Genomic DNA, 113,164 nt, shown 5'->3' with positions numbered 1-113,164 from the left:
ACTTGATGTCCTCGCTGTCCGCCGCCACAGCGCGACGTACTGCTCGCGAACACGCTTGATCTGGTCGTCGACATTCCGCATTTGATCGCGCTAGCTTCATCCTTCTACACGCTCCACACTGGTGTCGGAGGTCGCGCTGGACTGATTCGGGTTGGATTTCGCGCGACTTCGGCCGGCGACAGTCCCGTGAAACACCGAATTCGTGCACTGCGCTGACGCGTCGTATGCATCACCTACTTCCGTGACGCCAGCGGACGTCAGCGGTCTGGGCCACGCACCCAAGTGAGTTACCGACGACCTCTCAGAGGCGCGGCTGCGGCATGGTTTCACAGATCCGAAGCTAGGACGTGAAGTCGGGAAAACCACAATAAGATTTACCAGCAACTTTTGACAATGTATTGTCAAATTAGCGAATGTGTTCCACTACGCAAGCAACGAAGATCGCAATGAAAAAAGAACGACAAATCGTCAATCGATTGACGAGTGAATCGCATGGCGGTGAACCAATCCTCGCCGAAGTCAAGGGCTATGGTGAGGGCGAAAAGGCGAAACCACAGGACCCTCGCCGAGGAGTGAAGCGCGTGCGCAAAGACCTGTTACTTGTTTACTGCCATCGGGCCGCCAATCGTGCTGCGTCTTGCGACTACATCATCGGCTCCCATGCGCCGCTCGTGATGCGCACTCCCGGCTTTGAAGACGTATTTGAGCGTTACACGATGAACGCCGCGGTGGATGTGCGCGAAGGCGAATCGTCAGCCCTACTTTACGGTGCGGCACCGGACCTATTGATGGTGGTCGAGCATGTCTTCGACCAAGTCAAGCTCGCTGCCGCTGTCGAGAGTCCCGAGTACCTGGCGAAGGTGCGTCCCGATGAGGAGTACATCGGACGTGTTCTGCTTCAGCACTTGCCCGCGGCGTACGACGCGGTCGAGCAAGTCATCTTCGCCGCCGCCGCGGAGCCGGGCTCGCTGCGAGTGTTCGACTTCTTGCGGCGGCGAAGCGATCTCACGGAAGCTGCTTTCGAAGCCGCGTTAGCCGACGAGGCGGATCGGCTCGCCGCGGACCGCGACTACCGATCGGTCGTACTGAAGCGCGTTCACAACCGCATCGGCGACGTGTCATCGCTCTTCGCGCCGACGGCTCGTGATGTGGACGCCATTGTCGAGACATGGGTTACGGGCTTTGACGCGCTGGCTGCATTGCAATCGCGGCTGAGGCAGAGCGCCTATTCCTTCGTCGATTCTGGCGCCAGTTTTTCCGTGCTTGCGCGCGAGACCAAGATCATCGTCTAGCGCGCTCCACTCATTCTTTCTCAACTTTGGAGATGACCATGTCAGTGCAGTTCAAGGAAATGGACAAAACGGTGATGCTGCGTGAACAGCTGTTTTCCAACGCCGACGGTTCTGTGGTGTTGATCAACGTGTTCAGTGTCGACCCCGGTGAAGTCGATGCGCTGTTGGAGGCTTGGACGGACGATGCCAATTTCTTCCGTTCCTATCCCGGCTTGATGTCCACACAGTTGCACCGCGGTATCGCCGGCAGCTGCACCTTCTTGAACTATGCCGTATGGGAGAGCCTCGAGGCGTTCCGTGAAGCGTTCACGAATCCGGTGTTCCAAGAAAAGCTGGCGAAATACCCCAGCAGCTCGACCGCGTCTCCGCACCTGTTCCAGAAGCTGGCCGTGAAGGGTCTTTGCACCTCCTGAACGGAGGTTTTCGCACGGCCCACCTGGAGGGCTGGGAATCACATATGAAGCAGACGAAATGCTAAAGGCCTTTTACTTTCTCTGGCGACGATCGTCGATGTCTCGCCAGCAGTTCGTGGAGTACTACGAGAACTTCCACTGCGCGCTGATCGACAGCCACATTCCGCCGCAGATGGATTTCAGGCGCCACTTTCCGATCTGGCAAGGTCGTGAGGGCGAGCTACAGGAACGAGGGCCAGCGGGTCCGTTCGATGCGATGACGGCGATCACGTACTTTGATCGCGATTCGTTCGCTCGTGCACAGCACGTGTACCACTCGGCGCCGTTCAACGCGATCGTGACAGAGGATGAGACGCAGTTCCTCCAACGTGAGTACATCCGACTGGTCGTCGTCGACGAGCGAACCGGACACGACGGAACCTGGCGTGCCGCACCGCATGGCGGGGGTGCCAAGGTATTGCGTTTCGTGTGGCGTCCGGCCGGAATGACGGCGGTCGAGTTCCGGCAAAGCGACTCGCGGGACGTCAGCACGATCCGTCAGAGGTTGAAGGGTTGCCTGGAGTTACGGCGCAACTTCCTCCTAGCTGACGATGCGATCGGCTACTGCACTCCTGCGCTGACTGAGGCCAGCCGTGAAAGTCATGTCGATCGATGCGATCTGATCGAGGAATTCTGGTTCGCGAAGGTCGAAGACGCCGCAGCGGCGTTGCAGGCGTTCGACAGCGGGGGTGCCGACGATGTGTTTCCACCGTCCGGCTCGACCGTACTTGCCGTGGAATGCGAACAGTACGTTTCTTCGCCGCGGACCGAAGCCTCCCCGGCGTGAAAAGGCGCCTTCCGCGGCGATCGCAGGCAGCAAGATTGGCACCAGAAATCCCAAGACCAATTGTTCGAAGGAGACATGATGAAGAGAGATTCGATAGAGGCGCGTCGGAACCGTTCTCCGCCCCATTGATCTGCTGCAGTTCGAGCAGACCAATTCGAGCTGCGCCTTGCATCCGACTTGCGACGGATCCTCATTCGAGGCATGCGATGTAACCGCCGACCGACGGGGCAAGGTAAGGCCGCTCTGAAAAGGATGCTCTGGAGCGCGCAACGCGCATCACCAGTGTGTTGATTGCTGCCGAAAATTTACCCAGCCGGGGGGGCGGACGTGCAAGCCGAGCGAGCCACGGATGAGGGGGATCCAGCCATTCGAGGACTATGCGCGTTCGCGTGCGCGCGCCGTCGCTTGGCCCGAGTTCTCCGGCACGTGGTTGCTGCGCGAAATCCACCAGCTGGGCTAGCCGTCGGCGCTAACCTTGGTTGGTTGGCAGGTTGACCGTGCTCCGCGGCCGCTAGGATGCAAGCGCCGACGCGCGCTGGAGTGGTTTGGATTGGATTGGATTGGATTGGATTGGAGGGTGTAGTCTCTAGTCTGCCGTGATGTTGTTGGCTTTCACCACCGCGCCCCACATCTTGTACTGAGCTCGGGTCATCTCAGCGAGTTGTCCCGGAGAACCGCCGCCTGGTTCGTCGCCGCGATCAGCAATGCTCTTGACGACGGTTGGGTCCCTAAGGGCCGCATTCATTGCGCTGCTGGCCTTCTTCACGACATCCGGGCTCAGGCCAGGTGGCCCATAAAGGCCGATGAAGGAGATGATGGTGAAGTCCTTGACGCCGCTTTCTGTGGCCGTGGGTACGTTCGGTAGCATCGGGGACCGCTTTTCACCCGTGACCAGCAGTGGGCGCAACTGACCCGACTTGACAAATGGGGCGACGACGGAGGTCGCATCGAACATGGCGTCAAGACGGCCAGCCATCAGGTCGACCATGGCGGGGCTGCTGCCCTTGTAGGGCACATGGTTCATCGCCGGGCTGCCCAAGCGTTCGCGCAGCAACTCCATCGTGACATGTATCAGCGAGCCCGGCCCACCGGTGCCGTAGTCAATGCCTTTGCCCGCTTTGGCCCTGGCTTGCACTTCCTCTGCGAACTGCGCATAGGTCTTGATGGGGGAGGTGGCGGGCACCACGAGCACCAACGGTGACTGCAGCATGACGCCGATGGGCGTCATCTTCTGCGGATCGACGATGCCCAGCTTGGTGTAGACATGCGGCATGATCGTCATCGAACCGTTGCCAACCAGCAGCTTGTGGCCGTCCGGTGGCGCTTTCATCAGTTCGACCGAGGCGATATTGCCGTTGACACCGGCCTTGTTGTCGATGACCACAGGCTGGCCAAGCGCGCCTTGCATGCCGTTCGTCAGTATGCGTCCGGCAAAATCGGTTTGCCCGCCGGGTGGGTAGCCGACAAGCAAAGTAACCGATTTGGTTGGCCAAGTCGCTTGCGCATTTGCTACGGACCCCACAAGTGAGCTCAGGCCAAGGGCTGCAGTGCCCAAGAAAAGGGTCAAGCGGCGTGCCGTGGGATTCGCGGGATGGGTTGTTCGCATCATCAAGTCTTTCGATTGGCTCCATGTGGAAAACTGCCCTTTGGACCGCGAGCCAACGATCCTCAGGCTCACTTCTCATTACTTTCAGCGCCCCGTGGATGACGGCCGTGTACGGAATTCACCCGGCGTCATGCCCTTGATTCGCCGGAAGTGCCGGTTGAAGTTTGAGATGTTGTTGAAGCCCACCTCGTAGCAGATGCTGCTCACCTGCTGGCGTGTCGACACCAGCAAGCGGCAGGCCGTCGAAACCCGCAAGCCGATCACGAAGTCGGTGAAGGTCTGGCCGGTGGCGCGACGGAAGCTGCGCGAGAAGGCGTGCTCGCGCATCCCGACGATCGCGCTGAGTTCGGCAAGCGAGAGCTCCTGCTCGTAGTTGTCGCGGATGTGGTCGAGCGCCTTGTGAATGAGCAGCGCTCGCCTCCCTTCATCGTCCTGTCCATCGGTAGGGACGGCGCCGGCGAGCAGACGATAGTTGGTCCATTGCGCAAGCTCGCTTAGCAGCGCGGTGAATTCGGAGAACTGCGCGAGACCGTGCAGCGTTTCGATACGGTGCAGTCGTGCGAGCGTGCCCGTGCCCAGCCCGACGAACTGTACGCCCACGCGCGCGCGGGTCAGCAGTGGCCCCACATCGCCGAGTTCTGGAAAGAGCAGCATGCCGCGGCGCAGCGGCTCGTCGCTGAAGCGCAGCACTCTGCCGCTCGAGTGGCTGCCGGCCGGTGCTCGGTGCTCGAACGCAAGGCTGCGTGGCAGTCGTGGGCCGAGCAGCACGACGGTCCCGGGCGCGAAGTTGTGGGTTTCCTCATTTGGGCCGCTGCTGATGCGCAGGCGCGCAGGCATGGCGCCGATCAGATGCAGTTCGTGTTCGAGCAAGGAACGTTGATCGTGCCGGCGATCCGAGAGCGTGTCGGCCGCCTCGCAGTGAACCGTGGCGCAGGTCTCTAGCGTTTCGAGGCTAGGCGATGCGAAAGACTCGGGTGGTGCGGCTTTCGCACGCGGGCGGAAGGTGGAGGCCAGCGGCATCATGTTCAGCAAAATCAGATATCCAAGGGCGGCGACAGATTCAACGGCGTCAGCCTTGGCGAGCCGGGGGCGACATGACCGTCTGCTGCTGGAACGCGGCGAGTAGTCGATACTCTTCGCCGAGCTTGCGTGGCAGCGAGAGGTACACCGGCAGCAGTTGCCGGTAGAGCGCAGCATTCTTGGCATTGGGCGTGTGTCGGTGTGTGGCGCCGACCATGCCCGCGACCACGTCGAGCGAATCGACATGGCCTAACGCATAGAGCCCGAGCACGGCGGCGCCGAGGCAGGAGCTCTCGAAGCTCTCGGGCACCACCACCTCACGATCGAACACATCGGCCATCATCTGGCGCCACATGCCCGAGCGCGCGAAGCCACCGGTGGCTTTGATGTACGCGCTGCGGCCCGCGATCGACTCTACCGCCGGCAGGATGCTGTAGAGGTTGAAGATGACCCCTTCGAGCACCGCGCGGATCATGTGCTCCTTGCGGTGGTGGATGCCCAGCCCGAAAAAGGATCCACGCAAATCGGCGTTCCAGTAGGGCGCGCGTTCGCCGGTGAGGAATGGGTGAAACACCAGCCCTTCGGAGCCCGCCGAGACGCGTTCGGCGATGCGCGTGAGAACCTCGTAGGTGTCGATGCCCAGTCGCTTGGCGGTCTCGGCCTCGGCCGAGGCGAACTCGTCGCGCACCCAGCGCAGGATGATGCCGCCGTTGTTCACCGGCCCGCCCACCACCCAGCGCCGATCGGCGAGCGCGTAGCAGAAGGTGCGACCCTCAGGGTCTGTCATCGGGTGATCGACCACGGTGCGCATCGCGCCGCTGGTGCCGATCGTCACGGCTACCTCGCCGGGTGCCACCGCGTTCACTCCAAGGTTAGAGAGAACGCCGTCGTTGGCGCCGATGACGAAGGGGGTGTCGCGAGCCAGACCCAACTGCGCCGCGATGTCGACCGTAAGGCCCTCGATGTGCCAGGTGGTCGGCACTGGGCGCGAGAGCTGATCGGCACGCACGCCGGCGAGTGCGAGCGCGCCTTCGTCCCAGTCGAGTCGCTCGATGCTGAAGAGGCCCGTGGCCGACGCGATCGAATGGTCGACTTGCCACTGGCCGAAGAGGCGGAAGAAAACGTATTCCTTGATGCCGACGAAACGCTCGGCGCGCGCGAAGAGTTCGGCGCGCTCGTGTCGCAGCCACACCAGCTTGGCCAGCGGCGACATTGGATGGATCGGTGTCCCGGTGCGGCGGTAGATCACATCGCCGTCCCATTCGTCGCGGATGCGCTCAGCCCAGACCGAAGCGCGGTGGTCGGCCCAGGTGATGCTGTGCGTGAGCGGCTTGCCCGCGGCGTCGACCAGAATCAGGCTGTGCATTGCCGCGCTGAACGACACGGCGAGCACGTCGGCAGGACTCGCCTTGCTTTCCTTCACGCAGCCGGCAATGGTGGTGAGCACCGCTTGGAAGATCAGTTCTGGATCCTGCTCGGCGGCGCCGGCTTCGGGCTGCAGCAGGGGGTACTCAACCGTGTCGTGCGCTAGCACGCGCCCGGCCGGTGTGAAGGCCACCGCCTTGGTGCTGGTGGTTCCGATATCAACGCCGACAACGATGCGACTCATGGCGTGTGTCTCCGTGCTTAGACGATCACGCTCAGCAGCATGATGAACACGATGGCCACAACCGATATCAGCGTTTCCATCACTGTCCAAGTTTTGAAGGTCTCGGCGACCGTCATGTTGAAGTATTGCTTTACTAGCCAGAAGCCCGCATCGTTGACGTGGGAGAGGATCAGCGAGCCCGCGCCGGTGGCCAGCACCAGCAGTTCGCGGTTCACACCCGGCACCATGGTCGCGAGCGGCGCGACGATGCCCGCGCCGGTGATGGTGGCGACGGTGGCCGAGCCGGTGGCGATGCGGATCAGCCCCGCCACCAGCCATGCGAGCAGGATCGGCGAGACCTGCGCGTGCAGCGCCATCTGCCCGATCGCGTTGCCCACGCCGCTGGCCACCAGCATCTGCTTGAAGCCGCCGCCCGCGCCGATGATCAGCACGATGGCCGCGGTGGGCGCAAGGCTGTCGTCGACGAACTTCATGATCTGCTTCGAGGTGAAGCCGCGCGCGGTGCCAAAGGTGTAGAGCGACAGCAGCAGCGCCGCCAGCAGCGCGGTGATCGGGTGGCCGATGAAGTCCAGCCACTGGCGCACGATGTTCTTCTCGTCCAGCGCCACGTCGGCGAAGGTCTTCAGCAGCATCAGCCCCACCGGCAGCAGCACGGTGATGAGCGTGATGCCGAAGCCGGGCAGTTCGCGCGCCTCGGGCTCGTGCGCCAGCTGCTCCATCAGCTCGGGCGAGGCTTCGCCCGGCACGTACTTCGAGATGAACTTGCCGAAAATCGGGCCCGCGATCATCGCGGTGGGCAGGCCGACGATCAGGCCGTAGAAGATGGTCTTGCCGATGTCGGCGTTGAAGACGCCGATGGCCAGCAGCGGCCCCGGATGCGGCGGCACTAGGCCGTGCACCACCGACAGGCCCGCCAGCAGCGGGATGCCGATGCGGATGAGCGACACGCCGGTGCGCCGCGCCACGATGAACACCAGCGGGATCAGCAGCACGAAGCCGATCTCGAAGAACAGCGGGATGCCGACCAGGAAGGCCGCGAACATCATCGCCCAGTGCACGCGCTCGCGGCCGAAGGCGTCGATCAGCGTGCGCGCGATGCGGTCGGCGCCGCCGGACTCCGCCATCATCTTGCCCAGCATGGTGCCCAGGCCGAGCACGATGCCCACGAAGCCCAGCACGCCGCCGAAGCCGTCCTGGAAGGACTTCATCACCTTGTCCACCGGCATGCCGGAGGTCAGGCCCAGGAAGCCCGCGGCCAACGTCAGCGCGATGAAGGGGTGCACGCGCCAGCGCGTGATCAGAAGGATCAGCCCGAGGATCGCCACCAGGGCGTCGACGAGCAGGAAGATCTCTTGGCTCATTCCGAACATGGGTTGTCTCCTGAATCCAGGCGCTGCGACGGCGGCTGGCGATGAATGGGATAGCGCTATCCCGTGCAATTTAAAAAAACCAGCTCTTTGGCGCGCTCGGGTTTTTCCCCGGATCGGCAAGGGCTGGACAGCGCTATCCTAAAACGATGAAATCCAATCCGAACTTGGTACTAACCCTTGGACGTTGACCATGGCTGATACTTCCGAGCGCCCACGCTCCCGTTCTTCCAACCACGTGACGCTTGACGACGTGGCCCGCGTCTCAGGCGTGAGCCCGATCACGGTGTCGCGCGCGCTGCGCGGCGCGCGCAATGTGTCGCCCGACCTGCAGGCCCGCGTGCAGACTGCGGTCGACCAACTCGGCTACGTGCCCAACGTGGCGGCACGCGCGCTGGCTTCGGCGCGCAGCTCGCACGTGGCGGTGCTGATCCCGTCGTTGACCAACCAGCTGTTCGTGGAATTGCTCGAGGCGGTGCAGGACGCGCTGGCACCGCACGGTTTCCAGTCGCTCATTGGCGTGACCCACTACGACCCCGCGCAGGAAGAGGCGCTGCTGCGCAGCTACCTTTCGCAACGGCCGGCCGGTGTGCTGCTCACCGGCTTCGACCGCAGCGCCGCGGCCTTGCAGATGCTCGAACGCAGCGATGCGCCCTGCGTGTACCTGATGGAAACCTCGAACGCGCCCGGCATCCACAGCGTGGGGTTCTCGCAGCAGGACGCGGGCCGCGCGATCGTGCAGCACCTGCTGCAGCGCGGTCGCCGGACCATCGCCTATGCCGCCGGCCAGCTCGATCCGCGTGTGATGCTTCGGCTGGAGGGCTATCGCGAGGCGCTCCGCGCGGCCGGCTGCCACGATCCGGCGCTCGAACTGCTTGTGCCGGGGCCGACCTCGATCGCGCTGGGCGGACGGCAATTCGAGGAATTACTCGCGCGCCACCCTAACGTGGACGCTATCTTCTATTGCAACGATGACCTTGCCCAAGGCGGGCTGCTCGCTGCTCTGCGTACTGGCGTGCCCGTGCCGCAGCGCGTGGCGATCGCCGGGTTCAACGACCTCGGTGGTAGTGATCAGATGCTGCCGCCACTGACCACTGTGCATACTCCGCGCCGGGAGATCGGCGAGCGCGCGGCCGCTATGTTGCTGTCGCTGATGCGTGCGGAAGCCGTGACTGAGCGGACGGTCGATCTGGGCTTTGAGTTGATGGTGCGGCAGAGCAGTTGAGGCGGAAGCGGGCGCTATCGGCATTCGCTGCATAGCTGCCGCTCGTGGGTGAGTTTTGGATTGCGTGCCGCGTTGTGCGCTGGTCATCGCTCCATAGCTCTCCTGGAATGCGGTGATGGCGCGCCAACGCGCGTGCAGCGCACTTTGTGCGCCAGTGGCCATCGCCGGCGGCCTGTTCGATGATCTGCTCAAAGGTCTGGACACGCCTGCCATGGATGCCGTGATCGGCGTTCTGGATGCGCGGGCGCACCAGCCGCAACTGGCGCACCACGTGCTCTTTGACGACCGGGTGTTGATTTCCATGGAATCCTGACCCGGTGGGGGTGCGTCGATAGCCATAGCGCGGATACTGAGCCGAGAGTTCCTTCATCGCCGCAAGCACCGGCGCATCCTTGGTGGGCAAGCGCAGCTCGTAGCTGGGCGTGGCGCGTGACATGCCGATGAGCCCGCAGGCGCGGCGCAGACTCAAGCCACGTGCGCGCACGAAGGCCAGTTGCTCGCGCCGAGCCAACGGGCTCACCATTTTTTTGCGTTGATCTCCTTGAGGATCTCGAGGTCCAGATCTCGCTCGGCAAGGAGCTTCTTCAGCCGGCTGTTCTCAAGCTCCAGGGCCTTCAGACGCTTGACGTCGGCCGCCTCCATCTGGCCGAAGTGTTTGCGCCAGGCATAGATGATGGCGTCGCTGACCTTGTGCTTCTTGGCAGCCTCGGCCACCGTCGTACGATCTGCTTCACGCAGGATCGTGACCATTTGCTCTTCTGAAAATCGACTCTTCTTCATGGGCTCCTCTTCGGGCGGGAGCCATCTTCCTAGAAATCAATGTCTCGGAGAAACCGGGCAGGTCAGGGCCATCTCGCGGACACCATTGCTCACGAGATACCAGCGCACAACTCGGCTGAAAGATAGAGTTAAAGCCACCAAATTCCTCCTCAATCCACCATTAGTTTCCTCATTGCTGGCCGTACTGCTCCCTGAGCGGGCCGCGCGAATCAACAACAAGCCCGAAGCGGCCTGAGGAGAAGAACATGAGTGCCTGGCGCTGGGGAGTGCGCGCGTTGGGAGTGAGAGATCGTCTTGAGGCGAGCCCGCGTCAGCGCACTGCGGGGGCGAACCTGCGCGAATGGCGAGCCGGAGCTGGAAGGGTTCCTGGGGCGCAGGGGCTGTGTCATCTCCGCCGCATCGCAGAGGCGTGTCAACCATCCTTCTCGCATGTCTCTTCAGCGCATCTGAAGGCACTTGCGCGAAGCGCTGGATGGAGTGAAGCGTCAATTCGGGCGTCGGCTGCTCGCAACGCACGGGTCCTCATGTCAATTGTTCTCAAATTAAATATGAGATCAAAAAAACCTCTCCCCCCTCTTGATCAGCGTTTTTCTTCTTCTAGCCTGCAGTGCAGCGATTTCAGGAGAGCCTTTGTATGTGGGTGCGCCTCTATCAAATAAAAAATAATAGACGGGGAGCAAGGCCTTGGACTCCAGGAGAATTTGGTAATGGGGCCTATATCTTTGACCTTCTGGGAGAGGATTAAAAAAATCATCTCCAATGATGACTACATCATGAATTTTGCTCTTTTAGCAGAACTTCTTGAGCTTCAGTTTGAAGAGCCAGTTAATGCAGTTTCCCCAGAAAAACCAGAATACCGGTCGCGAAGAGATGCAGCAGAAAAGACACTGCGAATAAAAACCATGGGATACGGAATCGTACAAAACGCGGAAAACCCCAAAGCGCGAGACGTGGCTCTGGCAATCGATCTAGATCTTAATCAAATCTGCATAACAGCGACAGAGGTGGAGCGAGTTTTTGGGAAGGGGCGAATTCCAATAACACCCCATGAGATGGGAGTCGCAAAAACTAACGACAGCCCAATAGAAACCAATTACAGCGCAGCCTATCCTCAAGAAGCATGAAGGCGGGAATTCCTCCATTGGTCTTTTCTTACGCTTACAGTGGATGCGTCAAAAGTATCAGCATGCATAAAATGCTGCCAAGCCAGTTGCGCCTTTCTCTGAGTAACAAATAACATTCTCAATAAAAGCAAAATGCCAGCCCTCACCATCTCGCTCGCAGATCACAATCGATCCTCAAATTGAGGCTTATGAGCTATTTTTCAAAACTTCTTGCGCAAATCATTCTATCGGCAATTGGCATTGCGACCGCAGTCGCTAAGCCAATTTATCCAGAGGCCGTCAATCTCCTTCCATTGGAAGGGGGTGCTCAAGGCCAAGATTCACTTCGACAAACACTAATAACGGGCCCTGTTTCAAATAAATTTTGGTTGAATATTAGAGCCATCATTTCCAGTGAAGACAATTTAATGAAATTTGGGGAGGTTGTAAAAATATTAAACCTGAAAATCAAAGATCCTGTCGACACTGTTTCTGTTGACTCTCCGGTTGGCGCTTATCGTGCCGATGCAGAAGATCCCACATTTCGCGCAAAAACGGTCAGCTATGCCATCTTTCGTCATTCACACAGCAACACGGGCAGAGACGTGGTTTTACAAGTCGAACTCAATCTCGACGAAATTTGCGTAACCGCTGGCGAAGTCGAACGAATTTACGGCAAAGGAGACATCGCCATAACTCCGCATGACTTCTTAGCGGCCAAGGCGAACAATTCAGAAATCGAAACTCGCTACAGCCTGGGTTATCCAAAATTGCCTCCAAACGAATGGCCTGGCTCTCTTGTTTTTTCATTTACTCCAAGCGGATGCGTGGAGCGGATTCAAATACGAAAATCAATTTCAAATTGAAATTGAGGATTAACAAGAAAAGACATGACAAACAATGCCCCCATTCTTGCGACAAACCCCAAGCTAGCCAGTTTAATGACAGCGCTTGGAGGACCCAATTCGCCTGTATCTCTAGATCTTTTGAAAATAATCAACGCGTCTCCGCTATTTGTTCAGCAATTGAATGAATACTTGAGTGGTGCGGCAATTGTCGTGAAAGATGTCATACCATCAGATGCAGATCTTCAAGGGCAAACCAATGGCGCGACAGATCCGTGAGCGTCCAGTCATCCCATCTTGACCGGCCCCACGCGGGTCACTTGGACTGCAACTGCGCTCCGACGTAGGCAACGCACTCCACGAGGTTGAGAGCGGCCAGCAGCAAGAACTTCTCGGCATCAGTTCGCACGCGCAGCAGGTCATGCTCGCCGAGGTAGCCGTACACGAACGCCAGCAGGTAGCGCTCGGGGTGGTCGACGCAGAACTTCGTGATCATCTGCGCGACGAGGTCTGGCGGCACTCCCTCGGTGAACTGCATCGTCGCCGTCAGCCGCTGCAAGCAGGTTTCCTGGACGTCTTCAGAGATCGTCGGCACGGCGTGCCCGCAGTGCTTCATGGCCTGGAAGGCAACCAGCAGAACGTGGATCGGCACCTCAAGCTGCAGCATGTCGACCCCGTAGCGAGGCAACACGAGAATGGAGGCCAGCAGGTTCGGCTGCTGGACGTAGATTTCGTCAGCCAGCTCAACCTTTTGTTGCGCGCTCATGCGGTCGACGTCGATGTTCGCCCGGACCATCACGGCCTGCGTGAGCAAGGTCATGGTCGCGCGTCGGACGCTGGCTGCCATCGGTGCGGCAGCAAGTCCTCGATCTGGCTGGCGCGCTGCGTCGGCAGGCGCTGCAACACGTCGCGCAGGTAGGCCCAGGGGTCATGGCCGTTCAGGCGCGCCGACTGCACCAGGCTCATCACGATGGCGGCGCGTTGGCCAGCGAGTTCACTGCCCACGAACATCCATGCCTTGCGGCCCATCGCCCACGGCTTGATTTGGCGCTCGAGGTGGTTGTTGTCGATGGCGACCGCGCCGTCGTCCAAGTGACGCGTCAGCGCGGCCCAGTGCCCCAGCGTGTAGTCGATGGCCTTGGCCGTCGGGCCGCCGTCGGCCACCAGCCGGCGCTCCAGTTGTAGCCAGTGCTTGAGCTCTTCCCACAGCGGCCTGGCGAGCTGCTGGCGTTGCGCCCGGCGCTCGTCATCGCTGAGCTCTTTGAGCTGTGCCTCGACCCCGTAGATGCGCGCGAAGCGACGCACCGCCTCCAGGCCCACCACGCTGGTGCCGTCGTGCGTCAACTCTTCGAAGTTGCGGCGCGCGTGCGCGGCGCAGGCTGCGCCCAGGCGGTCCGGATACAGCCGGGGATCGACCACGGTCTCGTAGGCGCCGTAGCGGTCGGTCAGCAACGTGCCCGACCATCGTCTGCCGTGTCTCCCTCGGCCTCCCAGGAATGCCAGCGGGTACTGCGCCCCGCGTCCCGGGCAGAACTCGTAGATCACACCAGGCACCTTGTCGTGCCAGCTTCTGGCGTAGGCCCAGACGTAGGCTCGGCGCGTCTTGCCCGCGCCGGGGTCCAGCAGGGCCACTGGGGTCTCGTCGGCGTGCAGCACCGCGCAGCTGAGGATGAAGCGCCTGTGCGCCTCGTGCAGCGGCTCCAGCGCTGCACCTGCCTGGCCGGTGATGGACGCCAGCGTCGAGCGCGGTGTGTGCACGCCGCTGCGGGCGTTGATGGTCGCTTGCCGGTAGTACGGCATGTGGTCCACGAAGCGGCTGATCAGCGTGTGCGCAACGAAGCCGCTGGCAGCGATACCGCCCTCGATGACTTCTGCCACGCTGGGCGCCTGGCGCAGCACCTGGCAGCAGCGGCAGGCCCACTTGCCATAGATGTGGCGGTGCACGAAGAACTCGGCCGGCACGATGTCCAGGCGCTCGCTGACCTCCTGGCCGATGCGCGTCATCGGGCGCCCGCAGCCGGGCTCCAGGCAGTCGGTGCGCTCGGGCTCGTGGTGGTGTTCGACACGGCGCAAGTGATCGGGAAACGGGTTGCGGCGCGGCCGGCGCGGGGGCGCCTTGGTCGTTGTGTCCGAGGCAGCCGCGCCGGCTGCGGCCGCGGCGGCTTCACGCCGAAGCCGCTCGAGCTGCTCGCGCAGGCCCGCCTCGTCCTCGGCCAGCGTCTCCTCGAACAGGCGGCGCTGCTCGGCATTCATGGCCTCGGACTTGGCGCCAAACTTCCAGCGCTTGAGCCTGGCCAGCTCGAAGGTGATCTTCTCGATCTTGGCCTCGCGCAGTGCGATCTCGCGGTCCTTGCGCTGCAGCAGCGCGTCGCGCTCGGCGAGCGCCTGGTCGCGTTGCGCAAGGACACGGCCATGCTCGGCCAGCTGCTGCTCCTGGTCTTGCAGCCGCTGGAGCAACTGACCAACCAGCGCAGCTGTCTCAGCGGACAGTCCCGAAGGATTCGCTGCAGGAAGATCACGCGCACCAAGCATGCGTTGAATGATGCCAGTGCACGGCAACGCCAACCTCGGCACATCCACTGTCAACGCATGGGCAGATGGCGTGGGCGCCGGCTCCTCAGGCTCGCGTGATGACGCTCAGCTCGGGAAGGCGCTGCCAGGGCAGGCCCAGGACCAAGGCGTCGAACTGCGCAGGTGTGAGCGACAGCAAGGGCGGCGTGTGGGTCGTGCCCGGCCAGACGAAGCGCCCCGCGTTGAGCCGGCGCGCCGCGCACCACACGCCGAAGCCGTCGTGCACCAGCAGCTTGACACGCGTGCCGCGGGCGTTCGCGAACAGGTAGCCATGGTGCGCCTGCGCTGCGCCGAAGACTTGCACAACGCGCGCCAACAGGCGCTCGGCGCCGGCGCGCATGTCGATAGGGTCTGCGGCCAGCCACATCGCGTCGATGCGGATCATCGAAGCAGCTCGCGCATCCAGGCCGCGCACTCGCTGGCGGCGCTCGCCGGCCAGGTCACGGTGACCACTATCGGCCCACGTCGCAGCTCGATGCGAACGTCCGGGACATGAGCCGGCCGCACTGGTGGCGGCAAGCTGACCGGGACGAACACTGTCTTGGCTTCTTGCGCCTTCGGGGTCTCAGCGGTGGTCGCGCTGACGACGGTGGTTGCCGAGTTCATCTCTGCGTCGCGAACCCATCGGCGCAGCAGATTCGCGTTGACGCCATGGGCCATTGCCACAGCCGCCATCGACATGCCCGGCTGCATGCAGCTGGCCACAGCGTTCGCCTTGAATTCGTCGCTGTGAATGCGACGTCGCCGACGTGTGCCGGCTTGTTGATCAGGGATAGTGCTCACGTGTCCACCAAGAGAGTTGTTGATGGGGACTAGGCTCCTATGCTCCGAGCAGGCTTTCAAGATGGTCGGACTGGACGCTCACCAGGCTCCGGCAAAGTCGTGACTGGGGGCTCTTCCAGTCTCAGGTAGCTCTGCGCGTACGCAGCAAGCGAGGCTGCTGCGGAAAGGATCAGGACGAGCGCGGCGCGGCGGTGGTTCATGACGATTGGCAAGAAGTGACGCTGGCGACCTGTCGCCCGTAGAGTTCGAGCGACGCCATTTCCAACGGCTCAAAAGTGTCTAGGGAAGCCGGGGCGATTCAATGGCGCCCAACGTGCGATCCGCGGAGCAATGCACCGTTGCCGTTGCGCGTTTGCATGGCGAAAGCCAGTTCCGGCGGGCCGCACGGGAGTTCGCGCGCCGCCACGCCAGCTTTAGCTCCGAGGATGCGCTATACCAATTGCAGGAAGTCCTGGCCGCCAAGGTCCGTCCGGCGAATCCATAGAGGACGAGTTTCCACAAAACACCTTGTCCTCATCCCTTGTGTGTGACCAAAGTCACACAAACGCCCAGAGTAAGTACCAAGGAACAGATTACCTCTTCAGTTCAGGTATCCGTCAGGTTGGTCAGAGGGTAATTAAAGGTAAGTTCTAATGCAAATGTTAGAACTATTTAATTAAAGGGGGATTCCCGGGTGCATCTGCAATTCCGTCGAATGCGCCAGCCAGATGCGGGCGATAGAGAAGCGAGCCGATCGCTTTCATGCCATTCAGGCTCCTTAAAAAATCTTTCTAGCCTCGCGGCATGCGTTTCCCCTCAACCAGCAGCCAATTGTTGAGCGACGTAGAGGGGGCTGAATGTGTACACCATGAATTCATCGATTCAAAAACTGAAATTCCTCGCAACCTTGCTTGCGCTTTCCGGTTTTTTAGCATCGCCTTTGCAGGCACAGACAGCCAAACAGCCCGTGGCCTTGCGCCTGGATGCTCCCGTCACGCCAGAAAACTCAGTTCCAGTCAAGTTTGCTGAGGGCGTCGTTCTCAGGGTACCCAGATTTTTGATGGAAAGATGGCCGCGGCCTAAATCACCGACCGACGTCATTGAAGCCAAGATGCTGTCATTTCCGATCTGGTATCCGGACATGACGCTGGCATCGTGCTTTGGAACGCAATGCGGCCCTAGATTGCCGACAGATCTCAATGATCCTAATTATGAGAGCGACAAGCGATTCAAGATCATGATTTTTCCGATGCAATATTCATCGGATGAAAGAGAGCATCGAGATTCGAGGCCATCGGATATTTTGGAAAACAAGAAAAATGGTGGCGATGACCCTACCGCTACGCCTTCGGGCTTCAAAAACCTAAATCAGCTTGATTATAGGGCTGCGAATCTAAAACGCCACCCGGATTGGAAAAACTACAAACCGGCCGTGCCAAGTGAAGGTGGTTTGTATGTAAATTCCACAGAAAAAGAAGGCGATTTCTTGATGAGTTGTGACTCCCATACCTGCGACGCGGACACCTATGACAAGACACACCACTTCCAGATGCGCCTACTTCTCTTGAGAACAACGCCAGGGGTTATTTCGCAAACCAATAATTTCGTACACGCACTCAATCAAATGATCCGCCAGTGGCGCGATCAGTGAATATTATTTAATTCATTATTTGTGAGGGCGCGATATGGCAAGCGAAAATTTGAATGACTCTTTGCAACTGAAATTGACAGGCGACCAATATGATCATCTCGTCGAGCTGCTAAAAGAAAAAAATCTTTGGGATGAAATTAAAGGCCAAGTTATCGATACATTGGATCAGTCGACCCCGCCAGTTGGAGAATTCAAGGAAATTTATGATTACATTTCCTCGGTTATAGAGGGTTCCTCCTCGGTCAATCGGGATACCAAGTTCTGGTTCAGTGCAGCTGGCTTCATTAATGGCAACATTCGCAGCGTTGCTTCAGTCAACTATATCCGTGACTCCACGCAATACGGATTGGAATTCCGAGGCAAACTCGCAGGCTATACGCAAGCGCAGATCGACGCGGGAATTCAGCAAACGTCCAATTACATCGGGCAAAACGTCATCAGTCAGATTCTCAAAGACCATGGGATCCCAGTCTTTCCGAAAATGCTGTCGTTCGACATCGGCGCTGCGATCCTGACGCCCATGCCAGACCCCAATTTCGGCCAAGATGCCGGCGGCTGGGGTGGCACCTTCTATTTCTGGAACGAGCAACTCAACTACGGCAATTCGTTGAACCGGCCGCGGGTCGACGTGGGCGATGCGGTGGTGAATGGACTGGCATCCGAAGATATCCCCGTCGTCAACGGCGTGCAGATGCCCGCCCAGCTGCCGTCGCTGCAGGAATTCATGTACGCCAATACGCAGGCGGCCTCCGACGCGGCGATTACGAACTTGAAGAATGCGGTTACTGGTGCTCAAGTGCTTGTGCCCGGCTACTCCTTGTTCGATTATCTTTTCAATTCCGGTTCCGCATTTGAGACGGGTATGAAGGCGGCCAAGGACACTTGGCAAGCAATTTCGGCCGGGTACAACGCGGAGACCCCCAAGGCGGTCAAGAATGCGTTGATGCTCAACACGGCCTTGGAAGTGGCAGGCAGATTGCTGACCGGCCATCTCCAAACCGGTCCACAAGCTAGCGCGGGCAGTTCATCATCGGATGCTACAAGCACCCTGTCCGGAGATCTGTTGAAAGTGGCCTACGCCAATGGCGATGAGATCGACGAAACCCTGGCGATGGATGGCGGCACTCCGAGTGAACATTGGGCCGATGCCAACGGTGCCAGTGGCGATATCTCCGTAGCGTTCGACGCAAATGGAGCCGCAACGGAATCGGACACCTGGGAGAACCGCTTTGGCATCGGCAGCACGGGAACGGACACCTACAACTCGGACGGCTCCAGCACCGGCACGATCAACTATGCGGGTGGTGGGTATGCCACTTACATGGAGGATTCCCAAGGCAATGTCACCACCGACTACTACACCAGCAGCGGCAATCTGTACGCTGCCGGTTGGGTCCACGCTGACGGCTCCTCGGGGACCGAAACGATTTTTTCTAACGGCCAAACCGATACGCCTCACGGCAGTGGCAGCAATTTCAGCGTGCCGCAGTCGGACTACATCACACTGATCAATCCGGATGGAAGTTACTGGACTCGCTCCAACGACGTTCAAGATACTCTGCATACCACCGTCGTGGATGCTCAGGGAGTGGCTTCCGCTCAAACGGATACGACTGGCGACGGCGTTGATTACGACCGAGCTTCTAATACGTCGTCCGTCGTCACCTTGAACGGCGGGAGCATCACGAACTTTCGCGATGGGCAAGGCCATCTCACCCACGACAGCTGGACCGCGACCGATGGCACGAGCGGCACCGACACCTATTACGCCTCGGGTGCGATATCGGGCAAGACGACCCATACGGACGGCAGCAGCGATACCTATGCGCTTTATCAGACCCCCGGGGGCGCCGCCTCGACATTCAATGCGTCTTCCCTGGTCAATATTTCGGTGTTAGGTGAGCTCGATCTGACACGCGACCACTTCAATGCCGACGGCACACTGGCCAGCGACACCTGGACCTCGAGCGACGGCGCATCGGGGCAGGACAGTTTCGACACCGATGGCTCGGGAACTGGCTCCGTGACACACGCCGATGGCAGCGCCAGCACGGTTACGTTGGACGCCAGCGGAGGCATCACGATCGACAACCGCAGCGGCGACGGCAGTCTGACAAGTCAGGACTGGTGGCAGGCCGATGGCACACGAGGCATCAAGACCTACAACGCCGATGGCGTGCTGAGCACGAGCTACGATTATCAGCTCAACGGCAAGGTGCTCGTAACCCAATGGGCAGCCGACGGCACGGCTGAGGAGCAACAGACGGAGTTTGCGGGTTCGCTGTTCAGCCTCGACGGATCGGGCTTCGGCAAGATCGTCAACTCCGACGGCAGCTATAGCGTCAACTACAACGATGCCAACGGCGATGCGCTGATCTTCAAGTACGGCACGGCGGGGCAACTGCAGGGCACGGATCATGTGAGCGCGAGCCGAGAGACTACGAGCGAATTCAACGGCACCTTCGCCGATGGGTCGGCATGGAGCAGTCCGTACAACCCGATGACGCCTGTCGTCACTCAAGCCGACGGCACCCAGTACACCTACTACACCGATACCAACGGACGCGTGACAGGTGACGACTGGGTCAAGCTTGACGGTTCGCAAGGCTCGGACACTTTCTACGCGGATGGCTCCAGCCGCAGCGAGACTTTCAATGTCGATGGCACCAGCATCACGATCGCGGACGACGGAAAAGAGAACATTACCAACGTCTTCTTCGGTGCAGATGGCGCTGAAACCGGCGATGCTTGGCAGGAGGCCAACGGCTCGCACGGCAGCGACACTTACGGTGCCGATGGCTCTTCATCAGGGAGCACTTACAACGTGGACGGCAGCGCCATCGCCTACACAGATGATGGGCAAGGCAATGATGAGCAGACCACCTATGCCACGAGCGGTGTCATCACGGCTGACCTTCGCGACTATGCGGACGGCTCACGGGTCTACACCGCTGTCAACACTGACGGCAGTGGCACCCGCACTTACGACGCCGAGGGCGACGGGCAAGAAATCGTGGCAGTGGAGTTATTCAACACAGCAGGCCTCACCACCCTCACGACCACCACCACCACCTTTGACGATGGCAGCTCGCAGGTGGTGTCGGATGACGGCAAGGGCAACATAGAGCGGCGCGCATTCGATCCCACCGGCTCCTTGCTCAGTGATACTTGGACGCACCCGGACGGCAGCCGCGGAGTCGCAAACTTCGGCACGGGCGGCACAAGCGCCAGCACCAGCGTTGCGGCCGATGGCCACGTCACGACCGTGGTGACCCAAAGCGGCGCTCAGGCCAGCATCACGAGTGTCTATGACGCCAGCGGGACGCTGATCAGCGAGACCTGGACGCATGCCGACGACACACACGGCAGCACCACGTACAGCGACACGGGCAAGAGTACGACAACCTACCAGGCTGACGGCACTCACATGGTCGAAGACCTCGTCTACGGGGCGACATACACAAACTCCTATTACTCAGCTGCGGACATATTGACGAGCAAAGAGTCTTGGCCTGCGCAAGGCGATGCCATCACGCGAACGACCTACAACACCGATGGCAGTTACTCGGTGGCGGTGGGGTTCAGCGATGACGCCGCCCACCCGGATGTCACCACCTCGGACTACAGCGCCAGCGGCACTCTGCTGCGCACAACCCTTGCACATCCCGATGGAAGCAGTGAGGGGGCAAGCTACAACGGCGACGGAAGCTATTCGTCGTTCACCCGGAACGCGCAGGGCGACGTCAGCCAAACCACCTATTCGGCGGCGGGCATACGCACCAGCGGCAGCACCCAGAACGCTGGCGGTCTGGCGTCATCTCAAACCACCATCGACAGTGCTGGAAATGCAACAACAGTTCACTTTGATGGTGCCGGCCATGCGCTGTGGCAATCGTGGCTCAACGCCGATGGTTCCAGCGGCCGCAGCAACCTCGGGACCTCGGCCAATACGGCCTATGACGACTTCCTCAAGAGCGGGCAATACAGCGTTGCCAATGCAGCCCCGCTGAATCAGCAAGCGGGCCACAGCGTGAAGGGGGACATGTACAACCCCTATGGGTCTACCGTGACGTCCACCCAGTTGAACTTCGAGGTCCTGGACGCTGCAGGCAATCCCGTATTGATGATGACTGGCAACCGCTCGCCTGATACGGATGAAGGCTCCGTACAGAATTTCGATGCGGTCAGCGCATTTCTGGCGGGAGGAACTGTGGCCGATTTTGGCGCGGGGCTCTCTCGGGCGTCGTTGTCCAGCGGCGGTAAGGTCCTGCTCGATGCGGATGGAACACTGCACTACGTGCAAACAGCGCAAGAAGGTGGCCAGGGCGCACTCGACGACTCCGTCGAAAACTTCCAGCCTGTCCTTGGCGTCACGCGCGATGCGGCCAACCAAGCATTCGAGGCCATCGTCGCGAACCAGACGGTCACACCGAGGCCGTCTTCCCCTCCGGTCTATGCAGCATCCACGGCGGACAGCAGTCCGATCGTCTCCATCAAATACCTGTCCCCCGATGAAGCGGCCGCACTGGGAAGCCAACAAGTCCCCGCAGGTTCCAGCGTTCAGATTCGAGCGGCTTCTGTTCCTGCGGGACAGCCGCTGCCCGCTTACCTCGTAGGGCACGCGGTACTCGACGCCTCGTCACAGACCTACGAATACTTCGAGGTGATTACCACCGTGACCGCGCTCTCGGCTGTCCAGCCAGTCCCCGAGTCCAGCGAGGTCTACACCACGGGGACGATCGACGAATCCTTCCAGACAGCGGATGGCGTACAGACAGAGCACTACCAATACACGCTCGGTTCGTACGGTGACAATCAGTCGCCCTATCTCGTGAGCGAATCCTTTGTCGGCAACGATGGCAGCACCGCCTCGTTCGATGTACAGGGCGATGGAGAAGATACGGACAATCTGCGAGCGCATTTCGCAGATGGAACGGATGCGTACACCGGGCATGTCGATGGGCAGACCCTGCAAAACCAGGCCGATGGCGCGAGCGCGTGGATTGGCGACATGCGGCAGGCAATCACTGATGCGACGGGCATGGTGCAGTTGGGCCAGACCAACGGCGCAACCATCGACGAAAATCTCCCGGGCATCGAGATCGGGACTACGGGCGTCAATAACAGCTATGGATCACCCCGCTCCGTGGTCGTCAACGTGGATACGGTCGATCGCCACATGGCTCTCTCGTTCGACGCGAACGGCCAACTCACCAGCGACAAATGGTCTGACAAGGACGGCACCATCGGCAAGATCACTTACGCGAGCGATGGATCGAGCCAGGGAATCATCGAGTACGCCGACGGCAACTACTCTCAGACCTCCAACGACGCGCAGAACAACTACCGAGTCAAGAACTACGAAGTCGACGGCACTCTCACAAGCGAAGCCTGGGGCACGATGGGTGGGAGTTCGGGCACCGACTTCTACGATGCTCAGGGTGCCAGTCACGGTGAAGTCGACAATGTGGACGGCAGCTACAGCCGTTATGTGGACGATGGCTTGGGCAACACCACAACGCAGACATATTCAGCAACCGATGTCCTGCTGAGTGACTCGTGGGTCCACGCCGACGGCACACATGGCGGTACCGTCTATGCCACCGCGACACCGGGCAGCGCGACCACCCATGACAGCGACGGCAGCTATCGCATTGCGACCATCGATGCAGACGGCGGCGTCACGGTCAAGAGTTACTCCAGCACGGGCGCTCTCACTCATGAAAAATGGTTCGCCGCCGATGGGACGCATGGCGACAACAGCTACGCGTCGGACGGCAGTGGCACGGGCGTGACCTACGGTGTCGACAGCAGCCTGGGACGAAGCACCTACTATGCCGATGGCTCGTCCAACACGACCACGGTCCAAGCAGACCAGAGCTACACCTTCAACACCACTGAAACCAACGGCGATACCAATACGCAGAGCTACAGCGCCTATGGTCAACTGACGGCATCGCACTGGACGAAGATCGACGGCAGCCATGGTGACGATTCATTCGACTCGGACGGCACAGTCATCAGTAGCACGAGTTATGCGGCCGACGGCAGTCATACCAGTACTGCAACGGATTCTGACGGCAAGACCACCACGCTGGTCTACTCCTCCTCAGATGTCTTGACAGGCCGCAGCTGGACTTCCTCCGATGGCAGCCGAGGCACGGAAACGTTCAATGCGGATGGGTCATCCAGCGATACGTGGGCCGACGCGAACGGCTCGTCCGGAACCGATCAGTACGACGTCAACGGATCGCTGATCAGTGACACATGGCGCAGCCCCGATGGCACCTACGGGGCCGACACCAGCGCACTGGATGGGTCATCGACCTCCACGATATTCAATACCGATGGATCGATCCTCACGACGGCATACAGTGCTGACGGCAGCTATGCCATCACAACGACAGATCCCGTCGGCAACGTCAAGGCGGAGGAATTTTCAGCGGCGGGGATCCTCGTGGATGACAGCTGGACCCACACCGACGGCAGCCATGGAAGCGATACATTCAACGCCGATGGAACGCCGGCAAGTCAGACTGTCTATCTTGGAAGCGATGCGGCCTCGATCGACTGGGGTGATTGGAACGGTGTCGTGACTGCGACTGATGGCCTCGGAGTTGTCGATACGATCCGCCTGGGAAATGGAGACAACCAGATCACCCTGGGACAGGGCAACGATGTGGTGACTGTAGGCAGCGGGCAAAACACACTGGTGCTGGGCGACGGAAACAATTCCGTGACGATGGGCGCGGGCCACAATCAACTGATGCTGGGGAACGGCTCGAACGCAATTCAGTTGGACGGTGGCAGCGACACCCTCGCGCTTGCCAGCGGGCAGTACCACATCTCGGGCACGGTCGGCCAGCTGGACATCGAACTTCTGGCGGGAGTCCATGACAAGCTGTGGTTCCAGGAACAAGGCAACAATCTTGAGATCAGCGTGCTCGGCAGTAGCGAGTCCATCACCATAGACAACTGGAGCGCAGGCAATCAGCTATCCAGTTTGAAAGCAAGCGATGGACTGACCATCAGCGCCGGCGATATCTCAAGTCTGGTGCAAGCCATGGCGTCGTTCGCTCCACCGGCGGCGGGCCAGCTTGTCTACACAGCACAGGAGCAGCAGGCACTGGCACCGACACTTGCTGCGAGTTGGCACTGAGCGCTAAGCCCGGCACATCGGGGCCTGCGTGATTTGCCTGACATGACTACGGCCCCCGCCTGCTTCGGCATCCGAGGCATCCTTTTCATTGCAAGACAAGAGCATCCGAGCACCTGCAACGGATGATGATTTCAGGGATGGCATGGACACGGGACTCCTCTCGCTCGTGATGATGGCGAGCTACCATGGCGTGGCCGTGGACGAAGCTCAACTTCGGCACGAATTCGGCCACGAGCCGTTCACCTCACAAACCATTGTTCTGGCCGCCAAGAAATTGGGCTTGGCGGCGAAGCTGGTCCGCCAACCGGCTGATCGACTGAATCGTGCACCGCTGCCCGCAGTCGCTCTGGACCGCGAAGGTCGATTCCTGATCGTCGGCAAATACGATGCGGGGACTCCATCGGTTGGGCAAACGCCCAGTGCCGCCGTGCGCATACTGATTCAGCGCGCGGGCGAGGCACCGCAAGTGCTGGCTCTCGACACCTTTCTTGCCCAGTGGTCGGGCGAGTTGATCTTCTTCACATCGAAGGCCACCTACGCCGGCGACATCGCCAAATTCGATTTCAGCTGGTTCATTCCGGCTGTCATCAAGTACCGCAGGCTCCTGGGCGAGGTCGTGCTGATCTCGTTGGTGCTGCAACTCATCGGCCTGGCCACGCCGATGTTCTTCCAGGTCGTCATGGACAAGGTGCTGGTCAACCACGCCATGAAGACCCTCAATGTCATCGCCATAGGCTTGCTGTGCGCGACCCTCTTCGAAGCCTTGCTCACCGGCATCCGCACCTACGTCTTCGCGCACACCAGCAGCAAGATCGACGTGGAGCTCGGCGCTCGGCTGTTCCGGCACCTGCTGTCCCTGCCCATCGGGTACTTCCAGGCCAGGCGTGTGGGCGACTCGGTCGCGCGCATTCGCGAGCTGGAGAACATCCGCTCCTTCCTGACGGGTAACGCGATCACGCTGGTCATGGACCTGCTCTTCTCGTTCGTCTTCCTTGCCGTGATGCTCTGGTACAGCGTCTGGCTCACACTGGTCGTGCTGGCATCCATTCCCCTGTACGCCATCCTCTCGGCCGTCTTCACGCCCATCCTGCGGGCGCGCCTCAACGAGAAGTTCAACCGCAGCGCCGAGAACCAGTCCTTCCTTGTCGAAACCATCAGCGGCATCGACACCGTCAAGGCCATGGCCGTCGAGCCGCGCTGGACCCAGAAGTGGGACAAGCAGCTCGCCTCCTACGTTTCGGCCGGCCTTTCCGCCACCAACGTGGCCATGGTCGCCGGCGGCGGCGTCACGCTCGTGAGCAAACTGGTCACCGCCGCCATCATGTGGATTGGCGCCACGCTGGTGGTGGACAACAAGATGACCGTGGGCCAGTTGGTCGCCTTCAACATGCTGGCGGGCCAGGTGGCCTCGCCGATCATCCGGCTCGCCCAGCTCTGGAACGATTTCCAGCAGGTGGGCATCTCGATGCAGCGCCTGGGCGACATCCTCAATGCGCGCACCGAAGTGGTTGGTCAGAAGACTCGCATCCCGAGAATCTCCGGCGAAGTTGAATTCGACCAGGTGTCCTTTCGCTACCGCCCCGACGCGCCCGATGTATTGCGCGCGGTGAATCTCAAGGTGCAGCCCGGCGAGGTGATCGGCATCGTCGGCCGCTCGGGTTCTGGCAAGAGCACGCTGACCAAGCTGGTACAGCGCCTCTATGTCCCCGATCGAGGCCGGGTGCTGGTCGACGGACAGGATCTCGCGCTGATCGACACCGCCTCGCTGCGGCAGCAGATCGGCGTGGTGCTGCAGGAGAACATGCTGTTCAACCGGAGCATCCGCGACAACATTGCGCTGTCGAATCCAGCTTTACCCATCGAGGCCATCATGGCAGCCGCCAGGCTCGCTGGTGCCCACGAGTTCATCAGCGAGCTGCCCGAAGGCTACGACACGATGGTGGGCGAGCATGGCACGGGCCTGTCCGGCGGGCAGCGCCAACGGGTCGCCATCGCACGCGCGTTGATCTCCAATCCGCGCGTCCTGATCTTCGACGAGGCGACCAGCGCGCTGGACTACGAGTCCGAGAAGATCATCCAGGACAACATGCGCCTGATCTGCAAGGGACGTACCGTGCTGATCATCGCCCACCGGCTCTCGGCGGTGCGCGAGGCGAACCGGATCATCGTGATGGAACGCGGGCAGATCGCCGAGCAAGGCTCGCATGCCGAGTTGCTGGGCATTGGTGATGGTATCTACCGTCACCTCTACAACCTGCAGTCGGGCAACGTCGAGGCCGCCTTCAATGAGCGTGCATTGATGACGTCGCTGGCAGCAGTGCAACAGGCGGGGGCGGCAGCCAAATGAGCCTCCGACAACGAGTGCAGGCCTACGGTGGCCTGCTGGCCCACTATCGCGCCGTGTTCGCCACCCATTGGGCCCGTCGCCATGACCACGGCCTGGGGATGTTCAACGAGGACGAGGCGGCATTCCTGCCGGCGGCACTGTCTCTGCAGGAGCGCCCCGTCTCGTCCACCGCGCGCTGGACGGCACGGGTGTTGATGGCCATGGTTGTCGCGGTGCTCGCATGGTCGATCCTGGGAAAGATCGACATCGTCGTGAACGCAACAGGCAAGGTGATTCCCAGCGGGCGCACCAAGAGCATCGCCTCGGTCGATGTCGCGAGCGTGCATGCACTGCACGTGGTCGAAGGCCAGTTCGTCAAGACGGGCGAGCCACTGCTGGAACTGGATACCAGCGCATCCGATGCGGAGCGCGACAAGGCGTCGGGTGATGCCGTGGTGGCGGCCTTGCAAGCCGCGCGGTCCAGGGCCTTGATCAAGGGCGTCGACACGCTGAGTGTGCCGCGGCTGCCAGTCCTCGACGGCGTACCGCCGGACCAATGGCATGCCGAGCAGAGCCATCTCGAAGGGCAGTACAAGGACTTCCGCAGCAAGCTGGATCGCATCGACGGCGACATTCACCGATTCGGGGAAGCGTTGACGCTGGCCACCCAGCAGGCGCGGGACTACAAGGAGCTGTCGCAGAGCCACGACGTCTCCATGCACGCCTATCTCGACAAAGAGCGTGCGCGCGTCGAGTTGCAGGGGCAGCTCTCGGATGCCCGCAATCAGCGCGCGGCCCTGATCGCCCTGACCAGGAAAGATGCTCTTGACGCGTTAACCGAAGGTGGTCGCGTAGAGAACGGTGCGCGACAGGATGCCACTCGTGCCGATTCGCACAGTCGCTTGCTCAAGCTCACCGCGCCGGTCGACGGGACCGTGCAGCAACTCACCGTTCACACGGTCGGCGGCGTCGTGCCTGCGGCGCAGCCGTTGATGCTGATCGTGCCGCAGCAGGATTCGATGGAGGTCGAAGCATTTCTCGAGAACAAGGACATCGGCTTCGTGCACGAAGGCCAGGAGGCGCAAGTCAAGGTCGACGCGTTCGACTACACCAAGTACGGCACCCTCTCGGGAAAGGTGACCCATGTCTCGCACGACGCGATCGAAGACGAGAAGCAGCAGGATGAGAAGAAGAGATTGCTCTACTCGGTCAAGGTGCAGTTGGATGCATCGACGCTGCAGGTGGATGGAAAGGCTGTACCGCTGAGCCCAGGGATGTCAGTGAATGTCGAAGTAAAGACCGGTACGCGCCGAGTCATCGAGTATGTGCTCAGCCCACTGCTGCAGGAGACCCATGAAAGCCTGCGTGAACGCTGAGGCAGGCCCTGACAGCAGCGGCAAGCGACGCAGTCTCCGACGAATTCTCACGGCCTGCGTCGTGGCGATCTGTTCGGGAGGGGCGCTCAACGCCAGCGCGCTCGATGTAGACGGCATCCTGCACTCCGATGTCTTGCGCGACCCCTTGCACGCCGCCCCGCCGGTGCTGCGAAGTGGTGTGACGCTGCCCGGCGACGCCGAGCCGCTCGCCTGTGACGTGTCCCCGGAGATTCCGGCACAGCTGTCCCTCGAGGTGGCGATTGATCTGGCGATGTGCAGCAATCCCCAGGTGCGTGCGGCCTGGGCTGCTATCAAGGTGCAATCGGGGGCCGTTGGCGAAGCGAAGGCCGCCTATCTGCCGACGTTGACGGGCTCGGTCAGCCGATTGAGCGACAAGACCTGGTTCCCGGGCAGCGCAAACGCCGGGACACGCACGACAGGCAATACGGTCTACGCCGCGCTCACATGGCGACTGCTGGATTTTGGGGGACGCGAGGCGAATCTGAGCGCGGCGAAGAGCTTGTTGGACGCAGCGTCGGCCACCCATGACGCGACGCTGCAGAAGACCCTGACGGCCGTGATCCAGGCTTATTTCGAAGTGCAGACTGCGCAGGCTGCATCGGCGGCCAAGCAGGAAGCAGTATCCATAGCCAGCGGCACCTTGCAGACGGCCCGTCGTCGGGAGGCTCGAGGCGCTGGATCGAATGGGGACACCCTGCAGGCCGAGACCACCCTGGCACGCGCGGCCCTCGACATGAGCCGCGCCGAAGGCGACCTGAACAAGGCGAAGGCCGTCATGGTCTATGCAATTGGCGCGCCGCCCGGTACGAAGGTGAGCTTGGTTTCTCTTGGGCCGCCGAAGACTGAGGAGTTGGCGTCGTCTCTCGCGGACTGGCTGGCGCAGGCAGAGCAAAGCCACCCTGCCATCGAGGCGGCGCGAGCCCAGGTTGATGCAGCACGGGCCCGTGCCGATGTCGCTCGCTCAGAAGGGCGGCCATCGCTCGACCTTTCTGCTTCGTCCTACCAGAACGGGCGACCCGGCCAAGGTTTGAGCACGACGCAGACACGGGAGCGTTTGATGGGGGTGACGCTGAACCTGCCGATCTTCGAAGGCTTCGCACGCACCTACAAGATCCGGGGGGCGGATGCGCTGGTTGAGCAGCGTGCCGCCGAACTGCTGGATGTGGAGCATCGCGTGGCCATGGAAGTGGTGCAGGCGTACTCGGATGCTTCGGCTGCGCTCAAGAACCTGGAAGCCTCGGATACCTTGCTGCGGACCGCGCAGTCTTCGCTGGCAAGCTCGCAGCGCAAGTACGAGAAGGGGGCGGCCGATGTGCTGGAGATCCTCAGTACGCAGAAGGCTTTGGCTGAGGCCCAGCAGGAGCGCATTCGTTGCGTTTCGGAATGGCGCTCGGCGAGCCTGCGGGTGATTGCTGCGGCGGGGCAGCTCGGCGTGGCGAAAGTAAGAGACGCGAGCCAGAACTAGACGTCAAAATAACTCGGTAGGCGATCGCCCACCAGTGTCACCTCGAAAGGCTATGCAGCAATACCGCGATGCCGCCGATTCGGCCGAAGCGGACCGTAGCTGGGTATTCCGGAGCATCGTGACCGCCCATTCCGGCCTATCGTGACCGAGCATTCCGCACGAACGTGACCGGTGATTCCGGGCTCAACGTGACCGATTTCTGGCTGGTCCGGAATCACCGGTCACGGCAGCGGAACGCTGGCGTACGTCAGCGTGTTGGTGTTGCGCATTTCATCCACCCCATGCGGGTAGCCTGCCCGGCTTTTGCCGGAGACAGGCTTGCCCGCACCAAGGATCAACATGCGCAAGATCAGAGACGTCCTTCGTCTCAAACTCGAAGCCCGCCTCTCCCATGAACGGATCGCGGCTTCACTCGGCATCTCCAAGGGCGTCGTGGCCAAGTACGTCGGCCTTGCCAGCGTCGCGGGCCTGGACTGGCCCACCATTCAAACGCTCAGCGACACGGCACTGGAGCGTCGTGTCGTGCAAGGCCGGCTGGAGCGTCCCTCGCACTACGTGCTGCCTGACTACGGCCGCGTGCACCAGGAGCTGCGGCGCAAGGGCATGACCCTCATGCTGCTGTGGGAGGAATACGTCGCGGCCCACCCCGGGCAGCCGACCTACCGCTACAGCCAGTTCTGCGAGCGGTATCGGCGCTATGCACTGCGCCTGAAGCGCTCGATGCGCCAGATCCACCGCGCCGGCGAGAAGCTCTTCGTCGACTACGCCGGCCCCACGGTCGAGCTCGTCGACGAGAGCCGCGCACACATCTTCGTGGCCGCGCTCGGCGCCTCCAGCTACACCTTCGCCTGCGCCACGCCGGGCGAGACCATGACCGACTGGCTCCAGGGCTGCGCGCGTGCCCTGAGCTTCATTGGTGGCGTGCCGCAGCTCATCGTGCCGGACAACCCCCGCGCAAGATAGCCGCGACCTCGTGGAGAGCGTGCGCAATCTCCGCCTGCCCATCCTTGAAAACCTTCTTGCTCACACAACGCGCATCAAGGTGGTTCGCTTGGCGCGGGCCCTTTCGGAAGAGCTTGATCTTCCCTGGGCTCCCCTAGGGAAGGTCTTATATGGGCGCCTCCCGGATCGCAAGGACGTTGATGCGTGATGGGGCTGGAGGCTGGGCTGCAGTCTTATATCCGGCCTGTTCTGCAGGCTGGCAAGCCTGCTGGCCCTGATGGCATTCGCTGACGAGACTCCCATCTGAACATCGAGCTCAAGGCTCAACTTCCCTACCGGAGTGCTCCCGTCCCGGTCCGACCTGTCTGGCCCATCACACTGTGGCGTCGCTCGCTCTCCTAAACTGTGTCAGTCAATCGGTTACGCGGCTTGCCATGATGCGGCTCGCCATTCCTGTCCACGAGCGAGTACGGCCCAGATCGTTCGAGCGATCTTGTTGGCCACTGCAGCGACCACAACGCTGTAGGGCCTTCGCTTGAGCAGCGCAGCAAGCCACGGCCATGTGGTTGCTCGATCCGACCGGACGATCGCTCGGGCTCCGTGCATCAACAGAGTTCGCAAGTAGATGTCGCCTCGCTTGCTTATTCCAAGCTGCCGCACATGCCCGCCCGTGCCGGTTTGCCGCGGCACCAGACCGATCCAGGCAGCGAACTCCCGACCATCTTTGAACGCCGTTGGCGAGCCCATGCTGGAGACGACCGCCGTGGCCGTCATGAGCCCGACGCCGGGAATCTCGGCCACTGCCTTGCAGGCACTACTCTGGCGAAGCTGCTGCGCGAGGCGACGCTCGATTGCTCCGATGTCGGCCTGCAGTTGCCCGATGCGCCGCACTTGTTCATGCAGGCTGTCGATCAGTATCGAAGGCAATCGTTGTTGCGCCTGCTCTAACGCTGTCGGCAACTCCTTCATCAACGCCTGATGACCTTCGGGCAACACGATTCCGAACTCATAGAGAAGCCCGCGCAGCTCATTGGTCTGCATGATGCGTATCTTCATCAACTGCGCTCGCACACGGTGCAGCGCCAGAACCACTTGCTGCGCCTCGCTCTTGAGAGCGACGAAGCGAGCGCCAGGCTGGCGAGCGGCCGTCCAGATCGCCTGCGCATCAGCGGCATCGGTCTTGTTCCGTTGCACGAACGGTCGCACCATCTTCGGCGGCAACAGTCGGGCCTCGTGTCCGAGCTTTACCAACTCGCGACCCCATTCGTGCGCGCCGCCACACGCCTCCATTGCAATTAGTGCGGGTTGCCTGGCGGCGAACCACTCGAGCATCTGCGAGCGCTTCAGCTTCAACCGCTCGATGCTGCCGGTGTCGGCATCGACCCAGTGCAGCTGGAACACCTTCTTGGCGATATCGATTGCAATGACGTTAAGCTCCATGATGGATCCTCCGATCAGTGGTTGAACGCAACCTCCACTCTGGCACAACGATGCCGCTGCGGAGGACCCACCTCCTCGCGGCGCTCGCTGGTCAGCCAAAGAGGGAGGCGCCCATGCCATCTGATCAAGAGCACGTTTCTTGCATGAGGGGCTGAACCCTGCAAAGGAGCAAGAGCGATGAGCCAGATCAGTTTTGCGGATGCCGAGCAAGCGGGCAAGAGGAAGAAGACGAGGCGCGAAGTCTTCCTTGGCGAGATGGAACTGGTGGTGCCGTGGAAGGCGCTGCTCAAGGTCATCGAACCCCACTACCCAGTGGCAGGCCGAGGCCGTCGACCCTACCCGTTGCAAGCCATGCTGCGCGTGCACCTGATGCAGAACTGGTTCGCCCTGAGCGACCCGGCGATGGAAGAAGCCTTGTACGAGATCGCCTCGCTGCGCACGTTCGCCGGACTTGGTCTGGAGGCGATCCCCGATGAGACGACCATCCTGAACTTCCGCCACCTGCTGGAAGCCAGCGATCTGGCCGAAGACATCTTCAAGCAGGTCAACGCCCACCTGACCAGGAAGGGGCTGCTGCTGAAGAGAGGTTCCATCGTCGACGCCACGATCATCTCGGCGCCCAGTTCCACCAAGAACGAGAGCGGCGAGCGAGACCCTGAGATGCACCAGACGAAGAAGGGAAACCAATGGCACTTTGGGATGAAGGCGCACATCGGTGTGGATGCGGACTCGGGGCTGGTTCACACGGTGACGACCACTGCGGCCAACGAGGCCGACGTGGAACAGGTGGGCGACCTGCTTCACGGCAAAGAGGACGCGGTATGGGCGGACTCGGGCTACCGGGGAGCGCAGAGCCGTGTGAAGCGGGGTGTGCAATGGCACATCGCGGGCCGACCCAGCGACATGGCGAAGATGCCAGAGGGCCGCGCCAAGGCCAGGGCACGCAAGTTGGAGTATCAGAAGGCGAGCATCCGGGCGAAGGTGGAGCACCCGTTCCGGGTGATCAAGCGGCAGTTCGGGCTCGTGAAGGTGAGGTTCAAGGGACTGGCCAAGAACACGGCGCATGTGATCACGCTGTTTGCGCTGTCGAACCTGTGGATGGCCCGCAGAAAGCTGATTGCGATGATGGAGCAGGTGCGTCCGCAAACAGTCGAGGCTGTGTGAAAACGCATTGAATCCGTGAATACCGTCGCCTAGATTGAGACAACGCCACGAACTGGGTTGCCACATGAAGCGATTCATCGAGCCAGGGGATCGAAGCCAGACCACGCTGCTGCCAGAGTGCCTTGACGACTACATCTCAGAAGAGAACCCCATCCGCGTAGTCGATGTCTTTGTCGATGAACTCAAGCTCTATCAGCTCGGCTTTGAAGGCGCGGAACCTGCGGCCACCGGGCGGCCGTCGTATCACCCCTCAGTGCTGTTGAAGATCTACATCTACGGCTATCTGAACCAAGTGCAATCCAGTCGACGCCTGGAGCGTGAGGCACAGCGCAATGTGGAGTTGATGTGGCTGACCGGGCGCCTGGCCCCTGATTTCAAGACTATCGCGGACTTCCGCAGAGATCATGGTGACGCTATTCGTCTGGTGTGCCGAGAGTTCGTTCTTTTGTGCCGCCGGCTCAAGCTATTTGCCGACGGCGTCATCGCCGTGGACGGAAGCAAGTTCAAGGGCGTCAACAACCGCGACAAGAACTTCAACGAGCACAAGCTCCAGGTGCGGATGCAGCAGCTCGAGCAGAGCATCGGCCGATACCTTGCCGAACTTGATCGAGCTGACCGAGATCCAGCGATGGTTCTCCCCGAGCGTGTTGCGCGCCTCCAGGAAAAGGTAGCCAAGATCAAAGGACAGATGCGTGAAATCTCTGCCATCGAGCGGCAGCTTCAGTCCACGCAAGAGCGACAGATCTCGCTGACCGATCCGGATGCCCGCTCGATGGCGACCACCCGACTTGGCTCAGCAGTCGTAGGCTACAACGTCCAGGCCGCGGTCGATGCAAAACACCACATGATCGTCGCCCATGAGGTGACCAACGCAGTAACCGATCGAGGCCAACTGGCCGCCATCTCCAAGGCGGCTCAAGAGGCCATCGAACACCCCAAACCAATCGTGCTGGCGGATCGAGGCTACTTCGAAGGCTACGGGATTCTGGAGTGCGAACGTGCGGGCATTGCGACACTTGTCCCGAAGCCCTTGACGTCGAACAGCAAGTTCGAGGGCAGATTCGACAAGCGAGACTTCGTCTATGACAAGCGACGGGATGTGTACCGGTGTCCGGCGGGCGAGATCGCAATCTACCGCTTCACCGCCATTGAGGACGGCAAGGCGTTGCGCAAGTACTGGACATCAAACTGTGGCGGCTGTCACTTGAAGCCGCAGTGCACCCCGGCGCCAGCCAGGCGCATCAGTCGATGGGAGTACGAGGAGGTCCTGGAAAAGGTCCAGGCACGTCTAGATGCTGCGCCCGAGGCCTCAAAGTTCAGGCAACGAACGATCGAACACGTGTTCGGCACCCTGAAAGCGTGGATGGGGGCCACGCACTTCCTGACGAAGACCTTGCCGAACGTGAAAACCGAGATGAATCTGCAGGTTCTGGCCTACAACCTCAAGCGAGCAATCAAGATCCTCGGCGCAAGTACCCTGATTGCAGAGATGAAGTCGTAGGAGCCGACTCGCGTCTTGTCGAGACGGCCGAGAATTCCGGTAGGAACTGAGTCCGCCGGTCCAACGGATCTTGCGCGCCCCTTCAATGCAGCTGTTTCCACACAGCCTCAGTCTGAGGGCGCTGGATGAGGGGCAGGTCTTGTCGCTTCGAGGCATCCGGCGATGCGGTTCATCACCATGCACACCATCGGCCCTCAGCGCACGCCAATTTGTGACCTGCTCAGATGGCATGGGCGCCTCCCTCTTTGGCTGACCAGCGAGCGCCGCGAGGAGGTGGGTCCTCCGCAGCGGCATCGTTGTGCCAGAGTGGAGGTTGCGTTCAACCACTGATCGGAGGATCCATCATGGAGCTTAACGTCATTGCAATCGATATCGCCAAGAAGGTGTTCCAGCTGCACTGGGTCGATGCCGACACCGGCAGCATCGAGCGGTTGAAGCTGAAGCGCTCGCAGATGCTCGAGTGGTTCGCCGCCAGGCAACCCGCACTAATTGCAATGGAGGCGTGTGGCGGCGCGCACGAATGGGGTCGCGAGTTGGTAAAGCTCGGACACGAGGCCCGACTGTTGCCGCCGAAGATGGTGCGACCGTTCGTGCAACGGAACAAGACCGATGCCGCTGATGCGCAGGCGATCTGGACGGCCGCTCGCCAGCCTGGCGCTCGCTTCGTCGCTCTCAAGAGCGAGGCGCAGCAAGTGGTTCTGGCGCTGCACCGTGTGCGAGCGCAGTTGATGAAGATACGCATCATGCAGACCAATGAGCTGCGCGGGCTTCTCTATGAGTTCGGAATCGTGTTGCCCGAAGGTCATCAGGCGTTGATGAAGGAGTTGCCGACAGCGTTAGAGCAGGCGCAACAACGATTGCCTTCGATACTGATCGACAGCCTGCATGAACAAGTGCGGCGCATCGGGCAACTGCAGGCCGACATCGGAGCAATCGAGCGTCGCCTCGCGCAGCAGCTTCGCCAGAGTAGTGCCTGCAAGGCAGTGGCCGAGATTCCCGGCGTCGGGCTCATGACGGCCACGGCGGTCGTCTCCAGCATGGGCTCGCCAACGGCGTTCAAAGATGGTCGGGAGTTCGCTGCCTGGATCGGTCTGGTGCCGCGGCAAACCGGCACGGGCGGGCATGTGCGGCAGCTTGGAATAAGCAAGCGAGGCGACATCTACTTGCGAACTCTGTTGATGCACGGAGCCCGAGCGATCGTCCGGTCGGATCGAGCAACCACATGGCCGTGGCTTGCTGCGCTGCTCAAGCGAAGGCCCTACAGCGTTGTGGTCGCTGCAGTGGCCAACAAGATCGCTCGAACGATCTGGGCCGTACTCGCTCGTGGACAGGAATGGCGAGCCGCATCATGGCAAGCCGCGTAACCGATTGACTGACACAGTTTAGGAGAGCGAGCGACGCCACAGTGTGATGGGCCAGACAGGTCGGACCGGGACGGGAGCACTCCGGTAGGGAAGTTGAGCCTTGAGCTCGATGTTCAGATGGGAGTCTCGTCAGCGAATGCCATCAGGGCCAGCAGGCTTGCCAGCCTGCAGAACAGGCCGGATATAAGACTGCAGCCCAGCCTCCAGCCCCATCACGCATCAACGTCCTTGCGATCCGGGAGGCGCCCATATAAGACCTTCCCTAGCGAAAACATACAGTGACATCAGGGGCGGCGCACCACGGTGGGTGGCTGTCTCCAAAGGCGGCGAAAGACTGGATCTCAAAGCATGAAACAGGAATACATTGATACCGTTCGCCTGTTGATCGACATCGCCCCGACGATATTCAGTTCGTCGCGGTTTGCCATGAAAGGCGGCACGACGCTCAACCTGTTTGTACAGGATATGCCCCGCCTGTCGGTCGATATCGATGTGGTCTTTACCGATCACCCTGCCGTGCGAGGACGCCTTGCGTGCCATCGAGGCCGACCTCAAGGAGGCTGCCGCAACGCTTAAGGCAAGAGGCTATGACGTCGTTGTGCCGCGCAAGCCGAGCGGCGAGGATGTGAAGCTCTTCATCCGCAGCGATAACGCTGAGGTCACCGGCCCTCAATCGTTTATGGGATGACGTTCGCTACCAAGCGGCCTACCATGCGCCATCTTCTGGATCACCTGACGGGTGACTCCGCGCAGATGGTTCCGCGTCGCCCAGTGCCTTTCGCCGAGGAGGGTTTCTTTCATGCCAACAGCGCCAAAGCGTGAAGAGATTGACCATCGCACGACCAAGCTCATCGTCGGAGTCGTGGCGCTCAGCCTTGCGGGTCTGACCAGTGCATTCGCAAAAGACGCCATCGACTCAATCAGCGCGTCGTACTACCAGGGCGGATGGTCTCAGGCCGTATTCATCGGCTTTCTGTTCGCCATCGCGGCATTTCTGCTGTCGTACAACGGACTCAGTCTGTCGGAGATGGTGCTCAGCAAGGTGGCGGCGATTGCGGCCTTGGGCGTCGCTCTCTTTCCATGCGAATGCAAGCCACACGCTGCGCTCGTGCCTTATGTGCACGGCTTGTCTGCAGCGGTGATGTTCCTGACCCTCACGTATTTCTGCCATGCGTTCTATCGACGCGCGCGGGCGAAGGGCTACCCGCAGGCCAATGTCCGTGCCGCCATCTATGCCGCGTGTGGCATCACGATTGCACTCTCCATCGCAGTACTTGCTCTGGATCATTTTCTGGCCGGCGCGTTTTCCCGCTCAGTACCGAGACTGGTGTTCTATGGAGAAGCCGTCGGCTTGATCGCATTCGGGATATCTTGGCTGACGGCCAGCCGCACCCTCCCATTGATCACGCGAAGGGACGAGCGCTTCTCTCCGATGAAAGCAGCAAATCCGAGCTAGTCGCCTTTGGCGTTCTATGCCACTCCTGCACGATCACTTGCGAACTCAAGGAGACTTTATGGAAACCATCGTCCTCGAAGCGGTTCAATGGTCTCGGTTGCCCAACATTGAAGAGGCCGATCCCCTGGGTGATGCCGACTACGCGGTGTTGCGCGAGATGGGGGAGGTACTGAAGCGTCATGGCAAGACAGCACGGTTCGGCGTTTGCCTTCTGCATCGACACTTCCACCTTGCCGCAGGCGAGGAGTTGATGGAAGAGACCGATGCCCACGCCCGCATATCGGTTTTGCGCGTGCAGCCCGCGCAACCGGGTCGAGAGGACTCGATCGAGACCATGTGGCGCTTTGGGGATGCGGCTACAGCGATCACCAAATGCGTTGTGCGATGTCTCAAGACGGGAACAAGTCACCCTCGGGGACACATTAGAGAAGGGGCCTGATCTGCCGGACGTCACGGGCCCGAACTGGCCATGCCGAAATGCGGCTGCGGGGCGCGGCCCCGTCTCTCCCGCTCCGAATGGGGGCGCGCGGGTGGCCGCAGGCCTGGGGCGCAAATGGAAAAATTGCCGGGTATCGCCCGGCGGTCTCGCGCAGTAAAGCCCGATCAGGCGACTTTCGGTGCCTTGTCTTCGTGGGTCTGTGCCATGGGCGTGAAGCGCATGGCGCCAACAGTTCCTGCCCCACAGACTGCCTTCGCAAGGCGCTGTGGCCTTGGGCTGCACTGACGAGATGTTTGGGAAGGGACACGATGCCGCAGACCACCTGTCCATACTGCGCAAGATACATCCAGGTCGAGGACGTGAGGACCGACGCCCCCAGCGCGTGCCCGTACTGTCGAAGGGGCCTCAGGCTCTACAAGTGCTTCTCCTGCATGAAGGTCTCGGCTCTGCCGGTGCCTGCGCCAATTCGCAATGCATGCCCACGCTGCAACACGATCGTGCGAAGCAATGCTCCGCTTGTTCTGCCGAGGCGAAAACGCATCGTGATCGAAATCTTCGAGAGCCCTGGCACCGGCAATGTCGTCAATGCAAAGAACATCTGGAATGCACTGCGCCACAGATACACGGTGCATGTCCAGGTCTCCGGAAACCACGACGTTGTGGCAAAGATCTTCAGCGAAGGCTATGTGGCCGCAGAAGTGGGCGGGGACTACGATCTTCTGATCGTCCCTGGCATCGAGATACGGCTTCGCCACTTCAACTCGCAACTGCGCAAGGTGCCTGCGCTGGTCATGAACTTGCCTCCGCCCTTTTGCAAGCATCTCTTCGTCGGCCCGTTTCTTCGCAGGAATCAGGTGGAGACCAGTTTGCTGCTCGACCATGCGCTACCTTTCCAGCCACACACAGAGAACTGGAAACAGATCGAAAAGGCGCAGGACTACAAGGGATTGAAGGCAAGATACTTTCCGACGGTGGACAAGTCCGCCGTCTTCTTTCTTGTCACCTACATAGGACTGGCCCCCAAGAAGACGGATGCCTTCAAGAATTGTGAAGAGTGCATCATCATTCTGAACTTTGGCACCCACGCATTGGAGGTCACGGAAGGCAAGAACGTGGTCAGCCACAAGTGCGACCGATTGCCAATGGTCGAGTTCGAGAAATGCCTGCTTCAATGCACCACGATCTTCCCCATCATCACGGATGGCGGCAACACCGTTGGCACCATTCAGAGCCTGGAACTGCCGTACTACGACGTCTCCATGAAGCGTGTCATGGAGTGCCCAACGGTTGCATTCCTGAATGACGGTTTTCTCTGCAATATGGATTTGTTCAGGAAACTCGGCAGTCGAGAGAAGAACAAGAGCGAGTTCCAGATTGTCGAGCTTCGTACTCAGGCCTACTACGATACAAATAGACCCGTGCGGCAGCTGGGCCGTGGCGCTGCAGTCCTGTTTCTTGTGGGCCAGGCATTCAAGTGATCACGCCGCTGCAGGTGCAGCAAGGCCAACATCGTGCCGCTTCGTGCTCGCTGAGCGACGCCGACAATCTCACAGGCTCGGCCTTGGACGCCCCCCCGTGTACTGCCGCTCTGGCAGCCGGCTGTCTTTCATGTCGTTTCTCCGTACCTTTGAAATTTTCAACTTCTTGCCGGACGTGAAATCGAGACAGGGTCCGCTCTTTGCCAGGTGATCGAGCACATGCACAAGGCGGGCGAACTGCGGATTTGTCATCAGCTTTCGTCGCTGAGCCTCCGTCCACCGACGGCGCCAATGGACAGACGCCAGCTCAATGAAGTCCATGCCCCACCTTTGTTGTCCACGCGCAGCCTGGTGGGCCAGTCGCCGCAGCTTGCGCGTCATCATCGTGGCGATCTCATCGACCAATCCGTCGTTGTCGCCGTCGGGGTCGTCGAGCGACCACAGGGCACCGTGCTTGTACCAACGGCTGAGATTCTCCAGGCACGAGGCAGGTGTGCAGTAAAAGCTGCCTATGCCGATGTAAGGCTCCAGCGTCACCACGCGGTGCGAGAGGCGACCTGGCAGGAACAGGGTCTCGCCGGGACCGACGGTCCACCATCTGGCGCTCTTGAGCGAGCTGAAGGTGTCGAGGTCGAAGTGCGCGCTCTTGTTGATCACGTCGCGCGAGCAGTCCTGCAGGCCGGCCCTTTGCCCCTCGAAGGTCTCCCATGCGAACCACAGCTTCTTGCCGACGAAACAGTGGTTGCTGCCGTCTGGATCGTCCGAATGTGAATCGGTGACGTTTCCGCGCGAACTGATCACCAGCGTCATCATTTCCTGCCTGCGCATGGTTTCGGAACCCAGCGGCAGCAGGTTGAATGCAGACAATCGATCGGTGTCGATCAGACGCTCCAGCCTCGTGCCGCGCACGTGCAGATCGGTGATGCTCACGATGTGACGACTACTCTGCCAGCGACGCAGCAGTTCGGAGATAGCAAGCCGACGCCGTGCGTGACGAGGCCCCACTTGGGCGCTGGCCGATTCGCCTTGCTTGAACGTACCCGCGAACGCACGCAGCAATGCAGTCTGCAAACCGAGCTCGCCCGCGCGTGCGACCGGCACCTCGATGTCGTTCCCCACGAAGGGGTGTCCTTGTGCGATGGCCGCGAACAGATCTTCACGCCTCGCGCTTCTTGCACCGATGCGTTTGCGCGCCAAGGTTCCCAGCACGGTGGCCTTGGCTCGCAATGCGGGGTCGAAGTCCGCGGCCGCAGCAAGTACCTCGATGTCCGGATCTGCCATGCTATTTCTCCTTCGATGCTTCGTCTCGCGTTGCCCAGTTGGAACTACGTACCCGTGCCCTCCGCGAGCAACGTCGCCGCAGCGCGCGACGCTTGCATTTGTGCCTTTGCCTCTTTTTGTTGGACGACTGGATGCCCGCCTCCCGTGCTCCCACATCCATCGATCACCCCGAGCCGCCGACAGGATTCGCCGGCCTTCAGCCTGTCGCTGGAGACGCTGAAGCACCGCGCCGCCCGGCTCATCGAGTCCCGCCGGATCCATCGCCACCCGACGTCGCCCGCCTCGCTCAAGTCCAGTTCTGCTGGACCCAGCTGCGCACCGACGCCCACTCGGGCGAGCTCTCGATGTATTTCTGCGTCGCGCTCACCAGCTCGCCCACGTTCTTGTAGTCGTCCAGGCCGAACGGTTGGGCCAGCGGCACGTTGCCGCGCATGTAGTTATTGCCGAGCAGCTGGCCGGCCTGGGTCGCCGCCAACTCCGCGGTGGCATCCATGGTGAGGTTGAGCAGCGCAGTAGCCGGCACCACGCCGTCGCTGAACGGCCACAGCCAATGCGTGACGCCCCAGTCCAGCGGATTGGAAACGGAACTGGGCGGCACACCCACCGGATTGACGCCGGTGCCCAGCGACAGCATCACGATGTCCGACGGAGCGGTGGCGTAGCCCTGGTAGATCGCTTCCACGATCGCCGTCATCGAGGGGTTGTTGGCGAAGGTGCCGCCGTCGGCGAAGTAGCCGAAGTCCCCCATCTGGTACGGAGGGAAGTACGTTGGCGCGGCCGAGGTGGCCAGCGCGGCGTCCACCATGCTGATGCCGCGATAGGCGTTGCTCTGGCCGTTGGAGATGGTGCACGGCGCCCAGCTGTTCTGGTTCGCATCCCACAGCCGCGCGGAGTTGACAGCCACGAAGCGGCTCGCCGAGGACAGCGCACCGCCGCTGCCCACCAGTTGCTGGGCGACTGATTGCAAGCCGGTGTTGACGTACTGGCACTTGAAGATGCCCGGACCGCTGCCCAGCAGGTCTTCTGTCGACTGCGCCGGTGCCCGGTCCTGCTGCTTGGCTTGCGCGTCCAGCAGCCAGCCGTTGGGCTTGAAGATGGTGGAGCCATCGTTCTGGTAGACGCTGACGATCTTGTCGATGCTCACTTTGTTCACCAGGCCCAGCGAGATCAGGCCACCGGTGGAAGTGCCGGCGAAACCGTTCGCGCCTGCGACGATGCCGAAACTCCTGTCCAGATCCTGGATCAGCATCGCCGTGATGACGCCGCGGATACCGCCGCCGTCGCAGCAGAGAATCTTGAAAGACATGGCTACGCTCCTTGCTTGAGTGGATGGACGGCAAGTGCGCCCCCGTCACCCGCCTGACAGTGAGTTCGGATGTCAACACGTGGGGTGGCAGACCAAAGGCCACGCGCGCAGACGATCGTCTTGCCCATTCACGCCCTGACGGAGACCCGAACGCCTGAGCACTGTGGCGCCTCTTGATGCGCCGGTCCATTTCGTCCCATTACAGACCCGGACCGGTCCCGTCCGCCCGACGCGCCCCGCGCAGCAAAAACAGAGCGGCCCGCCTACTCGCGCAGCGTGAACACCACCGACAGGTAGGAGACCGGCTGGGCCTGAATCGCCTCGATCCCGTGCAGCGCCGTCGCATCGAACAGCAGCGAGTCCCCTGCCCTCACCTCGACCACCTTGGCGCCGTAGCGGTAGCGGACCTCCCCGGAGAGGAAATACAGGAACTTCAGACCCGGATGCTGGAAGGTGACATAGGGATCGGCGCCTGGCAGCAGTGTGACCAGGTAGGGCTCGACGAACAGGTTGCCCGACAGCAGGTGGCCCAGCAACTCGTAGCGGTAGTCCGCCACGGCGCCGATGCGGTCGACAAGAACGCCACGGCCAGCCCGCACATGGCAGAAATCCGTGCGACGCGCCTGGTCGCTGAAGAAGCGCGAGACAGGCACATGCAGGCCCTGCGCGAGGCGCTCCAGGGTCTCCACCGAAGGCGAGACCAGACCGCGCTCGATGCGCGAGAGCATCGATGAAGAAATCCCCGAGACCAAGGCCAACTGACCGGCAGACACCCCTGCCGCCATGCGAAGCGCCCTGACCTGCGCACCGATGCGCGCCGCGGACAGGCTGCGCACGACGGGCGCGGGCTGCCGCGGCCGGACGCGCGTGATCGACGCCGGCAGCTTCGGCGAGTGCCCAGTCGGAAACGGAGACGGAAGCCGGACATTTCGCATGAACACAGCGCCCTCGCAGAAGCAGTAAGTACGTCTGCCGATTGTGACTCAAACACGGCTGACTTAAAAGCAGCTTTCTCGAAGACTTCCCCTGTGACTAGTTCTAGGAATTCTTCGAAGCAACCCGAAGCCTCGGCAAGGGAAGTGCTTGCGTTGAATTTGATCCGCCAGCGCGGATTGAGGGGATGGTCGCAGGAGGCCTTGGCGTTCGAGGCGGGACTGCATCGGACCTTCGTCGCTCACGTTGAACGTCAAGCTCGCAACATTTCACTCGACAATCTTGAGCGTCTCGCATTGGCATTGAAGCTCAGGCCGTATCAGCTTCTCGAAGAATAAATGCCGTCTCTTTTGCGAGGCGATCATCGAAATTCGCTTCATGTGAAGCGCGCACCAAGGCCCACTACGCCCACGGAGAATCTGCAAGCACCGCTCACTCCAGGCACGAACAGGTGAAAAGAGCGCACAAGCGCCCCCTGTGGCCGCACTCGGCCATCGAGACCACGCGGTTCGCTCCCACCACGGTAGCCCCCACAAGTCAAAGACAGCTAAGCAGCGATCGCGGTCTGTCGTGCGTCTGCAATTGACGTCCGCTTCTTGCCAGTGAACTGCCCTTCAACGCGGCTGCTCCGACTACCAGCGGGAAGAAAAGCTAGCCACAAAAGCCGGGGCGATTCAGCTCGCCCTGTGCTGTTAGCCTTACATGGTCGGCAGGGCCCCTGCCACGCCAACTCCGGCCATCGTGCCCAATTTTTGAAGTGAACTCACCATGACTAGCCCGCTGTACAACGCCTCCGTTCCCGTCATGCAGCAGATGCTGCGCGCCCTGTCCGACGTGCTCAAGAAGGCCGAAGACCAGGCGACGCAAAGAAATATCGATCCAAATGCGCTGCTGCAGGCGCGGCTGTTCCCTGACATGTTTCCGCTGGTACGTCAGGTACAGATCGCCGCAGACTTCTCCAAGGGCATTGCCTCCCGCCTGGCTGGTGCCGAGGTGCCGTCCTGGCCCGACACCGAGGTCAGCTTCGCCGACCTGCAAGCGTTGATCGCCAAAGCTTTGGCCCATATCGGCTCCTTCAAGCCTGAGCAATTTGATTCCAGCGAAAGCCGCGAGATCGTATTGCGCCCCGGCACCCCCAAGGAAAAGAAGCTGACCGCAAGCGCATATCTTTTGCACTATGGACTGCCGCAGTTTTTCTTCCACGCGACCACCACCTATGCCATCTTGCGTCACAACGGTATGGAGATCGGCAAGCGCGACTACATGGGTGCCTACTGACCCAAGACAGACAGGCGTTCGGCCACTCTGGCCACTGCCGCTCGAAGTGCAAACGTGCACGGCAACCCCAATGTGTTGACGCGCGACATCGGCACCTCATCACTGGCGCAGGGTTGCGTGGGGCAATTCACCACGGTGCAGGTCGAGCGCTACGATGTCGTGCTGCCACCGATTCGCGCCTTTGAGCCACCAATGACGGTCCTCCGAGGGGCCTTCATCACCCGATGAAGGCGCCTTGAAGGCGCCGCCCTAGAGCCTGGGCCTGCCGGCACTCGAACGCGGTGTTCAACGGCCAGCGTACGGCAGCGACGAGTGATGCACGACGATGCGCAGTTTGCCGGCACCGTCCTTCACGAAAGTCCAGGTCTTGTCGACCGTGGTGACCTTGCCGTCCGGGTCAGTGAACAGCACGTTACCCAGCGTGCTGGCCACGTCGCCGTGGATGAGTACGGCAGTGTTGGCAATCTCGCATTTAGTCCAGCCCTTCAGGGCGAAGCCGGTGTCGTTGGGAAAGGCGGGGTTGCCGCCCACGAAGTACGCCAGCGCGCCGTCGCGAGCGGTGCGGAAGGTCTGCGGCGATGTCGTGAGCGTCGGCTTGAACAGCACTGCGCCCAGTTGGTAGGCGTAAGCGCTGTCGATGACCTTCTCGGCCATGGGGCCCGTGATTGCCACATATCTCGGTGCAGATCGCTTCGCCGAGGTAAAGCCACTTCACTGGGTCGACAGCAAAGATGCGCCTGTTCGCCGTGTCTTCGCCTACGCACAACTCAAAGGCGGAGTTATTGCCCCGCGATGGGGGTATTCGTTCGATTTTGTGCCGCACCTCGTGGCGGGAAAAATGCAGTGGCATCGCACCGAGAAATCGGCAATCTTTGATGCGTTCATCGACGGACAATCCGCAGAACTCAACCTCTCGTACATGTGGGGTGAACAGGGCCTGCTTGAAGGCATGACACCCCGGCTTTCAAACGCCGTGCGACAAGCGCAGGACTTCTGGCAGTTGGGTAGGCAAGCGACTTCGGTATACGACCAGGTTGTCGCGCTGAGTAACCGCCCCGGGGCAGGCATGTACACACAGTTGCCGGTGGCAGCCGCGTTTTGCCATGCACTTTCAGGGCGCGAGGAAGATGCGCGTCGTGCGATGGCAGCTTATGTTGTCGGCTCGCCTAGCGTCCACGTCACCGCTCGGATCTCGATCGCGGGCCGGTGGCGAAGCGGCTGTTCGCCGATGCGGCCGTGGTCGCAATGCAGGCCGACTGGACGAACCCGAATCCCGTGATCGCTAGGCATCTGGCGATGCTTGGGGAAGTACGGTCACTGACGTTCCCCGAGTGGAATTCTGGCGACCTGAAAACCGCGCTCGGTGAGCAATGCGGGCACACCTTTATTTCCGACCATGTGCAGGGCGCCCACAGCGGCAAGAACATGCTTGCCTTCGGAGTGAAGGCGCTCGATGTTCTTGACCATTCCGGCATTTCGGCCGACGGTCATACGTTCGTGCCTGGCATGATCTTCAGGCGTATGAAGGCAGTCGCACCAATCTGCATAGTGCTCCAGTTTGTCCAAGTCGCCACGGGACCACGCGGTCGTTGTGGCAACCACAAGCGTGCGCCATCTATCTGATTCGATCTTGTCCAGCATCTCGTCGATCGTTTCGGACAACGTCTTACTGCTATCACGCCCTCCCGCATTCAGTTGGTCGGCAGCAGTTTCAAGGCCGACTAGCGGCATCTTGTTTTGCCGCGCATAGCCAGCGAGATAGACATCGACGCCGAACTCCGCATACAGGCCGTCGGTTTGCCTCTGCGTCAGACCCAACAGCAGGATCTGGCGGAACAAACTCATCGAATTCGTCTGCGCCTTCACATTCGCGGGAAGGCACGATTTCACCACCAGTCGTGCAATGCGTTCGCGCTGCGCTTTGCTGAATAGGTCCGCGCCAGCGTTGTCGGTTGAGAAGGGGACCAGGGCCTTGCGTAAACTTGGATCGGTTTCGAGGTCGATCTCAAGCGCAATGACATCGCTTTGCTGTAAGGCGGCTCGTACCTTGGGGCCCGGGCGCATCCATTCGGGCTTGGCGATGTGCGCGGTGCCATAGAGCCACGAAGTCCGGCCGTCCCTTTCAATGCGCCAGAGGAAGCCGTGATCCTCGGTCTGCGGCGGAGCCGATGCCCATCCGCCTTTGGGAACCAGAGACGCGGCGGATGGCGGGCAATCGCCCTTCGTCTGGCCATCCTGTTCCTCTTGCTTGCAGCCGCTTACAACGGCAAGCCCCAGGCTGCATGCAAGCATGACCATCCATTGCGGCCAATGGCGCAACAGTCCTGTGCCCACGTTACGAGAGCAAGAATGCCGGCTGCCCAAATGTTTACTCACGGATGGTGCGTCTCCCAACTGAAACCGACGGGCATGCGGCTCGTCTCATCGTGGATCGCTGCGCGTCTGGCGACCTCCTCGACGTGCGCATGATCGATCTGTGGATTGAAGGACGCAATGTTCTCGGACGGCGACCCGGAGAAAAAAGCAATCGTCGTGCATTAGTACACCAATTCGTTCCTGATACCGCCGATGGCGGGCCGCGAAGAGCCTGGTGCTGGTGATGCCGGATAGCCATGGTGACGCCGTGGCCGGCGACTCCAGCCGCGCGCGTTCCTCGATGGACCTCCGGTCCGTAGCCTCGCAAACGCGCAGCAATGACCCCATGCCCTGGCTCCCCTGGTGCCTGTAGCTGCGTGCGTGTGATCAGGCGAGAATTCCACCCGGTCACCTACACGGTGCCCTCGCACGGAGATCATCGTCGACCAAGATCTTCGAAATCCTCAACCAGGAATTCGCGACCGTCTGGGCACGGGGGTTGTTTCCGGGTCGATTCGCTGGCAGCCGCCCAAAGGCACGAACCTGGGCACACGCGTACACGTTGCTACCAGCCTTGGTATGCCTTGACGTTTTCGCGCGTCACGAGCACGGGCGTCAGCAGCACAAGGCTTTCGGCCGGCGCCTTGCCTTTCACCATGGCCAGCCCGAACTCGACGGCACGGCGGCCCATCATGGCCGGCGCCTGCGCGGCTGTTGCCGAGATCAGCGACCGGGCGTCGGCCAGGCGGCGTGCGACCTCCGGCGAGCCGTCGACGGCAGTGATGACCACGTCGTTTCTCCCTGTGGTTCGCGCGGCGACCTCGGCGCCGATGGCGGTCGGGTCGTTGATAGTGAACACGCCGGCCAGGCGGGGGAAGCTGGCGAGCAGCCTCGTCATCTGCTCGAGTCCGCCCTCCTTGCTAGCACCGCCGTCGAGCGCCTCCGACATCAGGCGCAGGGATGGAAAGCCGACAAGTGCCTCGCGGCATCCGCGCACGCGATCGACCACCGCGGAGTTCGGCGGGCCGTGGATGATGGCGATCTCTCCTACGCCCTTGAGTTCTCGCCCGAGATGTTCGCAGGCCATCCTCCCGGCGAGGATGTTGTTCGTCATGATGGTCAGGTCGGCCCCGCGCGCGGCGGCATCGAGTGCGACGACCTTGATGCCGGCCTCGTGGGCCGTGGCGATCTGCACGGCGATCCTGACCGGGTCGATCGGGGTGACGATGATCAGGCTCGCGCGCTGGCGGATCAGCGCATCGAACTGCTCGGCTTGGCGCGTGTGATCGAAGCCGCTCGACACCACGGTGAGCCGGGACGTCCGGGGCGCCCCGGTGCTCATGCCCGATTCCACGGCGCGCGCAATCTGCATGAAGAACGGATTGCGCAGGTCGCTGACGATCAGTCCCACATGCAGTCCCGGTGCGCTCTTTTTTTCATCGGCGCGGACCCCGCCGGCACCGGCGAAAAGAGCGGCGAGAAGCACCCCCGTGAGCAGTTTGCGAATCGTGACCATGCCGTGATGACTCCATTGCCTCGAAGCACGTCAGGCGACGCCGCGCGCGTCGCCCGGACCATGCACATGCAAGCCCGCAGGAGCGTAGCACGCGACCTGCGCGCGCAAGGCGCCTATCGGCGGGCGCCCCAACCCTGGTAGCTCTTGACGTTCTCGCGCGTGATGAGCTTGGGCTCGAGCAGCACGGCAGGGTTGGCAGGCTTCTGTCCGCCAATCAAGCCGGCCCCCACCTCCACGGCCTTCTGCGCCATGGCCCAGGGGTCCTGGCTCGCGGAGGCCTGGACCAGGGTGTCCGACTGGAGCGCCTGCTCGATGTCGGGCGCACCGTCCACCGAGGTGATCACGATGCCCTTGCGGCCCAGTTGCTTGGCCGCCAGGTCGGCGCCGACCGCCTGAGGGTCGTTGATGGCGAAGACGGCATCGACCTTGGGAAAGCGTGTCAGGTGCGCGAGCATGACGTTCAGGCCGCCTTCGCGGGAGGCCTTTCCGTCCTGGTCACTCGAAAGCACCTTGATGTCCTTGGCCTTGCCCAGGACGTTCTTGCAACCCGTGACCCGATCGGTCACCGCGGTGACGGGCGGGCCGTTCTGGATGATCACGTTGCCCTTGCCGCCCAGCGATTTCACGATGTATTCGCATGCGAGCTCGCCAGCGCGCACGTTGTCCGTGCTCACCACCGCATCCGCGCCATCGGCGCCCGCGTCCACGGCGACGACCGCGATGCCGGCTTTCTTCGCGCGCTCGATCGCAGGGGCGATGGCCTTCGGATCGACCGCATTGATGAGGATCAGGTCGACGCCCGCGGACACGAAGTTCTCGATCTGCGAGACCTGCTTGTTCAGGTCGTAGTCGGCGGAGGCCGCGGTGAAGCGGACCTTCGGGTTGATCTGCCGGGCCTTGGCTTCCGCGCCCTTCGAGATCGCGACGAAGAAGGGGTTGCCCAGCGAGCCGAGGGTGATGCCCACGCCGTTGAGCTCCCTGGCGTTGGCCACGCTGCTCAGCATGAAAGCTGCGGCAAACACCGCAGAGATCTTCGAGAGTCGATTCATTTCTTCATGTCTCCTGCCTGGCGTTGAAAGGGCTTCGCGGCGCGGCGCCAGGCCAACCTTGCCGCGCGATGTGCTGGGGCACGGTTGGAATTCAGGTGCGGATGCTGCTCGTCTGGCGGTAGCGGTCCAGCGCGACGGCGCCGATGATGACCATGCCCTTGACGATGTACTGCCAGATGTCGGACACACCCATGAGGATCAGGCCGTTCGTGAGCACCGCAATGATCAGGCAGCCGATCAGGGTTCCGACGATCGAGCCGGTGCCGCCCACGAAACTCGTGCCCCCGAGAATGACCGCCGCAATGGCATCGAGCTCGTAGGACTGGCCCAATTGGAGACCGTTGGCCGCATACAGCCGGGCCGACGACATGACGCCGCCCAGTCCCGACAGCAGGCCGGAGATGCCGTAGACCACGATGAGCACCGTGCCGACGTGGATGCCCGACAGGCGTGCGGCCTCCGGGTTGCCGCCCACCGCGTAGATGTTCAGGCCCAGCACCGTGCGGCGCAGCACGAACCAGGCGAGCGCCACCACGACCAGCGCGATGACCACGAGCCAAGAGATGCCGAACAGGGTCCCGTTGCCGATGAACGCGTAGGGCAGGTTGATGTTCATCACCGTCTGGTCGCCGGCCATCAGGCGCGCCAGTCCGCGCACGGCGGTCAGCGACCCGAGCGTGACGATGAACGGCGGCAGTTTCCACTTGGCGATCAGTACGCCATTGACGAGCCCGAACAGCAGGCCGCACAGCAGCGCCGCCGGAATGCTGAGCATCGCGAACTCCTGCGACAGCGAGAGGATCATCGCCACCACCGCCGACGCCGCCAGCACGGACCCCACGCCCAGGTCGATGCCGCCCGTGAGGATCACGAAGGTCATCCCCGTTGCGAGCACGATGTTGATCGCTGCCTGCTGCGCCACGATCGACGCGTTCTGCGAAGTGAAGAAGGATTCGGAGCCGAGCCCGAACAATACGCACAGGAGCAGCAGCACCGGCAGCATCCCGAGCCGGCGCAGGTGGCCTCCGTGCCAACGCCGCTTCGGCGCTCCGGCGGATACGGTGGCAGAGGCGGCGGAACCTTGGAAAGCAAGTTCGGAGGGTTTCATGATCTCGAGTGGCCAGGCGGCAGTTGTGTCTGTGGGTGAAGTGGCTATGCGACAACTGTCCCGGCTTCGGCGGTGGCGAGCGCGATGACCGCCTCCTGCGTGGCCGGCGTCGCGGTTCCGTGGCCGACCTCGCCGGCGATGCGCCCGTCGCGCATCACCAGAATCCGGTCGGCGATGCCGGTGATTTCCGGCAGGTCGCTGGAGATGACGATGACGGCCGCGCCGTGCTCGGCGAGGGCATCGATCGTTCGGTAGATCTCGGCCTTGGCGCCGATGTCCACGCCCCGCGTGGGTTCGTCCAGGATCAGCACGCGCGGCGACAGTTCGAGAAGCCGTGCCAGCAAGACCTTCTGCTGGTTGCCGCCCGAGAGACGACCGACGTTGACGTGCAGTCCTGCGGTGCGAATGCCCAGGGAGAGAACGGCGCGCCCGGCTCGAAACCGGCCCCGCGCCCGGTTCAGTATTCCGGGACCAAACGCATCGTGGCGGGCCGCGATGACGTTGATGTTTTCGAGAATGCTGGCATCGAGGAAAAGCCCCTGCCCTTTCCGGTCCTCGGTGAGGTAGACCAGGCCGGCGCGAATGGCCTTGTCCGGAGAGCCAGCACTGAGGCGAACGCCGCCGATCAGCACCTCGCCGCGCTCGGGGGATTCGGCGCCGAAGATCATGCGTGCCAGTTCGGTCCGCCCCGAACCCACGAGTCCGGCAATGCCGAGCACTTCGCCCTCATGCACCTGCAGCGAACAACCATGCACGCGGTGCCCGTCGGCCATGTCGCGGACCTCCAGGGCCATCGCCCCGCGGTCTGAGCGAACGTCCGCGCGCTTGTAGAGGGACGATGCATCGCGGCCCACCATCATGCGCACGAGTTGCTCGTGGGAGATGGCCTGGCGCTCCAGCGTCCCGATGTAGCGACCGTCCCGGAGCACGGACACGCGATCCGCCAGCTCGTAGATCTCCGCCATGCGATGCGAGATGTAGAGAATGGCCAATCCTTCGGCGCGAAGCTTTCGGATGAGGGCGAAGAGGCGAACGGTTTCCCTCTCGGAAAGCGGCGTCGTGGGCTCGTCCATGATCAGTACCCGCGCGTCGAACTGGAGCGCGCGGGCAATCTCGACGAGTTGCCGCTGCGCAATCGAAAGCCCGTCCACGACGGTGGTGGCCTTGAAGTCGGCGCCAAGCCGTTCGAGCAGGCCCGTGCAGGCTTGCTCCATGGCCTTGCGATCGATCTGACCGCGTCGCAGCAAAGGGCGGCCCAGGAAGACGTTCTCGGCCACGCTAAGGTTCGGCGAAAGGCTCAGCTCCTGGTAGATGACCGCGATGCCGAGCGCACGCGCCTTCTCCGGGGAGTCCACCGACACCGAGACGCCGTCGATTTCGAAGCGGCCACCGGGGTCGGCGGTGTAGGCGCCTGTCAGCGTCTTGATGAGCGTCGACTTTCCGGCGCCGTTCTCGCCCATCAGGGCAAGGATCTGGCCTGCATGCAATTCGATGCTCACGTCGAGGAGCGCGGGAATGCCCGCAAAACTCTTCGAGATGTTTCTGAGCCTGAGCAACGGATGTTCGGCAGACAGTGCCATGGGTTTGTCTCTCTTTGCGGCGCTGTCCGCTTGTATGGGAGACGATTGAATCGCCCGGCGGTTAACACGCAGTGAATGACGAGGCGAGAGAGCGAAACAATTGAAATGCGGGCGCGTGTCCGCGCGCCGGCCGGCCCTCGAGCTCAGGGCGCTTGCAGTGCAGCGGAAGCGGCCTCAGCGAGCTCGCTGGCGAGAAAGGGCTTCCTGAGGATGCGGAGCGTCGACGATGCGCCGTACCGGAGCGCGAGCAGATCCGACGGCAGGCCGGACATCAGCAGAACCCGAAGCGTCGGGTCGAAGCGCTGGGTCGCATGCATCAGGCTCAAGCCATCGTCGTCGACGCCAAGACCGACATCCGAGAGCAGGAGATCGAAGGCCGCACGCTCCATGGCGCGCAGCGCCTCGGCGCTCGACCCGACCGCGATCACCTGTGCACCCTGCTGTTCGAGGAGATCCTGCGTCGACTCGCGAACGTCGATGTCGTCCTCGACGAGCAGCACCCTGACGCCGCGCAGCGCGACCGGCTGCTGCGGCGGCGCCGGCGGACTCCCCGTCTCGGGCAAGGACGCATCGACAACCGGCAGCGTGATGACGAACGACGTCCCGCCGTTCACGATGCTGCTCGCGCGAATGTCGCCCCCCGACTGCTTGACGAAGCCGTAGACGATGCTCAGGCCCAGCCCGCTGCCATCGCTTTTCCGGGTGGAGAAGAAGGGCTCGAAGATGCGGTCGAGCACACTCCTCGGCATGCCGAAACCGGTGTCCGACACCGTGATCTCGATGAATTCGCGGCGCTCATTGCCTTCGCTGCCATGCTGGGTTGCAAGCCTTGTCTGGATTCGCAGTAGTCCGCCCTTTGGCATGGCTGCAGACGCATTCAAGGCCAGGTTGAGGACGGCGTTCTCGAGCTGTCCACCATCGATGAGCACTTGCGACCCGCCTGCCTCCAGCATCAGCTCGACACGAATCCCTCGGCCCAGTGAGTAGTCGATGAGATCTTCCAGCCCTTCGAGTAGCCGATCAACCTCGATGCGCTCGCGGTGCAACGGCTGCCTGCGTGCGAAGGCCAGCAGGCGGGTGGTGAGCACGCCGCCCCGTTCGGACGCTTTGAGCGCCCGCTGGGCGATCCGTCTCGCGGGCCCGGAGAGATCCGGCAGGGATTGCAGCAGTTGCAGGTTGCTGACGATGGCGGCCAAGAGGTTGTTGAAATCGTGGGCGACGCCGCCGGTGAGCTGACCGAGCACGTCCATCTTCTGGGTCTGGCGAACCTGCAGTTCGAGCGCGCGGCGCTCGCTGAGATCGTTGTAGAGGGTCACGAACCCTCCTTGGGGCATCGGCTGGCTGCGCACGGCGAGGACGCGCCCATCCTCGAATTGCAGGTCCACACTGACGGCCCGGCGCTGCCGTGGCGCATTCATTGCCTCGAAGGGGCCGAGCTCGGTCGATGCGTCCGCTAACGGTGGCATCGCGCGCTGAAGATCGCCGATCGTGGCTCCGGCATGCACCGCATCGGGAGGCAGGCCCAACAGCTTCGCGTACGGCGGATTCCAGGCGATGAGTCTCCCCTCGGCATCGAAGACGCTCAGTCCGTCGTCGATGCTGTCGAAGACGGTCTGCAGCAGAGTCTTTTTCTCGTCGATGTCCTGGGCCATCGCGCGCATCTCGAGGGTGTTTGCCCGGAAGATCTCGAAGGCATCGACCAAGGCGTCGATCTCGACGTTACGCGCCCGCTGCACGGGCTCGATGTCGGTACCGCCTTCGGCCAGCGAAGTCATGGCCGACGTCACTTTCGCCAGCCCCTTCAGTGCCTCTCGGAGTGTCCAGAACCCGACCAGCAGCGCAAGCCCTGCCACCATGAACGTTGCCGCCACGGCCGTCAGTCCGGAGCGCACGGCGACGGTGACCAGGTTCTTGCGCGACGAGACGTCGGCGCTGACCTCCGCGACATGCCGGTTGACCGCGCTGGTGAGTTCGTCGGAGAGGAAGCGGGTCGAGGCCAGCAGGTAGACCTTGCGATCCTCGCGCCCGAGCTGCTTCTGTCGAAGCAGGAAGATGTTCTGGGAGAGTTCGGGCAAGGCCTGCAGCATCGAGAGTCCGTCGTCGCCGCGCGCGTTCCGCGCGAACTCGCCGAAGCGCCGCGCGTAGTCGTTCCTGGCGCCCTCCAGTTCTTCCACGCTGGGGGCCGAGAGCGCAACCTGCAGGGTCAGCACCAGCAGGTCGAGGTCGCGCCGCAACGCAGCCGTCCTGCCGCCCTTGGCAGGCACGCGGCGCTGGAGCTGGCCCAGCGCAAAGAGCTGCGCACGCGCGTCTTCGCGAAGAAAAAGATCCTGCCGCTTGAGATCGATCAACTCGCCGAGCACCGCATGCAGCGTGCTCAGGAGTTGGGGCAACCCCGAGGCCGATTGCCGTGCCAGGGGAAGTTCGCCCGCGAGGCGCGCCACCTCGTCCTGGCGGAGCATCAGTTCCGCGCTCTCCTGCGTCAGCTTGGAGGCAATCGCCACTTCCGCGATGTAGGGCGCGGCCGCGGCGAGGTGGGCGACCCGCTCCGCCAGCGCCAATGACTTGGCAACGCTGGGCAGGATCTCTTCGTCGAACCCCTGGACCGCCGCGCGGGTGTTGACCAGCGCCAGCATCCCGACCGCGGCGAGGACGACCGTCGTTGCCGCGAGCACCGCGAAGGTAAGCATCCACCGCGCGCGGATGCTGGCTGGCCAGGTCATGCCACGCTTCATGCCTGGTGCTTTCCGCCTAGCAGCGCACCACCTCGACAGCCAGCCGGTATCCGGTGCCACGCTCCGTGCGGATGATCTCCGGCTGGGCGGGATTCGCTTCGATCTTCCTGCGCAGCCGCAGGATCAGCACATCGATGGTGCGGTCGATGGAATCCGCCTCGCTCCGGTGGGTCCTGGCCATCAACTGCTCGCGCGAGAAGACGCGATTCGGCGCCGAGAGGAGCACTTCGAGCAGCGCGAATTCGCCGTACGTGAGTTCGCATTCGGTGCCGTCGGTGCGCGTGAGCTTTCTCGCGCTGAGGTTGAAGATCCAGTGCGCAAACCGGTATCGCTCGTGGCTCACGGGGTCGAGGCGCACGGAGCGCGCAGTGGCGGTCTCGGAACTGCGGCGCAGCAGGGCCCGGATCCGGGCAATCAGCTCTCGGTTGTCGAACGGCTTCATGACAAAGTCGTCGGCGGCCGTCTCGAGGCCCAGGACGCGGTCGGTGTCGTTGCCCTTGCCGGTCAGCATGATGATGGGAATGCGCGAGCGCTGCCGCAACGCCCGCGCCAACTCCATGCCGTCCTCCTGCTTGAGGCGCAGGTCGATCAGCACGAGCGAGAACGCGCCGTGCGCCAACGCGGACAACATGGCGCTTCCGTCGGAAACGGCCCGTGCGGTGAATCCTGCAATCTCGAGGACTTCAACCAGTACTTCGCAAAGCGCCTCGTCGTCATCGACGATGAGTATTTCGTGCTTGGCAACGACACCTATTGAAAGTTCTTCTCGGCGGCGATCTCTTTCCAAGGTCTCCAACCTCCAGTGCTCTCAAGTACAGCAAGTGCGCGTGAACGTCGGGTTAATGCGCGGGATGTCTCGTTAACAATTGAAATTATGCAGCCGGGACCGGGATTTCAATTGTTGCGGCGCTGGTGATTCCGGTTAATCCCCGCGCAACCCGTTGTCGCCAGCATCCTCCTTCGCTTTCTCCCGAAAGCGAACCCCGAGAAGAAACGAAGGAGACAACACCATATGAAGAAGTTCATCCTGGCACTCACGGGTGCCGCGCTTTGCTGCGTCATGGCAAGCGCCCAGTCCGCGACCACCACCACCCGCTATGTTCTGTCGAGCGCCGCCGACAACAAACGCGTGCAGGCATGGGCGCTCGACAACCGCAAGCTGCGGGACCCGGCTGAATGGTCGATCCGGAAGTTCTCGCTGCATGGCGGCAAGCAGGAAGGCGTCGACGTCGTCGAGTTGCGCAGCGGCCCGCTGAAGATCGCCGTCGTGCCCACGCGCGGCATGAGCGTGCGCAGCGTCGAGATGGGAGACGTGGCGCTCGGATGGAAGTCGCCCGTGGTGGAGACGGTGAACCCAGCGTACATGAACCTCGAGAGCCGGGGCGGGTTGGGGTGGCTCGACGGGTTCAACGAATGGATGGTGCGCGCCGGCATCGAATGGGCCGGACACCCGGGCATGGACAACGGCCGCATGCTCACCCTGCACGGCCGCATCGGCAACATCCCGGCCTCGGAAGTGGAAGTGGTCGTCGAGCGCGGCGAGAAAACCACCCTGCGCATTCGCGGGCGGGTGGACGAGAAATCCATGTTCGGTGCCGCGCTCGAGCTGTGGACGGAGATCTCGACGGTGGTGGGTTCGAACCGGTTCACCATCTCCGACCAGATCCGCAACACCGGCTCCCTGCCGCAGGAGTACCAGATCATCTATCACGGCAACTATGGCGCGCCATTGCTCGAGGAGGGATCTCGCTTTGTCGCGCCCATCAGGGAGTTGCGTCCGCTGGACGGCGAAGCCGGCAAGGCGATGGACGAATACGCGACCTACCGGGCGCCGGTGGCAGGCTTCAAAGAGCAGGTGTACGGCGTGCAGATGTGGGCCGACGAGAGCCAGCGCACGCTGGTGATGCTGCGCAACCGGGCGGGCGACAAGGCGATGACGATGGCCTATTCAGTGAACGAGCTGCCCTATCTGAATCTGTGGAAGAACACCGGGGCTGCCGCGGACGCCTACGTGACGGGGCTGGAGCCCGCCACCGGCTACGCGGCCAACCGAAGCGTGGAGCGGACCGCCGGGCGCGTACCGACGCTGGCTCCTGGCGAAACGCGCCGCATTAGCCTCGACTTCACATTGCTGAACAGTAAGGTGGATATCGCCAAGGCAGCCGCCGCCATCGAAGCCATCCAGTCTGGACGCCGGACGACGATGAACCCGGAAACGATCAAGCCCGTCAACTGAAATGAACGCATCGCACTTCGCCTGCCCGTCGGATGGCATTCGGGCAGGCACGCAACGGTTCTCGCTGGAGTTGCAGGCCTTCGAGCGCCTGGAGGGCCAGGAGACAGCGGCGCCTCTTGGCTTCATCGATCTCAACGCCTCGGTTTGCAGCCTGGCACACGGCGTTGCGTGGCAAGCAGGGCGATGCCACTATCACCATGGCTACGAACTCCACTTGCTCATTGCACCGCATCGCGGTGCCTATGTGGGAGGAGAGTTTCATCGGCTCGCGGCCGGAAGCATCGTGCTCATCGGCCCTCGCCTGCCGCACAACCTGGCGTTCGTGGGAATACCGAGGGACAGCGAGCGGACCCGCAGCCTCACGCTTCGTTTTGCCGATGAGCCGTTGCGCAAGAGCATGGAGTTCCTGCCTGAGTTGCGCGAGGCGCAGATGCTGCTGGATCTGGCGCACCAGGGCGTGGAGTTTCATGGTCTCGATGGCGCCGTGGCGGAGCGTTTTCAGCGCATCAGGAACCTTCGGGGGCTCGAGCGATTCGCCGAGTTCGCTGCGCTCCTGAATGAACTCTCTCGCTGGAAAACATACCGCACGCTCGCGGCGTCGAATCGAAGGCGCATCGCTTCCGAAGCGGTTGGGCGCGCGGAGCAGATCTACCGCGTGCTCGACTTCATCAATGACAACTACATGCAGGAGCTGACGCTTTCGGAGGTGGGCGCGGTGGCGAAGATGTCGGCGAATGCCTTCTCCCGATATTTCAGGCAAGCCACCGGAAACACCTTCACCGAGGCCGTGATTTCCCTGCGCATCGCGAAGGCCTGCCAGCTCCTGCTGCACACGCGCAAGCAAATCGGCAGCATCTGCTACGAGGTCGGCTTCAACAACATCTCGAATTTCAATCGCCACTTTCGTGCACTGAGAGGGGCATCCCCGGGGCAGTACAGGGCGAGCGGGGAGAGCGAGGGCGTATGCGCACTGAACAGTCCGCGCCAACCGCGATGAATCGCATGAAATACCTTACGTGGCTCTTTCGGCATCTGTCGACCCTGGTGCTTTGCTCCTCTTTCGGACTGGGCGCAAGTGCCGATGAGCTTCGACATGTCGAAGTCATCGTCACGGACAAGGACAATCCGTTCTTCGCAAAAGTCGGACGCAGCGCCGACGAGTACGCCAAGCTCGTGACGCATGGACGAGCCAAGGTCAATCTCGATTTCAGCGGGTTCGACCCCCAGCGACAGGCCACTCAGATACGCGATGCGGCAGCCCGCAAGCCGGATGCCATTCTTCTCACGCCCATCGCATCGCCCCTGGTGACGGACGCAGTGAAGGCTGCAAAGCAGAGCGGTGTTCGATTGCTCTCGGTGGATGCACCGGTCGATGGTGCCGATCTCACCATCACGACCGACAACGTCGAGGCGGGAAGACAGGTCTGCCAATTTCTGGCCGGGCGGCTGTCCGGAAAAGGCAATCTCGCCATCATCGACGGCCCGCAGGTCACTGCCATCTTCGACCGCGTCCGGGGCTGCAAGAGCGCTCTCGCTCTATTCCCTCAAGTCGTGCTCCTGCCGGACGCGCTGGATGGCAAGGCCGGCAAGGAGGGCGGGTTCGATCGCATGACGGAACTGCTTGCGAAGTACCCAAAGCTGGACGCGGTGTTCGCCATCAACGACCCGACCGCCATTGGTGCCGAGCAAGCTGCCCGCCACGCCAAGCGCACCAGCGTCGTCATCGGAGCGGTAGATGGTGCGCCGGCTATGGAGGAGCGGCTGCGCGATGCGGGTTCGTTGATCGAAGCATCTGCAGCGCAGTTTCCCGATCGTATGGCCGCGCAGGCGATTGTGGAGGTTATATCCCTTCGGGCCGGCAAGGTGCCGCGCACTTCGCTCATGCTTATTGCGCCAAAGCTCATCACGAAGTCGAACATCGGGGTCTATCACGGTTGGCGTGATTGAGAGATGGCAAGCCATGTGTCTTGCGCAGTTTCGGCAGTTGTACCGAATGACTGAAAATATGGTGCCTCTCCTGTCGTTCCCAGCTATGGGGCATGCCGTAGTAGTTGAAGGTCTGATTCAACGTCGCGATGGACTTGAACCTCGTGACGCACTCAGCCAAACGTCTGCTTTGGGCAATCGTGACTGTCGCGTAAGGGCCGATTGTGTTGAAAAACTCGTCTCGAATCCTGTGCGCATCGGCAATCACCGAGGATTCGCAGCTCAGTTGCGGGGGCGATAGAACCTGGGAGGCCTCGCGGCCCATCTCACGCGATCCTCATTCCCGCATCTGCTTCAATTGGCATCAACCACTTGGCCATTCGCCGAAGATTCTGGGCAGTTGCCGCCAGCAGGAACTCGTCCTGCGCACCACTGAGTCCGCGAAGTCGGAGCCGATCCAGTTTCATGATGCGTTTGAGGTGTGCGAACAGCATCTCGACCTTCTTCCTGTCCCTGCGCGACTGGCTGTACTCCGGTGTCTTTGCGATGGACCGTGCCGTCTCGCGGGCACCTTCATGGATGCTTCGGGCGATCTTGCGGAACGGCGTGTTCGGGCAACACCGATCTTTGACCCCACAGTCGACGCAGTCGGTCTGGCTGGCTCGGTAGATCACGGTGTCGGCCTTCGTGACGTGGCTGCGCGGGATCGTGAACCGGCGTCGCTCATTGCGCTCCGGCACCCACTGGAACTCGCCGATCGACAGGCTGCCATCCTTGCGAACCGTCTTGTCCCACACCGGAACGTGAGGTTCGATCTGCTTGTCTTCGACCATCCAGCCAAGCAGAGGTGCGGTGCCGTACGCGGTGTCGCCCACAAGCCTTCGCGGCTTGATGGCGAAGCGCTCTTCGACCCGATCGATCATGGTTCGGGTGGATTCGACCTCCGGTGTGCGATGCGCAGGCGTTGCCTCCACGTCCACGATGATGCCCGCCGACAGATCGATCAGGTAGTTGGTCGAGTACGCGTAGAACGCCGGGCCACCGGGTGCTGCGGTCCATTGCGCAGCAGGGTCGGTAGGAGATATGTTGCGGGATGCAGTCTGCGTGTCGCACGTCCCTTCGGGTTCGGGCACACCGTCTGCAACCGGATTGGCCACGTCGAGCGCTTCAAGGTACTCGCGCACCGCGCAGCTGCACTGGGTGCCTTGGCGCCATTGCTCGACCTCAGGAGTAGGAACATTGCGCGCGCGATTGGCGTCGGCCGTGATGATGCTGGCGTCGATGGCGAAGCCTTCGCCTTGAACCAGGCCTTCGGTCATGCAACGGTGCAGTACCGTCTCGAAGACGAATCGGAATGCATCGCTCTGGCGGAAGCGGCCATGGCGGTTCTTGGAGAACGTCGAATGATCGGGGACTCTGCCTTCCAGGCCCAGGCGGCAGAACCATCGGTAGGCCAGGTTGAGATGAACTTCGTCACACAGCCGACGCTCAGACCGGATGCCGAGGCAGTAGCCGATGACGAGCATTCGGATCATGAGCTCGGGATCGATCGAGGGACGGCCGGTGTGGCTGTAGAACGGCGCAAGATGCTGACGAAATTCGCCGAGATCGAGGAAGTAAACGCGCGTGGTATTTCATACTTTGACTTGCTCCATCACAAACTCCACAAATGCCCGAACCTTCGGCGAAAGTTGCTTGTTGGACGGCCAGACCAGCGAGAGAGCACCGAGAGGGGCCATGAATCCCGTGAGAACCGGCTTGAGCGTCCCCGCATCTATTTGCGGTTTGGCGACGTAAGTGGGTAGGTGGGCCAGCCCAAAGTCATTCATCGCAGCCCACAATCCTGCGTCCGTGTTGTTGAAGACCAGACCTGTCGGTACCAGCACGTCTGCAAAAGGCGATTCGAAAGACCACTGAGCCAACCGCCCGCTTGTCGGATACTTGAAGCGGATGCACGCATGTTGCACCAGATCGGCAGGTGTCGATGGCGTACCGCGGTGCGCCAGATACTTGGCGCTGGCGCACACCACAAAGTGCTGATCACCAAGCCGTCGCGCAACCAGCCGCGTGTCTGCGAGTTCTCCACTGCGAACGACGACGTCCAGGCTTTGGGCAACAACGTCCACGACTTGATCATCGAAGTCGATGTCCAATTCGAGCTCGGGGAAGCGTTTGACGAACTTGGGCAGCAAGGGCAGCAGAAGGTGATGTCCAAAAATGTGAGGAACGCTGATGCGCAAACGACCTTTCGGCTGCGCGCGACTTTGCAATAGGACCGCCTCCGCATCATCCAAGTCATCGAGTACGCGTTTGCAACGCTCGAAGAACACCGCCCCTTGCTCCGTCAGACCAATGCTCCGCGTCGTGCGGTGGAGCAATCGCACTCCCAACCGACCTTCGAGGCGCGCGACGCTCTTGGACACAGCGGAGGGAGAGATCCCGAGAATCCTGCCGGCAGAGACATAGCTGCGCTGCTCCGCTGCGTGAACGAAGGCGGCAATGCTTGACAGGCTTTCCATGTCGGGTCGACGCTTCTATTAGGGACTTTTTGGCAATTCTAAGTTGCCCTCCATCGATCTCGACGGCGATTGAGGACAGAAATAACCTTGATGCACTCAACAACGCATCCGCCTGCCGAGGCCAAATCGAGCCTCAGGGACGCTTGCCGTGCCAGGAACAGCCATGGAAACTTTCACCGTCGATGCGAGCAACCGCGTCTCGCCCGGCCGCGGGCAACCCAGTACCTCCAACATCTCCTTGCCGACGTCAGTCAGGCCAACCATGGAGTGGAGCGGTCGACGCCTTCACTATGGCGGTGCATGGCAAGACGCGATTAGTGAAAAGTTCATTGAAGTTGCGAGTCCAGCGACGCGTCAGATGCTGGGACACGTTCCGATCGCTTGCCAGGCCGATGTCTCGGCCGCAGTGAGCGCTGCACAGGCCGCCACCGCAGATTGGGCCGCACTCGATCCCATGGACCGCGGCCAGCACCTGCGCGCCATCGCTCAAATGCTGCGAGGTCGCCTCGATGAACTCGCCATGCTGGAGGCTGTGATCACCGGCCGCCCCATTCGCGAGATGCGCGCTCAGATGACACGTATACCCGAATGGCTCGACTACTTCGGCGGGATTGCAGCCGGGCTCGAAGCCGAATCCAATCGGCTGCGCGGGGGCTTCCTTTCGTACACATCTTATGAACCCCTGGGCGTGTGCGCACTGCTGACGCCGTGGAATCATCCGATCCTCATTCTCGTCAAGAAGTTGGCCGCGGCACTTGCCGCTGGCAACACCGTGGTCGTCAAGCCATCCGAGTTGGCACCAGCGACGCCACTGATCTTTGCGCAATGGTGCAGCGACGCGGGGCTACCTCCGGGCGTTGTGAACGTCGTCACCGGAGATGGCACCACTGGCGAATTGTTGTGCGCTGCACCACAGGTCCAGCATATCGACCTCACGGGCGGCACCGTGACCGGCAAGCGCGTTGCTGCAATGGCCGCTCAACGCTTGGTGCCTTGTACGCTAGAACTGGGCGGCAAGACGCCCGTCCTGGTCTTCGATGACAGCCGCATCGAGGAATGCGCTGCAGGTGCCGTCTTTGCCGCCTTCATCGCAGCGGGACAGACCTGTGTGTCGGCCAGCCGCTTCCTCGTTGCCGAAGCGATCTACGATGATTTCCTAGAGGCATTTGCTCGCCGCGCGAAAGCGCTGCGTCTGGGCGACCCTGCTGAGATGCACACCGACGTGGGGCCGGTGATTTCCGCAGCTTCTCAAGCGCGATGTCTTGCCCACTGCGAGAGGGCCAAGGACGAAGGTGCTCGGCTCATAGCGGGAGGCGCTTCTCCCAGTTTGCCCGCAGCGCTTGCGCTTGGGCACTATGTCGAACCCAGCATATTCGCTGACGTCACTCCGGCAATGTCGCTTTTCCGTGAGGAGGTCTTCGGCCCCGTCGTTGCGGTGTCGTCGTTCCGCGATGAGGCGCAGGCGCTTGAACTGGCCAACGACACGTCCTATGCCCTCGGCGCATCCATATGGACGCGCGACGTAGCGCGTGCCCACCGCGTTGCGGCCCGGGTCCGAGCTGGAATGATCTGGGTCAATGATCACCACAAAAATGACCCCCGCTCTATTTGGGGCGGCTTTGGTGACAGCGGATATGGCACCGAAAACGGCTGGGATGCCCTGAAGGCCTATCAAAGAAAACGAAACATTGTGGTCAGTACAGCCCCTGGCTTTGATGACTGGTTCGCCGACGGCAAACGATACGGTTGAGGGCGAGTCATGAAAACAATCCGTATCCGCCTTCTGTGGCATCCGCAGGCGCAATTCGCCGGCTATCTCCTCGCTCAGCACCACAACCTGGCACAAGACGACGGGCTCGCTATCGAATGTGTTCCGCTCGATCCCGCCAAGGGCCCCATTGACGCATTGCTGGACGGCGATGTCGCCTTTGCGGTCGCCAGCCCGTCGCACATGCTGGAGAGCCGACGCGCCGAGGAGCTCGTTTTTCTGCTGGCGATCCAGCAGACCAGTTCATTGGTCTATCCCGTCCGTCGGAGCGCCGGTGTGGCAGATCCCAAAGATCTCCGAGGATGCCGTATCGGGGTCTGGCCGGGCCACGAGGATCTGGAGTTGGTCTGGATGTTGCATCGCGCCAATTTGCCAGTCGACTCCTACCAACGAGTCGTTGTGCAGGATACGGTGGCCGCTCTTTGCGAGCGCACCATCGATGGCGCGCAGATGACCACGTACCACGAGCTCCACAATCTGGAAGGCGAAGCCGGCTCCCTCGCAGACTTCGTTCTGTTCAAGGCATCCGACTATGGAGCATCCCTCCTGAAGGACGGTCTGGTCGCACGTAGAGACTGGGTCGAAGACCATCCGCTGGAAACACAAGCGGTCGTCAACGCAGTCTTGCGTGGGTGGACGCATGCCTTTGAAGACGAAGGTGATGCACTTGAAATCTGCGCTCGCCTGCGGCCGGACATGAGCCGTGCAATGCACGAGGTGCAGCTCTCGGAAATTCGTGCATTGGCAATATGTGCTGCGACGCATACCGAAGGACTCGGCTTTCCGGATCCGGCACACATGAGCCAGGCGCTTCTCGCAATGCACGAAGTGGAAGGCCATCCGTGTTCGAGTACGTTGGGCCTGCTCGACGACAGGTTCTGGCGCGCCGCGCCAGCGGCCTACCGGAGGAGCCAGTGGTGAATCGCGCAAAAGTGGTGGTGGTCGGCGCGGGCGTAGTAGGTGCAGCCATCGCCGAGGCAGTCAGTCGGACCGGGCGAAGCGTACGAATCATCGAACAGGGTGTGCCAGGAGGCGCGGTCTCGGGGGCGAGCCTTGCCTGCATCAGCACGCACATGCAAGACAAAGAGGAGTTGCCGTTTCTCATATGGAATCGCGATCAGTGGGCTGCACTTCACGCACGGCGGTCTGGCTTCGAGTACGCCCGGTGTGGGCAACTGCGTTTCTTGAGAAGCGAGGACGAGATCGAATCGGCTCGCTACTGGATAGACACCGAAACGGCATGTGGCCTGGAGCCTGAATTGCTAGAACCCGAGGCGATCCGGCACATCGAGCCGATGTTGACAGGGCCCATCGCCGCGGCGACCTGGTCGCTCGATTCGGCTGTGGTCAATCCCTTTCTTGCCGTTCGGATGCTCCTCGAGGACGCTCAGGCACAAGGGGCCCAGATCCAATGTCACGCGCGAGCCACCGCAGTTCGCGTTGAACATGGATGCGTGGTGGGGGTAGACACGACGCGAGGGCCCGTCGACGGCGACGTCGTCATCATCGCCGGTGGGCCCTGGACGGCGCAATTGGCTGCGTCGGTGGATGTCCATCTGCCGATCCGTCCGCGCAAGGCACAGTGCCTTGCGACCGTCTCACAGCCACTTTCGATACGAACGGTCGTTGGCGCGTGCAAGTCCGAGGGAGGCGTGGGTGTGGGCTACACGCAAATCCAGCAGAGCATGAGCGGGCAGATCCTTTTCAACACCGTCCTTGCCAATGGGGTGGAAGACAGTGAAGACCCCGACCATGTGCCCGAGGTGGACCGCAGCTTCATCCGCGACTCCATTGAAACATTCCTCTTCCTGTTCCCGGGCTTCGCCGATGTCGAACTCTTACGCTCCTGGGTTCGCCATGAAGCTGTGACTCCGGACAACCGCTTCCTCGTCGGTCCGATCGGTCCGACCGGACTCTTCGTCGCCGCGGGCGATGGCGGAACCGGATTCACGCGTGCGATAGGTATCGGACGCGTCATTGCGGATCAGCTCGATGGGCGTGAATCACCGTTTCGTACGGATATCTACGACCCCAGTCGTTTTGCACGAGGTCTGCAAGCATGAGCACTGAAGTCACGATCCATGTCAATGACAGTGCCGTGAGGACCGAGGCAGGTCGGCCGATCAGCGCCGTCCTGCATTTCCGGGACGGTGCCGTTTTTCGCAGAACGCCCAAGCACCAGGCGCCCCGGGGCCTGTTCTGCGGCATGGGTGTTTGCTTTGAGTGCCTCGTCACGGTCGACGGGCGTGCGGCAACACGTGCGTGCCTGACGCCGGCTCGGGAAGGTATGCGCATCGAAACGGAGCAGTCATGAGCACCGGGGTCATTGCAACGGACATTGCGGTCATCGGCGCGGGCCCGGCCGGACTTGCGGCAGCGCTCGCCGCTGCGCAGGCAGGCGCCAGGGTGGATGTGATCGACGCAGCAGCGTTGCCAGGTGGTCAATACTGGATGCAGGATCCAACTGGCTCGATGCCTGCCACGCGCCAAGCCCACGAGGGCTTGAAAGCCATTGATGCGTGCAAAGCCCTGGGGGTGAATTTCCATGTGGGCACCGAGGTATGGGCCGTGTTTCCGGATCTTCGAATCGGTGCCCATGCTGCCGATACCGTGTTCGAAGTGGCCCCGCGTGCAATTGTCGTCGCCAGTGGTGCTCATGACAGGGTCATGCCGTTCCCGGGCTGGACGTTGCCCGGCGTCATGACACCCGGAGCAGGTCAGAGGATGATCAAGCTTGGAGGACGAAGCGCGGGAAGGAGTGTGGCCCTCGCAGGCAGTGGGCCCTTCCTGCTAGCTGTCGCGGAAACACTGAAAAGGCACGGAGAGCCGCCCAAGATCTTCGTGGAAGCGCGCCGACCGGATCGCGCGATGATTGCACATCTCGCACGTCGTCCCGCTCGGTGGGCCGAGGCAGCCAAGCTGCTCCTGGCGGCGCGCACCATCCCGGACCGACGCCTTGGGTGGATCGTCACAGAGGCCATGGGAGCCAATCGCCTGGAAGCGATCAGGATCGCACCGATCTCCGGCAGCGGGATCGTCGAGCATGGTCAATCCGAACTCATTCCGGATGTTGATGCGCTTCTGATCGGCTGGGGGTTCAGGCCGATCATCGAAGTCACAAGTCTGCTGCAATGCAGGCACGACTATGACCGCGATCTCGGAGGCTGGTTCTGTGTGACCGATCTGCCCACGGGCAGGACATCTGTCGCCAATGTCTATGCGGCGGGGGAAGTGACGGGCATCGCAGGAGCTGTTCCCGCTCGGCTCTCTGGAGAAATTGCAGGGGCGTCAGCAGCTGCAGATCTCGGCTTCTTGGGGGCGGACGCTACACGCGCACGCTTCCAGGCGCTTTCTCGGCTTCGCTCCGCGCGTCAGTTCGCACTCGGGTTGGGGCAACTCTTCTCGCCGCCGAGCACGTTGGCAGACCTCGCATACGACGACACCATCGTTTGCAGATGCGAGGAAGTCTGCAAGCGGGAGATCCGAACGGCACTGGCATCGAGTGCATGCACTGTATCCGGGGTCAAGCGATGGACCCGTGCCGGGATGGGCCGCTGCCAGGGCCGCATTTGCGGCTGGGCCGTCGCAGAGATCGCTCAGCGTGACGCGGCCTCGACACCGGAAGAGAGCGGATTCAACAGTCCACGAATTCCTTTGCGGCCTGTGCCACTTTCCGCCATCAGTTCCTTTGGCGATCAATCTCTCTGACATGACCCCTTCCAAATTTGATAGCGTCAAGCTGCAGCTCAAGTGGCTGCATCAAGCACAGTTCGCCGGCTACTACGTTGCGCAGCAGCAGGGTTTCTACAACGATGAGCGATTGAATGTCGAAATTCTTGTTGGCGGTCCAGGCGTAGACCCCGAAGCGCTGGTGGCACGTGGCGTGGCCCACTTTGCGCAGGGCGGTGGTGTGGAGAGCCTCCTCGCATGCAGAGAGCAAGGCATGTCGATTGTTGCGATCGGTGCGCTCTTTCCAAAAGTAGATGTCGCCTTCATTGCCAAGCAAGAAGAGGCGATCAGAACACTTCAAGATTTCTCCGGCAGGACCGTCAGCACCTGGTATACCGGCGTGCACTTGATTCTGCGTGCACTGCTAATTCAATCGGGCGTTGATCTTGGTCGCGTCAACGAAGTTGAGCAGGCTGCCACCATGAGACCTTTCATTGAAGGTGACGTCTCGATCGCAGCGGCGACTTTCTACAACCAGCTGCCGGCTCTCCGAAATTCCGGTATGTCTGACCTGGTTATCTTTGACCCAGCAGAGCATGGCGTTGTCATTCCGCGAGATACCTTTGTGACATCGGAAAGCATGATCCGGCACCACCCGGACATCGTCCTGCGCTTTCTTCGCGCGAGCCTACGCGGCTGGAAGCATGCGATCTTGCATCAAGAAAACGCAGTGGAATGCGTGATGACGCGCGGCACAAAACTAGACAAGCGGCACCAGGCCGTCATGATGAGAGAGATTGCCAGTTTGGCGCTTTGGGGAGGCCGCAGCTTGGAAAGTGTGGGGTACGTTCACCCAGATGCGGCGAGATTCACGAGCACCTTTCTCCACGAAAACCAGCAAACTGAAATCAGAGTTCCAGCAGATCAAGCATGTTCCATGAGATTCTGGGAAGACGTCCAAATGCTCCCGTGATTAACTTGTTCGGAATGCCGATGCCACCGAGGGCAACAGAGGCGGCATCGGTATGCCGAAGTCCAGAGTGCTGTTCGCGCCGAAGTAGAGCTGAGCCACCGGGGATGATGGATGGGATCCAGACATTGACCGCAGGGGAGCGGTCTAGCGAAAATTGATGTCGGCCCGACGATAGAAGTATTGCCGGCTGCCGTCGATCGACGGACCGCAGACCGGAGTTGCATCGAATTCTTTCAGGGCGGCTCGCGGCAGGCGTCCCGCGTGTCTGGCAAGTTCAGCTAGTGACACAAATGTCCTCCTGAATCGATCGATCTCTGTGCGAGCAACAACGTGGTGATTTCCGTCGCAGGTTGCGGTGGCTCGCAACAATCGCATCTTCACGAGTGCATACCCAACCTGCTGTTTTATGCCGAGTGTCTTCGCTGCTTCGTTGATGGATACCGCCGCTCCGCTTGCCGATCGGCGGGTGTCGAGCCAGTCTCTGACGGCAAGCGGTGTCCGCGCCGAAGTAGAACTGAGCCAGTGGTGTTTCCGCATCGCGGCTGGCGGAAAGCGCTTGCATTGCATCCTGGGTCCCTTTGACGCCAGCCACAAAGGCGGAGCCGGAGCGAAGGGTGAAGTCGTCCAGAGCTTCGTCGGGCGATCCAAGCGATGCGAGGCCAACCAGGCCCGTCATCGCCCTGATCGCCGCATCCGAGGCTGCTTGCGTGTTGGCATACATGAACTCTTGCAGCGACGGCGACTGCGCGGGCATCTGCACACCGTTGACGACGGGGATATCTTCTGACCTGCTCGGTTTAGTCGAGACAGTTTTTCCTAGAAGACGGCGGGTTGCAGTTCTAGGCGGAGTTCCTGTTTGAACTCTGCCGGGGTCAAGTATTGCAGGCTGCTATGGGGACGTACCTCGTTGTAGTGATTGCGCCAGGCTTCGATCAGGACAGCGGCTTCGCGGCGCGAACGGAACCACTCGATGGACAGACACTCGTCGCGGAACTTGCCGTTGAAGCTCTCGTCGGTGCCGTTCTGCCAAGGCTTGCCGGGATCGTTGAGCACGGTGGCAATGCCTGAGCCTGAGATCCACTCCAGGATGGCTTGGCTGACAAACTCCGGCCCGTTGTCCGAACGCATGAACAGCGGCGCACCATGCAAGCTCACCAAGCGCGAGAGCACCTCGATCACCCGCTTGGAGCGGATGGCCCCGGCCACATCGATGGCCAGGCACTCGCGGGTGTATTCGTCCACGACAGTCAGGCACTTGATCTGCTGGCCGCTGGCCGTGGTGTCGAAGACGAAGTCGTAGGCCCAGACCATGTTGGCCTTGAACGGCGTGTGAACGCGCGGGCGCACCGAGGCGATGCGCTTGCGCGGCCGTTTCCGGGGCACCAGCAGGCCCGCCTGGCGCCACAGCCTGTGCGTGCGAGACCAACTCAGCTCGAAGCCCTTGCGGCGCAGAAACACGCGGATGCGGCGATAGCCGTAGCGCGGATACTGAGCCGAGAGTTCCTTCATCGCCGCAAGCACCGGCGCATCCTTGGCGGGCAAGCGCAGCTCGTAGCTGGGCGTGGCGCGTGACATGCCGATGAGCCCGCAGGCGCGGCGCAGACTCAAGCCACGTGCGCGCACGAAGGCCAGTTGCTCGCGCCGAGCCAACGGGCTCACCATTTTTTTGCGTTGATCTCCTTGAGGATCTCGAGGTCCAGATCTCGCTCGGCAAGGAGCTTCTTCAGCCGGCTGTTCTCAAGCTCCAGGGCCTTCAGACGCTTGACGTCGGCCGCCTCCATCTGGCCGAAGTGTTTGCGCCAGGCATAGATGATGGCGTCGCTGACCTTGTGCTTCTTGGCAGCCTCGGCCACCGTCGTACGATCTGCTTCGCGCAGGATCGTGACCATTTGCTCTTCTGAAAATCGACTCTTCTTCATGGGCTCCTCTTCGGGCGGGAGCCATCTTCCTAGAAATCAATGTCTCGGAGAAACCGGGCAGGTCAATATCCGCCCACTGCCGTACCAATCGCGGCGGCGGCTTTGAGAATTCCGGACCATGGAATCGATTTTGGTTCTTGGCTCGCTGGCTTGACGGGTTCTTTTTCTGCTTCGGCGCTCATAGACCTCCTCTGAAAATTCGCATGCAATATCGCCGTCGCATGGTAATTGCCTTGCATGGGCGAGAGCACCGCCACAGCGTCCAAGAAGTGCGAGCGATAGTGCAGCCCCCTGCAGGTGTTCTGTCGAAGCGAAGCGATGTCCGACGATGGCGTTGCGTTTGACGTAGCCGACGCCGCGTTCGTCCTTCCCCTTGGTCTGGGCGCGGTACGGTGCACAAGCCCGCGGGGTCACCTTCCAGTACCGGCAGAAGGCGTGGAAGCGGTCGTTGAAGCGGACCTCGCGGGTCTGCAAGTCGTGCTCGCTGACGAGGGCCCGCGCGTTGGCTGCAGCGACAACGGGGAATGACGGCCGTGGAGGTTCTCAAGCGGCTGCGAGAACTTGCATCAGCAGGAACGTTCACCGAGAAGCACCTGAGAACTGTCCAGCGTGCTCTCTCAGCATGGGGCCGACGCCATCCGTCAGTGGATCGATCAAATGAAAGCATTCAAGAGAAGACGGCCGTGGACAGCCGCACGAGCCCCGGTTATGGTGGAAACTGCTCTCCGGACAACTACCACAAACTGCACGACGACTACAAGCAGAAATGTGGGCAGGCAGACGCGTTGGGTGCCTGCAAGTCGGGCATGAGCCCGTCCCAGCTTTCAGCAAGGCGGCAGGCTTTCGGGCAGTGCGCCCGAGCGCGCGAGGAGATGATGAACCAGTGCTTCTCAGGCGGCGACTACAACCACAGGGAGCAGGCCGGCAATGTCTGGAATGCGTACAAGAACTGTGCACCATGACCCACAAAGACCTTGATGAGCAGTACCTGCGCGGCAGGATACTGGGGGACTTTCCCGAAGAAAGACTTCCTCTCGACTGCTTTGCCGAAAGCGCCTCGGTCGGTTTCGACGGCAAAGGCATCGCGCGCATCAACGACCACCTGGCCGGTAAGCTCTGGACAGAGGTCGACTGGCCAGCTTTGCTCAAGCTGCATATCGATGCTTGGCAGAGTATTTCCCAACTCAAGAGCGAAGCGTACCGATGCGTGTTCCCTTCGTTGCTGTTGTACATCGCGGGGAGTAATGAGGATTTACTTTCTGAGCATTTCATTGAGATGCACCTGAACCTTGGCAATGTGTTCAAGGAGGAAGAGTCCAGGCTCCTGGAGTCCCTGTACGACAGACAAGCAGAATGCGTTGCGCTTGTTCTTGTCGGGCGCATCGAGAAAAAAGGGCAGTGGCGTCTGTGCCAGGATGCACTGGACTCCTATTGGGGACTGTTCATGCCCGCCAGCGACTGAACCGGCGCATCGCCAGCACTGCACTTGAACAGATGCATTCGTGAAACCCGCGACGAGATTCAACAGCTGCACACTGCATACGGGTTATTCGGCTCCGCACGCCCGTGCCAATCAGTTGCATGACAAGGTAGGCGAATACCGAGTTAGTTAAGGAAGCCGTCACTGCCACCGAGTCGTCGCGCCGTTGAGTTGCGCTGATCTCTGACCCCGGGGCACGGCGAGACGGCAATCAACGCTTGGCCGCGGTGCCGTCTTTTCGAACACAACGCAGCAAATCGTGCGGTTCATTCCTGCCTTGCTGGGTGGCAATCGGTTTCATCCTTCCGTCCCGCACAACGGCGTTTCGCTTCGAGCTTGCGCATGTCGTCGAGCCGTACCCCCTGGCAGATGTCAGAGTGCGTGCATCGGGAGCGAGGCCGTGTGCGATGCCATCGCGAATCTGCTCAAGGCCGTGCGTGTCGAACATTCCACCTGCGCTCTTGAGTCAAAGCCCCCCAGCTTCACGACTTCAATGTCCTTGAAATTGTCTCGCTCATTCGTGACCGCAACGAAAGCAACCTTCGCATCCTGCGCGGCGACCAGATCGCTGAGCGAATCGCCGAAGAAGACGATGTCTCGGCCGCGATGCCGGGCAGATATTTCCTCCAAGGCCTTCGCCTTGGGGGTACGGGCTCCGTAGACGGCAATGAAGCGATGAAGCAGACCGCTGCGCTGAAGCTGCTCGTGGATCTCTGCCTCCGGCGCCGTCGAGCTGATGTAGACAGGACAGGAACACTGCGACACAAACTCCTTCACGCCATCCACCAAGGGCGCGCCAGCAAGCGATGCCTCCAGGCTCACCGCATAACGCGAAAGGTATTGCGCCAGAAGCGCTGGGGTGGCGGCCGTGCCGATGACGAGTTCAAGTATCGCGGCCAACTTCTCCCGCCGGGCGACGCCGCCGTGACTGAGGATGTAGGCGTCGATTTCGGCCGATCTCTCTGGATACTCGGCGAACATGGCAAGCATGGCCCTGCGCTTTGCCATGTGGGACTTGATGATGACGCCATCGAAATCCAGGACGATGACCGGTGCCGCACCCATATTCGAATTCTGCATTCTCAACTCCCGATTGAAGATCTGACCGCTGAAGTTCTTCTGCCATTGGAGTACCTGCCCTGTCGGAGCCCGCAGCGCGCGCACTCGCGCTCTTTCGATGAACGACTGCGTTTACCTCCAAGGAGGCGCCCATGCGGAAACGTCCGGACCGCGAAGGCTCCGGATGCTTCGTGTGTTCAAGCACGTGCGAGTCGTGCCTGCATCCTCGTGTCCACGCCTTGCACGGGGCCGAGTTCTCATTGCATTGATACGGATGGTCAACAACACCTGGGTGATCGTCACTCCTTTCCCCGCATCGACGCATTCGATCGGCGGTATTTCATGAAGAGCAGGAATGGGATGACCCCGAGGTTCAGGATCAGCAACAGGCGGAAATCGAACAGGTAGGCGAAAAACGCGGCCTCGGTGGCGCCATGGTTCGCGAGGTTGACTCCCGTGCGGTGGGTCAGAAGCGACTGCATCAATGAGACGCCGGCGCTGCTGCCGAAGTTGCGAGACAGCGCAAAGAAGGCGGCGCCGTCCGAGCGCATGCCGGCTGCCAGGGTCGCAAACGTGATGGCGTTCAATGGCGCAAAGATCAAGCCAAGCCCCGCGCCGAGGACGAGCCCGGACGTGACGATCGACGTTGCCTGTACGGGCATGCGCAAGAGCACGAGTTGCAGGATGGCTCCTCCCGTCACCAGAAAACCACCGGCCATCATCAGGCGCGGGTCTACCCTGGCGATGATCTTTCCGGCGAACAACATGGCCGCGAGCGTTCCCACGCCCGTCGGCGCCATCAGCACGCCGGCGTCCGCGACGGAATAGCCCGCCACATTGACCAGCAGCTGGGGCAGGAGCGCCCGCGTGGAAAAGAGCAGTGCGCCGACAACGGCCGTGAAGAACAGCCCCGTCACGTAGTTGCGATCCATCAGCAAGGCCTTGTTGAAGAAACCGCCCGGGCCGCCGCGCAGCGTATGCCTGATGAAGACCGCGAACGCGAGCATCATCACGACCAGCGCACAGACGAGCGCCGTCGAGTCGAGCCAACCGACATGCTGGCCGGTGTCCAGGATGAGCTGGAGCAGACCGACGGTGATCGACATGCTCAGGAAGCCTGTGAGATCGAACGACCTCGCGGGCTCTGGCGCCGTCCTCAGTGCGCGCGTCGCGATGCCCGCGAAGGCCACGAGGCCGACGGGAATGTTGATGTAGAAGATCCAGGGCCAGCCGTGATACTCGGTCAGCAGGCCGCCGATCACCGGCCCGAGGATGGGGCCGAGCATCACGCCGGCCCCCCACTGCGCGAGCGCCTGCGCCTGCTTGCCGGGCGGATTGATGTCGAGGATGAGCGCTTGCGAGACCGGTACCAGCACTGCACCGAAGCAGCCCTGCACGACGCGCGCGCACACGATCTCGGTCAGGCTGCCGGACCAGCCGCACCACACCGAGCTGACGGTGAACCCTGCGATGGCGATCAGGTACAGCCGCGTGCGGCCGATGTGCGAGGAGACCCAGCCGATCATCGGCGTCGCGATCGCCGCCGCCACGATGTACGACGTGACCACGAGCATGGCCGCATCCTGGCTCACCTCGAACCCCCGTTGCATCTGGGGCAGGGCGACGTTCACGATGGTGCTGTCCAGGCCGGTCAGGATGGTCGCGAGCATGATCGATGCGGTCGCAACGACCTTGCTCGCGCCGGTCATCGGCAGCGACCGCAGCGTCTCGGTTTGCTTCATTCAGGAGCTTGCGCCTTCACTCCGGCGCGGCGAGCAATGGCCAGGATGTCGGCGAGCACCTCCTCGTCCCTCCTGTTCGCCGTGGCCACCACCTCGTCTGCCGCCGCGCTGTAGAGCGGCGCACGTTCTGCGTAGAGACGGTCGAACGACGCTTGCGGGTCGCCCGGATCGACGAATGCCGGCAGCCGCCCCGAGAACCATCGCTGCCGGATCACCTCTCGCGGTGTATCGATCAGGACCACGGGCCCCAGGCGTCGCAGCAGGGCCAGGTTGACCGCGCTGAGCGGGGTCGCACCGGTCGTCGCCAGCACGGCCAAGCGCTTCGCTCCGGGCGCTTCGTTCGCCGCCATCCGGACATACTCGACCAATGCGCGCTCTTCGAGCCTTGCAAAGTAGGCACTGCCGAAATCGCGAAAGATCTGATGCGCCGGGCACATCGTTGCGCCGTCGCTCGCATGCACCTGCTCCAGCAAGCGATCGAGGTCCGCGAAACGCCCGCCCGCCGACTTGGCGAGCATCGCGCCGTAGGTGCTCTTGCCGCTCGACTTGAAGCCGATCAGGACGACTGCATCGCTCATAGGTACTGCTCGCCATGGGCGACCACATGACTGCAGTCAACGATCAGCTCCTTCACCGAGGCAGCCGGCGACAGCGCCAGCAAGAACCTCACGCATGCATGCAGGTCCGACGGCGGAATCTTCGCCGCATCCGGCAACCAGGTCTGGCGCGCGCTCTGGTCCGTGTGCACGTAGCTCGGGCAAAGGGTCGAAACCTTCACGCCCTCCTTGGCGAGTTCGAGACACAAGGCCTCGCCGTACGCGCGCAGCGCGGCCTTGCTCGCGGCGTAGCCACCGTTTCCTGCCTTCGGGTGGACCGCCGAACGCGATGCGACGTTGATCACGTGCCCGCAGTGGGCGGCCTTCATCACGGGTGCCGCTGCCCGCACGAGGTTGATCGCGCCGAGCAGATTGGTATCGAGCACCCGCCGCAGGTCCGCATCCGCGATGGACGAAGTTCCCCGGTGGACGATGCCCGCCCCGTTGAACAGGACGTCCACGCGTCCCGTTTCGTCCACGACCCGCCGCACCGCATGGGCCACCGCCTGCTCGTTGGCGACATCCAGCGGACAACGGATCGCCGTGGCGCCTTCGGCTTCCAGCTCGGCCGCGAGCGAGTCGACTTCGCCGGTCCCGCGCGCGACCAGCACGACCGCATAGCCATCGCTTGCAAGACCGCGGGCCACGGCGCGGCCGATGCCACGGCTTGCGCCCGTCACGATCGCCACGGGCCTGTCCTGGGCCCGGCGCATGTCCATGGAGGCCATCCTCAGGCGGCTCCGTTGATGACCGGAAAGGACTGGTGCGCGTGAAGCATGCCCCGCATGCGAACGATCTCGCGATAGAGCTCGGGATGCGGCTCGAACACCTCGCGCCCATGCAGCCAGTAGTTGTTGTTCAGGAACATCATGGCGCCCACGGGAATCGTCACGCATTCGACCTTCGGGTCCGATTCGATGGATTCGACGAAGCTACGCAGGTACGCCGCATCCTCGATCGACCTCGGAAAAATGAACTGGTCGGCGAATCTCGCGCACAGATGCCCATGCCAGTCAAAGAAGATCGGCCGGTTCAAGGGCTCGCTGCGAACGTTGTTGCCCCATTGCTGCTGCCTTGGATCGTTGGCGGGCGGCAGCTCGATCAGGAAGGGCTTGCGGCCCTGGGGGGCCTCGGCAAACTGGCGCACGTCGCGCCAGTCATCGAGGTGCAGCAACCGATTGCGCCCTCCCCTGACATGCCGCTCGTGCGTCTTGCCGAAGACCAGCCAGTCGGTGGTGGGGTTCTTGGAGGCGGCACCGTCCGTGTGCATGCCGAAGGTGCGGTAGGGCTGGAAGAGATTGCTGCTTTGCGGCGTCACGTCCTGGCTCCTGACCGGCAGGCGGGCATAGAACTTTCCCGAGAGCACATCGTTGTCGGGGGTTCCGATCGCATGCGCGAGCGCGGTGATGAACCGGATCAGTTCCTCGTCGTTCGTGGTCGCCGCAGAGATGTCGAGCATGAAGCCGCCGCTGTGGCGGTCCTCGATCAGCCGGTACAGGGTCTGGATGAGCTCGTCGCCCCAGACGCGCTGGACGACTTCCGTCAGGTTGAAGCGGCTGTAGGGCACGTACTCGAGCGAGCGCGTGGTGATATGGGCGGTTTCATCGAGGAAGTCCCTGATGTCCTCCGGCTCCAGGACGATGCGCGGCAGCCGCCCGGATTCCGGGTGCGCTTGCACCAGATGCCTGGCGGCTGCGGTCGTGTCGGAGGTGGCGGCGTATGCCGCCCTGCTGTGCTGGCTCATGTGCGATGCTCCAAGGGGAATTGAAGGGCGGACAAAGAGGGATCGCGGCCGAGGCGATCGAAGTTCTGGGCGCGGTGGCGCAGCAGATGGTCCATGAGCACGATCGCCACCATGGCTTCGGCGATCGGCGTCGCGCGTATGCCGACGCAGGGATCATGACGCCCGTGCGTGGAGATCACCGCGGCACGGCCCTGCGTGTCGATCGTCCTGGCATCGAGGTGCAGGCTGGCCGTGGGCTTCAAGGCGATGCTGACGCAGACGTCCTGCCCCGACGAAATACCGCCCAGGATGCCCCCTGCGTGGTTGCTCAGGAAGCCTTCGGGCGTGATCTCGTCCCGGTTGGCCGTTCCGCGTTGCTCGACGACGCCGAATCCCGCCCCGACCTCCACGCCCTTCACCGCGCTGATGCTCATCAGGGCATGGGCCAGATCGGCATCGAGCCGGTCGAAGATGGGCTCGCCCAGTCCGGCAGGCACGTTGCTGGCGACCACGTTCACGCGCGCCCCGATCGAGTCTCCTGCCTTCGACAGGCTCGCCATGAAACTCTCGATCTCGCCGACTTTGTCCGGATCCGGACAGAAGTAGGGGTTGGTGTTGACGAAATCCAGATCCACTGCGCAAGCCCGGATCGGCCCCAGTTGGGCCAGATAGCCACGCACCTGGATGCCGTGCCGGTCGAAGAGGTACTTCTTCGCCACGCCGCCGGCGGCCACGCGGATGACGGTCTCGCGCGCTGACGAGCGGCCGCCTCCGCGGTGCTCGCGCATGCCGTACTTGTGGAAGTAGGTGTAGTCCGCGTGCCCCGGGCGAAACAAGTCCTTGATCGAGTCGTAGTCCTTCGAGCGCTGGTTGGTGTTCTCGATCCGCAGGCCGATCGGCGTGCCGGTGGTCACCCCGTCGAGTACCCCGGACATGATCTTCACCGCATCCGGTTCCTGGCGCTGGCTGACGAAGCGCGAACGCCCGGTCCTGCGCCGCTCGATGTCGGGCATCAGGTCCTGTTCACTGATGCGCAGACCGGGCGGACAACCGTCGATGATGCAGCCGATGCTGTCGCCGTGGCTCTCCCCGTAGGTCGTGATCGCGAAGTTCTTGCCGATGGTGTTTCCTGACACGCTGTGCTCCTGAACGATTAAAGAATGATGCTGACCATGCCGTGCGGCGTGAGCGTCTCGTGATCGAGGATCGCCGTGCGCCGGCGGATCCTCAGTTGCCCTTCGACCGTGGCGAGTTCGTGCTCGTAGCGCCCGATGAAGGTCTGGACATCGCCATGCCTGAAGCGATGAACGCAGAAATTGGAGTCCACCCGGCAGACGCCCTCGTGCTCGCGCTCGACCCTGATGTTGCTGAGCATCCGCCGTGTGCGCGAGACGGGGTTTTCCGCCCAGGCGCGCTCTCCGAGCAGCAGGCCGACGCGGTAGGCAAGGCGCTTGCGATCGTCATGGATCAACGTGAGGTCGCGTGTGGGCATCGGCTGGGGGTGGTCGGTCGTCGGGACCAGGTAGACCGCGTCGCTCGTGAACAGATCGAGCCATTCCTTGAGCCGCCACTCGTCGAGCAGACGCGCTTCGTCGTACAGGAAGCGGGTCAGCCGGTGCTCGAAGACAAGGCGCGAGAGTTCGGTTTCCGTGTGCAGCATGTCGTGCTCCCGCTCAGCCGTTGGCCTGCGCCAGCGCAGGGTCCGTGCGCCGCACCCATTCGCGCCAGAAGATCCGGTTCTGGAACTCGTCGGTGTGCAGGGGCTGCTCGCGCTTCATCCCGCGCGACAGGTCGTTCCACTGCGCGCCGGGGGCCGCATACGCGCGCTGGCAGGACTCCAGGATCTCCACGTCGTCGGGCGTGCCGAACCCGCCAGGTCCGACAAAGGTCAGCAGCGAATCGAGTCGCAGCTTGCGGGCCGCATCGTCCTCCCCCTTTGGCGCCAGTGCCCACAGGTGGATGGCGACACGATCGACGGCGACCGGCTCGAAGGTGCGCAGCGTCACCGCCATGTTGTCGTTGACGATCAGGTTCGGAAAGATGAAAAGGCCGCGGTTCGTCTCGCACATGTCCCGCGCCTTCTGGTCTCCGAACTTCCGGTAGAGCGAAGCCCTCAGGGCATCCAGGCGCTCCCGGTGGCTCTCGGGAAACGCAGGCGCCCACCAGGCGATGGGCCGCCCGCCCGAGGGCGGCGTGCTCTTGGCAACCGCATGGCCTCCTCCCAGGTGCAGGACGGCCCCGGTTCGCTTGAACGCCGCTTCCTCGGTGCCCTCGCCGCTCAGGAAATCCAGATAGCGACGATGCGCAAACGGCAGGTGGTAAAGATCGGTGCTGTTGTCCGCGAGGACTTTCCAGTTGATCTGCATGCTGTGGATGTACGACCCGTGGACCACTTCCCAGCCAGTGTCCAGCTGGTCGCAGATCAGGTCCAGGTAATAGCGCGCGTCCCCGAGGTAGTCGTCGAGGGGTTCGCCTTCGGCCGCGAAGTTGAGAAAGTAGAAGCCTCGATAGTTTTCGACCCGGCTGACCGGCGCCAGGCCCAGTTCGGTCTGCGAAAAGCCGGTGCCGTAAGCCTCGATGCCGGGCACGCCGATCAAGGCGCCGGTGTTCGCGTATGTCCAGCCGTGATAGGGGCACTGGAAGCGCACCTGGTTTCCACTCGCGGCCGCGCAGACCTGGGTCCCGCGGTGGCGGCAAGCGTTCAGGTGGGCACGAATCTGTCCCTCGCCGTCCCGCACGAACAGCACGGAGCGTCCGGTCACGTTGCGTTTGATGAAGTCGTTCGGACGCGGCAGCTCGGATTCGTGCCCGAGGTACTGCCAGCACCGGGAGAAGATGAGCTCCTTCTCGAGCTCGAACAGCCGACGGTCGGTAAAGACTTCGGCGTTGACTCTGAAAGTCGCGGCGTCGGCATCGTCGACAACGTAACGATTTGGCATCCCTTGTCCTCTAAATGAGCCGATGAAAAAATGAGCCGGGCCTGAGCACGTGCCAGCCGCCAGGCGCGCCTGCGGCGCAGCAAGGTCTGCACGCAACGGAAGGAGGTGCTTGCAGGCACGGCATCGGCACTCCGCCGCAAGCCGGCGGTAGAACACGGCGCCCTCCGGCAGAGGGGCCGCAGGGACCGTCCCGTCGGCCGCGCCGCGCAGCAGCGCAGGTCAGCGACGGTCCTGTCACTGCGCGCCTTTGCGCGATCGCTTCGCTCTGCGGCGCCCCGACGAATTCGGGAACGCTGCTGACCGGCACGCCCGAAGCCATGAACGCATGGCTGGAGCGCCAGTCGCCCGCATGGCGGGCGCGGCGGCAGGCCCCCCCGATGCTCACGCGGATCCGCGTCGCCTCGTCCGAAGCCACCACCGGCATCGGTGCGTTGACCGATTCGAGGCCGACTGCGGCACGGGTCCTGCGCGGGGCTTGCATGGTGGCCGGGCTCATTGGTCGAACTTGATGCCTGCCTCGGTGATGATCGCTCCCCACTTGACGCGCTCGCTCGCGATGAAGCTCTTGAACTCGGCAGGCGATCCCCCGCCGATCTCGAGTCCTTGCTGCGCGAACTGATCCTGCACCGAGGAATCCTTCAGGGCGGCATTGACATCGGCGTTGATCCGGTCAACGACCTCGGCTGGCGTGCCGGCCGGGGCGAAGAGGCCGTTCCACGCAAGGGATTCGAAACCGGGGTAGCCGGACTCCGCCACCGTAGGGAGGTCTTTCAACCACGGCGAGCGATGCGCACCGGTGACAGCGATCAGCTTGATGCGCTTGCCCTGGATCAGCGACAGAAGAGCGGACTCGACCGTGAACAGCGCCTGTGTCTCTCCCGTCGCAAGGGACAGGCCTGCAGCCGGCGAGCCGGGATATGGCACGTGAACGCCGCGCAGATTCGCTTTCTTGCGCAGCAGCTCCATGGTGAGGTGGGAGGAACTGCCCAGCCCCACGGAGGCGTAGGTGAACTTGTCGCCTTGCTGCCTTGCCCAGTCCACGAACTCCGCCAGCGTATTGGCCGGGTTCTCGGCCTGCACGGCAAGCACATTCGGCTGAGACGTGGTGAGCACCACGGGAATCAGGTCCCTGGCCGGCTCGTACGGCATTCGCTTGTAGAGGAAAGTACCAAAGGCAATGGGCCCGTTGAATCCAATGCCCAACGTCAACCCGTCCGGCGACGCCTTGGCAACCACATCCATGGCAATCAGGCCGCCCGCGCCCGCCTTGTTCTCGACGACGACGGGCTGCTTCCAGCGCAAACGCAACTTGTCGCTCAGCACCCGGGCGATCACATCCAGCGAACTGCCGGCCGGCGCCGGAACAATCAACCGGACGGGCTTCGCCGGCCAAGCTCCTGCCGCTGCCGTTGCACCGGTCACGAGCGCAAGCAGCAGTGCTACGAACGTCTTCATCGTGGGCTCCCTTTTGCAGTGCTGCACAAATTCTTGCGGAGTCCATGAAATACTTCAAAGATTGAATCGATATGGTCTTCATACTTGAGAGGTATGCCATGGAGCTGCGCCACCTTCGTTACTTTGCGGCGGTCGCCGAGGCCGGGAACTTGAGCCGTGCGGCCGTCAAGCTGAACATCGCCCAGCCGCCGCTGTCGACGCAGATCCGTCTTTTCGAGGAAGAACTGGGGGTGGCGTTGTTCATCCGTCACCCGAAGGGCGTACGCCTGACGACCGCCGGGCAGGCACTGCTGCCCGAGGCGCGCTATCTCCTGGAGCGCGCCTCCCGCCTCGCGGACGTCGCGCGCGAGGCAAGCCACAGTGGCAGCGCGTCCAGCATCGGTGTGGGCTTCATTCCCTCGGCCAGCAGCATCGTGTTGCCATCCCTCATGCGGCTGCTAAGGAAGCAACACCCGCGACTCCATATCGAGTTGCATGAGTTGATCAGTTCCGACCAGACCGATGCGCTCATCGCCGGGCGAATCGATGCGGGCATCGTCCGCCTCACGACGCGCCATCCTCGGCTTTGCCAGGTCAAGTCGATCAAGGACCCCTTGTGCCTTGCGTTTCCCAGCAGCAGCGCGCCTCGTGCATCGGGACCGATCGATCTGAGGAGATTCTCCGAGCACGATTACGTGGCCTTTGCCCAGCACAAGGGCGTCGCGTATTCCGATCACGCGAACCACACATGCATCCATGCAGGCTTCAGCCCGCGGGTGCGCTACGAGGCCAGCACCGTTCACGGCGTGCTGGACCTGGTGAGTGCGAGGCTCGGCATCGCGCTCGTTCCGGCGTCAAGCTCCTTGCTTGGCGTCAAGGGCATCGCCTTTCGAGCCCTCAGACAGAAGATGGCGGACGAATTCCTGACCCTGCTGCGGCGAAAGGTCGACCCCAATCCTGTGCTCTCGGTGGTTGAGGCGTCCGTGGAAGCCACATTCGCATCCATCAGCCAGCGCATCTCGCATCTCGTGAGTGCCTGATATGAGCCAGGAAGACCTCTCGCGCCGTGCCGAGTTGGCGAAGGGCACCGTCTTTTTTTGCCTCTGCGGCTCAATGAGAATGAAGGCGTGTGGCGCAGCGCCCCTCGCATGTGCCGCGCGGCCCCTGCGATGCTTCGGACTTGGCGATGGTCATCTTCCAACGACAGTGCTTCGATGAGGGCTGCCCCAATGTCACCTAGCCGGGCAATGCATTCACCATGTTGTACGCGTGCAGCTTCGCGTGTTCGTCGGATCCCGGGCATGACCGCCGATGTCGAAGAAAACCCGACGCAGTCCATCCACTCGCAAGGGAAGTCGAAGAGCCTGCGCTGCTCGGCGCTCATCGCCTCGGTCTTCGCGCCGAGCCCCAAGCCTTCAGCCGTGCAATCTGGAGGGTGATCTTCTCGATCTTGGCGTCCTTGAACTTGATCTCACCGTCCTGGAGGCGCAGGCGTTGAAGCATCTGCTGCGCCGGTGCGGCGACGGCCTCCGGGGCCAGACCTCGCAGGTCTTCGTCCTTGAGGCCGTGCAACTCTTGCATGGGCGAATCTGCGGGTGGTCACCGTGCGAGCAGGAGCGTTGGACGCACTGAAGTATCCGAGTCGAGTCGGCAATCGACTGCACTATCGGGATGGGGAGATCGAACCCGCAGACAGGGCTAGCGAGGACTCGGCGCGATTCGTGGCTCCACGGTGCGACGTATCGCCATCGCGATCACCGCCGCCCCCAGCAGCGGCGCCCAAACGATGAAGATCTCGTTGAGCAGCACCTGCGCACCGCGCGGCGAAAGGAACCGCTTGATGGCCACCGGCGACACCTCAATCGGACGCCACGGGCTGAAATAGCGCGTGCTGTCGAAGGGCCAGAAGAGCGCGATCCCGATGCCGCCGTTGGTCAACATGTCCAGCAGCGGATGCGACAAGGTGCACAGCGCCACCCATGCCCAGCCGAGCGTCCGGCGCATGCGCCAACGCGGTGCAAGCCAGCAACCCAGAAGGCCGAATACCAGAGCGAACATCAGGGTATGCGTAAAGCCGCGGTGCCCCGTCATGCCACCGTAGGCAATGCCGAGTTTGAAAGCCAGACCGTCGAAGTCCGGCACGATGGCCGCGAGCATGCCAACCAGCAATGCCGATGGGGGCACGCGCCGCGTTCCGAGTGCAATGGTCGCGCAAACTGGAACTGCGACATGGGTAAAGATGGTCGGCATTGATGTACGAACGGCGTGGGCAAGAAGTGGTGGGAGCAGTGGATGAGATGGCTTCGGTGGCGGTCCGCTCAGCCCCAAGGCGTATAGATTGTGCGTCCCGGAGGGCGCAACCGAGTACCAGTCTGACGCAGCAACTGCGTCATCATCAACGCATCGGCCACGAGTTGCGAGGCCATGCTGTCCTGCAGTCGATGTGGTGAAGATGCCCGATGGCCAGTTCACCAGCATGGACAACACCCGCATCACTGCAGCCAGGGAGGCTGGCGTCAATGTGGAGGCCGTGGTGCGGAACTTCGACGAACCGCCGACGCGGCAGATGCAGGAGGCCCGGGGCTGGGAAAATTACGGTACCTGGGGCGATGCCATTTCGGAAAGAATCCAATCCCAAAGCGGTGGGTTCGGGTCGACCTTATCCCTATGGATCCCCCGAAGTACCCAGCATCAAAGGAGGATCGAAATGAAGAAATTCCTGTTCGATTTGCCAATTCTCCCGGAGGGATTTGCGTTCCCGGCGAGCTATCGGCGTTTGGTGGAGAACGGTTCATGGCCAGACATCGAGCCGTGGCGCTGCTTGGCGGACGACATGCCGAGAATCGCTCTCGTACTACGGCTCGATGCTCGAGAAGTTCAAGGAGGCGCCGCTTGTGCCATTCGCAATAATTTGCGATCAGACAGGTCTCTACAACGACGACTACGTCACGCTCGCACTGTTCGACGGCAGTGATCAGAGTGCCAGCCCTCGCGTGCGGATTTACGACTATGGCACGCCCAAGAAGAGTCCATGGGACCGCCTGAGCTACGACAACTTCGAGGCATGGCTCGAGGCTGCCAAGGAAGAGTCCGCAGACTACAAGAGTGAAGGAACTAGACGTTTTCCTCGTGCAAGGTTGGATCGGAACCCGCTTCCTCGATACCTCAACCACTGGTTGCTCTCCCTCGGAGAAGGTCCGAATAACTCGCAGTCTGGGGCGCCGTTGTAACCCTGAAGCGTCGCCACCGGGCCTATGAGCCTGCGTGTGAAAAAGCGACAGCGGTCGGCATCGAGGCGGTTCCCCGAGCGGTTTTTTCTCCCTGGCCTCTACCAGCGCCGAACCACTGTCGAGAGGCAGTTTGCGCGACCGAGGTGAAGTCGGAATGAAGTCCGTGCAGGAGTTCTGTGAAACGATACTTGCCGTCTCGTTTCATGCAACTGCTGTCCCTGATGCAGCCCGTCAGAGCTGGCGCTTGAGCGACCCTGCCTGCCGCCGCCGAGATCTCACCGCGGCTGGATCGCCCGTCTGATCCGGTCCGCGTATGTCGTCAGTGTCGGCACCATCGCCACGACCTCCTCCAGCGTGCGCCTGCTCTTCGGCGCAGAGATCGTGAGCGCCGCCACGACCTGGCCCTCCGTGTTCTGTATGGGTACTGCCGCACCGACGACGCCTGCGATGTACTCGGACTCGTTGGCTGCATAGCCCTGGTTCTTCACTTTCCGAAGGCGCTCGAGAAGAACTTTCGGCTCGGTGACGGTCTTGGGTGTCAGTGGCTCCCAGGGGCCGGAGGCCATGAACTTGACAAGTTCGTCCGGCGGCAGTGCGGCCAGGAAGATCTGTCCACTGGATGTGCAGTGAAGCGGCGCCTTCTGCCCGGCTTGGAACTGCAGCGTGAGCGGAGACTGCCCCATGACGCTCGCGATGTACTCGACCTCGCCGGAGGACATCAACGCCAAGCCGCAGGTCTCCCCGGTCTTTTGTGCGACGGCCGTCAGCAGCGCCTGGATCGGCGCATAGACGATGGTGGAGCTCAGGATCGACGTCGCCAGTCCAACCAGCTTGGGCGCGACGGCGTACTTGCCCTTGACGGGCATCTTCTGGAGAAACTGCAGTTCCTCCAGCGTGGCGATCATCCGGTGTGCCGTGGGCCTGGGCAGGTCGAGGAGGTAGACGATGTCGGCGGCGGAGATCATGCCCATCTTTGCCGCCAGGTTGAGGACCGCAAACAGCCGCTCGACAGGTGTTCCGACAACGGCCGTCGAAGCCTTCTTCGCTTTCTTGGTCGTCGTGCTCATGGCAGCATTATTCCGGCCTCTACCGACGTCCCGGAACTGCATAGCGATTTTTCAGAATGGCCACGAGCTGCGACGTCAGCGAGGAAAGCACCATGTAGATCACGGCGACCGCCAGGTACATCTCGACGAGGCGTCCATCACGCTGGGCGATCTTCGAGGCGGCTCCCAGCAGATCGGTGACCGACAGCACGTAGACCAGCGACGTATCCTGAAACAGGATGATCGTCTGCGTGAGCAGTATCGGGCTGACGACGCGCAGCACCTGCGGCAGGATGATCAGCCGATAGGTCTGCCAGGTCGACATCCCCAGCGCCTTGCACGCACCGTACTGCCCCTTTGCCATCGACTTGAACCCCGCGCGGATGATCTCGGCGTAGTAGGCGGCCTCGAACAGCGTGAACGTCACGAAGGCCGTCCACACAGGTCCGATCTGTACCGGCCTCGAGGCCCCGGTCATCCACATCAGCACGAGCGGCATCAGGAAGAAAAACCAGAAGAGCACCATGATCAGGGGCACCGAGCGGATCAGCGTGATGTACGCACTTGCGAGCTGGGATGCGACCGGAACTTCGAGGTGCCTCACAAGCGCGAGGCCAATGCCGAGCACCAGACCACCGGCAAAGCCGACCGCGGTGAGCTGCAGGGAGAACACCAGTCCATTGAGCAGGAACGGCCAGGCCTGCGCGATCACGGAGAAGTCGAAGTGGTTCATGGCTTCGCCGCCTCCTTTCGCATCGGAAAGAGGCGGCGTCTCGTGATCGTGGGCTCGGTGCCGGGCGTGCGAAGGCGCTTTTCCAGGCCATGCATGACCGCATAGACGGAGAGCGCGAGCAGCAGATAGAGGATGGTTGCCGCGCCGAAGGCCTGGAACGTCTTGAAGGTGAACTCATTGATCTGCCGAGCCTGGGCGGTGAGCTCAAGAAGCCCGATGGCCAACGCCACCGACGTGTTCTTGAAAATGCCCATCACCTCGCTGGTCAGCGTCGGCATGATGATGCGCAGCGCCTGTGGAAGCAGGATGGTGCGATACAGCTCCAGTTCGGTCATGCCCAGCGCCCTGGCGGCCGAGCGCTGGCCATAAGGCAACGCTTCGATGCCCGCCTTGACCTGCTCTGCCACGCGAGCACCGGTCAGTTTCAGGTGGTGGTGCGTCAGTCGATCCGGTCGCTGGGCGCCTTGATCCGCTCCTTCAGCTTCTCCGTCATCGGAAAGGCCAGGCTCACGTTGCGCGGCGGGATCGGCGACTCGAACCACTTCTTATAGAGCTTGTCGTACTCGCCGCTCTTCATGAGGTTGCCGATCACGCCGTCGACGAGGGCCTTGAACGCCGGATCGTCCTTGCGCAGCATCAAGCCGTAGTAGATATTGTCGAAGCCGCCGGGCATGAGGGCAAACGACGCCGAGTTGCGCGAGTTCGCCTTCTCCCCCGCCAGCAGGATGTCGTCCTCGAGCCAGGCGACGGCACGGTTGCTGTCCAGCGTAAGCATCGACTCGCCATGGTCCTTGGCCGCGATCGTCATCAGCGCCATCTTCTGCTCTTCGTTGAACTTGCGCGCGAAGCCGACGGCGTTGGAGCCTTGCGTGACCACGATGGTCTTGCCCTTGAGGTCCGCCGGACTCTTCACGCCGGAGTCCACGCGCACCAGCCAGAGCGGCTGGCTGACGAAGGTGGCCACGGAAAAGGCGACCTGCTTTTGCCGCGCGGCGTTGTTCGCGGTGCCGCCGCACTCGACGTCGACGGTGCCGTTGACGACCAGCGGGATGCGATTCGACGAGTTGACCGCCACCTGCTTGACTTCGAGCTTGGGCATGTTCAGCTGCTGCTTCACCTTGTCCACAACGGCTGCGCACAGGTCCATCGAGATGCCGACGGGCTTCTGCTGGCTGTCCAGGAACGAGAACGGCACGGACGACTCGCGGTAGCCAAGGGTGATCACCCCGGTTTCCTTGATCTTCTGCAGCGTATCTCCGCCGGTCTGGGCGAAGCTGGGCATGTTCGCGGCCAGCAGGCATGCGGCTGCAACGGTGAGAAACGACGACTTCGGGTTCATGAAGATTCTCCTGCGGTCGATAAGAAAAACGGATGGCAATCAGTCGACCTGGCTCGCCGCGCTCGGGTGGGCGCTGCGGTTCAGGCGCTGCTGGATCAGAGATACGACCTGGTCGACGTCTTCGGAGGTGTTGAAGAGGCCGAAGGAGATGCGGATGCCGCCGCGCTCGGGCGATACGCGAACCTGGTTCTGCGTGAAGTAGTCCAGCCACTCGGCGACTGGCAGATCCAGCACGTAGATGTGTGCACGGCTGGCACGGGTACGTGGACCAACGAGGCGCACATCGAGTTTTTCGATCTGTGCGATCAATCGATCGCCCAGCTCGAGCACATGCGCTTCGATGCGCTCGACACCGGTCTTTCGGATGAGGTCGATCGAGCTGGACAAGGCGTGCAGATCGGGCAGGTTGTAGTTGCCGAACTCGAAGCGCCCCGCATCCTTGCGCGGCGCCAGATCGTCGGGCCGCGCGATGTAGTCCTCGGGGGGATTCGCCAGGCTGCTCATCGCCAGGTAGGCCGGTTGCAGCTCATCCAAACCGGCCTTCACGTAGAGGATGCCCAGGCCCTGAGGCACGAGCAAACCCTTGTGGCAGCCGGCAGCCAGCACGGACACGCCCAGCTTCTTGACGTCGACCGGAAGCACGCCGACAGACTGCATCACGTCAACGACCAGATAGATGCCCTTTTGCGCGCACAGCCGGCCGATGCCGGCGATGTCGTGCCGCTGGCCCGCGTGGAAGGTCACGTGCGACAGCGAGATGACCTTGGTCCTGGCATCGATGAAGGGCTCGAAGGTCTCCGCCGTCGCGATCTCGTCGTCTGCCACCTTCACGAAGCGCACCTGCACGCCCTTGCGCTTCAGGTTGAGCCAGGCATAGGCATTGTTCGGATGGTCGCCCTCGAGCATCAGGACGGTGTCCCCGTTCGCAAGCGGAACGGCATTGGCGGCGATGTTGAGGCCTTCGGAGGTGTTCTTGGTGAAGGCGATCTCGCTGGGCGATGCATTCAGCAGCGCCGCGACGTCTTCCCGGGCACACTCGACGCGGCGCATCCACACCGGCTTCGGGCCAGCCATTTCATTGCCTTCCGCGAGAAATTCGGAAAGCGCCTGGCGCACACAGGTCGCCATGGGTGTCTGGTGCGCGGAGTCCAGGTAGAGCATCCGCCTGGTGACCGGGAATTCCTGGCGGATGGAATTGATCTCGAGAGTGGTAGACATGGTTTCCTCTGTTCGACGAACATGCCCCGAAACGGGGCGGCTGGTGCACGGAACGCATGACCACCGTGTGACGTGAATCGATGCGGCGGTGTCATCCTAGGAGCGCCTGTGAGCCGCCATGTCTCGATATTCGGCCATATCGAAGGCCGAATTTCCAAGGGAAAGTACAGGCAGATCGCTCCAGGAGTCGCGTCCGAATTTCGAGACAAAATTTCATCGCAACGACATCGCCCAGGCTCTTTCATACGCCGTTCGCAGGGTTTTGGCGTGCTGAGCGAAGGTGCTCGACCTCAAGACGGCGCCCTCGCAGGCATTAACTCCTCGCACCATGCCGGGGCGACGCCCGAACAGGGATCGTCCACTTGAATTTTTTGCGTTGCACTTTTCGGACGCTTATCCGACCCGGGCGCCGCACGGGCGAGCACGATGAAAGACGCACCTTGTGAGAGCTTGCTCGCCGGGCTGCTGCGTATCGAAATCTGAACACACCCGGGCGGCGCAGAGACATACCATCCGCCGCGCTCTGCAACTGCAGGGCTCCGTGGACAGGCTGACTGCAGCGCATGCGCTTCGAGGCTCACTGCTCACCATCCGCCACGAGGAAAACGTACGTCGCCGCGCAGTCCCGGCGATTGAACCTTGAGGAACCTTGACCCCATGAAAACCAAAGCCGCCGTCGCCTGGAAATCCGGAGCCCCGCTCACCATCGAAAACGTGGACCTCGAGGGCCCGAAATTCGGCGAAGTGCTGGTCGAGATCAAGGCCACCGGCATCTGCCACACCGACTACTACACCCTCTCGGGCGCCGACCCCGAAGGCATCTTCCCCGCGATCCTCGGCCATGAAGGCGCGGGCATCGTGGTCGACGTCGGCCCCGGCGTCACCACGCTCAAGAAGGGTGACCACGTCATTCCGCTGTACACGCCCGAATGCCGCCAGTGCAAGTTCTGCCTGAGCCGCAAGACGAATCTGTGCCAGCTGATCCGCGGCACGCAGGGCAAGGGCCTGATGCCCGACGCCACCTCGCGCTTCAGCCTCGACGGCAAGCCGATCTTTCACTACATGGGCACGTCGACCTTCAGCAACTACACGGTCGCCCCTGAAATCTCGCTCGCCAAGATCCGCGAAGACGCCCCCTTCGACAAGGTCTGCTACATCGGCTGCAGCGTCACCACCGGCATCGGCGCGGTGATCTTCACGGCCAAGGTGGAAGCCGGCGCCAACGTGGTGGTGTTCGGCCTCGGCGGCATCGGCCTGAACGTGATCCAGGGCGCCAGGATGGTGGGCGCCGACAAGATCATCGGCGTGGACCTGAACCCCGAGCGCGAAGCCATGGCCCGCAAGTTCGGCATGACGCACTTCATCAACCCCAAGGACACCGAGAACGTCGTCGACGCCATCGTGCAGCTGACCGACGGCGGCGCCGACTACAGCTTCGAGTGCATCGGCAACACCAAGGTGATGCGCCAGGCGCTCGAATGCACGCACAAGGGCTGGGGCCGTAGCATCATCATCGGCGTGGCCGAAGCGGGCGCCGAGATCAGCACGCGGCCGTTCCAGCTGGTCACGGGCCGCAAGTGGGAAGGCTCGGCCTTCGGCGGCGCACGCGGGCGCACCGACGTGCCGAAGATCGTCGACTGGTACATGGAAGGCAAGATCAACATCGACGACCTGATCACGCACACCATGCCGCTGGAGGACATCAACAAGGGCTTCGACCTGATGAAGCGCGGCGAATCCATTCGCGGCGTGGTGCTGTACTGAGCGATGAGTTTCACGCTCGTCTCGGAGCACGTCTGCCATGGCGGCGTTCAGCGCTTCTATGAGCATGCGTCACGCACGATCGGCTCTTCGCTGACGAGGCACCCATCTGAACATCGAGCTTGGTGCTCTCATTCCCTATTGGAGTGTCTTCGTCCCGGTCCGACCTGTCTGACTGTGGATTTCCGCGCTCGATCGACCCACACTTCCATCGAGCGCTGCCCCATTGAAATGTCTTTCAGTCATTGTTCATCAGGCAGGTTGCGTGCCGAATGCGGATCAAGGCTTCACGAAAAAACCGGGGCGCTGCGAGATGGAAATCAACAGTCATGGCGGCGAACGTGCGACTGAAGCCGCGCGAGATGGCGACTGGCCGACGAAGTGCTGGGACGGAATCGAAAGAACCGCTGCAGGCTGCTGCGCCATTACTCAATCTCGCTGCCGTCCATCTTCTTCAGGTACACCAAACTGGCCATCGGCTGAAGGGCGAAAGCGGCATCAAACCACTGGCCACCGGACCATCCTACCGCCATTGTCACAGCCGCTGTGCTGCTTCGCGTAGCACTTCGATCGACTGCCCCGCGCAATCGCTACTCTTTGGTCGGGCGCAGCATGGCGCGCATATCGGGTGTCGCCAAAAGCTTCTTGTAGGCGGCTGGAGTCATTGCGTTGATCATCAATCGTCCGCTGACGTCGGCCTTGACATATTCCACGGCAAGCAGGGCAACCACGGGATTCGTCGTCAGAGTCGCTTGATCCGCAGTGCGATCGCCGAACTCGGCCACCACGGTGTCGTGGTCGTCGGCCACCACGACGGCAAGACGGCGTCCCGAAAGGCGAAGCCTCGCGCTGGCGCCACATTCGGCCATGTCGTAAGTCTGGGGGCCATTTAAGGTCCGGATGCCATAAATGGCCACGTGGGTGTCGATGCCGCGTGCTGACGCCGCTTCAAGCACAGGGCCCAGCTCGTCGATCTCCTCGTCCCAGATGCCGGCGAAGATGCTACTCCTTGCCGCCGAGACGGCGCGCGCGAATGCGCTCACGATCGGGCCCCTGCCGCTGAGCGACCACACCAGCCCCGGCTCCTGCTGCATAGGCAAGCGATCAAGCGCGGTCATGGCCGAGTTGAGATCCGCGGCGAAGCGTGACCGCAGATCCTCCAGCAATGCATCGTGCGGAACGGCGGCGTAAAGCACAGGCTCGGATCTGTTGACCAGCACCGCACCCCGGGCTTCCAGACGCGTCAGGGTTTCGTAGATCTTGGAGGGCGGCATGGCCGCCCTTCGTCCGACCTCGGCGCCTGTGATCGGCGCTTGGCCGACCAACGCCGTGTAGGCCTGCGCTTCGTACTGTGTGAAGCCCAGGCGGGTCAGGGAGGCGATCAGTTCGACATCTGCGGTCACTGGGATCTTTCGCGTTTGACGAGGGACTGACTCGCAAATCAGCCGACTAACTACCAGAGTAGTATATGATTGATCTGCCTACTACCAGGGTAGTAGGCAGATCAATCGCATATGAAAGAATCCAAGACATGCGCCAACTCATCAGCACCGGCTCCGCCTGGGAGCCCAAGGTCGGCTATTCCCGTGCCGTGGTCATCAACAACACCATCTACATCTCCGGCACCGCAGGTAAGGGTCCAGATGTCTACGCACAGACCCGGGACGCACTCTCCATCATCGAGAAGGTGCTGACCGAGAACGACTTCGCCTTGTCCGATGTCGTCCAGAGCCGCCTGGTGCTGGCGGACTTTGAGCATTGGGAAGATGCGACCCGCGCACACGGCGAGGTCTATGGCGAGATCCGCCCGGCCTTTTCGCTTGTGCATGCGCTGCCGTTTGTGGAGGACTCAATCCTGGTCGAGCTTGAAGCGATTGCTGTCAGAACGAGGGGATGAAGGAAACAGATCGGGCCGTGCAACTTTCAAGTACCACCATCGCGGTACTTGCGGCTGCCGCGGGTGGAGCCATCGCCAACAACTACGCACTTCAGCCAGCGCTGGCTGATATCGCTGCTGATTTCCGGGTGCCGGTATCTCTTATCACGACGGTCGCATCTGCCACGATGCTCGGCTATATCGTCGGTCTGGCCCTGCTAGTCCCCCTGGTGGACAGGATCAGCCCGCGAGTACTCATCCCCGGGCAAATGGCCGCACTCGCGCTCGCTCTGGTCCTTGCAGCGGCGGCACCCAGCCCCGTTGTGCTGCTCGGCTGCTTCATTCTGGTGGGCGCGACGACAACGGTCGCTGCCCAGTGCAACGCCGTGGTGGGCAAGTATTGCGCACCCGACAGGCGGGCCCACGCCATGGGCGCCGTATCAGCAGGGATCTCCGCGGGCATTCTGCTGAGCCGCTTCGTCGGCGGGCTTTTGACTCAGTGGTGGGGATGGCGAGGGGCGCTCCACTGGTTTGCATCATTTGCGATCCTCGCAGCGCTTTTCGCCTGGCCGCTCTTGCCGAAACGCGAGACAAAAACGACCGCCGGCTACTTCGCGACGCTGCGCTTGATTCCGCAGTTATGGCGCGAATCCGCCGCGCTACGCCAAAGCGTCTGTGCGGGCATGTTGTGGTTTTTTGCCTTCAATCTTATTTGGGTCGGCTTGGCGATCCGCCTGGCTGGAGCGCCCTACAACTTGAGTTCGGCAAGCATCGGCCTCTTTGGCCTTGCCGGCCTGCTCGGCCTGGCCGTCACACGGATCGCAGGCGGCCTTGCTGATCGTTTCGGAACTCGCGCTGTAATGCTTGTCGCCTTGTCCACCGCATCACTGTCGGCATGCGCTCTTGTCATGTCGCTCGGGCGCCCGGTTTGGACTGCCACTGCATTAGCCCTTTTCGACGCCGGCTGCTTTGCTGCGCAAGTCGCCAACCAAGCAAGAATCGTTGCGATCAATCCGGCATGCTCAGGTTCGCTGAGCGCGGTGTACCTGACTCTGTACTACACCGCCGGCGCCCTGGGCGCTGCAGTCGCGGGCACCATCGTCGCCAACATCGGCTGGTTCGCCATTGCCCTGACGGCAGCCCTCGCTGCGGCTGCCTCCGCGATCATCAGTTTTACCGAGCCGCAAGCCGCAAAGGAATCTTGTGTGTGATTTCCTTCATGAGAAATCTTTCGCAGGTTGCGGGCTCTGCATGATAGCGAAAGCCCGATGTGGAGATTCGTGGCTCTGTCGCAAAACCGGGGCACTGCGAGACGGAATCAATCCTCTCGGTCCTGTCGAATACCGAGAGAGCCTCGGGCTTACGGCATCAATCAGTCCAAGATTCTTGCGAGCGCGGGGAACTGGTGTGGATGGCCCGCCATGACCCCTGGGGCACTCTGCAGGAGGAATACAACCCTCACGACATCGACCAGCCGATCCGATTGCCGGGCCAGCACCACGACGCGGAAACGGGCCTGCACTACAACCGCCACCGCTACTACGACCCGGGCATGGGAATCTATGTCAGCCAGGACCCGATCGGGTTACAGGGCGGACTCAATCTGCACCAGTACGCAGCCAACCCCTTGGAATGGATCGATCCCCTCGGATTGAATCCCGCAGGTTGCGCCATCGGGGCTGGCGCAGGTGTCTGGTTCAGCGGCGTGGGTGTCGCGCCTGAATGCGCCATCGGCGCGGGCGTCGGAACGGTGCTTGTTCTCGGGGCAATCGCGCTGGGCAACACGGTCGCCAAAACAGATCCCTGGGGCGTACCGACCGACCCCAAGGCAGATGCCTTGAGCCAGGCGCATAAGAACGCCATCTGTTGATTTCCGCGCCTGCATAGCCCACATTTCCATCGGCGCTTGACCTGTCTATATCCCAGAGCACGTGCGCATCGGTCTCACGTATCAGCATGCAGAGGCGGGTCGGCGCTCAATGGATAATCGGGTCAAACGAAACGGAAATCCACAGGCTGCAATCTGGTGGAAGCGCGCGAGGGTGCAGAGCGCGACGAGAGACGGGTTCGCAGCAGCCCCTGCTTCAGGGGCCTTTTGCGGCGGCGCGCCTCCCTCCCCGTGCAGTTGCACGGCCGTCTCCACCACGCCCATGCGGAGTCCCTCGAATCCAGCAATGAACTTTCCGATTTCCTCCTAAATTCAACGCAATCCACCTTGGGTTGAAATTAAGAGCATTAAATATCGGTGAGGCAACTGATCCGTTGCGGCACACGGGACTCACCCGAGAAGTCCTGGTAGCGGATGTAGGGCGGTTGCCGATCACCGTGTCGGAGACCGGCTCAGGTTCGATCACGAAAAAGTCGCTGTGGCGGATCTGGGCCGTCCCCCAGCTTCCCGGACGCGTTGGGCGGCGACGCGCGCGCTGTGCGCGTGATTTCCACACCGTCGACGATCGGCCGCACATCCGGGTCTGGAGTGAGTTCGCGCAGGCGGGACGGCTGCGACAAGAAAGGCGGCGTCGCCTGCGCAGGGCTCCATCACCAGGTCTTCAGCGCCGCGAAGGCCCAGTTAGAGACGAACCGGGTGATGTCGTCGGGCGTGAAAAAAGCGCTGCGCTCCTTGCGAAGTGTGAGCGTATCGTTCGGGTGAATGAAGTGCAAGACAGTCACTACCCCATTCTATGCAGCCGGGCGCGGCTTACGACGCCGAACAGAGCCACCCACCGTCGAACCTGGCCGATCCGAACCCTCAACTGTTCAGTGTGTCGCTTGCGCCTTCACTCGCGCAGCGTGAACACCACCGACAGATACGAGACCGGTTGGACCTGGATCGCCTCGATCCCGTGCAGCGCAGTCGCATCGAACAACAGCGAGTCCCCTGCCCTCACCTCGACCACCTTGGCGCCGTAGCGGTAGCGGACCTCCCCGGAGAGGAAATACAGGAACTTCAGACCCGGATGCTGGAAGGTGACATAGGGATCGGCGCCTGGCAGCAGTGTGACCAGGTAGGGCTCGACGAACAGGTTGCCCGACAGCAGGTGGCCCAGTAGTTCGTAGCGGTAGTCCGCCACGGCGCCGATGCGGTCGACAAGGACACCACGGCCAGCTCGCACATGGCAGAAATCCGTGCGGCGCGCCTGGTCGCTGAAAAAGCGCGACACCGGCACGTGCAGGCCCTGCGCGAGGCGCTCCAGGGTCTCCACCGAAGGCGAAACCAGCCCGCGCTCGATGCGCGAGAGCATCGAGGAAGAGATCCCCGAGGCCTGCGCCAGCGCGCCGCCGGACACCCCTGCCGCCATGCGAAGCGCCCTCACCTGCGCGCCGATGCGGGCCGCGGACAGGCTGCGCACGACAGGTGCGGGCTGCCGCGGCCGGACACGCGTGACCGACTCCGGCAGTCGGAGCGGTCGTGCCATCGGCAGAGGCGATGCGACTTGACGATGCGTCATTTGGATTTCGTGGACAGCGACGATGCGTAGTTCAACTGAGAGAGGTTCCCCAGAAGAATGGCAATGAGTTAAAGATAACGTGGTTTTAATTGTCTCTAGATCCGAGCCTTCTGTCTATGCAGAAGCACGTCACTCGGAGAGGAAGGCCGCTAGGGGCAACGACATTCGAGGCTGAGCCTGCCCTTGCGTTTGGCGCAGTCGTGAGAGCGCTCCGCACAGCGGATGGCGTTGGACAGGAAGCTTTGGCCCATCAGGCCGGTATCGAACGATCCCATATGGGAAAAATCGAACGTGGCGAGCACATGCCAACGCTCGCCATGATCTTGCGCATCGCGCACGCTCTCGGCCGCACCGCAGGCGAACTGCTGCTCGAAACCGAAGCCGCATTGGCCGAATCCCACCGCAGTCGCAAATAGCGGACTCTTAATCCGTAGGTCGAGTGTTCGAGTCACTCAGGGCCCACCACCAACACTAGGAACTGCGCGGCTTCCGCGCTATTTCTTAAGGAGCACTGTTCCGCAATCGCCGAACGTGTTCCGCAAGACAGAAAACCTCCCATCGAAAGACTGGGAGGTTTTTTTTTGTGCGCCGACTCGCAACCCAGCAGATCCGCATCGCAGGTATCGCTCGACTGTCGTGACGAGATCATTGGAGCTCTTCAACCAACCAAACGGATCCACGATGGCGAAACTGAACAAACAACAGGCGGACACCCAAGCGCGGCAGGAGGCTTTTACCCGGTGGCGTGCACGGCCGCTGGAAAGGCGCAAGCTCCACATGGCCGATGAGTTTGAGCAGGAACTGTGGAGCGAGGGAATTCGCCTTTCGTCGAATCGAAACGAGAATTTGCAACTCATCACCCAGGAGATTCGCTCGGCGGCTGACCTATGACGGGCACCACCAAGAATCCAGCATTCATGCCGTGGACCACACGATCCGAAGAGCTTTTCACCTCAGTTCGCGAACATCAAGGATGTGGCGATCCGCAAGCTGACCCAGTTGGACGCAGCGCCGACGTTGATTTTCATGAAGATGCCACCCGGCAACGACCTGAAGTTTTACGACGGAGCCTGGCACGTCAGGATCAACCAGCAATGGCGCCTGATCTTCAAATGGGGGGACGCCGGACCTTACGACGTGTTGATCTGCGATCCACACTGAACGCACGCAGGGCAGCGTCAAATGCCCTGCAAACTTGTTCAACCCCGCTTATGCGGATCCGCCCAAACTGGCGGGCTTATAAAAGAAAGGCGAGAGCGCCATGTTTAAAAATGGAATGCGCCCGGTTCACCCGGGTGAAGTCCTCCGCGAGGACTACTTGAAGCCCCTTGGTATGACTGCTAACGCGCTGGCGAAGGCGCTGCATGTGCCTGCTTCCCGCGTCAATGACATCGTGCTCGAGCGCCGCGGCATCTCGCCGAACACCGCGCTGCGTCTGACCCGTTACTTCGGCGGCGAAGAGGCCGACGCAGTGGGCTGGATCAACATGCAAGCGACTTATGACTTCAAGGTGGCACAGAAGACTGTTGGCAAGGTCATCGCAAAGGAAGTGAGCCCTCGTGAAGATCTTGCTGCAACCATGGCCAACGACGAGCGTTTTGCACCGGGCGCCTGACGCAGCCATTGTCTGAACACAGAGATCCTGAGATAGCCGAGTTCAAGGCCGCGCTTCTGTCCAGCATCGGCGAAGCCAAGCGCGACGAGCATGCCGCCGTACACACGCCCGCACAGATCGAGGCGCGCAAGCGTGGGCGCCCCGCTGGCAGCACCAGGGCCGATGCCAAGGTGTCGACCACCATCCGGCTGGATGCGGCCGTGCTAGAGGCGCTGAAGGCGGCCGGACCTGGTTGGCAAACGCGCGCGAAGGATGCGCTGCGCGAGGTGTTCGTGGCGAAGGCTACTCCTGGCGCGCGGCCGCGTCGCTCGCGCACGACGGCAACTCAAGACTGACACCGACCCATCCCGGCGTCAGCCTAGGCGCGTGCCGGCCCAACGGAAGAATGGAGCTGTGGAGCCCGCCCCATGCAAGTTCCAGATCGGGATAGGGTCCGGTCAACAAAGACCCACGGTGGCAACGACAAGGCTGCCGATGAGGCCACCGCCCAAGGAAACGCCGAACGTGCTGAAGAGGAAGCCCCCGAGGAAGGCACCGATGACGCCGACGATGAGATCCCCGATGAGACCGAAACCGCCGCCCTTGACAAGAACACCAGCCAACCAGCCGGCAACAAGTCCAATAATGAGGAACCACAGAAAACCCATTTACCTACTCCTTTTGATTGGTAAAGATGACCACGAACAGAATGGTGCGGCGAGAGACAGGAGCGCCGCTGCCTCCGCAAGATTTGATCAAGATTCATGCGTGGAAAGGACCGAGATCGTGAACTAGTGCCAGGCCCTTCATGCATTGGCAAATGCATGCCTCCTGGACCGGCTCGGAATTTGCAATTCGGCAGAAAACGCAAAGATTGCGAGTTGTTGGTAGACGCTCGATCCATGGATAGATCGGTTTTGGCGAAGAAAGAGGCCGCCTTGAAGCTCAACTACACGTTCTCAGTTCCACCTGCAGCACCCTGCGGCGAGACGCGACCTCGCAGGGCTACGCGTCACTCTCACGAGGAGTTCTTCATCGACCTTCCCGATCATTGGGAAGAGGCCTCAAATTCGAATCCGAGCACTTTCAATTTCCGTTCCGATGAAGAAGATGCAACGCTCATTCTTGAGCTCGGCTTCTTCACGACAGTGGAAGAAAGGGGTCACGCTGCTGCGGAAACCAACGTGAACAGCCAGATCGAGGCCTACAAGCAGCAGTGCCCCGGTGGCATCGAAGTCCTTCGACGGTTGATCAGGCCGCATTCGAGCGGCAACGGAACCGAAATGACTTACGCCGTTGAAGTCAACGCGGAACATCTTTTCCTGTATTTCGGCTATCTCACGAGCCGGAAGCTCGTCGGCCTGCTGCTGATCTGCGGCCCTGAGCGAGACGCCTCTGCGCGTCTGTTCGGCGAGGTCGTCGGCGGCTTCCGGGCCAAATCCCCATAGGCCTCGCAGTTTCGCGGGCCTCAAGGGCCATCTGGCACGGTGACACATTCGCCAATCGGGCGCATCGAGGAAGCCTGTAACGCCAAGCGGTTGCCCTCGCCGCTCGTTTGCCGCTCGTCCAACGAATCCGAGTGCCACCTCGCTCCGCAAGCGATTTGCTTCTGACGGCCCCGGCCGGCAACGCTCGGCGCAGTTCGACGTCCGAGCCTTGTCCTCTGGCGGCCAGTGCACGAACCGATCCTGCATCAGGCGTGTGATGCCCTGCTTCGATGCATGCGGTTCAGCTGCTGGCTCTCTGCATGGCGATCGACTGCTTCGGACAAATATCACGCCCGCCCGGCATCAATCTTGAGCATTTGTCGCAGTTTTCAAATGACTCAAATCACAGTCCGAAAATCAGTGCGCAATGCAGGTCGTCGTACGAGAGATCACCAACAGCGCTGGCAGAGCTTCTTCCAAAGTGGATGGTCTATTCGTTGCGCCGGCGGCAATTACCGTTGCATTGTTCGGCGTGCCGGCGGTGCGGCTCGACTAGACCCAAATCGTCGGCACATCCAACAGGATGCTGAGGGGAAGCGTAAATGAATGATCCCATTGTTTGCGATAAATGCGGTGCTCCCCTGAGATTCTTTCAGGAAGGTCGACTGCAAGGACTGGGCTGCGCGCACAACGCCCAATCGATCGTCACTACCTACGCCTCACCGATCAAACTTGACCCGACCATCTACCAGGTCAGGCTAAAGTTTGGAAATCATGAAGATTTCGATCAGATCAAAGCTGTAGCAAAAGTATCGAGAAAGAATCTTTTGGATGCCAGAAAGCTTTTGAAAACCAATCACCCAACTGTGTTCAAGGGTGATGCCGCACATGTCATCGAGGCCCGTGCCGTTCTGTCCGCGGCCGACCTGGAGATTGAGATTTCTCCCGACTTTCCTTGGTAGCCTGTGTGGCAACTCTTGCGACACAGTAGGACAAGGGGTTGGCGACGACCGGAGGCGCAGCCGCTGACACTCAGGGCCCCGTCGATTACCCTGAAAGCTGAGTGTTTGAATTCCATTTTCATGGCTAGCGGAAAGTACGCAATTCGGCGAACAATCAGTGTGCAAGGCTCTCGAATGGCACATGTGCCCTCTTCACTGGGAGATCCGAATCTTTTGTGGGCGAAAACGGGCAGTGGATGTGAACTCGACTATCGCGGGTCGACGAAGCAGCAACGGCGTGTGATCGACATCGAAATTCAAACCGCCGTTGACGTCGTACCTCATGCCCCCTATTTCCGCGCACCTGCTGGGTGCCACGATGATTCCCATGGCCATCGCGCTGGTGGCACCGCCGGCACAGGCCGCTGTCGACACGATGAGCAAGATCCGCGAAACGCGCACGATCGTGCTTGGCGTACGTGAGGCCGTGCCGCCCTTTTCTTTCGTCAATGCACAGAAACAACCCGCGGGCTATTCGGTGGACCTTTGCATGAACGCGGTCGAAGAGATCAAGCGCGAGCTCAAGCTTCCCGACATCAAGGTTCAGTACAAGCTCGTGGCCGGCCCGGAGCGCATTCCGAAACTGCTCGCAGGAGAAATCGATCTTGAGTGCGGTTCGACGACCAACACGATGGCGCGCCAAGAGAAGGTTGACTTCAGCTACACCTTTTTCGTCGCCGGGATGCGCGTGCTGACGAACAACAGCCTTCATGTGGAGACGGTGAAGGACCTGAAGAACCTGCCAGTCGCGCTGACCAAGGGTTCGACCTCGGAGAAGCTCTTCAAGCAACTCGCCGATGGTGAACTGCGCGACGCGAAGTTCACCACCTACGAAAACAACGGCGACGCCTATAAGGCGCTGAAAGAAGGAAAGGTGCGTGCATTTGCGCAGGATGACTCGCTGTTGCAAGGCCTCGTGTCGAACGACAAGACGATCGATACGCTCAGCCTGAGCAGGCTTGCGCTGTCGGTCGAGCCGTACGCCGTGATGGTGCGCAAGGGCGACACTGCGTTGCTCGCGGCTGTGGACAGGAGCCTCGCGCAGTTGTACGCGAGCGGCGAGATCAATGGGCTTTATGACAAATGGTTCAACACCCACACGCTCACCATCAAGATGGGACGCCTGACACGCGACAGCTTCGTTCGGCCGAACAAACAGCCCGGCGTCGCGATGGTGCTCGGCCATTCGATCTGAGACGAACCACGCACAAGTGGAAGACCTCGGCGCACACGATGGCGCTCGGTGATCGCAAAGGCCGATGCCGCTCGCTCTGGCATTGAGTGCACAGCCGAGCTGGTTTCAGCAAAAAGCCATAGCCAAGGCATGCTTGTTTGGCCTATGGCAACGTACACGGCGGCGCTCCCACCACTTGCAATCGTCTGCCGTGCTACCAGCGCGCGCGCACGCCAGCAGACCCTTGCAACGACGACCGTGCCCGCGTGTCGCCGCCCATCGCATAGAGGCGACCGATCTCGCCATAGACACTGGCGGCTCGCGAAAGCGGCAAGGTAAATCCACCGGCCAGCTCCACGCTGCGGTAGCCGGTGGCACTGGCGATGCGCGTGACGGCCGCCGCGTTGATGAACTGCGCGACGTCGGTGCCCGCGCTGGCGCTGTAGAGGTTCAGGCGTGCATAGGGCTGCAGCAGGCCGGCGGCCGTTGCAACTTCACCGCGCACGCGTACGCCAAGGCGGCCTAGCCAACCGCCACCGGTTTGCTGCGACACATTGGCACCGGAGAGAACTGCGTCGTCGAGCTTCAGCTTCTGATAGACGACCTGGGCCTGCGGCTCGATGCGCCAGCCCGGAGCGAGCCCGAAGGCCTGTCCGACCTCCAGCGACGCCAGCAGGCCGCGGCCCTTGCCCCAGCTGGCCTGGTTGCCCGTCGCTTCAACGCCGTAGCGGTGGCTGCCGCCCTGCAGGACGGCGTCGGCATAGCGATCGTTCTCATCGTCCTTCCACGTGGCGTAGGCCGCCAGGTAGCGCGAGCGCAGGTCGTTGCTGCCCACAGTGCCCTGCACGCCACGCGCAAAGCCTTGCACGCCGACGCGGCCTTCGAGCTGGCCGACGTACACACCGGCGCGCCATGCCGAGCCCGTTGGCGCATACAGGTCCACACCGGTCTGGAAGCCGCGCAGGCGCCCGTCGCTTGAGGGCGCGACCGTGCCCTGCTGGCGCAGGTCGATGTCGGCGTACACCAGCCGGCCCCATGCGGCACGCTGGCCCTGCGGCGCACTTTCATTCGACGCGACACCATCGCCATCGCCCATGCGCCGGTGCAGGTTGCCCAGCATCGCCAGATCGGCCCGCCGAAGTTGCGACGGCAGCGCGGCGAACAGGGGAACCTCGGCGCGGTAGGTTGGCAAGGTCGCGGTGGTCGGGCCTGTCGGACTCGCGGTCGCCGGCGCGGTCGAGCGCAGATACCAGTTCTCGCCGGCCCCTGAGGCGTCCGCGCTGTAGAGGCGGTACTCGTAGGCGCCGGCGTCCACATGGCCGCCAGCCAGGGAGAAGCCATTCTTCGTGGTCTGCGCCGTGGTCGTCGCTCCATTGATGGCGCTCACGAGCATGATGCCGTCGCCCGTCGTCAATGCGCCAAGGCCGCCTGCATTGCTCACTTGCAGCGTGGTGGTGCCACTCACGGTGCCTGCGTTGATGACGATGCGATCAGTCAGTGAGCCGGAGTCCCCGAGGGCAGTGCGCATGCCCACGATGCCGCCCTGCCCCACCCAGTTGCCGTTGACGGTGAGCGTCTGCGGCACGAAGCCGGAGCCCGCCGAACCAGGCGGCTGGAAGTCGATTCGCCCCGCGAGCGTCACGCTGCTCAGCGACGAGCTGCCCGTCATCGTCCAGCGGCTCGTGGCATCGACGGTGAGGTCCACCGGATCGATGCTGCCCGCGAGGCTGGAACCGTTCAACAGGCGCATGTCGACGATGCTGGTGGTGTCCGTCACGACGTTGCCGCTCAGCGTGCTGCGATCGGCGGTGAAGGTGAGGCTGCTGCCGTTTAGTGCCTGCAGCAGGTTGCCGGAGCTGCTGGCGGTGGCGCTCGTGTTCTTCAATGTGAGCACCGCGCCAGTGGCTGCATCGACGCGCACGAGGTCGCCCGATGCGCTTGTGATTGCAAAGCCGTCGAAGCTTGCCGTCTGGCCCGAGCCCGAGAGAAAGCCCAGCGCACTGCCAGCGGCGGTGATGGAGCCGGTGCCGGTGGCGCTGATCGAAGGGCTGCTGGCGAGCATCGCGGCGCCGTAGCTGCTGGCGTCGGTGGTGGTGATCGCGAGCGAGCCCGTCGCGTTGATCGCGCCGCCGCCGGTGACCAGCAGGCCCGCGGCGTACGACTCCTGCGTGCCGCTTGGCGTGTTCGCCTGAGTGACGCCGGTGGCCTGGATCGCCACGGGGCCCGCCAGGTTCACCTGCGAGCCGGAATCGCGCACCGAGATGCCGATGCTGTTGATGCCGCTCGAATGGATCGTGGTGCTCGACGATGCGGCGGCCGTTGCCACGCCGCCCGTGACCGCACGGATGCCCGACCCGTTGAGGCCCGAGTTGTTCAGGCTTGCCGTGCCCGTGTAGGTGATGGTTCCGGCGCTGGTGATCTTGAGCGCCGAGGCCTGCTGGCCGCTCACGCTCAGGTTCAGGCTGCCGTTCAGTTGCGCAGTGCCGCCAAGATCGGTCGCGATCGCATCGGACCTCGAATCGCCTGCCGCGCTGATGACCATCGCACCGTTCGACACGAGGCTCGCCCCCGTAGTCATGCGAATGCCGGGAGAGTACGAAGCCCCGGCTCCCATGGTGATGCTGGTGTCGCCGTTCAGGATGACGCGAGTGTTCGCCAGCTCCGCGTAAATGCCGTAGTTGCTGGCCCCGTTGGACAGCGTGATCGACAACGGCCCGTTCACGGTGACGGTGCCCCCGCTCGCCGCGCGCAGGCCGCGGATGCCCGTGCTTGCGCCGGGGCGGTCCAGCGTCAGGCCACCGAGCAGGTTGATCTGCGAGCCGGTGCCCGTCGCGTACACGCCGTTGATGCCGCTCTGGGACATCGTCATGGTGATGAGGCCCGCGGCATTGACGATGCCGCCGCCCGATGCGCCCAGTGCTGATTGCCCCCCGGGCACGCCGCTGCTGCCGTAGCTGCCGGCCGCGCTGCACACGGAGCCCGCCGTGGCCTGCAGTCTCACGCCCGAAGTGCTGGTGCAGGCCGCCATCGCGTCGCCCGCCGACCACAGTAGCAATGCGCCGGAAAGGCATGTGCGGGAAAGGACCCCAGGAGCGAAGGAATATGGGTGCTTCAAAGATATCTCCTGATGTTCGAGATGCACCGCACCAAGAACCGATTCATGGCGCGGCGGGCCCTCACCACTTCATACGCAATCCGAGCGAGCCCTGCAAGGACGTCTTCACATCCGTTGCGCCGCCCGAGGCCCACGCCTTGCCGATTTCGCCGTAGATGCTGGTGGTCTGGTTCAGCGCCAGGGTGAGGCCGCCGGCGAGTTCACTGACGGTAGAGCCGGTGCGGCTCGTGATGTCGGTCGTGGCGGCAGGTCCGATGAAGCGGGCGACGTCGGCGCCGCCGCTCGCCTTGTAGATGTTGAAGCGGCCGTACGGCTGCAGCGTGCCGAGGCTCGTGGAGATCTCGCCCTTCACGCGCACGCCGACGCGCGCGATCCAGCCGTCGTCGCTGTCCTGCCGCACGGTCGCACCGGAGATCGCGATGTCGTCCAGGCTGAGGTGCTGGCGAATCAGCTGCAGTTGCGGCTCGATCTTCCAGCCGCTGTCGCCCATTGCGAATGCCTGGCCCACCTCGATGGATGCCGTCAGGCTGTCGCCCTTGCCCGAGCTGCGCTGAGTGGACAGCGGCTCGACGGTGTAACGGTGCCGCCCGGCCTGCAGCACGGCGTCGGCATAGAAGCCCGAGTCGGCAGTCCAGGTGCCGTAGGCGCCCAGGTACTGGCTGCGCAGGTCGTTGGAGCCAACGGCCAGGTTGGCGATGCCACTGGCGAAGCCGCTGACCCTGACGCTGCCGTCGAGTTGGCCGACGTACACGCCGGCACGCCAGTTCGATGTGGCGAACAGATCGGTGCCAGCCTGGAAGCCCTTGACGTTGCCCTTGCTGTGCGGGTCGACGGTGCCTTGCTGGCGGATGTCGATATCGGTGGCGATCACGCGGCCCCAGGCGCGGCGCTCGGTGTCGGTCGATGCTGCAGCGCCTGCCTTGACATCATCGTCGCCGATGCGTTGGTGCAGGTTGCCGATCATGGCCAGGTCCGCCTGGCGTACCTGGCTGGGCAGCGCGGAGAGCAACGGGACTTCGGCTCGGTAGGCCGGCACTTGCACGGCGCTCGTGCCGGTACCGCCCGTTGTGCCGCCTGTCGATCCGCCCGTGCCCGTCGTTGCCGTGGTGGTCGATCGCAGGTACCAGTTCTCGCCAGCGCCGCTGGCGTCGGCGGCATACAGGCGGTACTCGTAGGCGCCCGCATCCACGTGGCCGCCCGCGAGCGAGAACGCATCCTTGGTGGTCTGCGCGGTGGTGGTGGCGCCGCTGAGCGCCGAGACCACTTCGATGCCGTTGCCCGTGGTCAGCGCGCCCAGGCCACCGAGTTGGGTGATCTGCACGCTGGTCTTGCCGCTGGCCGAGGCGCTTGCACCGTTGAGCACCAGCCGGTCGCTCACGCTGGCGCTGTCGCCCAGGAAGGTGCCCAGCCGCAGCACGCCGTTGTTGCCCACATAGGCGCCGTTGACGGTGAGGGTGGTGCCCGGTGTGGTGCCTACCAAGGTGACAGTGCCGCTGTTGGCGAGCGAGGCAACCGTCTGGCTGAAGCCTGCAAGGTCGAGCGTGGCACCGCTTTGCACGGTGTGCGCCGAGGCTGCGCTGAAGGTGCCGGCGACGCCGGCCTTCAGGGTGCCTTCGGCCACATCGGTCGCGCCGGTATAGCTGTTGGAGCCCGAGAGTGTGAGGGTGCCGCTGCCGATCTTGGTGATGAAGCCGCCACCGGTGATGTTGCCGCTGAGCGTGGCGCTGAAGCTGCCGGTGTCGATCACCGGGTCGTTGTTGCCGGTCAGCACCACGGCGTTGGCGAGGTTCAGGCTGTCGGCCGCGAAGCCGAGCGTGGTGCCGTCGTCCATCGCCAGCGTGCCGGTGCCCAGCGCCAGGTTGTTGCCGACGTTCAGCCGGCCTTGCTTGAGCGCGGTGCCGCCGCCGTAGCTGTTGGCTGCGGTGAGCGTCGTGGTGCCGGCGCCTTCCTTGACGAGCGAGCCGGTGCCGCTGACGGTGCCCGACAGCGTGAGCGCGTCCGAGCGGTTGATGACCAGCGTCGCGTTGTTCAGGACATTGCCCACGATGCTGCCCGTGGTGCCGCCGTTGCCGAGTTGCAGCGTGCCGGCACTGATGACGGTGCCGCCGGCGTAGGTGTTGTCGGCGGTGAGGATCGTCGTGCCCGTGCCGGCCTGCACAAGCGCGCCGGAGCCGCTGATGGTGCCCGACAGCGTCAGCGCGTTCGAGCGCTGGACGGTCAACGTCGCGTTGTCGACGATGTCGCCTTTCACCGAGCCGGTGGTGCCGCCGCTGCCAAGCTGCAGCACACCGGCGCTGATCGTGGTGGTGCCGGTGAAGGCCTGGTCCTGCGTCAGCGTGAGCGTGCCCGCGCCGGTCTTCTCGATGCCGCCCGTGCCGCTCACGAGGCCGGCGTAGGTTGCGTTGTCGGGCTGGGCGAAACGCACCAGCCCGTTGTCGGTGATTGCTGCCGGCGCGAATTGCGCACTGCTCTGCAACACACCGCCCGAGCCGACGGTCATGCTGCCCGTGTAGGTGCTGGCATCGGCGCCCAGGATCAGGGTGCCGCCATTGACGGTCGCGCTGGTAATGCCCGATGACGGCAGCGCCACGTTGAAGGTCCAGACCCCGGCATTGCTCTGCAGCGTCTGGAACCCGGCCAGGGAGAGCGGCGCAAACGTCGAGGCGCCGCCGTCTTCGCTTTCGAGCGTCAGAAGGTTGGCGCCGCCTCCGCCGCTGATGTTGCCGGTGATCGAGGAGCCCGTGTAGGCATGCAATGCATCGTTTCCGCCTGCGAAGTTGAGCGATCCGATGACGCTGCCCTTGTTGGTGAAATCGACGGCAGAGGTGCCGTTGGCACCGAACACCGTGGCGGTGCCGGGGTTGCTGCTGCCCGCCACATAGCCCGCTTCCATCGTGCCGGTGTTCACGATGGTGTTGTTGCCGGAGTTCGCCTGGAACCAGATTGCGGCGTGGGTCGATCGCACGGTTCCGTGATTGATGATCGTGTTGCCGCTGCCGACGGGGTTGATGGCCTCCGAATTGCCGGCGCTTCCATCCGCGAAGACGTTGGCGCCTTGCTCGATGGTGATGGTGCTGTTGCTGTTGAACTCGACGGTGTTGGCGCCGATGCCGCCTGGGTACGAACTGTTTCCGTTGGTGGAGCTGTTCTGGACCGTGGCGCCGCTGCGAACCGTGATGGTGGCATTGTTGCCAAGGCTGATCGCGGAGCTGTTGCCCGTGCTGACCAATGCACCCGACTGGACATCCACCGAGGTGTTGGCAGCCGTGGCCGGTCCCGTCCCGACGGTCGTGCCCTGCGTTCCTCCTGCCGCACTGCAGGCGATGGCAGCACCCCCAGCCACGCAATCCGCGGAAGCCGGCGTTGACACCGTGGCCAGAGCCAGTGTCACCGCTGCGCCTGCCGCGCCGGCAACGGCGTGTGCTTTCGAATGACCGCGCCCCAGTTCGGATGCAACGGTCCAGAGAGCGAGTGCGTCGTTCCAAACGACGCGGAATACCTTATTCATATCGTGAGTCCTGATGGTCGAGAGCGAATGGCGCACTGGCATGAACTGCGTGCGCGGCACGGGTGTGGCCGGTGCTGCCTGCCCGACCCGGGGGCGGACTCTAGTGCAACTGATTGCAAATTCTCTAAACGAAAGTTCACGAATGCCCGGCGCAATTCGATTTCGGCCATGAACGCCAACTCGTTCACATTTGTTTGCTTTTATTGGCCCTGAAAATGAAATTCACTCGCTCATTTCCCATGGCAATCGCCTCGCGCCCCCGCAGAGACAATCGCTCAGGATTCAAAGCAACACATGGTTTTCAGCGACGACCGCCGAGGCTTCGCGTTCTCCTGCGAGGACGCGAAGATGTCCATTTGCGCTAGCACGTGGAATACACGCCTAGCTCAAATTGCACGCGTCATCGGCCCCGTCTTGATAATGACCGGGTCACTTCCGGATCCGGAATACATCTCTCAGACTTTGGGCAAGCGCCCCCGAGACATATTCATCATTGCGAACGCCGCCGCACAAAGGGAGGCGAGGATGCTCAAGCTGCACTTCCCTGAAGTGCGCATCGCACTGCATCCCAACACCAATGCCAAAGTCGTGCTTGTGGCGCCGGACACGGTCTGGGTTTCCAGTGCGGACTTTGGCAAGACGACACAGATCGAGTCTGCCGTCGGCCTGCATTCAAGCATCGTGTTCAAGAAGACCCGGGAATCCCTTTTCAACAGGGTATGGGCAGAGGCCCTCGAAATCGTTTGAGGTGATTCTCACGTGTGCTGCGCGCCAGATGTCGCCGCATCCACGACATGCTGCGCCCCCACTTCCCCGGCGTGAACCACAAGAAGGTCTACCAGTTCTACAGCGCCGCAAACTTGGCGATGCGCATGCGCAAGAAGATCAAGCGGCCCGCCAACGAGCGCGTACCGGTACAACTTGCCAGCACGGTCAACGAGGTGTGGAGCATGGACTTCCTCAGCAACAGCCTTGAATCGCCCCCGGGGGCGATTCATTCATTCAGTAAAACTAGCGTACCGGTCCCTTCATACTCGCGGCCGGCATCAGGGTATAGGTCAGAGTGCCATAGCCCAGTTGGTCATAGCCGCCGCTGTCCGGGCCATAGTTTCCACCGCCTCCTTCAGGCCGCATCCTCTCTGCGAGCTTCCGCGTGTAAGGGGCATTCAACCCCTTCAGCACCGCATAGTGGTTGTAGAAGAGCTCCCAGACCGGGCGCCGATCGCCGCGGCCTGCTGGCGAGATCACTTCCTGCGTGACGTCACTGTTGCGGTACGGGGTGTACGGTACGTCCTCACCGAGGTTGTATTTGGCGATGTATTCAATGCCATGCAGCACCCGGTTGTTTTCGTAGCCGAACAGATCCTCGTGCTGGTTCCACGCCATCTGGCACAGCGCACCGAGCAGTGCGACGTTGAGCATGTTGTGGCCCTGGTCGCGACCACTTTCCTGCGTTTGCCCCAGTCCGTCCGGGTAGAGCCTCCACACCAGTTGGTCGATGGCACCGTTGCCCTTGCCGTGCTTGAAATAGTCCACCGCCTCGCTGTAGATGTCCCGCCGGTCCGTGAGGATGCCGATCGCCAGCATGGCGTCCAGGTTGGCGAGATCCCAGTTGGCCCAGTAGTGGTCAATCTTTGCACCGTTGTGCCGGACCAGGAAATCGTGGTTCATCGGATAGAAGACTTCCAACATCATCTTCTGAAAGCGTTGGAAATTTCCCGCCGACCACTTGGGATAACTCCGCATGATTTCGGCCGCGTTGGCGAACTGGTAGCCGTAGATGCCCGACGCCAGAAACTTGTCGGAGCTGCCGCCGATGGCGGTGAGCGATTCGGACCATGCGTCGAGAATGCCGATGGCTTTGTCCGCATAGGCATCGTCGCCGCCGACCTTCCAGCGCAAGGCCAACGCATAGGCCGCGGCCGCATCCTGGTACAGGGCGCCGTAGTTCTCGCCGTGCGTTCCGTCCTTGCCACGGTAGACCGTCGCTTGCGGATGGGGTGTCCAGCTCAGCGACGCATGGTTGTTGCGCAGGAGCTGATTCCAACCATCAACCCAGGGCTGCGCGCCTTGGGCGACCTGGCTCCGCATCCTGTCGAAATCGGCCTGTGTATGTAGAGCGCCTGGATGAACGAAGGCGCTGGCGTGCGCGATGGGGATCATCAGGATAGCAAGCGTCATCGACGAGATGAATCGGCCACCGATCTGGCGAGGCGTGGTGATGTGCATCGAATCACAACGCTCCCATCGAGCCATAGTTGACATTGCACTCCAATGAAAATTCTCTTTCATGTGGAGGACTAATGACAGCTACTTTCGTCTGAGCACAACCTGACAGATCGGCGCTTTGAACACGGAATTTCCGCGCTGCGAGAAATCCTCCGGATTCGTGTCATCGTCAAAATTTGAAAGACTGTTGGGGCGTGCGTGTGCCGCAGCGCACGCAACTCCAAACATCGAATGAGCCATCGATCTTCTCTTCCCGTTGCCCGGCTCGCGGGACTGATTGACGGCGCTGATGACGGGCTGTGTCGCTCAACCACCATCGCCTCCCGTGCACCATGCCGTTGTTCGGCCAGTGCATGTCGCTCCTGCGGCGCCGCCCGTCGTGAGCGTGATGTCGATCCGCCGCTGTATCAGCCGCAACCGATCGCCATGGCGTGGGCGCCGCCGCCCGCTCCGTTCGCGGGCGCGATCTGGACTGGCGGCTACTGGGTGTGGCCGGGGTACGGCTGAGTGCAGCCGTACTGCGAGCATCGCGATGGCGCGGTGATCTTCATCACAGGCCATTGGTCGGCGCCGGGGATTGCCTTCGCTCCACCGCCGCTGGGCCTGAGCCTGGCGCTCCTCGCGGCCGACTGCATGTCGTGCGGCAGTCACGGGACGAGCCGGTCCTTGGTGGACCGTCAGGCTTGAAACTTGTGGATAGAAGCAAGGTTTATTGGCGGCTTCCGACCATTCGGCTCATGGCGTCGCGGGAGCCAATATCAGGCTATCGGCCGGACTTCGCGACCAGGAACGCGACAGCTCTGGCGAGCCCCGCATCGGTACCAGGATCGCCGAGCTCAAACTTGAGGTTGTCGGGTGCCGGCATCTGGATATCCGGCTGGATGCCGCTGCGGTCCCACGAGAGCCCGGCTGGCGAGTACATCATCGCCGTGGAAAGTCGTACCGCTGCGCCTTCTTCAAGGGGAAGGATGGTTTCGATAGTGCCCGCCCCGAACGTCGCCTGGCCGATCACCACGGCCTTGCGTTGCTCCCTGAGGGTTTGAACGACTGCCTCGGCGCCGGCGGCCGTGTGGTCATCTACCAGGATGACCAGACGCGCCGACCTGAGTGCGCTGACCACCGGTTCATCGACCGGATCCCGCGGCTTGCCCGCATAGTCTTGCGGTACCGCTCGAAAATCCCTGTTTGCGTCTTGTCGCCGACCTTTGCTGCTCAGAACCTTCGTCCCTGACGGCACGAAGAGCGCGGCGACGCCGACGACGGAATTCAGTAGACCACCATAGCAGCTGCGGAGGTCGAGGACCAGATTGTTCAATGCAATGCGGTCGGCTGGCCGAAGTTTCGAAATCGCGGCAATCACCTCGTTGGGTGTTGTGTCCCTGAACCGGCCGACTCGCAGATAGGCCGTCCCGGGCGATACCGGCCGGGCCCGGACAGAAGCGAGGGGAGCGATCGGCTCTCGCGTCATGACGAATCCGAGGGGCGCCTTGGAGCCATGGCGGACCACCAGCAAGGTCAAGCTCGTGCCCGCTTCTCCGCGCAGAGCTGCGACGGCCTGCGCAAGCGTCAAGGATCTGGTGAGCACACCGTCGATCGAGTAGACCAGATCACCTGGTTTCAAACCGGCGCGGTGAGCCGGGGATCCGGCGATCGGTGAAACGATTTCGACGTAGCCCTCGTCGCCTTCGTGGGCCTTCATTTCCAGGGCGACGCCGGCCATTCTGCTGACGTTCTCTGGACTCTTCTGCGCCATCTCCTTCGACGAGATGTACGCCGAACTTCCACCGAAACTCTCGATGGCCGCACGGATGCAGTTCTCGATCGGACGCTCCTTGACTGACGTGTCGATAGACTGGAGCCTGTTCTTGCAGCTTGCTTCGAGAGCGCGCACGTCGAACGGGCTCACATAGTTGTCTTGAGCCAGCTTCACGAAAGTTTTCCACGCGGAAGAAGCAATGACCTCCTCATAGCGCGGATCCGCGCGTGCCTGAGAGACGAATAGCAAGCCAACAACCATGAGCGTGGCTCGAACCTGTCGCAGAGTCCGGCAGTCGTGCGTTGTATTTTTCATAGGTCGGAAACAGGACTGGTTGTTTTCGAAGACTTTTGAAAACTCTATGTGCACAGGAGCGAAGGCAGCGTCCACTTCTGGCGGCGGAATCCGTCTCAAGCCTGGATTTCCCCGCTCCTGGTCCAATCTAGAACAGCTGTTTGACGGTTTTCCCAAATTGCTTGGAGCGCTTCATGGCCTTGCGCGGAAACGAACAGGCGCTCGGATTCGGAGATGCGGAGCGCCAAAAGCGGATAGACAGTGCGCTCACCGATCCGGACTCTGGTCATTCTGGAATCGGCCCATTGATACGGCGGAACAAAAAGCACGTGAGGCAAGGGCACGTCGGGCATCTCAAGGGCAAACATCTGCTCAAAGACAATGCCAGGCGAGGGTCGCCATTTGTTCTTCAGCACGTAGAAGGCAATGGTTGCCAGGACATTGGCAGCTTGCGAATCGTGGCCGCATTGGTCCAGCAGGATCTCCGTGCGCAGTTCCGGTCCGGTCGCAGTGCCAAGGTTTACATCCATCAACCCCACGGTCGACAGAAGCGACCCATCTGAATCTACGCTCTTGAAGATGAGGATGGAATGGCTCTTGGCATCATCCTCGTAGGAGGTTACGGACCACTCTCCCGGAGTCGAAGTCCGCAGGTGGGCAACCCAGTCCTTGTAGCGAGCAGGTGCCTCATGGTCGGTGGTCAATCGAACTCCTGTGCGAATTGGTGGGTTGGGATGATTGCCCGCTTGTGGCCGCCGGGCGTCCCTGAACACCGCCCCCTCGCTCTCTCAACGAGCGAGCTGATGGCTGCAGCGTGAAGACAGAAGACTACAGCCCCAAGCAGGAAGCCCACCAAGAAGAAGATGCAACAGCTGTGCAGCGGCATGCCATACACAGTTTCCCTGCGTTTTCACACAGCCTCAGTCTGAACCGGAAGTTCGTTTCGAGGGCCCGAGAGGCCCGTGATGACCGCCCTTTGCCTCTCGCACCGCTTGCTCACGACGTCGACCCTTCGAGTACGCAGTGATCGCCAGACGTTCATTGGAATCCATACAACGGATGGCGTTTGAGATGGGAGGTTCAACCCGGCGTGCCGCGGCAGGTTCTCTCGATTGAAAGGTTGCACGTCATGTGGGTGTCGTCCTTGACGTGTACTTGAGGCGCGATGGATTCCAAAATGCGAAGGCATTGCCATTTCTCGCGATCTCGAGCGAAGGAGCGCCTCCAAAGTCCTCCATGGCTTCCGATACCTCCCGCTCGTCATTCAGATCGTCAAACTCGACTGCGAATGCTCTGGCTACCACATCCTCGTAGTGCTTCATGGTGTTCTCCATGGCGACCTGCTCTTCTACCGGGCCAGCTATGCGGTGCGTGTGTATGTCCTGGTCGATGGCATATGTCTTGATTCGCCACGTTTCGTCGTGCGAGAACCACCATTGAATCGTGTCAAAGCGATCGCCTTCTGCGTCACGTTCGACGTTCTCGGCGTAGGAGCTTTGCACTGCAAGTTGGAATACGAGGAGCTTGTTCATGTTGACTCTCAACTATCAGACACAGGTTGGGATGTTCGGCCAATCTGTTGCATCGACCGGTTGAATCCGCGCTACCCAACCCGGCTGTACATTCTTCTGCGAACCTGACGTTCGTCAGCTACGCACGAAGCTGCTCCAGTCCGATACCCACCAAGGAGTTTACTTGGATCGCCAGTGCGGTCTGCACCCCGACGACGACTTGAAACGCCTTCAGAGGTACCGAGCCAAACTCAAGACGCGAGCGATATACCCCTGCTGCGATGGGCTCAACAAGTTCCCCCAAGAACAGCGGGATGGGGACGACTTCATCGGCAAACCGCCCGCACGACGGGCAACGTTTTGCACGCTCAGCTGCAGAGTATTCCAGTGCTATTTGCGGACGCAGCCAGAAGTAGTCTGGGTCGGCCGGTAGTGCAACAAAGTCCTGTCTCGTCGCACCGCCCTCTTGGAGCACCTTGCGCAGGCGCGCTGAGACCAGGAGATAGCCGTCATAAGTAGCAGTGATGTCTCTGCGGCGCTTCTTCACGCGGTACCCGGGATTGATGTAGTCGGAATCGACC

Annotated in this window: 100 protein-coding genes and 6 pseudogenes; 52 read left to right on the top strand and 54 right to left on the bottom strand. The window is 61.9% G+C overall.

What is annotated here, in order from left to right; genetic code table 11:
• Nucleotides 1-446 precede the first annotated feature (446 nt).
• The 3 genes from ACTG4X_RS35395 (at nt 447) to ACTG4X_RS35385 (ending at nt 2,531) form a co-directional block, all read left to right on the top strand.
• Complete coding sequence (locus tag ACTG4X_RS35395) at nt 447-1,292, top strand: EthD domain-containing protein (protein WP_179830555.1); 846 nt, start codon at nt 447-449, stop codon at nt 1,290-1,292.
• Nucleotides 1,293-1,330: 38 nt separating this feature from the next.
• Entirely contained in the window at nt 1,331-1,705 is a 375-nt protein-coding gene (locus ACTG4X_RS35390) for an antibiotic biosynthesis monooxygenase family protein (protein ID WP_097201237.1), read from the top strand.
• Between the two features lie 97 nt (nt 1,706-1,802).
• The gene (locus tag ACTG4X_RS35385; RefSeq protein ID WP_440534478.1) at nt 1,803-2,531 is read left to right on the top strand and encodes an EthD domain-containing protein; all 729 of its coding nucleotides are present in this window, start codon (nt 1,803-1,805) and stop codon (nt 2,529-2,531) included.
• A 586-nt stretch (nt 2,532-3,117) separates the two neighbouring features.
• On the opposite strand, the gene ACTG4X_RS35380 is transcribed toward ACTG4X_RS35385, so the two are convergent.
• From ACTG4X_RS35380 to ACTG4X_RS35365, 4 genes are all read right to left on the bottom strand, one after another.
• Complete coding sequence (locus ACTG4X_RS35380) at nt 3,118-3,939, bottom strand: Bug family tripartite tricarboxylate transporter substrate binding protein (RefSeq protein WP_440534477.1); 822 nt, start codon at nt 3,937-3,939, stop codon at nt 3,118-3,120.
• Nucleotides 3,940-4,221: 282 nt separating this feature from the next.
• Entirely contained in the window at nt 4,222-5,160 is a 939-nt protein-coding gene (locus ACTG4X_RS35375; RefSeq protein ID WP_257015132.1) for a helix-turn-helix domain-containing protein, read from the bottom strand.
• A 46-nt stretch (nt 5,161-5,206) separates the two neighbouring features.
• Nucleotides 5,207-6,766, bottom strand: coding sequence for a gluconokinase (gene gntK, locus ACTG4X_RS35370; protein WP_097201073.1), 1,560 nt, complete (start codon nt 6,764-6,766; stop codon nt 5,207-5,209).
• Between the two features lie 17 nt (nt 6,767-6,783).
• Complete coding sequence (locus ACTG4X_RS35365) at nt 6,784-8,136, bottom strand: GntP family permease (RefSeq protein ID WP_097201072.1); 1,353 nt, start codon at nt 8,134-8,136, stop codon at nt 6,784-6,786.
• A gap of 190 nt (nt 8,137-8,326) precedes the next feature.
• Here ACTG4X_RS35365 and ACTG4X_RS35360 point away from each other — a divergent pair, with 190 nt between their 5' ends.
• A complete protein-coding gene (locus ACTG4X_RS35360) occupies nt 8,327-9,358 on the top strand; it encodes a LacI family DNA-binding transcriptional regulator (RefSeq protein WP_097201071.1) in 1,032 nt (343 codons plus the stop codon).
• A 115-nt stretch (nt 9,359-9,473) separates the two neighbouring features.
• Complete coding sequence (locus tag ACTG4X_RS35355) at nt 9,474-9,671, top strand: hypothetical protein (protein ID WP_440534691.1); 198 nt, start codon at nt 9,474-9,476, stop codon at nt 9,669-9,671.
• Between the two features lie 12 nt (nt 9,672-9,683).
• Here ACTG4X_RS35355 and ACTG4X_RS35350 read toward each other — a convergent pair.
• A pseudogene (locus tag ACTG4X_RS35350) lies at nt 9,684-10,138 on the bottom strand (transposase); the annotation flags it as partial.
• A gap of 773 nt (nt 10,139-10,911) precedes the next feature.
• On the opposite strand from ACTG4X_RS35350, the gene ACTG4X_RS35345 reads away from it, so the two are divergent.
• The 3 genes from ACTG4X_RS35345 to ACTG4X_RS35335 all read left to right on the top strand — a co-directional run bounded on the left by ACTG4X_RS35345 (nt 10,912) and on the right by ACTG4X_RS35335 (nt 12,365).
• On the top strand, nt 10,912-11,262 hold the full coding sequence (locus ACTG4X_RS35345; protein WP_440534476.1) for a hypothetical protein: 351 nt from the start codon (nt 10,912-10,914) through the stop codon (nt 11,260-11,262).
• 188 nt (nt 11,263-11,450) lie between these two features.
• The gene (locus ACTG4X_RS35340; protein ID WP_143696850.1) at nt 11,451-12,107 is read left to right on the top strand and encodes a hypothetical protein; all 657 of its coding nucleotides are present in this window, start codon (nt 11,451-11,453) and stop codon (nt 12,105-12,107) included.
• Between the two features lie 24 nt (nt 12,108-12,131).
• Nucleotides 12,132-12,365, top strand: coding sequence for a hypothetical protein (locus ACTG4X_RS35335; RefSeq protein ID WP_143696849.1), 234 nt, complete (start codon nt 12,132-12,134; stop codon nt 12,363-12,365).
• A 37-nt stretch (nt 12,366-12,402) separates the two neighbouring features.
• Here the strand turns inward: ACTG4X_RS35335 and ACTG4X_RS35330 are convergent, their stop codons facing one another.
• The 4 genes from ACTG4X_RS35330 to ACTG4X_RS35315 all read right to left on the bottom strand — a co-directional run bounded on the left by ACTG4X_RS35330 (nt 12,403) and on the right by ACTG4X_RS35315 (nt 15,350).
• Nucleotides 12,403-12,906, bottom strand: a complete 504-nt coding sequence (locus ACTG4X_RS35330; RefSeq protein ID WP_097201234.1) for a hypothetical protein — start codon at nt 12,904-12,906, stop codon at nt 12,403-12,405.
• Entirely contained in the window at nt 12,903-14,339 is a 1,437-nt protein-coding gene (tnpC, locus tag ACTG4X_RS35325; protein ID WP_440534685.1) for an IS66 family transposase, read from the bottom strand. Before tnpC ends, ACTG4X_RS35330 begins: the two co-directional genes overlap by 4 nt.
• A 364-nt stretch (nt 14,340-14,703) precedes the next feature.
• Complete coding sequence (tnpB, locus tag ACTG4X_RS35320; RefSeq protein WP_097201068.1) at nt 14,704-15,042, bottom strand: IS66 family insertion sequence element accessory protein TnpB; 339 nt, start codon at nt 15,040-15,042, stop codon at nt 14,704-14,706.
• Nucleotides 15,039-15,350 carry a transposase gene (locus ACTG4X_RS35315; protein WP_440534684.1) on the bottom strand — a complete coding sequence of 104 codons (312 nt, stop codon included), beginning with the start codon at nt 15,348-15,350 and terminating at the stop codon, nt 15,039-15,041. Before ACTG4X_RS35315 ends, tnpB begins: the two co-directional genes overlap by 4 nt.
• Before the next feature lie 937 nt (nt 15,351-16,287).
• Here ACTG4X_RS35315 and ACTG4X_RS35310 point away from each other — a divergent pair.
• From ACTG4X_RS35310 to ACTG4X_RS35290, 5 genes are all read left to right on the top strand, one after another.
• Nucleotides 16,288-17,070: a hypothetical protein gene (locus ACTG4X_RS35310; RefSeq protein WP_143696848.1), complete on the top strand. Its 783-nt coding sequence runs from the start codon at nt 16,288-16,290 to the stop codon at nt 17,068-17,070.
• 34 nt (nt 17,071-17,104) lie between these two features.
• The gene (locus ACTG4X_RS35305) at nt 17,105-24,229 is read left to right on the top strand and encodes a hypothetical protein (RefSeq protein ID WP_440534475.1); all 7,125 of its coding nucleotides are present in this window, start codon (nt 17,105-17,107) and stop codon (nt 24,227-24,229) included.
• Between the two features lie 142 nt (nt 24,230-24,371).
• Nucleotides 24,372-26,576, top strand: a complete 2,205-nt coding sequence (locus ACTG4X_RS35300) for a type I secretion system permease/ATPase (protein WP_440534474.1) — start codon at nt 24,372-24,374, stop codon at nt 26,574-26,576.
• Nucleotides 26,573-27,931, top strand: a complete 1,359-nt coding sequence (locus ACTG4X_RS35295) for an HlyD family type I secretion periplasmic adaptor subunit (protein ID WP_440534473.1) — start codon at nt 26,573-26,575, stop codon at nt 27,929-27,931. The genes ACTG4X_RS35300 and ACTG4X_RS35295 overlap by 4 nt, the downstream gene beginning before the upstream one ends.
• A complete protein-coding gene (locus ACTG4X_RS35290; RefSeq protein ID WP_440534472.1) occupies nt 27,909-29,417 on the top strand; it encodes a TolC family protein in 1,509 nt (502 codons plus the stop codon). Before ACTG4X_RS35295 ends, ACTG4X_RS35290 begins: the two co-directional genes overlap by 23 nt.
• A gap of 221 nt (nt 29,418-29,638) precedes the next feature.
• Here the strand turns inward: ACTG4X_RS35290 and ACTG4X_RS35285 are convergent, their stop codons facing one another.
• Entirely contained in the window at nt 29,639-29,764 is a 126-nt protein-coding gene (locus ACTG4X_RS35285; protein ID WP_257015159.1) for a hypothetical protein, read from the bottom strand.
• Here ACTG4X_RS35285 and istA point away from each other — a divergent pair.
• Nucleotides 29,736-30,374, top strand: a pseudogene (istA, locus tag ACTG4X_RS35280) (IS21 family transposase); the annotation flags it as partial. The gene ACTG4X_RS35285 and the pseudogene istA overlap by 29 nt on opposite strands.
• Nucleotides 30,334-30,567, top strand: a complete 234-nt coding sequence (locus ACTG4X_RS35275; protein ID WP_440534471.1) for a type IV toxin-antitoxin system AbiEi family antitoxin domain-containing protein — start codon at nt 30,334-30,336, stop codon at nt 30,565-30,567. The pseudogene istA and the gene ACTG4X_RS35275, both read left to right, overlap by 41 nt.
• A gap of 212 nt (nt 30,568-30,779) precedes the next feature.
• Here ACTG4X_RS35275 and ACTG4X_RS35270 read toward each other — a convergent pair whose 3' ends face one another.
• Nucleotides 30,780-31,799, bottom strand: coding sequence for an IS110 family transposase (locus ACTG4X_RS35270; protein ID WP_440533397.1), 1,020 nt, complete (start codon nt 31,797-31,799; stop codon nt 30,780-30,782).
• A 177-nt stretch (nt 31,800-31,976) separates the two neighbouring features.
• Between ACTG4X_RS35270 and ACTG4X_RS35265 the strand changes: the two genes are divergently transcribed.
• The 7 genes from ACTG4X_RS35265 to ACTG4X_RS35235 all read left to right on the top strand — a co-directional run bounded on the left by ACTG4X_RS35265 (nt 31,977) and on the right by ACTG4X_RS35235 (nt 39,201).
• Nucleotides 31,977-32,963 (top strand): IS5 family transposase, encoded by a 987-nt coding sequence (locus tag ACTG4X_RS35265; RefSeq protein WP_440534470.1) that lies wholly within the window; start codon nt 31,977-31,979, stop codon nt 32,961-32,963.
• Between the two features lie 64 nt (nt 32,964-33,027).
• On the top strand, nt 33,028-34,464 hold the full coding sequence (locus ACTG4X_RS35260) for an IS1182 family transposase (RefSeq protein WP_440533506.1): 1,437 nt from the start codon (nt 33,028-33,030) through the stop codon (nt 34,462-34,464).
• Between the two features lie 344 nt (nt 34,465-34,808).
• Nucleotides 34,809-35,828: an IS110 family transposase gene (locus ACTG4X_RS35255; RefSeq protein ID WP_440533397.1), complete on the top strand. Its 1,020-nt coding sequence runs from the start codon at nt 34,809-34,811 to the stop codon at nt 35,826-35,828.
• A gap of 348 nt (nt 35,829-36,176) precedes the next feature.
• A complete protein-coding gene (locus ACTG4X_RS35250) occupies nt 36,177-36,404 on the top strand; it encodes a nucleotidyl transferase AbiEii/AbiGii toxin family protein (RefSeq protein WP_257015129.1) in 228 nt (75 codons plus the stop codon).
• A 223-nt stretch (nt 36,405-36,627) separates the two neighbouring features.
• Nucleotides 36,628-37,284: a hypothetical protein gene (locus ACTG4X_RS35245; protein ID WP_097201063.1), complete on the top strand. Its 657-nt coding sequence runs from the start codon at nt 36,628-36,630 to the stop codon at nt 37,282-37,284.
• 58 nt (nt 37,285-37,342) lie between these two features.
• Nucleotides 37,343-37,723, top strand: coding sequence for a hypothetical protein (locus ACTG4X_RS35240; protein ID WP_097201062.1), 381 nt, complete (start codon nt 37,343-37,345; stop codon nt 37,721-37,723).
• Between the two features lie 431 nt (nt 37,724-38,154).
• Nucleotides 38,155-39,201 carry a hypothetical protein gene (locus ACTG4X_RS35235; RefSeq protein ID WP_143696846.1) on the top strand — a complete coding sequence of 349 codons (1,047 nt, stop codon included), beginning with the start codon at nt 38,155-38,157 and terminating at the stop codon, nt 39,199-39,201.
• 69 nt (nt 39,202-39,270) lie between these two features.
• On the opposite strand, the gene ACTG4X_RS35230 is transcribed toward ACTG4X_RS35235, so the two are convergent.
• The 3 genes from ACTG4X_RS35230 to ACTG4X_RS35220 all read right to left on the bottom strand — a co-directional run bounded on the left by ACTG4X_RS35230 (nt 39,271) and on the right by ACTG4X_RS35220 (nt 42,573).
• The gene (locus ACTG4X_RS35230; protein WP_440534469.1) at nt 39,271-40,482 is read right to left on the bottom strand and encodes a hypothetical protein; all 1,212 of its coding nucleotides are present in this window, start codon (nt 40,480-40,482) and stop codon (nt 39,271-39,273) included.
• Between the two features lie 286 nt (nt 40,483-40,768).
• Nucleotides 40,769-41,788, bottom strand: a complete 1,020-nt coding sequence (locus ACTG4X_RS35225; RefSeq protein WP_440534468.1) for a patatin-like phospholipase family protein — start codon at nt 41,786-41,788, stop codon at nt 40,769-40,771.
• Nucleotides 41,789-42,051: 263 nt separating this feature from the next.
• Nucleotides 42,052-42,573, bottom strand: a complete 522-nt coding sequence (locus ACTG4X_RS35220) for a helix-turn-helix domain-containing protein (protein WP_440534683.1) — start codon at nt 42,571-42,573, stop codon at nt 42,052-42,054.
• A gap of 108 nt (nt 42,574-42,681) precedes the next feature.
• Here ACTG4X_RS35220 and ACTG4X_RS35215 point away from each other — a divergent pair, with 108 nt between their 5' ends.
• The 3 genes from ACTG4X_RS35215 to ACTG4X_RS35205 all read left to right on the top strand — a co-directional run bounded on the left by ACTG4X_RS35215 (nt 42,682) and on the right by ACTG4X_RS35205 (nt 44,227).
• On the top strand, nt 42,682-43,059 hold the full coding sequence (locus ACTG4X_RS35215; RefSeq protein ID WP_306455277.1) for a helix-turn-helix domain-containing protein: 378 nt from the start codon (nt 42,682-42,684) through the stop codon (nt 43,057-43,059).
• 430 nt (nt 43,060-43,489) lie between these two features.
• Entirely contained in the window at nt 43,490-43,999 is a 510-nt protein-coding gene (locus ACTG4X_RS35210; RefSeq protein WP_440534467.1) for a DUF1993 domain-containing protein, read from the top strand.
• A gap of 54 nt (nt 44,000-44,053) precedes the next feature.
• Complete coding sequence (locus ACTG4X_RS35205; protein WP_440534466.1) at nt 44,054-44,227, top strand: hypothetical protein; 174 nt, start codon at nt 44,054-44,056, stop codon at nt 44,225-44,227.
• Between the two features lie 57 nt (nt 44,228-44,284).
• On the opposite strand, the pseudogene ACTG4X_RS35200 reads toward ACTG4X_RS35205, so the two are convergent.
• Nucleotides 44,285-44,653, bottom strand: a pseudogene (locus tag ACTG4X_RS35200) (hypothetical protein); the annotation flags it as partial.
• On the opposite strand from ACTG4X_RS35200, the gene ACTG4X_RS35195 reads away from it, so the two are divergent.
• A complete protein-coding gene (locus ACTG4X_RS35195) occupies nt 44,637-45,278 on the top strand; it encodes a hypothetical protein (protein ID WP_440534465.1) in 642 nt (213 codons plus the stop codon). The pseudogene ACTG4X_RS35200 and the gene ACTG4X_RS35195 overlap by 17 nt on opposite strands.
• Before the next feature lie 35 nt (nt 45,279-45,313).
• On the opposite strand, the gene ACTG4X_RS35190 is transcribed toward ACTG4X_RS35195, so the two are convergent.
• The 7 genes from ACTG4X_RS35190 to ACTG4X_RS35160 form a co-directional block, all read right to left on the bottom strand.
• Entirely contained in the window at nt 45,314-46,291 is a 978-nt protein-coding gene (locus ACTG4X_RS35190) for a TraB/GumN family protein (protein ID WP_440534464.1), read from the bottom strand.
• A gap of 628 nt (nt 46,292-46,919) precedes the next feature.
• Nucleotides 46,920-47,870: a substrate-binding domain-containing protein gene (locus ACTG4X_RS35185; RefSeq protein WP_440534463.1), complete on the bottom strand. Its 951-nt coding sequence runs from the start codon at nt 47,868-47,870 to the stop codon at nt 46,920-46,922.
• 113 nt (nt 47,871-47,983) lie between these two features.
• A complete protein-coding gene (locus tag ACTG4X_RS35180) occupies nt 47,984-48,874 on the bottom strand; it encodes an ABC transporter substrate-binding protein (RefSeq protein WP_440534682.1) in 891 nt (296 codons plus the stop codon).
• 136 nt (nt 48,875-49,010) lie between these two features.
• Complete coding sequence (locus ACTG4X_RS35175; RefSeq protein WP_440534462.1) at nt 49,011-50,027, bottom strand: ABC transporter permease subunit; 1,017 nt, start codon at nt 50,025-50,027, stop codon at nt 49,011-49,013.
• Nucleotides 50,028-50,071: 44 nt separating this feature from the next.
• Nucleotides 50,072-51,607: a sugar ABC transporter ATP-binding protein gene (locus ACTG4X_RS35170; RefSeq protein ID WP_440534461.1), complete on the bottom strand. Its 1,536-nt coding sequence runs from the start codon at nt 51,605-51,607 to the stop codon at nt 50,072-50,074.
• Nucleotides 51,608-51,750: 143 nt separating this feature from the next.
• Nucleotides 51,751-54,327 carry a PAS-domain containing protein gene (locus ACTG4X_RS35165; RefSeq protein ID WP_440534460.1) on the bottom strand — a complete coding sequence of 859 codons (2,577 nt, stop codon included), beginning with the start codon at nt 54,325-54,327 and terminating at the stop codon, nt 51,751-51,753.
• 28 nt (nt 54,328-54,355) lie between these two features.
• Nucleotides 54,356-55,126: a response regulator gene (locus tag ACTG4X_RS35160; RefSeq protein ID WP_440534459.1), complete on the bottom strand. Its 771-nt coding sequence runs from the start codon at nt 55,124-55,126 to the stop codon at nt 54,356-54,358.
• Between the two features lie 225 nt (nt 55,127-55,351).
• Here ACTG4X_RS35160 and ACTG4X_RS35155 point away from each other — a divergent pair, with 225 nt between their 5' ends.
• From ACTG4X_RS35155 to ACTG4X_RS35145, 3 genes are read left to right on the top strand one after another with little or no spacing between them, the layout of a single operon-like run.
• Nucleotides 55,352-56,575: an aldose 1-epimerase family protein gene (locus ACTG4X_RS35155; protein ID WP_440534458.1), complete on the top strand. Its 1,224-nt coding sequence runs from the start codon at nt 55,352-55,354 to the stop codon at nt 56,573-56,575.
• A 1-nt stretch (nt 56,576) separates the two neighbouring features.
• Nucleotides 56,577-57,572, top strand: a complete 996-nt coding sequence (locus ACTG4X_RS35150) for a helix-turn-helix domain-containing protein (protein ID WP_440534457.1) — start codon at nt 56,577-56,579, stop codon at nt 57,570-57,572.
• Nucleotides 57,569-58,522 (top strand): substrate-binding domain-containing protein, encoded by a 954-nt coding sequence (locus tag ACTG4X_RS35145; RefSeq protein WP_440534674.1) that lies wholly within the window; start codon nt 57,569-57,571, stop codon nt 58,520-58,522. Before ACTG4X_RS35150 ends, ACTG4X_RS35145 begins: the two co-directional genes overlap by 4 nt.
• Nucleotides 58,523-58,827: 305 nt before the next feature.
• Here the strand turns inward: ACTG4X_RS35145 and ACTG4X_RS35140 are convergent.
• Nucleotides 58,828-60,114: pseudogene (locus tag ACTG4X_RS35140) on the bottom strand (IS1182 family transposase); the annotation flags it as partial.
• 21 nt (nt 60,115-60,135) lie between these two features.
• Nucleotides 60,136-61,020 carry a LysR family transcriptional regulator gene (locus tag ACTG4X_RS35135; protein ID WP_440534673.1) on the bottom strand — a complete coding sequence of 295 codons (885 nt, stop codon included), beginning with the start codon at nt 61,018-61,020 and terminating at the stop codon, nt 60,136-60,138.
• A 163-nt stretch (nt 61,021-61,183) separates the two neighbouring features.
• Here ACTG4X_RS35135 and ACTG4X_RS35130 point away from each other — a divergent pair, with 163 nt between their 5' ends.
• The 6 genes from ACTG4X_RS35130 to ACTG4X_RS35105 are packed head-to-tail and all read left to right on the top strand — an operon-like array spanning nt 61,184 to nt 67,430.
• On the top strand, nt 61,184-62,770 hold the full coding sequence (locus ACTG4X_RS35130) for an aldehyde dehydrogenase family protein (protein ID WP_440534672.1): 1,587 nt from the start codon (nt 61,184-61,186) through the stop codon (nt 62,768-62,770).
• A gap of 9 nt (nt 62,771-62,779) precedes the next feature.
• The gene (locus ACTG4X_RS35125) at nt 62,780-63,709 is read left to right on the top strand and encodes an ABC transporter substrate-binding protein (RefSeq protein WP_440534671.1); all 930 of its coding nucleotides are present in this window, start codon (nt 62,780-62,782) and stop codon (nt 63,707-63,709) included.
• Entirely contained in the window at nt 63,706-64,851 is a 1,146-nt protein-coding gene (locus ACTG4X_RS35120) for an NAD(P)/FAD-dependent oxidoreductase (protein WP_440534670.1), read from the top strand. The genes ACTG4X_RS35125 and ACTG4X_RS35120 overlap by 4 nt, the downstream gene beginning before the upstream one ends.
• Complete coding sequence (locus ACTG4X_RS35115; protein WP_440534669.1) at nt 64,848-65,102, top strand: (2Fe-2S)-binding protein; 255 nt, start codon at nt 64,848-64,850, stop codon at nt 65,100-65,102. Before ACTG4X_RS35120 ends, ACTG4X_RS35115 begins: the two co-directional genes overlap by 4 nt.
• A complete protein-coding gene (locus tag ACTG4X_RS35110) occupies nt 65,099-66,496 on the top strand; it encodes an NAD(P)/FAD-dependent oxidoreductase (protein ID WP_440534668.1) in 1,398 nt (465 codons plus the stop codon). The genes ACTG4X_RS35115 and ACTG4X_RS35110 overlap by 4 nt, the downstream gene beginning before the upstream one ends.
• A 1-nt stretch (nt 66,497) precedes the next feature.
• On the top strand, nt 66,498-67,430 hold the full coding sequence (locus ACTG4X_RS35105; protein ID WP_440534667.1) for an ABC transporter substrate-binding protein: 933 nt from the start codon (nt 66,498-66,500) through the stop codon (nt 67,428-67,430).
• Nucleotides 67,431-67,704: 274 nt separating this feature from the next.
• Here the strand turns inward: ACTG4X_RS35105 and ACTG4X_RS35100 are convergent, their stop codons facing one another.
• The 3 genes and pseudogenes from ACTG4X_RS35100 to ACTG4X_RS35090 all read right to left on the bottom strand — a co-directional run.
• The gene (locus ACTG4X_RS35100; RefSeq protein ID WP_440534666.1) at nt 67,705-68,184 is read right to left on the bottom strand and encodes a hypothetical protein; all 480 of its coding nucleotides are present in this window, start codon (nt 68,182-68,184) and stop codon (nt 67,705-67,707) included.
• Between the two features lie 62 nt (nt 68,185-68,246).
• Nucleotides 68,247-69,349, bottom strand: a protein-coding gene (locus ACTG4X_RS35095) for an IS3 family transposase (RefSeq protein WP_440534665.1) whose coding sequence is annotated in 2 segments (ribosomal slippage) — nt 68,247-69,091 and nt 69,091-69,349 — 1,104 coding nt in all. Because the reading frame shifts where the segments join, the coding sequence is not laid out codon by codon here.
• A 306-nt stretch (nt 69,350-69,655) separates the two neighbouring features.
• Nucleotides 69,656-69,853, bottom strand: a pseudogene (locus ACTG4X_RS35090) (IS21 family transposase); the annotation flags it as partial.
• 179 nt (nt 69,854-70,032) lie between these two features.
• Between ACTG4X_RS35090 and ACTG4X_RS35085 the strand changes: the two are divergent.
• Nucleotides 70,033-70,311 carry a hypothetical protein gene (locus tag ACTG4X_RS35085; RefSeq protein WP_440534664.1) on the top strand — a complete coding sequence of 93 codons (279 nt, stop codon included), beginning with the start codon at nt 70,033-70,035 and terminating at the stop codon, nt 70,309-70,311.
• Nucleotides 70,308-70,811 carry a hypothetical protein gene (locus tag ACTG4X_RS35080; RefSeq protein WP_440534663.1) on the top strand — a complete coding sequence of 168 codons (504 nt, stop codon included), beginning with the start codon at nt 70,308-70,310 and terminating at the stop codon, nt 70,809-70,811. Before ACTG4X_RS35085 ends, ACTG4X_RS35080 begins: the two co-directional genes overlap by 4 nt.
• A gap of 390 nt (nt 70,812-71,201) precedes the next feature.
• Here ACTG4X_RS35080 and ACTG4X_RS35075 read toward each other — a convergent pair whose 3' ends face one another.
• The 9 genes from ACTG4X_RS35075 to ACTG4X_RS35035 form a co-directional block, all read right to left on the bottom strand.
• A complete protein-coding gene (locus ACTG4X_RS35075; protein WP_143696842.1) occupies nt 71,202-71,909 on the bottom strand; it encodes an HAD family hydrolase in 708 nt (235 codons plus the stop codon).
• Nucleotides 71,910-72,187: 278 nt separating this feature from the next.
• Nucleotides 72,188-73,630, bottom strand: a complete 1,443-nt coding sequence (locus tag ACTG4X_RS35070) for a DHA2 family efflux MFS transporter permease subunit (RefSeq protein WP_440534662.1) — start codon at nt 73,628-73,630, stop codon at nt 72,188-72,190.
• Complete coding sequence (locus tag ACTG4X_RS35065; RefSeq protein ID WP_440534661.1) at nt 73,627-74,208, bottom strand: shikimate kinase; 582 nt, start codon at nt 74,206-74,208, stop codon at nt 73,627-73,629. Before ACTG4X_RS35065 ends, ACTG4X_RS35070 begins: the two co-directional genes overlap by 4 nt.
• Complete coding sequence (locus tag ACTG4X_RS35060) at nt 74,205-74,954, bottom strand: SDR family NAD(P)-dependent oxidoreductase (RefSeq protein WP_440534660.1); 750 nt, start codon at nt 74,952-74,954, stop codon at nt 74,205-74,207. The genes ACTG4X_RS35065 and ACTG4X_RS35060 overlap by 4 nt, the downstream gene beginning before the upstream one ends.
• 2 nt (nt 74,955-74,956) lie before the next feature.
• Nucleotides 74,957-75,970 (bottom strand): carbon starvation induced protein CsiD, encoded by a 1,014-nt coding sequence (locus ACTG4X_RS35055; protein ID WP_440534659.1) that lies wholly within the window; start codon nt 75,968-75,970, stop codon nt 74,957-74,959.
• Nucleotides 75,967-77,085 carry a chorismate synthase gene (gene aroC, locus ACTG4X_RS35050; RefSeq protein ID WP_097201045.1) on the bottom strand — a complete coding sequence of 373 codons (1,119 nt, stop codon included), beginning with the start codon at nt 77,083-77,085 and terminating at the stop codon, nt 75,967-75,969. Before aroC ends, ACTG4X_RS35055 begins: the two co-directional genes overlap by 4 nt.
• 17 nt (nt 77,086-77,102) lie before the next feature.
• On the bottom strand, nt 77,103-77,609 hold the full coding sequence (locus ACTG4X_RS35045; RefSeq protein ID WP_440534658.1) for an aromatic-ring-hydroxylating dioxygenase subunit beta: 507 nt from the start codon (nt 77,607-77,609) through the stop codon (nt 77,103-77,105).
• Nucleotides 77,610-77,622: 13 nt separating this feature from the next.
• On the bottom strand, nt 77,623-78,888 hold the full coding sequence (locus tag ACTG4X_RS35040; RefSeq protein WP_440534657.1) for an aromatic ring-hydroxylating oxygenase subunit alpha: 1,266 nt from the start codon (nt 78,886-78,888) through the stop codon (nt 77,623-77,625).
• 492 nt (nt 78,889-79,380) lie between these two features.
• Nucleotides 79,381-80,343: a Bug family tripartite tricarboxylate transporter substrate binding protein gene (locus ACTG4X_RS35035; RefSeq protein ID WP_097201042.1), complete on the bottom strand. Its 963-nt coding sequence runs from the start codon at nt 80,341-80,343 to the stop codon at nt 79,381-79,383.
• A 98-nt stretch (nt 80,344-80,441) separates the two neighbouring features.
• Here ACTG4X_RS35035 and ACTG4X_RS35030 point away from each other — a divergent pair, with 98 nt between their 5' ends.
• Nucleotides 80,442-81,362 (top strand): LysR substrate-binding domain-containing protein, encoded by a 921-nt coding sequence (locus tag ACTG4X_RS35030; RefSeq protein ID WP_440534656.1) that lies wholly within the window; start codon nt 80,442-80,444, stop codon nt 81,360-81,362.
• Between the two features lie 340 nt (nt 81,363-81,702).
• On the opposite strand, the gene ACTG4X_RS35025 is transcribed toward ACTG4X_RS35030, so the two are convergent.
• Together ACTG4X_RS35025 and ACTG4X_RS35020 are read right to left on the bottom strand one after the other, a co-directional pair.
• Nucleotides 81,703-81,903, bottom strand: coding sequence for a hypothetical protein (locus ACTG4X_RS35025; RefSeq protein WP_440534655.1), 201 nt, complete (start codon nt 81,901-81,903; stop codon nt 81,703-81,705).
• 117 nt (nt 81,904-82,020) lie between these two features.
• Nucleotides 82,021-82,572, bottom strand: coding sequence for a metal-dependent hydrolase (locus ACTG4X_RS35020; protein ID WP_440534654.1), 552 nt, complete (start codon nt 82,570-82,572; stop codon nt 82,021-82,023).
• Nucleotides 82,573-82,768: 196 nt separating this feature from the next.
• Here ACTG4X_RS35020 and ACTG4X_RS35015 point away from each other — a divergent pair, with 196 nt between their 5' ends.
• Nucleotides 82,769-83,296 carry a hypothetical protein gene (locus ACTG4X_RS35015; RefSeq protein ID WP_440534653.1) on the top strand — a complete coding sequence of 176 codons (528 nt, stop codon included), beginning with the start codon at nt 82,769-82,771 and terminating at the stop codon, nt 83,294-83,296.
• Between the two features lie 531 nt (nt 83,297-83,827).
• Here ACTG4X_RS35015 and ACTG4X_RS35010 read toward each other — a convergent pair.
• The 5 genes and pseudogenes from ACTG4X_RS35010 to ACTG4X_RS34990 form a co-directional block, all read right to left on the bottom strand.
• Nucleotides 83,828-84,619 carry an IclR family transcriptional regulator gene (locus ACTG4X_RS35010; RefSeq protein WP_440534652.1) on the bottom strand — a complete coding sequence of 264 codons (792 nt, stop codon included), beginning with the start codon at nt 84,617-84,619 and terminating at the stop codon, nt 83,828-83,830.
• A 19-nt stretch (nt 84,620-84,638) separates the two neighbouring features.
• The gene (locus ACTG4X_RS35005; RefSeq protein ID WP_440534651.1) at nt 84,639-85,331 is read right to left on the bottom strand and encodes an amino acid ABC transporter permease; all 693 of its coding nucleotides are present in this window, start codon (nt 85,329-85,331) and stop codon (nt 84,639-84,641) included.
• A pseudogene (locus tag ACTG4X_RS35000) lies at nt 85,328-85,750 on the bottom strand (ABC transporter permease subunit); the annotation flags it as partial. The pseudogene ACTG4X_RS35000 and the gene ACTG4X_RS35005, both read right to left, overlap by 4 nt.
• Before the next feature lie 20 nt (nt 85,751-85,770).
• Nucleotides 85,771-86,670 carry a transporter substrate-binding domain-containing protein gene (locus tag ACTG4X_RS34995; RefSeq protein WP_440534650.1) on the bottom strand — a complete coding sequence of 300 codons (900 nt, stop codon included), beginning with the start codon at nt 86,668-86,670 and terminating at the stop codon, nt 85,771-85,773.
• A gap of 39 nt (nt 86,671-86,709) precedes the next feature.
• The gene (locus ACTG4X_RS34990; RefSeq protein ID WP_440534649.1) at nt 86,710-87,888 is read right to left on the bottom strand and encodes an aminotransferase class V-fold PLP-dependent enzyme; all 1,179 of its coding nucleotides are present in this window, start codon (nt 87,886-87,888) and stop codon (nt 86,710-86,712) included.
• 657 nt (nt 87,889-88,545) lie between these two features.
• Between ACTG4X_RS34990 and ACTG4X_RS34985 the strand changes: the two genes are divergently transcribed.
• On the top strand, nt 88,546-89,652 hold the full coding sequence (locus ACTG4X_RS34985; RefSeq protein WP_440534648.1) for an S-(hydroxymethyl)glutathione dehydrogenase/class III alcohol dehydrogenase: 1,107 nt from the start codon (nt 88,546-88,548) through the stop codon (nt 89,650-89,652).
• A 587-nt stretch (nt 89,653-90,239) separates the two neighbouring features.
• Here the strand turns inward: ACTG4X_RS34985 and ACTG4X_RS34980 are convergent.
• Nucleotides 90,240-91,052, bottom strand: a complete 813-nt coding sequence (locus tag ACTG4X_RS34980) for a TrmB family transcriptional regulator (RefSeq protein ID WP_440534647.1) — start codon at nt 91,050-91,052, stop codon at nt 90,240-90,242.
• Nucleotides 91,053-91,180: 128 nt separating this feature from the next.
• Between ACTG4X_RS34980 and ACTG4X_RS34975 the strand changes: the two genes are divergently transcribed.
• From ACTG4X_RS34975 to ACTG4X_RS34965, 3 genes are all read left to right on the top strand, one after another.
• On the top strand, nt 91,181-91,546 hold the full coding sequence (locus ACTG4X_RS34975) for a RidA family protein (RefSeq protein ID WP_440534646.1): 366 nt from the start codon (nt 91,181-91,183) through the stop codon (nt 91,544-91,546).
• A complete protein-coding gene (locus tag ACTG4X_RS34970; RefSeq protein ID WP_440534645.1) occupies nt 91,543-92,736 on the top strand; it encodes an MFS transporter in 1,194 nt (397 codons plus the stop codon). Before ACTG4X_RS34975 ends, ACTG4X_RS34970 begins: the two co-directional genes overlap by 4 nt.
• A 200-nt stretch (nt 92,737-92,936) precedes the next feature.
• Complete coding sequence (locus tag ACTG4X_RS34965; protein WP_440534644.1) at nt 92,937-93,395, top strand: RHS repeat-associated core domain-containing protein; 459 nt, start codon at nt 92,937-92,939, stop codon at nt 93,393-93,395.
• A 668-nt stretch (nt 93,396-94,063) separates the two neighbouring features.
• Here the strand turns inward: ACTG4X_RS34965 and ACTG4X_RS34960 are convergent.
• Nucleotides 94,064-94,195, bottom strand: coding sequence for a hypothetical protein (locus ACTG4X_RS34960; protein WP_440534643.1), 132 nt, complete (start codon nt 94,193-94,195; stop codon nt 94,064-94,066).
• Nucleotides 94,196-94,302: 107 nt separating this feature from the next.
• On the bottom strand, nt 94,303-94,824 hold the full coding sequence (locus ACTG4X_RS34955; protein WP_440534681.1) for a helix-turn-helix domain-containing protein: 522 nt from the start codon (nt 94,822-94,824) through the stop codon (nt 94,303-94,305).
• A 266-nt stretch (nt 94,825-95,090) separates the two neighbouring features.
• Here ACTG4X_RS34955 and ACTG4X_RS34950 point away from each other — a divergent pair, with 266 nt between their 5' ends.
• From ACTG4X_RS34950 to ACTG4X_RS34930, 5 genes are all read left to right on the top strand, one after another.
• Complete coding sequence (locus tag ACTG4X_RS34950; protein ID WP_440534642.1) at nt 95,091-95,390, top strand: helix-turn-helix domain-containing protein; 300 nt, start codon at nt 95,091-95,093, stop codon at nt 95,388-95,390.
• A gap of 265 nt (nt 95,391-95,655) precedes the next feature.
• Entirely contained in the window at nt 95,656-95,865 is a 210-nt protein-coding gene (locus ACTG4X_RS34945; protein WP_440534641.1) for a hypothetical protein, read from the top strand.
• A gap of 84 nt (nt 95,866-95,949) precedes the next feature.
• Nucleotides 95,950-96,135 (top strand): type II toxin-antitoxin system RelE/ParE family toxin, encoded by a 186-nt coding sequence (locus tag ACTG4X_RS34940; RefSeq protein WP_440534640.1) that lies wholly within the window; start codon nt 95,950-95,952, stop codon nt 96,133-96,135.
• Between the two features lie 100 nt (nt 96,136-96,235).
• A complete protein-coding gene (locus ACTG4X_RS34935; RefSeq protein WP_440534639.1) occupies nt 96,236-96,589 on the top strand; it encodes a HigA family addiction module antitoxin in 354 nt (117 codons plus the stop codon).
• A gap of 8 nt (nt 96,590-96,597) precedes the next feature.
• Nucleotides 96,598-96,924 (top strand): BrnA antitoxin family protein, encoded by a 327-nt coding sequence (locus ACTG4X_RS34930; RefSeq protein WP_440534638.1) that lies wholly within the window; start codon nt 96,598-96,600, stop codon nt 96,922-96,924.
• A gap of 102 nt (nt 96,925-97,026) precedes the next feature.
• Here ACTG4X_RS34930 and ACTG4X_RS34925 read toward each other — a convergent pair whose 3' ends face one another.
• Nucleotides 97,027-97,236, bottom strand: coding sequence for a GlsB/YeaQ/YmgE family stress response membrane protein (locus tag ACTG4X_RS34925; RefSeq protein WP_440534637.1), 210 nt, complete (start codon nt 97,234-97,236; stop codon nt 97,027-97,029).
• Between the two features lie 270 nt (nt 97,237-97,506).
• Here ACTG4X_RS34925 and ACTG4X_RS34920 point away from each other — a divergent pair, with 270 nt between their 5' ends.
• The 3 genes from ACTG4X_RS34920 to ACTG4X_RS34910 all read left to right on the top strand — a co-directional run bounded on the left by ACTG4X_RS34920 (nt 97,507) and on the right by ACTG4X_RS34910 (nt 100,191).
• The gene (locus tag ACTG4X_RS34920) at nt 97,507-98,016 is read left to right on the top strand and encodes a hypothetical protein (protein ID WP_440534636.1); all 510 of its coding nucleotides are present in this window, start codon (nt 97,507-97,509) and stop codon (nt 98,014-98,016) included.
• Between the two features lie 581 nt (nt 98,017-98,597).
• Complete coding sequence (locus ACTG4X_RS34915) at nt 98,598-98,957, top strand: hypothetical protein (RefSeq protein ID WP_440534635.1); 360 nt, start codon at nt 98,598-98,600, stop codon at nt 98,955-98,957.
• 367 nt (nt 98,958-99,324) lie between these two features.
• Nucleotides 99,325-100,191 carry an amino acid ABC transporter substrate-binding protein gene (locus tag ACTG4X_RS34910; protein ID WP_440534634.1) on the top strand — a complete coding sequence of 289 codons (867 nt, stop codon included), beginning with the start codon at nt 99,325-99,327 and terminating at the stop codon, nt 100,189-100,191.
• 193 nt (nt 100,192-100,384) lie between these two features.
• Here the strand turns inward: ACTG4X_RS34910 and ACTG4X_RS34905 are convergent, their stop codons facing one another.
• Nucleotides 100,385-103,225: an autotransporter family protein gene (locus tag ACTG4X_RS34905; RefSeq protein ID WP_440534633.1), complete on the bottom strand. Its 2,841-nt coding sequence runs from the start codon at nt 103,223-103,225 to the stop codon at nt 100,385-100,387.
• A 121-nt stretch (nt 103,226-103,346) separates the two neighbouring features.
• Nucleotides 103,347-106,793 (bottom strand): autotransporter outer membrane beta-barrel domain-containing protein, encoded by a 3,447-nt coding sequence (locus tag ACTG4X_RS34900; RefSeq protein WP_440534632.1) that lies wholly within the window; start codon nt 106,791-106,793, stop codon nt 103,347-103,349.
• A 525-nt stretch (nt 106,794-107,318) separates the two neighbouring features.
• On the opposite strand from ACTG4X_RS34900, the gene ACTG4X_RS34895 reads away from it, so the two are divergent.
• Nucleotides 107,319-107,540, top strand: a complete 222-nt coding sequence (locus tag ACTG4X_RS34895) for a hypothetical protein (protein ID WP_440534631.1) — start codon at nt 107,319-107,321, stop codon at nt 107,538-107,540.
• Nucleotides 107,541-107,804: 264 nt separating this feature from the next.
• On the opposite strand, the gene ACTG4X_RS34890 is transcribed toward ACTG4X_RS34895, so the two are convergent.
• From ACTG4X_RS34890 to ACTG4X_RS34870, 5 genes are all read right to left on the bottom strand, one after another.
• Nucleotides 107,805-108,974: an alginate lyase family protein gene (locus tag ACTG4X_RS34890; protein WP_440534680.1), complete on the bottom strand. Its 1,170-nt coding sequence runs from the start codon at nt 108,972-108,974 to the stop codon at nt 107,805-107,807.
• A gap of 811 nt (nt 108,975-109,785) precedes the next feature.
• A complete protein-coding gene (locus ACTG4X_RS34885) occupies nt 109,786-111,168 on the bottom strand; it encodes a S41 family peptidase (protein ID WP_440534630.1) in 1,383 nt (460 codons plus the stop codon).
• Between the two features lie 20 nt (nt 111,169-111,188).
• The gene (locus tag ACTG4X_RS34880; protein ID WP_440534629.1) at nt 111,189-111,776 is read right to left on the bottom strand and encodes a suppressor of fused domain protein; all 588 of its coding nucleotides are present in this window, start codon (nt 111,774-111,776) and stop codon (nt 111,189-111,191) included.
• 423 nt (nt 111,777-112,199) lie between these two features.
• A complete protein-coding gene (locus ACTG4X_RS34875) occupies nt 112,200-112,604 on the bottom strand; it encodes a hypothetical protein (RefSeq protein WP_440534628.1) in 405 nt (134 codons plus the stop codon).
• Between the two features lie 118 nt (nt 112,605-112,722).
• Nucleotides 112,723-113,130, bottom strand: coding sequence for a hypothetical protein (locus tag ACTG4X_RS34870; protein WP_440534627.1), 408 nt, complete (start codon nt 113,128-113,130; stop codon nt 112,723-112,725).
• Between the last annotated feature and the right edge of the window lie 34 nt (nt 113,131-113,164).

This window comes from Variovorax sp. YR566 (assembly GCF_051992195.1).
Taxonomy (GTDB): Bacteria; Pseudomonadota; Gammaproteobacteria; order Burkholderiales; family Burkholderiaceae_C; genus Variovorax.
The sequence above is the reverse complement of the archived record's forward strand: the minus strand, read 5'-3'. Positions and strand labels throughout refer to the sequence as shown.

Excerpts from the sequence above, each read along its gene's own strand:
- ACTG4X_RS35125 (WP_440534671.1), top strand. The coding sequence starts at position 62,780 with ATGAAAACAATCCGTATCCGCCTTCTGTGGCATCCGCAGGCGCAATTC.
- ACTG4X_RS35250 (WP_257015129.1), top strand. The coding sequence starts at position 36,177 with ATGAAACAGGAATACATTGATACCGTTCGCCTGTTGATCGACATCGCC.
- gntK (WP_097201073.1), bottom strand. The coding sequence starts at position 6,766 with ATGAGTCGCATCGTTGTCGGCGTTGATATCGGAACCACCAGCACCAAG.
- ACTG4X_RS34995 (WP_440534650.1), bottom strand. The coding sequence starts at position 86,670 with ATGAACCCGAAGTCGTCGTTTCTCACCGTTGCAGCCGCATGCCTGCTG.
- ACTG4X_RS35080 (WP_440534663.1), top strand. The coding sequence starts at position 70,308 with ATGACCCACAAAGACCTTGATGAGCAGTACCTGCGCGGCAGGATACTG.
- ACTG4X_RS35055 (WP_440534659.1), bottom strand. The coding sequence starts at position 75,970 with ATGAGCCAGCACAGCAGGGCGGCATACGCCGCCACCTCCGACACGACC.
- ACTG4X_RS34890 (WP_440534680.1), bottom strand. The coding sequence starts at position 108,974 with ATGACGCTTGCTATCCTGATGATCCCCATCGCGCACGCCAGCGCCTTC.
- ACTG4X_RS35170 (WP_440534461.1), bottom strand. The coding sequence starts at position 51,607 with ATGGCACTGTCTGCCGAACATCCGTTGCTCAGGCTCAGAAACATCTCG.
- ACTG4X_RS35380 (WP_440534477.1), bottom strand. The coding sequence starts at position 3,939 with ATGCAAGGCGCGCTTGGCCAGCCTGTGGTCATCGACAACAAGGCCGGT.
- ACTG4X_RS35075 (WP_143696842.1), bottom strand. The coding sequence starts at position 71,909 with ATGCAGAATTCGAATATGGGTGCGGCACCGGTCATCGTCCTGGATTTC.
- ACTG4X_RS35355 (WP_440534691.1), top strand. The coding sequence starts at position 9,474 with ATGGCGCGCCAACGCGCGTGCAGCGCACTTTGTGCGCCAGTGGCCATC.
- ACTG4X_RS35185 (WP_440534463.1), bottom strand. The coding sequence starts at position 47,870 with ATGGTCACGATTCGCAAACTGCTCACGGGGGTGCTTCTCGCCGCTCTT.
- ACTG4X_RS34935 (WP_440534639.1), top strand. The coding sequence starts at position 96,236 with ATGTTTAAAAATGGAATGCGCCCGGTTCACCCGGGTGAAGTCCTCCGC.
- ACTG4X_RS35040 (WP_440534657.1), bottom strand. The coding sequence starts at position 78,888 with ATGCCAAATCGTTACGTTGTCGACGATGCCGACGCCGCGACTTTCAGA.
- ACTG4X_RS35365 (WP_097201072.1), bottom strand. The coding sequence starts at position 8,136 with ATGTTCGGAATGAGCCAAGAGATCTTCCTGCTCGTCGACGCCCTGGTG.
- ACTG4X_RS35360 (WP_097201071.1), top strand. The coding sequence starts at position 8,327 with ATGGCTGATACTTCCGAGCGCCCACGCTCCCGTTCTTCCAACCACGTG.
- ACTG4X_RS34955 (WP_440534681.1), bottom strand. The coding sequence starts at position 94,824 with ATGGCGGCAGGGGTGTCCGGCGGCGCGCTGGCGCAGGCCTCGGGGATC.
- ACTG4X_RS35210 (WP_440534467.1), top strand. The coding sequence starts at position 43,490 with ATGACTAGCCCGCTGTACAACGCCTCCGTTCCCGTCATGCAGCAGATG.
- ACTG4X_RS34875 (WP_440534628.1), bottom strand. The coding sequence starts at position 112,604 with ATGAACAAGCTCCTCGTATTCCAACTTGCAGTGCAAAGCTCCTACGCC.
- ACTG4X_RS34900 (WP_440534632.1), bottom strand. The coding sequence starts at position 106,793 with ATGAATAAGGTATTCCGCGTCGTTTGGAACGACGCACTCGCTCTCTGG.
- ACTG4X_RS35035 (WP_097201042.1), bottom strand. The coding sequence starts at position 80,343 with ATGAAGACGTTCGTAGCACTGCTGCTTGCGCTCGTGACCGGTGCAACG.
- ACTG4X_RS35390 (WP_097201237.1), top strand. The coding sequence starts at position 1,331 with ATGTCAGTGCAGTTCAAGGAAATGGACAAAACGGTGATGCTGCGTGAA.
- ACTG4X_RS35195 (WP_440534465.1), top strand. The coding sequence starts at position 44,637 with ATGACCTTCTCGGCCATGGGGCCCGTGATTGCCACATATCTCGGTGCA.
- ACTG4X_RS35010 (WP_440534652.1), bottom strand. The coding sequence starts at position 84,619 with ATGAGCACGACGACCAAGAAAGCGAAGAAGGCTTCGACGGCCGTTGTC.
- ACTG4X_RS34990 (WP_440534649.1), bottom strand. The coding sequence starts at position 87,888 with ATGTCTACCACTCTCGAGATCAATTCCATCCGCCAGGAATTCCCGGTC.
- ACTG4X_RS35220 (WP_440534683.1), bottom strand. The coding sequence starts at position 42,573 with ATGGCGGCAGGGGTGTCTGCCGGTCAGTTGGCCTTGGTCTCGGGGATT.
- ACTG4X_RS35060 (WP_440534660.1), bottom strand. The coding sequence starts at position 74,954 with ATGGCCTCCATGGACATGCGCCGGGCCCAGGACAGGCCCGTGGCGATC.
- ACTG4X_RS35290 (WP_440534472.1), top strand. The coding sequence starts at position 27,909 with ATGAAAGCCTGCGTGAACGCTGAGGCAGGCCCTGACAGCAGCGGCAAG.
- ACTG4X_RS34945 (WP_440534641.1), top strand. The coding sequence starts at position 95,656 with ATGGCGAAACTGAACAAACAACAGGCGGACACCCAAGCGCGGCAGGAG.
- ACTG4X_RS35240 (WP_097201062.1), top strand. The coding sequence starts at position 37,343 with ATGGAAACCATCGTCCTCGAAGCGGTTCAATGGTCTCGGTTGCCCAAC.
- tnpC (WP_440534685.1), bottom strand. The coding sequence starts at position 14,339 with ATGAATGCCGAGCAGCGCCGCCTGTTCGAGGAGACGCTGGCCGAGGAC.
- ACTG4X_RS35375 (WP_257015132.1), bottom strand. The coding sequence starts at position 5,160 with ATGATGCCGCTGGCCTCCACCTTCCGCCCGCGTGCGAAAGCCGCACCA.
- ACTG4X_RS35115 (WP_440534669.1), top strand. The coding sequence starts at position 64,848 with ATGAGCACTGAAGTCACGATCCATGTCAATGACAGTGCCGTGAGGACC.
- ACTG4X_RS35265 (WP_440534470.1), top strand. The coding sequence starts at position 31,977 with ATGAGCCAGATCAGTTTTGCGGATGCCGAGCAAGCGGGCAAGAGGAAG.
- ACTG4X_RS35245 (WP_097201063.1), top strand. The coding sequence starts at position 36,628 with ATGCCAACAGCGCCAAAGCGTGAAGAGATTGACCATCGCACGACCAAG.
- ACTG4X_RS35395 (WP_179830555.1), top strand. The coding sequence starts at position 447 with ATGAAAAAAGAACGACAAATCGTCAATCGATTGACGAGTGAATCGCAT.
- ACTG4X_RS35230 (WP_440534469.1), bottom strand. The coding sequence starts at position 40,482 with ATGGCAGATCCGGACATCGAGGTACTTGCTGCGGCCGCGGACTTCGAC.
- ACTG4X_RS35145 (WP_440534674.1), top strand. The coding sequence starts at position 57,569 with ATGAATCGCATGAAATACCTTACGTGGCTCTTTCGGCATCTGTCGACC.
- ACTG4X_RS35065 (WP_440534661.1), bottom strand. The coding sequence starts at position 74,208 with ATGAGCGATGCAGTCGTCCTGATCGGCTTCAAGTCGAGCGGCAAGAGC.
- ACTG4X_RS35045 (WP_440534658.1), bottom strand. The coding sequence starts at position 77,609 with ATGCTGCACACGGAAACCGAACTCTCGCGCCTTGTCTTCGAGCACCGG.
- ACTG4X_RS35315 (WP_440534684.1), bottom strand. The coding sequence starts at position 15,350 with ATGCAGCCGGGCATGTCGATGGCGGCTGTGGCAATGGCCCATGGCGTC.
- ACTG4X_RS35190 (WP_440534464.1), bottom strand. The coding sequence starts at position 46,291 with ATGCTTGCATGCAGCCTGGGGCTTGCCGTTGTAAGCGGCTGCAAGCAA.
- ACTG4X_RS35030 (WP_440534656.1), top strand. The coding sequence starts at position 80,442 with ATGGAGCTGCGCCACCTTCGTTACTTTGCGGCGGTCGCCGAGGCCGGG.
- ACTG4X_RS35025 (WP_440534655.1), bottom strand. The coding sequence starts at position 81,903 with ATGCAAGAGTTGCACGGCCTCAAGGACGAAGACCTGCGAGGTCTGGCC.
- ACTG4X_RS35225 (WP_440534468.1), bottom strand. The coding sequence starts at position 41,788 with ATGTCTTTCAAGATTCTCTGCTGCGACGGCGGCGGTATCCGCGGCGTC.
- ACTG4X_RS35310 (WP_143696848.1), top strand. The coding sequence starts at position 16,288 with ATGAATTCATCGATTCAAAAACTGAAATTCCTCGCAACCTTGCTTGCG.
- ACTG4X_RS35295 (WP_440534473.1), top strand. The coding sequence starts at position 26,573 with ATGAGCCTCCGACAACGAGTGCAGGCCTACGGTGGCCTGCTGGCCCAC.
- ACTG4X_RS35235 (WP_143696846.1), top strand. The coding sequence starts at position 38,155 with ATGAAGGTCTCGGCTCTGCCGGTGCCTGCGCCAATTCGCAATGCATGC.
- tnpB (WP_097201068.1), bottom strand. The coding sequence starts at position 15,042 with ATGATCCGCATCGACGCGATGTGGCTGGCCGCAGACCCTATCGACATG.
- ACTG4X_RS35260 (WP_440533506.1), top strand. The coding sequence starts at position 33,028 with ATGAAGCGATTCATCGAGCCAGGGGATCGAAGCCAGACCACGCTGCTG.
- ACTG4X_RS35155 (WP_440534458.1), top strand. The coding sequence starts at position 55,352 with ATGAAGAAGTTCATCCTGGCACTCACGGGTGCCGCGCTTTGCTGCGTC.
- ACTG4X_RS35255 (WP_440533397.1), top strand. The coding sequence starts at position 34,809 with ATGGAGCTTAACGTCATTGCAATCGATATCGCCAAGAAGGTGTTCCAG.
- ACTG4X_RS35135 (WP_440534673.1), bottom strand. The coding sequence starts at position 61,020 with ATGGAAAGCCTGTCAAGCATTGCCGCCTTCGTTCACGCAGCGGAGCAG.
- ACTG4X_RS35130 (WP_440534672.1), top strand. The coding sequence starts at position 61,184 with ATGGAAACTTTCACCGTCGATGCGAGCAACCGCGTCTCGCCCGGCCGC.
- ACTG4X_RS35070 (WP_440534662.1), bottom strand. The coding sequence starts at position 73,630 with ATGAAGCAAACCGAGACGCTGCGGTCGCTGCCGATGACCGGCGCGAGC.
- ACTG4X_RS35180 (WP_440534682.1), bottom strand. The coding sequence starts at position 48,874 with ATGCTGAGCAGCGTGGCCAACGCCAGGGAGCTCAACGGCGTGGGCATC.
- ACTG4X_RS34895 (WP_440534631.1), top strand. The coding sequence starts at position 107,319 with ATGCTCAAGCTGCACTTCCCTGAAGTGCGCATCGCACTGCATCCCAAC.
- ACTG4X_RS35105 (WP_440534667.1), top strand. The coding sequence starts at position 66,498 with ATGACCCCTTCCAAATTTGATAGCGTCAAGCTGCAGCTCAAGTGGCTG.
- ACTG4X_RS35020 (WP_440534654.1), bottom strand. The coding sequence starts at position 82,572 with ATGCCGACCATCTTTACCCATGTCGCAGTTCCAGTTTGCGCGACCATT.
- ACTG4X_RS35385 (WP_440534478.1), top strand. The coding sequence starts at position 1,803 with ATGTCTCGCCAGCAGTTCGTGGAGTACTACGAGAACTTCCACTGCGCG.
- ACTG4X_RS35335 (WP_143696849.1), top strand. The coding sequence starts at position 12,132 with ATGACAAACAATGCCCCCATTCTTGCGACAAACCCCAAGCTAGCCAGT.
- ACTG4X_RS35100 (WP_440534666.1), bottom strand. The coding sequence starts at position 68,184 with ATGCCCGCGCAGTCGCCGTCGCTGCAAGAGTTCATGTATGCCAACACG.
- ACTG4X_RS34925 (WP_440534637.1), bottom strand. The coding sequence starts at position 97,236 with ATGGGTTTTCTGTGGTTCCTCATTATTGGACTTGTTGCCGGCTGGTTG.
- ACTG4X_RS35345 (WP_440534476.1), top strand. The coding sequence starts at position 10,912 with ATGAATTTTGCTCTTTTAGCAGAACTTCTTGAGCTTCAGTTTGAAGAG.
- ACTG4X_RS34910 (WP_440534634.1), top strand. The coding sequence starts at position 99,325 with ATGGCCATCGCGCTGGTGGCACCGCCGGCACAGGCCGCTGTCGACACG.
- ACTG4X_RS35150 (WP_440534457.1), top strand. The coding sequence starts at position 56,577 with ATGAACGCATCGCACTTCGCCTGCCCGTCGGATGGCATTCGGGCAGGC.
- ACTG4X_RS35330 (WP_097201234.1), bottom strand. The coding sequence starts at position 12,906 with ATGACCTTGCTCACGCAGGCCGTGATGGTCCGGGCGAACATCGACGTC.
- ACTG4X_RS35300 (WP_440534474.1), top strand. The coding sequence starts at position 24,372 with ATGGACACGGGACTCCTCTCGCTCGTGATGATGGCGAGCTACCATGGC.
- ACTG4X_RS34965 (WP_440534644.1), top strand. The coding sequence starts at position 92,937 with ATGGCCCGCCATGACCCCTGGGGCACTCTGCAGGAGGAATACAACCCT.
- ACTG4X_RS35340 (WP_143696850.1), top strand. The coding sequence starts at position 11,451 with ATGAGCTATTTTTCAAAACTTCTTGCGCAAATCATTCTATCGGCAATT.
- ACTG4X_RS34985 (WP_440534648.1), top strand. The coding sequence starts at position 88,546 with ATGAAAACCAAAGCCGCCGTCGCCTGGAAATCCGGAGCCCCGCTCACC.
- ACTG4X_RS35175 (WP_440534462.1), bottom strand. The coding sequence starts at position 50,027 with ATGAAACCCTCCGAACTTGCTTTCCAAGGTTCCGCCGCCTCTGCCACC.
- ACTG4X_RS35165 (WP_440534460.1), bottom strand. The coding sequence starts at position 54,327 with ATGACCTGGCCAGCCAGCATCCGCGCGCGGTGGATGCTTACCTTCGCG.
- ACTG4X_RS34950 (WP_440534642.1), top strand. The coding sequence starts at position 95,091 with ATGCAGAAGCACGTCACTCGGAGAGGAAGGCCGCTAGGGGCAACGACA.
- ACTG4X_RS34970 (WP_440534645.1), top strand. The coding sequence starts at position 91,543 with ATGAAGGAAACAGATCGGGCCGTGCAACTTTCAAGTACCACCATCGCG.
- ACTG4X_RS35005 (WP_440534651.1), bottom strand. The coding sequence starts at position 85,331 with ATGAACCACTTCGACTTCTCCGTGATCGCGCAGGCCTGGCCGTTCCTG.
- ACTG4X_RS34915 (WP_440534635.1), top strand. The coding sequence starts at position 98,598 with ATGAATGATCCCATTGTTTGCGATAAATGCGGTGCTCCCCTGAGATTC.
- ACTG4X_RS35270 (WP_440533397.1), bottom strand. The coding sequence starts at position 31,799 with ATGGAGCTTAACGTCATTGCAATCGATATCGCCAAGAAGGTGTTCCAG.
- ACTG4X_RS34975 (WP_440534646.1), top strand. The coding sequence starts at position 91,181 with ATGCGCCAACTCATCAGCACCGGCTCCGCCTGGGAGCCCAAGGTCGGC.
- ACTG4X_RS35305 (WP_440534475.1), top strand. The coding sequence starts at position 17,105 with ATGGCAAGCGAAAATTTGAATGACTCTTTGCAACTGAAATTGACAGGC.
- ACTG4X_RS35110 (WP_440534668.1), top strand. The coding sequence starts at position 65,099 with ATGAGCACCGGGGTCATTGCAACGGACATTGCGGTCATCGGCGCGGGC.